We start from the raw sequence: 115343 nt of genomic DNA, 5'->3' as shown, positions 1-115343 counted from the left end.
AACCTCTGTTCCGCAGGGCATGACAGTGTTTTGGCGGACTGCGGTAACACGTATGTGTACAGCCCTAACATCCTCGGCGGTCTGCTGAACCTCCTTTCCGTGCCGCCGGCCGATGGTGGCGGCGGCAACAACGGCGGCGGCAACAACTAGCGTCACCTGGTCCGCGCGCTCTTCCGGCTTATCGAACCCGGTCGACCTGAAGAGCGCGCAGACCGTCCTGCGGAAAGTCGCCCAAGGGTTGAAGGAAAAGGACCGAAGGCGCGCCGCAGGTCCGGGCGAGGTGTCGGGGACCTTTGGCTGACCAGTGGACCTCGCGGACGGGGGGCCGACGGGGAGGAATGGTGCGACATTTCTTCAATGATTGCCTTCGGCTAGCGATCGGATCCCGTTCGCTGAAGACCCGATGTCTGAAGCCTCGACGATGCATTCATCCAGCGGTCGACCAAGATGAGTTTCTGCATGGCATGGGGGGGCAGCTGATCCCGGACTCGCGCGAGAGTGTCATAGCGGTAAAAGGCTATTTTTGCCCCGAGGCTTCGATGGATCAATGGCCTTCAAGGATCCCGGCAGAGCGGAGACGGGCGGTATGCGGCTCGTGGAGGGCCGGTGAAACGCCCCCGGTCGGGCTAATACTAGGATCGTCGGTCCGTGGGATGTTGGCATTGAAGGGCAACTGGCTCCACCTTCCATCGGAGGCTCACCTTGATGCCGTCTCGTACTCCTGGCCGAGTGTCACGGCGAAAGAAAATCCTGGCAGTGGCTGTCATGGTCTCATCGGCTGTGACCGTGCTCGCTGCCGCACCTGCGGACTCCCGCGGGGTCGATTCCGCTCCGCACCGGCGCGACGGTGCCACGACGCTCGCGGAGAACCGACTTCCGTTCACCACCCGCTTCCAGGGGGAGTTCCAGGGGTCGGTCACCCACATCGGCAACGCCCTGATGACCTGTGACGAAACCAAGCCCCCCGTCGATCCGACCCAGCCGCCGTGCGAGCAGGCCCGCACCGGGGCCGGCAGCAGGCCGATCAACAACAACTACCAGATGCGGTACGTCAACATCGATCCCGGCAGCATCGGCCCGCTCGGTGACGCGATCTACTCCGCCAGCTCCGCGGACCTCGCCCTGCCGCCCGGCGCCACCCTGAAGTTCGCGCGTCTGTACTGGGGCGGTACCCGCGGCATCGACGACGTCATCCTTCCCGAGAGTCAGATCGACGAGATCTACCTGAAGTTCCCCGGCGACGGCCAGTACACCAACATCGCCAACCAGCAGCCCTCGATCGGCTACATCACCACCGACCAGGAGAGCAGCTACCAGGCCTCCGCCGACATCACCGACATGGTCAGGCAGCACGGCACCGTCGGCACCTACACCGCCGCCAACATGGACTCCGTCGTCAAGCCCCACAGTTGGGGCGGCTGGACCATCGTCGTCGCCTACGAGGACCCCTGCGCCCCGTTGCGCCACGTTCACGTGTGGGACGGCTTCCAGCCTGAACTCCCCAACAGCCCGGCCCTGTCGGGCACCCTCTCCGGTATCCAAACGCCGGCGACCGGACCGGTCACCGGGCACCTCGGCTGGGTCGTCTACGACGGCGACCACAAGTGGACCGGCGACACCATGGACATCAAGTCCACCAACGGGCCCCTCATCCGGTTCACCGATGCCAACCACCCGGCCGACGACGCCTTCAACTCCACCGTCGGCGCGCCCGGTTCGCTGGGGACCTTTCCCCGGAACCCGGCTCCGCGCAACAACTTCGGCCACGACACCAACCGTTGGAACATCTCCCAGTACCTGCGCAACGGCGACACCGATGTGACCGTCACGGTCAACACCATCGGTGACGGCTACAACCTCGGCGTGTTCTATGCCGATGTCGACCTCGACGCGGGCCAGAAGGACATGCACCCGTCCAGCCGCTGGTCGGCTGGATGACAGTCCGGCGGGCCCACGTTTCCCCCTGAGGGAGCCCGCCGATGCGGGATGGCACGACCAGGCCCTGGTCCGCGGCAGTTCTCGCGGACCAGGGCCGCTACGTTCGTCCGTCGGTGTCAGGACGGCTGTACGGCGGTCTGGACCCGGTTGCTCGGCGGCTCGGGGTGGTCCGGCTCAGGTGTGGACGAAGGCAGGCCGCCCCAGAGGCCGGTGGGGGAGCGCTTGCCGCGGAGCGGGACATCCCCGATGAAGATCAGGCTCGTGTAGTCCGTGGTCAGCATGGCGTAGGTCTCGTTCGACAGCAGGAGGGAGTACGGGACCTCCTTCGTCAGCTGTTCGAGTCGGGCGGCCGTGTTGGTGGTGTCGCCGACCGCTGCGTACTCGAGGCGGCGTTCCGAGCCCACGGTGCCGGACATGACCTGGCCGCTGTTGATGCCGATTCCGACTCTGAACCCGGGTCCGAGGTCCTCGGCGAGCATCCAGGCGTTGAAGTCGGAGAGCACCTCGGTGGCCATCATCCGGGCGGCGGCCAGGGCGAGGTCGGCGTGGTACTCCTGTTCGATCGGGGCCCCGAAGGCGGCCATGATGCCGTCGCCGAGGTAGGAGACCAACGTGCCGCCGTGGTCGAGTATGACGTCGCTCATGGAGCCGAGGTACCTGTTCAGCGTCCTGATCACGACGTCAGGGGGGTTCTCCTCGGCCCACGAGGTGAACCCGCGCAGATCGGCGAAGAGGATGGTGGCTATGCGCCGTTCGCCGCTGAGGTTGAGGTTCTCGTCGGCCTGCAGGAGCAGCTCGTCGACGATGGAAGCGGGGACGAACCTGGCAAAGGTGTCGCGCATTCGGCCCTGTTCAAGGTCGTGAATTCTCTTCCAGTTGAGGCAGGCATCCAGTCGGGCGCGCAGGAGAACTTTGTTGGCGGGTTTCGGGATGTAGTCGGTCGCGCCCAGATCGATGGCCTTGACGACACTTTCTATGTCATCGTTCGCCGAGATCATGATGACCGGGATATGGCGCGTCCGGGCGTTGCTCTGGACATGTTTCAGCACCCCGAATCCATCCATCTCCGGCATTTCGATGTCGAGCAGTATGACGTCCACATCCTGCTCTTCGAGAACGTCGCAGGCGATGCGGCCGTTGGCCGCCGTGCTGGGGATGTACCCCTCTTTCTCGACCAGCTTGGTGAGAAACATCCTGTTGACCGGGTCGTCGTCTACGACGAGGATTCGTGGCCGGTCCATCTTCATTTCACATGCTCCCTTATGGCTGGCCGTCCGCCCCCTTGTCATGGAGCTCCGTGCGACCCTCGAGGGTCAGGCGTTCAACTCGGTTCGGCTCACTCTCCGTCACGAACTCGGGTCCGTTCTCACACTTCCCATTATTTGCCCTGATTCCTGGCGGCGCCACACCTGAATACTCTTTTTCTCGTCATCGGTGCGGTGAAAGTCCCCTCCTCTGTGTACGGAGCGCGCAGGGGGAGACAGCCGGGGGAGGTGGAGCGGTCGGCCCGGGGTCGTCCGCGGCGCGCGGAAAATCCTTCCGCCACTTTCGGTGATCGAAGGGCCGGCCGAAACCGTCCGCGGCAGCCCCTGTGTCGTGCCCACGGCTGGCAGTCGGGTGTCGGGGGGAGCACAATCAAGATACGTGAAGGCTCTCGGGGCGAAGGACTCGGCATGGGCCACAATCCAATCGAAAACTACGGGGTCATCGGGGACATGCACACCGCGGCCCTGGTCGGCATGGACGGGTCCATTGACTGGTGCTGCCTTCCGAGGTTCGATTCTCCCAGCGTGTTCGCCCGCCTCCTCGACGACGAACAGGGCGGATATTTCAGAATCGCCCCCTTGGAATCGGCCCGGCGCCAGCAGATGTACATGCCCGACACCGCCGTCCTCATCACCAGGTTCATGAGCCCGGGCAGCGTGGCGGAACTCGTGGACTTCATGCCCATCAGGCAGGCGGCGGCCGGTCCGGGATCGCACCAGATCGTCAGGGTGGCGAAGGCGGTGCGCGGGACCGTCACATTCCGGCTTGAGTGCTTCCCCGCCCTCGACTACGCGCGGGAGAAGCACGAGATCATTCATGAGGGGCGCGGCGTGGTTTTCCGGGGGAACGAAATCTCCGTCGCGCTCACGAGTCGCTTCCCGCTGGCGACGGTGGACACCGGGGTCTGCGTGGAATTCACCCTGCGCGAGGGCGAGGAGATCACGTTCCTCCTCTGCCAGGTTGAGAGCCTGACGGATGTGGCCTACGTCGCCGAGGCCAGGCTTACCGGCCAGGAGCTCCTGCAGAAGACCATCGAGTACTGGAAGACCTGGCTCGGCCAGTGCACCTACACGGGCCGCTGGCGGGAGATGGTCCACCGCTCCGCGCTCACCCTGAAGCTGCTGACTCACGATCCCACCGGAGCTATCGTGGCCGCTCCGACGACCAGCATTCCCGAGGAGGTGGGCGGGGAACGGAACTGGGACTACAGGTTCACCTGGATCAGGGACGCCGCGCTCACCCTCACCGCGTTCATGCAACTGGGGTTCACCGAGGAGACCGTCCGCTTCATGGGGTGGTTGGAGGACCGCGCGAGAGAGGTCGAGGAAGGCTGCCCGCTGAGGCTCATGTACCGGATCGACGGCGGTACCGAACTCGACGAGACGGTACTGGAGCATCTCCGGGGCTACCAGGGATCGAGGCCGGTCCGGATAGGCAACGGCGCGGCGGGCCAGCTTCAACTGGACATCTACGGCGAGCTCCTGACGGCGATCGAGATCTTCGATGCGCGGGTCGGCCGCATCTCCTACGACCTGTGGAGCCATCTGCGGAGGATGGCCTACTGGGTGGCGGACAACTGGCGTTCGCCGGACGAAGGCATCTGGGAGATCAGGGGTGCGCGGCGGCACTTCGTCTATTCGAAGCTCCAGTGCTGGGCGGCGCTGGACAGGGCATTACGCATCGCGCACCGCCACGGTCTTCCGTTCGACGGTGAGCATGTGACCCGGGAGCGCGACGCGATCTTCCACGCGATCATGGACGAGGGCTACGATCCCGAGCGCCGGACGTTCGTGCAGTACTTCGGGTCCGGCGCCGTGGACGCGAGTGTGCTGGCCATCCCCATGATCGGATTCCTGTCACCGACGGATCCGCGGATGCTTGGCACCCTGGAATGCATCGCCGAGGACCTCTCGTCCGACAGCCTGGTCTACCGGTACGAGACGGGCAGCGCCGCGCAGGACGGGCTGAGGGGCAGTGAGGGAACCTTCAACATCTGTACGTTCTGGCTCGTCGAGGCCATGGCCTTGGCGGGTCTGGTCGAGCCGGCGAGGCTTCTCTTCGAGAAGATGCTGACGCACGCCAACCATCTCGGACTCTTCGCCGAGGAGACCTCCGCTTCAGGGGAGAGCATCGGCAACTACCCCCAGGCGCTCACTCATCTGAGCCTCATCAGCGCCGCGTGCGCCCTCGACAAGGCCCTGGGTGGAGGTGTCGTATGACGGGCGAGTACTCGTCGGAGGCCGGTGGTTTCCGCTATCTCGGAGAGCGCGCCGACCATTGGATGTCGTTCGCGCGCAGTAGTGACCCGCAGGAACGCCGATTGGGGGTTTATGCGCTGGGGGAGGTCGGTTCGCCCGACGTGGTGCCGCCGTTGGAGGCGGCGCTGCGCGACCCGTTGAGCTTCGTGCGGGTGTGGGCGGCGGCGGCCCTGGGCAGGGCGTGTCCCGATCGGGAACCGGACGTGGTCGCCGCGCTCTCGGCCGAGCGCGGGGACCCCGCGGCCTTCGTGCGCAGTCTCGTGGCCTGGTCCCTCGGCCGGCTGACCTACCAGCACGGAGGTCAGGAGGAGTCCCTGGGGACGCTCCGGGTGATGTCGGGCGACCCGGACCAGAGCGTGCGGGCGGAGGCGGACCGGGCGCTGCACCAGATCCTGCGTAGAACCCGCCGCATGGAGTTCCGCGGTTGACCGGCGGCGCCAACCGGTAGGCGGCCGCCCGGAAGGTCTCGCGACCTTCCGGGCGGCCGTCGGTCGGCATCACCTCAGGCGGGACGCTGTTCGAGCTGGGTGAGCACGGTCAGCAGGTCCCAGTAGTAGACGGCCTCCGACATGAGGCCGTCCGGCGCCAGCCGGGCGACCACCGCCACCGGTACGGAGAACGTCCGGCCGACGCTGTCGGCGTTCCACATGCCCGGAAACTCCTTCACCACGGTGCCGGTCATGGTGAAGACGAAGGCGCCCCGGTCACCGGCGCCGAACGCGTCATCGAGCTCGGCCGTGAGGTTCGCGTGCGTCATCCAGGTCGTGTACAGCTGGCGCATGGCGTCCCGGCCGCGCAGCTCGCAGTCGATTCCGGGTTCCGCGTACCGGACGTCCTCGGTGTAGCACTCGACCGCGGCGTCGACGTCCTTGTTGTTGACGGCCTCCATCAGCTGGTCGAAGACCTTGATCGTGGACATGGGAGCTCCTCGATGAAACGGGTGCGGGTTCAGATCCATTGAGCGGCGACGTCGGCTGCCTCGGACGCGTGCGCGACCATGATCGAGTAGTGGTCGGCCGCGACGTCCGCGCTCTTGGCGCTGTTCGGCCACCGGTTGTCGAGCTGGACGCCCTCGGTGTACGGGAGGGGCTCGGTGGCCCGGATGGCGTAGACGGGGGCGGCGACGGCGGGCAGCGCCCGGCCCCGGAGCATGGCGTAGTGCCAGCCGAACGCGGTGAGTGCCGGGCTCTCCAGTGAGACGATGTCCGGCCACGAGCCCAGCAGGGACTTCGTCCCGCCGTTGAAGACCTCGTCGGACAGGGTCTCAGGAACCGGCGTGTCGATCAGGACGACCGCCTTCGGTCGGACACCGCGTGCCTCGAGCTCCGCGGTGACCAGAAGTGAGGCCCAGCCGCCCGAGCAGTACCCGACCATGGTGAACGGGGCGCCGTCGGCGCAGCGCTCCACGGCGGGGGCCATCGCCCTGGCGAGGGCGGCGGGCGATTCGGGCACGGCGTCGGCCCGGGCGTAGCCCGGGTACCGCAGGGCGTAGAGGTCATGGCTGCCGAGGAAGCGCTTGGCGAAGCGGGCGTAGGTGAAGTTGCCGAGGAAGGGGCCCAGGGAGTCCAGACAGACGATCCTCGTCTCCTCCGTGCCGCGGGAGAGCCGGGCCGGGGGTGGCGGCGGGCCGGCGTCGTCCGCGCCGGTGTAGCGGGGCCGCAACCGGGCGGCGGCGGCGAGGAAGTCGAGTGCCTCCACGGCCCTGCCGGCGTCGACCGTCTGCCGGAAGAGGTCGCCGATGCCGTCGGCCGTCGGCGGCTCGTCGGCGGGGGCGGATGGCTTTCTCTCGGTGAGGGCGGCGCACAGGAAGGCGGCCAGCTCGGCAGCGGTCGGGTTCTCACTGACCACCGCGAGTTCGAGGGAGAGCCCGGTGGTCTGTTCGAGGCTGTTGACCAGCCGCACCGTCATCAGGGAGTCGAATCCCAGCTCCTGGAAGAGCTGGTCGTCGTCGATCTCCTCGATCGGAAGGTCCGTGATGGCGGCGACGTGCGTCTTGACCAGGGGGATCATCAGGTCGAGTCGGGCGGGGGCGGAGGTCGTGGCGGATTCCTGGTTCATGATGTGCCTTCTGCGGGGTCGGGGGCCGGCGGTGTATCTCCGTCCGCTCCACGCGGGGACGGACCGGGCGTCAGCCAGTAGGAGCGACGCTGGAACGGATAGGTCGGCAGGTCGTCCGGCAGGACGGAGCCGGGAGGGAGCGCGGGGGACCAGTCGACGGGAGCGCCGGCCGCCCAGACGGCGGCCAGGGCGAGGAGGAACTCGGTGGGTTCGTCGCCGTCGGGCCGCAGCATGCCGGTGACGGTCACGGAGTCCGCCGCCGACGGTGCGGCGGCGCGCCGCTCCCCGTAGGTCTCGGTGATGGCCGGGACCAGGACCGGTCGGGGACCGATGTCGACGAACCGGCGGTACCCGTCGGCGAGCAGCGAACGGATGCCGTCGCCGAACAGGACCGGTTCGCGCAGGTTCCGGTACCAGTAGGCGCCGTCCATGAGCTGGTGGTCGATCAGGTCCCCGGTGACCGTCGAGTGCAGCGGGACGGTCCCCTTGCCCGGACGCAGCTTCTCGGCGGCGGCGAGGAGCTCGGGTCGGACCTCCTCCATGGCGCGGGTGTGGGCCGCGACGGTGATCGGCAGCCGCTGGGCCGTGATGTGCTCGGCCGCGCAGTGGTCGAGGAGCCGGGCGAGGGCGTCGTCCGGACCGGCGACGACCACCGAGCCGGGGCTGTTGACCGCGGCGACGGACAGCGGGGACCGCCACGCCTCCAGCAGTTGCTCCGTCCGCTCGCGCGGCAGGGCCACCGTCACCATGCCGCCGGATCCGGCCAGCCGCTGGAGAGCCCGGTCGCGCAGGCCGATCAGGGCGGCTGCGTCGTCGAGCGCGAGGGCGCCCGCGACGTGTGCGGCGGAGATCTCCCCTTGGGAGTGCCCGATCACGAGGTCGGGCTCGACGCCGTGGCTGCGCCACAGTGCGGTGAGTGCGACCTGGAACGCGAACAGCAGGGGCTGGGAGACCGTCCGGTCGTCGGGCTCCGGCGGCGCGTCGGCGGCGAACAGCTCGGCCAGGTTCCGGCCGGAGTACGGTCGCAGAGCCTGGTCGCAGGCGTCGAAGGTCTCCCGGAAGACGGCCGAACCGGTGTGGAGCTGCCGGCCGGCGGTCGGTGACTGGGCGCCCTGGCCGGGGAAGACGAAGACCGTTCCGCCGGGCTTGCGGCCGACCGTGCCGGAGACCAGGCGACGGTGCGGGTGGCCGTCCGAGAGGGCGCGCAGGGCGTCGAGGAGGTCCGCGCGGCCGGTGGCGACGACGGCCGCGCGGTGGCGGAACACCGCGCGGGTGGTGGCCAGTTCGGCCGCGGCGTCGGCGGGCCCCAGCTCGGGGTGGTCCTCCAGGTAGGCCGCCAGCCGGGCACCCGCGGCGTTCAGGGCCGGGGCGCTCTTGGCCGAGAGCAGCCAGGGGACGGCGGTCTCGGGGCCGTGCGCAGGGGGCGGCGGGGGCTCCGGTCGAGGAGCCGCCTCGATGACCACATGGGCGTTGGTGCCGCTGATGCCGAAGGAGGAGACGGCGGCCCGTGCGGCCCGTCCGCCGGTGTCGGGCCACGGCCGGGAGCGGGTGACGAGCTCCACGGCCCCGGAGGACCAGTCGACGTAGGAGCTCGGCCGTTCGGCGTGCAGGGTCCTGGGAACGGTGGAGCGCCGCATCGCCAGAACCAGCTTGATGATGGACGCGACTCCGGCGGCGGCCTGGGTGTGGCCGATGTTGGACTTGAGCGAGCCCAGCAGCAAGGGGCGCTGCGGCGGCCGGTCCTGCCCGTAGGTGGCGAGGACGGCCTGGGCCTCGATGGGATCGCCCAGCCTGGTTCCCGTCCCGTGCGCCTCCAGTACGTCCACGTCCGCCGGCGCGAGCGCGGCGTCGGCGAGCGCCCGTCGGATCACCCGCTGCTGGGCCGGGCCGTTGGGTGCGGTGAGGCCGTTGCTCGCACCGTCCTGGTTGACGGCCGAGCCCCGGATCACGGCGAGCACGCGGTGGCCTAGGCGCTCGGCGTCGCCGAGCCGCTCCAGCACCAGCAGACCGGCGCCCTCGGCCATGCCCATTCCGTCGGCGCGGTCGGAGAACGCCTTGCAGCGGCCGTCGGCGGCGAGGCCGCGCTGGCGGGAGAAGCCGATGAAGGGACGCGGCGTCGCCATGACGGTGACGCCGCCGGCGAGGGCCAGCGAGCACTCGCCGGCCCGCAGCGCCTGACGGGCGAGGTGAACGGCGACCAGGGAGGACGAACAGGCGGTGTCGACGGAGAGCGTGGGGCCCTCCAGCCCGAGCAGGTAGGCGATCCGGCCGGAGACGACGCTGACGGCGCTTCCGGTGACGAGGTGGCCCTCCACCCGGCTGTCGTCCCACGAGCCCTCCCCGTAGTCCTGCCAGGACACCCCGGCGAACACGCCGGTGTCGCTGCCGCGCAGCGTCGTGGGGTCGATCCGGGCGTGTTCGAGTGCCTCCCAGGCGATCTCCAGCAGAATCCGCTGTTGCGGGTCCATGGCCAGGGCCTCGCGCGGGGTGATGCCGAAGAACGCGGCGTCGAAGTCCTGCGGGCGGGAGAGGAAGCCGCCGTGAGCGGTGGAGGACGTTCCGGAGTGGTCCGGGTCGGCCGAGTAGAGGCCGTCGAGCGGCCAGCCCCGGTCGTCCGGGAACGGGCCGACGGCGTCGCGGCCCTCGTCGACCAGTCGCCACAGGTCGGCCGGCGAGGCGACTCCACCGGGCAGCCTGCAGCCGAGACCGATGACGGCCGTCGGTTCGTCACGGTGTGCCTCGACGGCGCTCAGTCGGCTGCGGAGCCGTTCGATCTCGGAGACGGCGCGCTTCAAGTAGTTTCGGATCTCCTCGTGCTCCGCCATGGTGCGGTCCTCGTCTGTTCATGAGGGGTGGCTCCAGAGGCCCGGCGAGCGGGCCGGTGGACTTGTGCGTCCGGAACCGGCCGGACCTGCGTCACAGCGGACGGTGTCCGTTCGTCTGGTCGGCCGTTGTTGCCGCCACGGCATCGGCGGCCGCCCCGTCCGGCCGCGCTACGGGGGCGGAGGCCAGGACGGGCGTGTCCGTGTGACGGGCGGTGTCGAAGAGCTGGGCGAGGGCGGCGGGCCGGGCCGGTCCGAGGTCCGGCGGCAGCATGATCAGCGTGGCGGCCAGCCCCAGCGCGTAGCGGTGCCGGACCAGTGCCGCCAGCACGGCTTGGCCCTGGTCGGGATCCTCTACGGCCTCCGGCCGGGCGGTGGCGGCCAGCAGGAAGACCTCCAGCGGAAGGTCCCGGGTGAGCTGGTGCAGCAGCGCGGCGGCCGCGCCCGGCCCGGCGGTGCTGCCGGCCGGCCGCGCGTCGGCAAGGGTGTGGACCACGGCCGTCAGCGGCGCCGACGCCGCGATCGTCTCGACGGTCTGCCGCAGCACCGCGGGGTCGCAGGGGTCGGCGTCCACCAGGTGCACCTCGATCGACCGGGCGGCCAGCTGGGACTGGAGGCGCCCGGCTCCGTGGTCGTCGCTGTTGCGGTGCGCCACGAGCCAGACGTGCCGGGCACCATGGGCGGCTGCGGCGTGCCGGGCCAGCGGCACCGTGTCGCCCAACGGGCCGGCCAGCAGGATGCCTCCCCGGGCGTCGTCGGCCGGGGGGACCCGCAGGACCAGCTTGCCGACGTGCCGGGCGCGGCTCATGTGGTGAAAGGCCGCCGAGGCGTCCTGGACGTCGAAGACGTGGACGGACGGCGGGTGGATCTGCCGCGCCACGAACAGCGTGTGGAGGTCGTGCAGGATCGCCGACAGCCGCTGCGGCTCCGCCGCCTGCCTGAGGTCGAAGGGGAGATAGGCGACACCGGGGTGGTCGCGGGCGATGTCGGCCGGGTCGCGCGGATCGGTCTTCCCCATTTCCACGAACCGTCCGCCCGGGCGCAGCAGGCGCAGGGAGGCGTCGGTGGCCTCGTGGGCCAGGGCGTTGAGGACCACGTCGACGCCGCGGCCCGAGGTCGCGTCCAGGAACTGCTGCTCGAAGTCGGTGGACCGGGAGTCCGCGATGTGGTGGTCGTCCAGGCCGAGGCGCCGCAGTGCCGGGTGCTTGGCTCTGCCGGCCGTGCCGAACACCTCGGCCCCCGTGTGCAGGGCGAGTTGGACGGCGGCGCTGCCGACGCCGCCGGTCGCGCAGTGGATGAGGATGCGGTCCCGTGCGGTCAGCCGGCCGAGGTCGAACAGCCCGTAGGAGGCGGTGGAGAACGCCACCGGGACCGCCGCGGCGTGCGCCGGCGGCCACCCGTCGGGCACCGGGACCAGAAGGTGTTCGTCGGTGACGGCGATCGGGCCGAACGCACCGGTCAGCAGCCCCATCACCCGGTCGCCGGGCCTGACGGTGGCGACGTCCGGACCGGTGTCCAGCACGATGCCGCTGCCCTCGGCGCCCAACGGGCCCGGGTCGCCCGGGTAGAGGCCGAGGGTGTCCAGGACATCGCGGAAGTTGACTCCCGCCGCCTGGACGGCGATCCGGACCTGTCGGCCCGTCAGCGGCTCGTCGACCTCGTCGCAGAGGTCCAGGGCCAGGCATTCCAGGGTGCCCTTGCCGATCAGGCTCAGGCGCCACGGAGGCGGTCCGGGCAGGGCGAGCCGGACGTGTTCGTGGGGCAGCGGAAGCAGCGGGGCCGGGGCGCTGCGCGGCGCCAGGAGCACACCGGCCCGGACGGCCAGCTGGGAGAAGGCCGAGCCGAGCGCGGCGGGAAGGGCGGCCAGTGAGGCGGGGGCGGCGTCGAGGTCGACCAGGGCGAACCGCCCGGGCCGGGCGCCGGCTGCGGCGGCCACGTCCTGTAGCAGCCTGCCGTGCTCGGCCCCTGCCGCGAGGTCCGTGGTGCGGGCCTGGATCGCGCCGCGGGTCACCAGGACCAGACGGGGCCCGGGAGGGTCGGACGGCGAGGCGAGGACCTCCCGGACCAGCTCCAGCGCCTGGTGGGGCGCCCCGTCGGCCGGGACGACCAGGACTCCCGGCGGCGGCCCGGCGGGCGACTGCGCGGGCAGCTGCCGGGCGGCCGGATGAGCGGCGTGCAACTCTTCGGCCAGGGCGGACGGCGCCGACGACGGGGTGAGCACGGCCCAGGTGACCGGGACCCCGGGATCCGGGACGGCCTCCCACCGGGTCTGGTGGAGCGGGACGTCGGCCCGTGCGCGTCCCGTACCGGGGAAGTCCGAGGCACCGGTGCCTGCGAGGAAGTGGGCGCGGGGTGTGGCGGTGTCGGTCATTCCTGGATCCCGTCTATCGCGGCGAACAGGGCGGTGTCCTCGGCGGTGTCGACCCAGTCGGACTCCGGCTCCGGTCGGGGGCCCGCCTCCACCGGCTCGGCGCCGGAGTCGGGCAGGAGGTCCGCCAGGACGCGGACGGCGAGCGAGGCGGGGCTCGGATGGTCGAACACCGCGGTGACCGGCAGCGACGCACCCGTGGCCCGGTTGATCCGGTTACGGAGCTCCACCGCCGTGAGGGAGTCGAAGCCGAGGTCGGCGAACGCCGCGTCGGCATCGATCTCCTCCACCGAGGAGTGGCCGAGGACCTGGACCACCTCGCTCCTGACCAGCGTGGTCAGGACGCTCTCCGCCTCCTCCGGACCCGCCTCGGCGAGCCGGCCGGCCAGTGTGTGCTCGACGGCCTCGGTGGTCTCCTCGGCCTGTGCGGCCTGCTGCCGGGGGCGGACCAGCTCGCGCAGCAGCGGCGGAACGCCGCCGGCCGTGTGCAGGGCCGCGCCGCTCAGCCGCAGCGGCAGCACGACCGCCTCCTCCAGGCGCTGCGCCTCGTCGAGCAGCGCGAGGTTGTGGGCGGCCGGCAGTTCGGCGATCCCCAGGTGTTCGAGCCGGCGTACCGCTGTGGCGTTCAGGTGGCCGGTCATGGCGCTGCGTTCGGCCCACAGTCCCCAGGGCAGTGAGAGCGCGGGGAGGTCCAGGCTGCGGCGGTACTCGGCGAACGCGTCGAGGAAGGAGTTGGCCGCAGCGTAGTGGGCCTGCCCGAGGGTGCCGAAGATCCCGGCGGCCCCGGAGAACAGCACGAAGGCCGCAGGCTCGCGTGCGAGGGTGGCCTGGTGGAGGTTGAGGGTGCCGTCGACCTTGGACCGGAGCACGGTGGTGACCTGGTCCGGGGTCAGGGTGGTGACGGTGCTGTCGGCCAGGACGCCGGCGGCGTGGAAGACGGCGCTCAGCGGGCGATCGCCGAGTTCGGTGGCGAGTGTCTCGTCCAGGGCCGCGCGGTCGGCGGTGTCGCAGGCCGCGATCGTGCACTGCGCGCCGAGCGCCGCGAGTTCGGACCGCAGCTCCTCGGCGCCGGAGGCGGCCGGGCCGCCCCGGCTGAGCAGGAGCAGGCTCCGTACCCCGTGCACGGTGACGAGGTGGCGGGCCAGGAGGCGGCCGATGGTGCCGGTGCCGCCGGAGACGAGGACCGTTCCCTCCGGGTCGTAGGGCAGCGGCGCGGGCGGTGGCACGGCGGCGCGGGTGAGTCTGGGTGCGTACAGCAGGCCCTCGCGCAGGGCGAGTTGGGGTTCGGTCCGGAGGGGGAGGGCGGCCAGGGCCCGCGGGTTCGGCTCCCCCGTGCCGGGGTTCACGATCTCGGCGAGGTCGTCGATGTCGAGCAGGGTGAACTGGTCGGGGTTCTCGTGCTGAGCGGACCGCAGCAGGCCCCAGAGGGCGGCGCCGACCGGGTCGGGAACCTCGCCGGGCAGTGCGGCGACGGCTCGGTGGGTGAGCAGGAGCAGGCGGCCGGCGGCCGGCCGCTCCTCGGCCAGCCAGCTCTGCAGCAGTGTCAGCGTCCGCTGGACGGCGCCGTGCACCGCCGGGGCGAGGTCGTGCGGCGCCGGGTCGCCGGCGGCGGTCAGGTGGTGGAGCACCAGGTCGGTGTCCGGTCCCTCGGTGAGAGCGGCCAAGGCGTGCCGCAGTGACTGTGCGCCGGAGTCGCCCGCGAACGCCCGGGGGCCGGCGGCCAGCCAGGCGCAGCGCGGCGCGGCGGCGGTGTCGGGAGCCACCGGCTTCCACGACAGTCGGTACAGGCCCTCGCCGCCGAGGTGGTGGCGCGGTGTCTGCCCGCCGGCGGAGCGCATCGTGAGCGTGTCGATCGTGGCGACCGGGAGCCCGGCCTGGTCGGTGATGTCGACGGTGACGCTCTGCTCGTCCAGGGGCCGGATCCGGGTACGCAGGGCGGTCGCCCCACCGGCGTGTACGCGGATGCCGCTCCAGTGGAAGGGGAGCTCGACGTTGGCCCTGCGGCGTACCAGCAGGCCCTGGAGCGCCGCGTCGAGGAGTGCGGGGTGCAGGTCGAAGGCGGTGTCCCCGTCGAGCAGGCCCTGGTCGAGGCGGGCGTCGGTGAAGATGTCCTGGCCGCGCCGCCACAGGCCGGTCAGCCCCTGGAACGCCGGACCGTAGCCGTAGCCGCGCAGTCCGACAGCGGAGTGGAACGCGTCGACGTCGAGCTCGACGGCGTGGTCGGGGGGCCAGGCGCCGGGCGCCGCAGCAGTGGGCGGCGGTGCCGCGGGGGCGAGGACACCGCGGGCGTGCAGGGTCCAGGGCTCACCGGTGAGGGCCGTGTGCGGACGCGAGCGGATGGTGACGTTGCGTCGGCCGGAGGGGTCGGCGCCGCTGACGGTGAGGTGCAGCTGGGCGCCGTCCTCCTTGCCGAGCTGCAGCGGTGCGAGCAGGGTCAGTTCGGCCAGCTCCGGGCAGCCGGACTCACGGCCGGCGCACAGCGCGAGGTCGACGAAGGAGGTTCCGGGTAGCAGGGGGACGTCGTCGAGGGCGTGGTCGCGCAGCCACGGGTGGCTCTGCAGGCTCACCTGGCCGGTCAGGACGAAGCCGTCGGTCTCGGGTTCGGGCAGGACGATGTCCAGGACGGGGTGGTCGACGGAGGCGGCGCTCAACGTGGCGGCCAGCTCCTGCCGGGTGCCGCCGTGGAAGGTGTCGACCCAGAAGCGCCGGCGCTGGAAGGCGTAGGTGGGCAGCTCCAGGGGCTCGTCGTGCCCGTCCGGGTTGAGCGCGGCGGTGTCGATGTCCAGGCCCTCCACGAGGGCCTTGGCGACGGCGGCCGTGAAGTGCCGCAGCCCGCCCTGCTCGCGGTGGAGGGTGGGCAGGGCGACGACCGTCCGGTCCTCCGCGTCGGCGCTCTCCAGGACGGCGCCGGACAGCAGGGGGTGGACGCTCGGTTCGACGAAGAAGCGGTAGCCGTCCCGGACCAGGGCCCGGGTGGCCAGGTCGAACCGCACGGGCTCGCGCAGGTTCCGGAACCAGTAGGAGGCGTCCAGGGTGGCCGGGTCGAGGGCCGCGCCCGTCACGGAGGAGTAGAAGTCCAGCTCGCCGGAGGCGGGAGCGACCTGCGCGAGAGCCTCGGTCAGGGCCGTCCGCAACTCGTCGACCTGCGGGGAGTGCGCGGCGTAGCCGACCTGGATTCGCCGGGCTCTGACCTGGTCGACCCCGCACTCCGCCTGGAGGACGTCCAGGTCCTCGGCCGGGCCGGCCACCACCGAGGCCCGGGGGCCGTTCACGGTGGCGACGCAGAGCGCCGGGTAGCGCTCCAGCCTCCGAAGCACCTCGTCGTGCGGGAGCTGGAGGGCCAGCAGGCCGTGTCCGCCCGCCAGTCGCGTCAGCATCCGGCTGCGCAGGGCGACGACGAGGGCGGCGTCCTCCAGGGACAGGGCCCCGGCGAAGCAGGCGGCGGCGATCTCGCCCTGGGAGTGGCCCACCACGGCGCTCGGCCTCGCACCCGCCGCGGACCAGAGTCGGGCGAGGGAGAGCTGGACCGCGAAGAGCGCGGGTTGGACCACGTCGACGCGCTCCAGGGCCTCGGCGGCCCCGGGGAGCAGGACGTCGTCCAGCGACCAGTCGGTGTGCGGGGCCAGCGCCCGGCCGCAGGCGGCGATGCTTTCCGCGAAGACGGGGCTCTCCTCGATCAGCCGGGCCGCCATGCCGGGCCACTGGGAGCCCTGCCCGGCGAAGACGAACACCGCCCTGCCGTCGGCGGCCCTGCCGGTGACCAGGTCCGGGTCGGCACCACCGTCGGCCAGGGCGTCCAGTGCCCGCAGGCAGCCGTCGAGGTCGGGGGCGGTGATGGCCGCCCGGTGCGCGAGCCGCGCCCGGGTGGTGGCCAGGGCGTGGCCGACCGCCGTGGCGGAGGCCGGGGGGGAGGTCCGCAGCCGGGTGTGCAGCTGCCGGGCCTGGGCCTGCAGCGCGGCCTCGGTGTGGGCGCTGAGGAGCCATACGGGCGGTGCCACGACGGGCGGCGTGGGGGGTTCCGGCGGTGCGGCGGGTTCCGGCGCCGGCGGGGCCTGCTCGACGATCACGTGGGCGTTGGTGCCGCTCACTCCGAAGGCGGAGACGGCGGCGCGCCGCGGGCGGCCGTTCGGGGGCCAGGGGACGGCGTCCGTCAGGAGCCGGACGTCCCCGGTGGCCCAGTCGACGTGGGGGGTGGGGGTGGCCGCGTGCAGGGTCCTCGGCATGGTGTCGTGCCGCAGGGCGAGGACGGTCTTGATGAGTCCGGAGACCCCCGCCGCGGCCTGGGTGTGGCCGACGTTGGACTTCAGCGAGCCGAGCCGGACGGGTTGTCCGGCGGGGCGGCCGCGGCCGTAGGTGGCGAGCAGGGCCTCCGCCTCGATCGGGTCGCCGAGGGTGGTGCCGGTGCCGTGGGCTTCGATCAGGTCGATGTCGCCGCCGTCCAGTTCGGCCCGGGCGAGGGCCTGGCGGATCACCTGCTGCTGCGACTCGCCGTTGGGAGCGGTGAGGCCGTTGCTGGCGCCGTCCTGGTTGATGGCGCTGGCCCGGATCACCGCGAGCACGGGATGGCCCTGGCGCCGGGCGTCGGACAGCCGCTCCAGTACGACCATGCCCGCGCCCTCGGCGAACCCGGTGCCGTCCGCCTCGGCCGCGAAGGACCGGCAGCGTCCGTCGGGGGACAGCGCCCGCTGTCGGGAGAACTCGATGAACAGGCCGGGTGATGCGATCACCGTGACGCCGCCGGCCAGCGCGAGGGTGCTGTCGCCCTGGAGCAGCGACTGGCAGGCCAGGTGGACGGCCACGAGTGAGGAGGAGCAGGCGGTGTCCACCGAGACGGCGGGCCCCTGGAGCCCGAGGACGTAGGCGACGCGCCCGGAGATGACGCTGAGCGGCTTGCCCGTGGTGAGGTAGCCCTGCATCTCCTGGGGCGCTTCGTGGGCGCGTGCGCCGTAGTCCTGGTAGACGGCTCCGGCGAAGACACCGGTGCTGCTGCCGCGCAGGGAGCCGGGGTCGATCCCGGCGCGCTCCAGCGCCTCCCAGGACGTTTCGAGCAGCATGCGCTGCTGCGGGTCCATGGACAGCGCCTCGCGGGGGGAGATGCCGAAGAACTCGGCGTCGAAGTCCGCTGCGGCGTCCAGGAAGCCGCCGGCGGTCACGTAGCTCTTGCCGGGTGCCGCCGGATCGGGGTCGTACAGGTCGGTGAGGTCCCAGCCGCGGTCCTCCGGGAAGGACGAGATGGCGTCGGTGCCCGACTCCAGGAGCGTCCAGAGGTCCTGGGGGCTGTCGATGCCGCCCGGCAGACGGCAGGCCATGCCGACGACCGCGATCGGTTCGGCCGCCGGGGCGGCGCCGGGGCGTGTCGGCCGGCCGGCTTGTTCGGCGGCCCGCTCCTCGTCGTCGGCCGGCTGACCTGCGGCGTCGGCGAGGAGGGTGTGGAGGTGGGCGGCCAGGTCGGCCGGGGTCGGATGGCTGAACGCCAGGCCGGTCGGCAGCCGCAGGCCGCTCGCGTGGGCCAGCCGGTTGCGCAGCTGGACCGCGGCCAGGGAGTCCAGGCCGAGCTCCTTGAACGGCCGGTTGGGGGCGACGGCGTCGGGGGCGCGGTGGCCGAGGACGGCGGCGGTCGTGGAACGCACCAGCTCGGCCAGGACCTGGCGTTGCCGTGCGGCGGGCAGCTTCGGGTAGTCGGCGGGCAGGCCGGCGGCGGCGCGCTCGCCGCCCACGGCTTGTTCCTGCCGGGCCCGCTGGACGGCGGGCAGGTCGTCGAGGAACGGGTTGGGCCGGTAGGCGGCGCGGCTGGAGAGGAAGACCGGCCAGTCGAAGCGGGACAGCACGATCCCCGCCTTGGGCCCGGCTGCCAGCGACGGCAGCACGGTGCGGGCCGTGCCCACATCGATCGGGGGCAGCCCGCGCTCTCCCATCCAGTCGCCGGCGTCCGCGCCCAGGCCGCCGCGGAAGTACCCCCAGGCGACCGAGGTCGCCGAAAGGCCCTGGGCGCGGCGCTGTTCGGCGAGCGCGTCGAGGTAGGCGTTGGCCGCACCGTAGGCGCCGTGCCCACCCATGCCGACGGTGCCGAGCACCGAGGAGCAGAGGATGAAGGCGTCGAGGCCGTCATCCGCGGTCAGGTCGTGCAGGTGCCGGGCGCCGAGGGTCTTGGCGGCCAGCACCCGGTCCAGGTGCTCCGGCGTCAGGTTGTCGACCATGGCGGTTTCGAGGGCGCCGGCGGTGTGGACCACAGCCGTCAGCGGCAGCTCCGGCGGAATCGCGGCGAGCACGGAGGCGAGCGCGGCGCGGTCACCGACGTCGCAGGACGTGACGGTGACCCGGGTTCCCGCCGCTTCGAGTTCCGCGACCAGCCGGGTCGCGGCCTCGGTGCCGCCGCCGTGTCGGCTGAGCAGCAGGAGGTGCGGTGCCCCGGCGTCGGCCAGGGCCCGGGCGGCGTGCGCCCCCAGGAAGCCCGTGCCACCGGTGATCAGGACCGTTCCGCGCGGCTTCCAGTCCCGGCCCGCCGGGACGGCGGACTCCCGTAGACGGTGGGCGTAGGTGCCCCGCGCCCGCACCGCGACCTGGTCCTCGACCGCCGGCGGGGCCATCGCGGCACAGGCCCGCTGCAGGCTCTCGGCATCCGGGTCCGCCGGCAGGTCGAGCAGGCCGCCCCAGCGGTCCGGGTACTCCTGGGCGGCGGCCCGGCCGAAGCCCCACAGCGCCGCCTGGCCCGTGTCGACCACCACGTCGTGCTCGTCGACGCGGACGGCGCAGCGGGTGGCACACCAGACGGAAGCGGTCGCGTCCAGGTCGTCCAGCGCCTGCAGCAGCGTCGCCGTGTCGGCGAGCAGGGCGTTCGGCCGCGGTGTACCGTCCGGCGCACCGTCGGGCCGGAGCGCGAGGAAGGACAGGACGCCGTCCGGGCGCCACTCCTCCACCGCGGCGCGCATCAGCTCGGCCACCGCGGTGCGCTCCGCCCCGGTCGGCAGGGCAACCGTGCGGACCTCGGTGCCGGGCGCGCCGAGCGCGCTCGCGAGCGCACTCGGCCAAGGCCCCGCGTCCGTGTCGGGTGTGACCAGCAGCCACCTGCCGCGGGCCGCGGCGGCCGGGGCGGCCAGCGGCGTCCACTCGGCGGCGAAGCACAGGTCACCCAGCCGCGCGCGCTCGCGCCGCGCGCCGCGCCAGGCGGCCAGGGCCGGCACGATCTCGCGGATCGGCTCCTCGTCGGCCAGCCCCAGGACGGCGGCCACGGCGGCGGCGTCCCGGCGTTCGACGGCGTCCCACAGCGGCTGGTCGACCTCGCCCCGGCGGTCGGCCCCCGGGCCGGTGCCCTCGGCGGGGGAGAGCCAGTAGCGGCTGCGCTGGAAGGCGTACGTCGGCAGGGCCACCCGGCGGCCCTCGCCGAAGACCGTCGCCCAGTCCACGGCCAGGCCGTGGCACCAGGCCCGGGCGAGGGCCAGCAGCAGGTCGCCCGGCTCCCCGGCGTCCCGGTGCAGCGAGGGGAGCACGGCGATGTCGGCGGGCGGCTCCGCGCTGTCGGCGGTCTCCTGGATTCCGAGTGCCAGCAGCGGGTGCGGGCTCATCTCGACGAAGGTGTCGTACCCGGCTGCGAGCAGCTCCCTGAGGGTCGGTTCGAAGCGCACGGGACGGCGGAGGTTGGCGTACCAGTAGGCGCCGTCCAGGAGCCGCTGCGGATCGGTGTCGGCGGTGACGGTCGAGTAGAACGGGATGCCGGTCGGCTGCGGTGCGAGGCCAGCCAGGGCGTGGGCCATCGGTTCGCGCAGGGTGTCGATGCCGGCGCAGTGCGAGGCGTAGTTGACGGCGATCCTGGCGGTGCGCACGCCCTCGTCCTCGCAGCGGGCGACCAGGCGCTCCACCTCCTCGCGCGGGCCGGAGACCACGGTGGACGAGGGCCCGTTGAACACCGCCACGCCGAGGCCGGGGAAGCCGTCGTGGAGCAGCGCCTCGACGTCCGGCGCGGGCATCCGCAGCGAGAGCATGGCGCCGTCGGCGGCCAGCGTGCCGACCAGTCGGCTGCGGGTCACGGTGGCCAGCAGCGCGTCCTCCAGGGTGAGGGCGCCGGCCACCCAGGCGGCGGCCAGCTCGCCCTGCGAGTGCCCGACCACGGCGTCGGGTGCGATGCCGTGCGCGCGCCACACCTCGGCGAGTCCGGTCATCACGGCGAACAGCGCGGGCTGCACCACGTCGTCCCGCTCCAGCGAGGGGGCCTGGGCGTCCTGGGACAGGAGCGATCGGAGCGACCAGTCGCAGTGTGCGGACAGGGCGCGGTCGCAGGCCTCGACATGGGCCCGGAAGACCGGGGACGCGGCCAGCAGCCCGCGGGCCATCCCGGGCCACTGGGAGCCCTGGCCGGGGAAGACGAACACCGTCCGGTGGGCGGGGCGGGCCTGCGCCGTCACCGTCGTCCCGGTGCCGTCGTCGTCGGGGGTCGAACGGGCCAGCGTGTCCAGGCCCGCAAGCAGCGCCTCCCGGGAGTCGCCGACCACGGCGGCGCGGTGGTCCAGGGCGCTCCGGGTGGTCGTCAGGGACCGTCCGACGTCCCGGGGATCGTCGGCCGACCCGTTCCGCAGGGCTGTGGCCAGCCGTCCGGCCTGGGCCTTCAGCGCCTCCGGGCTGCCGGCACTCAGCGTCCACGGCACCGTCGGGGCGTCCCACACCGCCGCCGGGCCGTCGTCGGCGCCGTGCTGCTCCCGTGCGCCGGCACCGTCGGGTGCCTCCTCCAGGACGAGGTGGACGTTGGTTCCGCTGATGCCGAAGGACGAGACGCCGGCCCGGCGGGCGGCCGCACCGCGCGGCCAGCCGACGCTTTCGGTGAGCAGGCGCAGGCGGGCGTCCTGCCAGTCGATCCGCGGCGACGGCGCGTCCACGTTCAGGCTGGCGGGCAGTTCCTCGTGCTGGAGCGCGAGCACCATCTTCACCAGGCCCGCGGCTCCGGCGGCCGCCTGGGAGTGCCCGATGTTCGACTTGAGCGAGCCGAGCAGCAGGGGGCGCTGCGGGTCCCGGTCCGTCCCGTAGACCCGTCCCAGGGCCTGGGCCTCGATCGGGTCGCCGAGCGTCGTGCCGGTGCCGTGCGCCTCGACCACGTCGACGGAGGCGGCGCTCACACCCGCGTCCGCGAGGGCGCGCCGGACGACGCGCTCCTGCGCCGGACCGTTCGGGGCGCTGAGGCCGCTGCTCGCGCCGTCCTGGTTGACGGCGCTTCCCCGGATCAGGGCCAGCACCGGGTGGCCGTGGCGCCGTGCGGCCGACAGGCGTTCCAGCAGGACCAGGGCGGCGCCCTCGCTCCATGCCGTCCCGTCGGCGGCCGCGGCGAACGGCTTGCAGCGTCCGTCGGGTGCCAGGCCGCGCTGACGGGAGAACTCCACCCACATGCCGGGGGAGGACAGCACGGCGACGCCGCCCGCCAGGGCCAGTTCGCACTCGCCCGCGTGCAGGGACCGGCAGGCGAGGTGCACGGCCGCGAGCGACGAGGAGCAGGCGGTGTCGACGGTCAGTGCGGGGCCGGTCAGGCCGAAGGTGTAGGCCAGCCGGCCCGACGCCACGCTCGTGGTGGTGCCGGTCAGCGCGTAGCCCGCCGCCTCGCCGGCGGCGTCGTGCATCCGGGGGCCGTACTCCTGGGCCGTCGCGCCGACGAACACGCCCGTGGGGCTGCCCCGCAGGGTCTCGACGGGGATGCCGGCGCGCTCCCAGGTCTCCCACGCGGTCTCCAGCAGCAGTCGTTGCTGAGGGTCCATCGCACTCGCCTCGCGCGGGGAGATGCCGAACAGTCCGGCGTCGAACTGGGCGGCGTCGTGGAGGAAGCAGCCCCGGCGCACGTAGGTCGTGCCGGCGGCGTCCGGATCCGCGGCGAACAGCGTGTCGATGTCCCAGCCGCGGTCGCGGGGGAAGTCGGAGACGGCGTCCCGGCCGGCTCGCAGCAGGGACCAGAGCTCGTCCGGTGAGGTGATTGCGCCGGGCAGCCGGCAGCCCAGGGCGATGATCGCCACCGGATCGTCGAGCCGGTCGGGGGGTGCGGACGGTTCGGACTGCCCGGTGTCGTGGAGAGCGGCCGGGTGGGTGCCGCGGGGTGCGGACGGGCGGGAGAGCAGCCTGGTCACCTCTTCCGCCGCCGCCAGCGGAGTGGGGTGGTCGTACGTCAGGGTGTCCGGCAGGGAAAGCCCCAGGGCCGCGCCGACCGCCGCGGAGAGCTGGACGGCGGTGAGCGAGTTCACGCCGAGGTCCTCGAAGGACCGGCGCGGGTCGATCCGGTCGCCCGATCGGTGGCCGAGCAGCGTCGCGGCGTGGCTGAGCAGCAGTGCCAGGACGTCCCGCTCGGTGACGGGGGCCGCGGATCGCGGAGCGGACTCGGCGGCAGCCTCCGTCCTGCCGGGACCGCCCTGCGCGGCGGTCGGCGGATGCGCGGCGACCGACGGATGCGCGGCGGTCGGCGGACGGTCGGCGGAAGCGGCCGGTGGCTCGGCGGAGCCCGCCGCGTCGGGCGGCGTCAGCCAGTGGGTCTGGCGTTGGAAGGCGTAGGTGGGCAGCGCTGTGCGCCGCGCGGGCAGGTGGCCGAAGACCTTCTGCCAGTCCACGGCGAGTCCGTGCAGGTACAGCTCGGCCAGTGCGCCCGATATCGCGGCCGGCTCGGTGACCGTGTCACTGAGCAGGGCGACGGTGTCCTGGTGGGGCTCGTCCTGCGCGGGCAGGCAGCGGTTCGTCATCGAGGCCAGCGTCGCGTCCGGCCCGAGTTCCACGAAGTGACCGGTCCCGCCCGCCGCGAGGGTGCGTACCGCGTCGAGGAAGCGTACGGTGCCGCGTAGTTGGTCGACCCAGTAGCGGGCCGTGCGCAGCTCCTCCGGGCGGGCCCACGTCCCGCGCAGCGTGGAGGCGATGGGCACCTCGGCGGGCCGGTACGCGACGGCGTTCGCGACCTCGGCGAAGTCCGCGAGCACGGCGTCCACCTGAGGGGAGTGGAATCCCCTGGCCACCCGGAGGATCCGGGTGCGGGCTCCGCGGTGTTTGAACTCCGCGGCCACGGCCTGGACGGCGTCCGGTTCGCCGGACACCACCACGGCCCGCGGGCCGTTCACCGCGGCGAGTGAGACCCGGGTGCCGTGCTCCGCCAGTAGCGCGGCGACCTCTTCCTCGGTTCCCTCGACGGCGGCCATCGCCCCGGCGGGAAGGCTGCTCATCAGCTGCCCGCGCCGCGCCACGAGTAACGCGGCGTCCGGCAGCGAGAACACGCCTGCCACCTGAGCGGCGGCGAGTTCGCCCACGGAGTGGCCCGCCAGGGCGTCGGGGCGGACGCCCCAGGCCGTCAGCAGCCGGTAGAGCGCGATCTCCAGGGCGAACAGCGCGGGCTGGGTGTAGGCCGTGTCGTCCAACAGCGCGGCGCTTTCGGTACCTGCGTCGGCGAACACCACGGATGCCAGCGGACGAGGGAGGTGGGGGCGCAGTGCCTCGGCCACCTCGTCGAAAGCCTCGGCGAACGCGGGTTGGCACCGGTAGAGCTCCCGGCCCATCCCGGGCCGCTGGGTGCCCTGACCGGCGAAGAGGAAGGCGGTGCCCGAGCGGCCGCACAGCCGCCCCTGGTGGACACCGGGAGCGGGGGCTCCCGCTGCGAGCCGCGCGAGCCCCTCGCACAGTTCGGCCCGGTCCCGAGCGACGACGCCCGCCCGCCATTCGAAGGCCGTTCGCGTGGTTGCGAGGGAGTACGCGAGATCGAGAACCTCCGGCAGCTCACCGGACGCTCTCCCGGAGCGGACGGTGGTGTCCTCCGACCGGGCCGTGGTGTCGTCCGACCGGACGGTGGCGTCCTCCGACCGGGCCGTGGTGTCGTCCGCCGCCGCGGACGAGGGCTCCTCCGCCATCCGCGCCGCAGGGGTGACCAGGCCGAGCAGCGTGCGGGCCTGTGCCTGCAGTGCCTCGCGGCTGCGTCCCGAGATCACATGGACGTGCTCGTCGTGGATCCAGTCCGCGCGGGGTTTCGCATCGGCGGAGGGGGGAGCCTCAGCGAGCACGACGTGGCAGTTGGTGCCGCCGAGGCCGAAGGAGTCGACCGCCGCGACCATCGGTGCGTCGTGCCGCGACCAGTCCTCGAACTCCCTCGGTATCCGCAGGTTCAGGTCGTCCAACCGGATGCCTTGCGCGGGCGCCCGGTAGTTCGGCTGGGGGACCACGGCGTGGTGCCACACGGAGAGTGCCGCCTTGATGAACCCCGCGATCCCGGCGGCGGCCTCCAGGTGTCCGATGGCCGCCTTGACCGAGCCGACCACCACGGCGTCGCCGTTGTCGTGGGCCGCGCCCAGCGTGCCGCCGACGGCTGCGGCCTCCACCGAGTCGCCGGCCGGTGTGCCGGTGGCGTGGAGCTCCACGTACCGCACCGCTCCCAGGGTGCCCGCGCGGTCGTTGACCCTGAGGAGCAGCTCCTTCTGCGCGACGACGCTGGGGTGCGTCAGACCCGGACCGCCGCCGTCGTTGTTCACCCCGGTGCCCTGGACGACGCAGTAGATCCGGTCTCCGTCGGCGAGTGCGGACGACAGCGGTTTGAGCAGGACGACTCCGACGCCCTCGCCGGGGACGAAGCCGTTGGCGGCCTCGTCCAAGGGTCGGCAGCGGCCGTCGGGGGAGAGGGCGCCGAACAGTCCGGCTCCCGCGGCCCCGTCCTGGTCCAGCAGCAGATTGACACCACCGGCCAGCGCCGCGTCCGTCTCCCCGCGCAGGATGGATTCGCAGGCGAGGTGGAGCGCGACCAGGGAGGAGGACTGACCCGTGTCGACGGTCATGCTGGGACCACCGAACCGCAGGGTGTACGACACCCGGTTGGCGATCATGCTGCGTTGCAGTCCGGTGAAGGTGTGGAGGTCGAAGCCGGCCGGCCCCTGGCGTCGCGTCACCACCGCGTAGTCGTCCCGCATTGCACCGAGAAAGACACCGGTGCCGTGACCGGCCAGGTCGGCCGGCCGGACACCGGCGTCCTCGATGCTCTCCCAGGCCGCCTCCAGGGCGAGTCGCTGCTGAGGGTCGAGTGCGGCCGCCTCCTTCGGGGAGATTCCGAAGAAGTCGGCATCGAACTTCTCCGGGTCCGCGATGAACCCGCCGGCGGCCGGGCGGGAACGGATACCGGGCAAGGGGTCGGCGGGCGGCGGGGAGATCACACTGGCGCCGCTCGTCAGAAGTGACCAGTAGGAGCGGAGATCGGGCGCAGAAGGGAATCGGCATCCCATTCCGACGACTGCAATGCTCTCGTCCACGGACTCTTCATCCTCTCAGTTCCGTCCCGGTGGAACGGCCGGATGATTCGATGCGGAAAACGGCCGGGATGGTGCGCTGTGGAAACGGCCGGATGGTTTGCCGGGGAATCGGCCGCTGTGCGCTACTCGGCGATTGCCGTGCTGTAGCTCCAGCGGAAGACGGGCAGCAGCTGGCCGTCGACGTACTCGGTCCCGCCGCTGCGCTCGAAGTGCTGGTACTGGCCACGGCGGGTCACCACGACCTGGGAACCGGTGAGAACCGGTTCGGCGTCGGCGTGATCCGCTGGAAGGCTGTCGTCCGCGCCTTCCAGGACGACCGCCCGTTCGGAACCCGTGGGATCCACGACGAAAATCCTTGCAGACATGCCTGCTCATCTCCAGCCGGAGAGTTGAGAAAAGATTGATCGTTAGCGTAGGGGGTCGGTCCGAAGACCGGCCTTGCCGTGATTTATTTATTGATTTCAGTAGATCACGGCAGAATCGAGTCTGCAACAAATCACAAACCGTGACGAAAAGTGGAAATGTATACGAACTAGAGAGTTCTGATAATGCTGCCGCTGCCGCTGCCGCTGCCGCCGCCGGTCACCGGGCGCGGGGGCGAGGGATCGGGAGAGCCGTCACCCGGCGGTCAGCCGCACGACGGCTTCACGGATCTCCTGCTCGACCCGGACGAATTCCTCGACGGCTTCGCCGGGGTCGACATCGCTCAACGACCCCGTGCGGGCCTTTCCCTCGATGCCGGCCGCGATGGTGGAGAGGGGTCCGGCTCCCAATGCCTTCGCGCTGGATTTGAGCGTGTGAGCGGCCCGTCGCACGGTGCTCACATCCGGGTCCGACAGGGCGGAGATGAGGCCCGGCGCGTCCTCGACGAACAGATTTGCCAGCTCCGCGACCGAGTCGGCGTCGCCCAGGTCGTCGCACAGCCTGTCCAGAACGGCCGGGTCGACGGCCGCGCCGGCCTTGGGCTGCGCACCCGCGGCGGTTGCCGCGGACCGCCGCTCGGCGGCCGCCGGAGCCTTCTCCAGTGCCTCGGCCAACTGCCGCATCTTGATGGGCTTCGCGATGTAGTCGTCCATCCCCGCGGCGAGGCACACTTCCCGGTCGCCCTGCATCGCGTTCGCGGTCATCGCGATGATGTAGGGCCGAAGATCCGCGGCGACCAGCCGCTTGATCGTGCGAGAGGCTTCGAGGCCGTCCATGACCGGCATCTGCACATCCATCAGGACCACGTCGTAGCTGCCGCTCCTGACCGCGTCGACGGCCTGACTGCCGTCCTCGACGATCTCGGCCCCGTAGCCGAGTTTCTTCAGGAGGAGCACGGCGAGCTGCTGGTTCACCGGATTGTCCTCGGCGAGCAGGATCCGCAGAGCCGAGGGCGTTGCGGCGGGCTGCGCCGGCTGGGCCGCCGCGGCGACTCCCCGCCCGGCCACCACGGTCAGCAGGGCGTCATGCAGTTGCGATGATCTGATGGGTTTGGTCAACGAGGCGGAGAATTCGCCCTGGCCCGCGGGATCGCGGGGAGCCGCCAGCGAGGTGGCCAGGATCAGTGGCAGGCCCTCACGTCCCGGAATCCGGTGGATCCTCGTCGCAAGCTCCGCCCCGTCCATGTGCGGCATCATCATGTCCAGGACGGCAACGTCGAACGGACTCGACGAGGACAGCAGTTCGAGCGCCTTCACGGGCGAATCGGCCTCGGTGGCCAGCATGCCCCAGGCAGTGGCATGGCGCCTGATCACCTCACGGTTCACCGCGTTGTCGTCGACGACGAGAAGGCGCTTGAGTCGCAGCGGCTGCTCGACGACAGCCTGCCGAGCGGCCCTGACGACGCCCAGCTCGACCGTGAAACTGAACGTGGAGCCCTCACCGGCTTGGCTCTCCACACTCATGGTCCCGCCCATCAACTCGACCAGGCGCTTGCTGATCGCGAGCCCGAGGCCGGTCCCCCCGTAGCGGCGGGTCGTCGAGGAGTCGACCTGGCTGAAGTCCCGGAAGAGTCGGTCCATGCGCTCGCTGGGGATGCCGATACCCGTGTCGGACACCGCGAACGTGATGCGTGCGCAATCGGCGGTCGGCCCGGACGCCGGGTCGGCCTTCACCGAGATGACGATGTCACCGGAGTCGGTGAACTTGACCGCGTTGGACAACAGGTTCGTCAGCACCTGCCGGATGCGCATTCCGTCGCCGAGCAGGGTGTCGGGAACGTCATGGTCGACCAGACAGGCGAGTTCGAGGGCCTTCTCCGCCGCGCGGGCGGCCACCACGTTGAGCCCCGAATCAACGGTGTCGCGCAGCGAGAACTCGACGCGTTCCAGCTCCAGGCCGCCGGCCTCGATCTTGGAGAAGTCCAGGATGTCGTTGATGATTCCGAGGAGCGCCTCCCCGCTGGAGTTGATGATCTCGGAGAAGTTCCGCTGCTCGGGCGTCAGTTCGGTGGAGAGCAGCAGTTCCGTCATGCCGATCACCGCGTTCATCGGCGTCCTGATCTCATGACTCATCGTGGCCAGAAAGGCGCTCTTGCTGCGTACGGCGCTCTCGGCGGCAAGTCGGGCGTTCTGCAGCTCCTGCTCCGCGCGCTCCCTCGCGGCCACCCGCGACAGCTGCGCACCGACCTGGAGCAGTAGCTTCTCCAGGATCTCGTCCCGTTTGATCGATCCCGGCGGGGCGAAGAACTCGAGAACGAGGATGGGCCTCCCGTCGAGGAGGACGGGGACGGCGAGGCACTCGGTGATCCCGAACTCCTGGCACCGTGCGATGTACTCGACCCGGCTGTTCTCCATCTGATCGGAACCGCCCCCGACGTCGACCGTCACCATGACGCCGCCGGACAGCAGCGCGCGCTGCACCGGTCCGTAGCCGGTCGGGAGGACGGTTGCGCCGGTTCCCCGGAGCGCCGAAAGCCGCTCCGGGTCATCCGCCCACCAGAAGCGGGAATCGGAGGTCGGCGCGCCGCTGTCCGGAGGGATCAGCAGGGCATGGCCGACGGGGCATCGCACGAAGGCGCAGATCCCTTCGACCGCGGCCAGGAGTGGATCGGTGGCGTGGGTCGCGTTGTTGCACGCCGCGGCCACCGACTCCAGTAACTCCAGGCCCCGCTGCTTCTCGAGCTCCTGGTCCTTCGCGTCGTGCAGTTTCCGGATCATGTCCTCCGAAATCAGCTCGGCTTGTCGTCGTGCCTTTCGCTCCTTCTCCAGCAGGGTTTCAAGAATGGTGTCATGACTGTCCTTATCGCGCTCCACCGCGTCCTCCTGGTCAGGTGATCGACACCTCGTACACGCATTCCTCATCTCCCCGCCTGGTGCATTTGGTCTGCTTGATGTCGACGGATTCGCGGAAGTTCTCGGCAGCCCCTTCAATGAGGCCCTCCCCGAACCAGCACAACTGCCGTTCCGACCTGTAGCGCATCACCAGGACGTCTTCGGACGAGGTGTCGAAGGTGAAGCTCGGGACCTGGGCGCCCGGGTAGAGCCGCCGCACCTCCGGATGAATGATGTCCTCCAGCGTGAGCAGGAACGTCCGAGTCGAACTGTGCCCGTCGAAGAAGGTCGGATAGCGCTCCGCGAAAATGGGAATGGACTTGCGCCCCAGCCACCGGACGACCTCGTCCTCCTTCATGTCCAGCCCCGAAGCGGCTGCGGTCACGATCCTGAAGAATTCCTCGTCGGGGTAGTTTCCGAGCGATGTGTACGCCCCCTCGACGCCGGCGGCGTCGATGATCTCCCCCCATTTTCGCGGTCCATAATTCTGCGAGACGATTTCGTCGAGAAGATCGAAAACGACGCCTTTCATGGCATCTCGTCCTTCGTTGGGGAATGTGGTTCGCTCGCCCTTGGCGCGCGACGGCGAAAGGGGGGCCGCGCTGTGGTGGCGTCGCCCTGGGCGGCGAATCCAGGATACGCTCGCGACAGTGCGGGTGCGAATCAATTGGATACGGTGAGTGACCCGGATCGCCTGCCTTTTGTGCGGGGAGTGTGCGGCTCGGTCGCCGGGTTCCGGGGCCGCCGATGTCGCCGGGGCGGCCGGTGTCGTCGGGCCCGCCGGGGTCGTCGCGCGGCGCTGCACCAGGTGCTCGCCGCTCCAACAGGGCCCTCAGGGCGCTCAGGGCGCGGGCCGGGGCGTTCAGGCCGGCCGGAGAATAATCGGGTGACTGCGTCTCGAGGGCGGTCTACGTTGTGCATCAACGCCTCCCGATGCGCTGGGTCTTCCGGTTACTTCTCTGACTACTCATACCGGCACCTGCTTTCGATCACGGGGGGCGTTTCTCGACGCGCCGTCATCCGGCCTCTTCCACGCGCCCGCCAGGGGGACTTCCTGCATGACCCGGTTCAATCGCCAGCGCGTCAAAGCCGCCACCAGGGTCGAGATCCGCACCGAGACACCGGAAGTCTTCGCTGCCGGCGCGAGTGGGCAGTTGGCGCTCCACGGCAGGTGGCCGGTCGTCCCGTGGTTGACGTACGCGCCTTCGACCGCCCCCGGGCCCTCGGCCCTGACCGAGGCATGGCTCACCAACCACCAGGGCGGAGCCGGTTGGCAGCGCGACCCGCGCACCGACCTGTTCGTGCTCGCCGTGACGCACTTCTCCGGCCAGCACAGCTTCTACGAGCGCGCCACCGATCGTGAGGAGCGCTTCACCTCGCTGGTCCGCCGCTTCGCCCTGGAGGACCCGTGCTGGACGCTCGGCCTGCTGCGCTGGCTGCGCGGCCAGGCGCAGATCCGCTCCGCCGCCGTGGCGGGCGCCGTCGAGTTCGCCCAGGCCCGGGCCGAGGCGAAGGCCGGTAGCCGGCCGGTCCAGGCAGCGCCGGACGATCCGCTGCTCGCCGTCGTGGAGCGCTTCCACGACCTTGGTGGCACGGACACCGCCGGTGCCGTCGCCCGGCACTTCGACGACCACCACCGCGTCGTGGTGATCACCGACGAACAGCCCGGCCTCTTCGGGCGGCTCGACCCGTTCGCGTCCGTCCCGCCCGGTGTCCCGGTCTACACGTGGAACCTGTGCGGCTACCGCACCGGCCACGCCCCGCCCGCTCCGAACCGGCATGTCTTCGGCGGCCTGTCCGACGCCGCGTTCCGACTGGTACCGCTACTGGAGGCCGGCGGAACCGAGCAGTGGCCTTGGGAGCTGCCGACCGTCGGCTGAGGCCCCCGGCCCGGCCGCACAACGGGTTTCGACCAGGGCGGCGCCGTCGACGAGGTGGTGGGGAGGAGCCCGATCGCCGTCCTCTCAGCGTCGATCCGTTGTCCGGTCACCACGAGAACATCGAGACGGTCCAAACCGTCGCGGCACGGTCGCGGAAGCCCGCCTGTGTCGAAGAACGGGCGGCGGGTGTGAGAGGGGCGGAGCCGGGACAGCAGCCGGCAGACGGGGAATTCGGGGTCACGCCGTCCGGCAGCCTATTATCGCTTCTTGGGCCTGTGGACCTGATCCCCGGCTCACCAGGTACGGAGAGGCGTCACCCGGCCTGCTGCCGATGCGTACCCGAGGAAACACGTGAGCACCGAACAGTCCGTCCCCGTCCCGCAGGTCCTTCATGAGGCCGGCCGCCGGCGGACCTTCGCCGTGATCAGCCACCCGGACGCGGGCAAGTCCACGCTGACCGAGGCGCTGGCGCTGCACGCACGGGCGATCACTTCTGCCGGTGCGGTGCATGCCAAGGGTGACCGGCGCGGTGTGACCAGCGACTGGATGGAGCTGGAACGCGAGCGCGGTATCTCGGTGACCTCGGCCGCATTGCAGTTCGGCTATCGCGGCAACGTGATGAACCTGGTCGACACCCCCGGCCACGCCGACTTCTCCGAGGACACCTACCGGGTGCTGGCCGCCGTCGACTGCGCGATCATGCTGGTCGACGCGGCCAAGGGCCTGGAGGAGCAGACCCGCAAGCTTTTCGCGGTCTGCCGCCACCGCGGCGTCCCCGTGATCACCTTCATCAACAAGTGGGACCGGCGCGGCCAGGACGCACTCACCCTGCTCGAGGACATCGAGACGCACCTCGGGATCACCCCCGTCCCGGTCGTCTGGCCGGTCGGCGACGCCGGTAACCTGCGCGGCCTGGTCGAAGCGGGGAACACCGAGCAGATGCTGCGCTACACCAAGGTGCCGGCCGGCACGCACGCCGCCCTCGAGGAGCGGCTCACCTCCGAGGAGGCCGCCGAGCAGGAGGGCGAGGACTGGACGACCGCGCTGGAGGAACTGGAGCTGATGCTCTCCTCCGGCCCCGGCTACGACCAGCAGGCCTTCGAGGACGGCAAGATCAGCCCGGTCTTCTTCGGCGCCGCGCTGACCAACATCGGTGTGAAGCTCCTGCTGGACGCCGTGGTCGACCTCGCTCCGGCTCCCGGGCCCCGCCCGCTGGCCAAGGGCGGCAGCCGCGAGGTCGGCGAGGAGTTCTCCGGCCTGGTGTTCAAGATCCAGGCGAACATGGACCCCGCCCATCGCGACCGGATCGCCTTCGTCCGGGTCTGCTCCGGTGTCTTCGAGCGCGGCATGCACGTCACCCGCGCGGCCAGCGGCCGCTCCTTCGCCACCAAGTACGCGTCCACCGTCTTCGGAGCCGAGCGCACCGTGGTCGACACCGCGTACCCCGGCGACGTGGTCGGCCTGATCAACGCGAGCGCGCTGCGGGTCGGCGACACCCTCTACACCGGCAGGCAGGCCGAATTCCCCCCGCTGCCCGCCTTCGCCCCCGAGTACTTCGCGGTGGCACGGCCCAAGGACATCAGCCGTTCCAAGCAGTTCCGCAAGGGCATCGCCCAACTCGATGAGGAAGGCGTGATCCAGGTACTGGTCTCCGACCGGCGCGGCGACCAGTCGCCGGTCATGGCTGCGGTCGGCCCGATGCAGTTCGACGTGATCCTGCACCGGATGGAGCACGAGTTCTCCTCCGCAATCCACCTCGACCAGCTCTCCTACCGCTTGGCCCGGATCACCGACGCCGACGGCGCCGCAGCCCTGGCCAAGGCCCGCCTGACCAATGGCGAGGTGCTCACCCGCCGCTCGGACGGCGCGCTGCTGGCCCTGTTCGCCGACAAGTGGCACCTGAACGCCTTCCAGCGGGCTCAGCCCGACATCCTGCTCCAGCCGCTGATCGCCACGGCGGACTGATCACCGACCTCTCGGTACGGTGGCGCGGCTCCCCGAGGGCGTGCCGGCCGGGACCGCCTGCTAACGCTCGCCGCTCAGCGGTCAGACCTCCACCCTGCGCGTACCGCACACCACCGGGCATACCGCAGGTATCACTACCTGTAACCGCCGCCAGCACTGCGAAGCTTCAGTGCGAGCAGTGGGTCTCGCCCCGCCGGCGACGAGGTGATGGCACAGCACCTGCGCTGGGCTGACATCGGGGTGTCGCTTCCACAGCTGCACCGATCGGCCCTTGGCGAACTCCTGGAGAGCGCGTCCATGGGGGAACTGCAGCGGCTGTCCGAGCTGGTGGCCGAGGCGCGCTCACCCGGGGGCGACTTCGACCTCTGGGCGGTGAACGCCGTCGCCGCCCTTTCAGGAGCGCGGCCCCGAGGTGGCCGGGCACATCGCCGCTCTGACCGACGGACGCCAGCGGGCACTGCTGTTCACGGCGGCGATGCTGGACGAGGCGCCGGCGGATACGGTGTTCCGGCTCTCCACCGCGCTGCTGACGAAGCTCGGCCACCCTGAGGACGAACGGCCCCGACTCGATCGAACCGATCTGACCCAACGCCTACGCGAGTTGCAGGTGGAGGTGCGCCAAGGGCGGATCCGCTTCGACGCCCTGGCGTACGGACCGGCTGTTCGATCCCATTTCTGGCTCTACTACCCGGACCTCCGGGCAACATTCGGAGCCTGGGTCGCGGACACGGTCAGGGAGGTGTCGTGGCTGGACCAGGCCGACCGTCGGAAGCTGGTCAGCCGGTTCACCGAACAGGCGCTGAGGGTCGGCGACGCCCGCGTGTTGACCGATCTGGTCGAGTCGTGGGCGAGGGAGACCAGGCTGCTTCCCGAGGCGATGGCGGTACTGGACCAGGGGCTCAGGGACGAGCAGTCGGGCGCGGCGTTCCGGGTGAAGATCTACGACTGGTCGCGGGATTCGCTGCTGCATCCGAATCTGGTGCGAGGCCTGGCCCGGATCTGTGTCGATGTGATGGCTCCGAACCACCCCGACCAGGCACTCGTTCGCCTGCACCAGCTTGCGCGGAGGGAGTCCGGGACCGTCCCGCGGTATGCCCGGGAGTCCCTGCTCGAACTCGCCCGAAGGGACGCGCGGTTGTGGGAGAAGTTGCTCGGCCGGGTGTGTGAGGGAATGAGGCGCCCGGAGCCGCGGCACCCGGATGCCGTGATCTTCCTGGAGCTGGTGGACCCACCCCCGTCCAAGGCTCGACGCGAGGACGTGATCGAAGGCTGGCGCGGCGTGTTGACGGTGGCACCGCCCGAGGTGTGGGCGCCCGGGGTCGCGGCATGGCTCTCGGCCGCCCGGGGGGAGCGGGACGGGGGCGAGCGGCTGATGGGGATCCTCATCGAGGCTGCCGACGGCGGGCTCGACGTGCTCAGCCGCTACTACCTGTTGGCGTACGACTGGGCGGCCGAGCCGGATGACGCACCATCGCCGGTGAGCCGGGCAGATGTCGCTGCGCGCTTCCGCCGGGAGATCGACCGCGCGCAGGGCATCGAGCCGCTGGAGCCGGCCTCGGCCAGGGCGACCGAGTGGAGCGGGATATGAATGGTACGGGAAAGACGCCGCTGGTCAGCCTGGCCCTCGCAGCGGGCCTGATGACCGTGGGTCTCGGCCTGTCGGCCAGGTGGCCGGTTTGGTTGTGGGCGGTGCCGGTAGCGGTCGCCGTGGTGCTGGCGATTCTGCTTGCGTCGGCGCGGTCTCCGGAGCCGGAGCCGGAGCCGACGTACTCGGACGAGCCGTCGTGGGAGGAGACCCGCGTCGTCGACGTGGCGCTGCCGAGCCGGGTACCGGACTACGACTTCCGCTTCTCGGCGACTGTGTGGTGGCGTCCGATCCCGAATGCGACCGGTCTGGTGCATGCGGACCCGGCCGGGCTGGCGGTCGAGACGGTGCTGAACCGCGCCCGCGAGGTGACTGAGCATGAGGCTCCGGAACGGCTGGATCTCCTTCTGCACCGGTTGAACGGCTTGCTCGGCACGCAGTCCCGGGATGCGTCGAGGCTGGTGGAGGCCATGGGAGGTCGGGTCGAGATCAGGCTGTCGGAGGACGACCGGAACCGGCTGGGGAAGCTGTCCGAGGTGCGCAAGACCGAGGAGGTCTGGGAGCACGAACGGCGGTACGAGCAGAGCAAGCGGGCGTACCTCGGTGACGACGTCCTGAAGTCGACCGGCAGTGCGTTGGTGTGGTGGCTGTCCCGTCACGACGACATGGTCACGGAGGCGGTCGACCTGATCGGTCCACTCGCGCGGCTCTCGGCAGCGGCCAACGACGAGGCCGTGGCCGACTTGTACCAGCATTTGGTCCCGCAACCGGTGCCGCAGGCGGTCCCGGACCCGGACGGGGTGGCACCTTCCGACCGCCCGGGCGACGGCGGGGAAGGCGGCGCCGAAGCGGGGCCGTCGGGTCACCCCTGGCCCGCAGGGCCGACCGGGCCGACCAGGGGCCCGTTGGTGATCGGTCCGCTGAACCAGTTCCTGGACGATGTCGAGGTGGCCAGAGAGTCCCCTGAACGGAAGGTCTGTGCGCACCGGATGGCGGAATTCACCGATGCGGTGGGGCGGCCGGAGCACGCCAGGCTGATCCGGGAGAGCCTCCGGGGCGACGAAGGAGGCGGCCCCAGGGCCGCTGGGTAGCCGGATGGCGGGCCCGGCATGCGATGGACGGAGGGCCGTTCCACAGATTCTCCGGCCAGGTGGGCTGGATGAACTCGTAGGCGAAGATGATGTCGGTCGACTCGGTGTTGGTCAGCCACAGGTTGACGGTCAGCAGCGTGCCCGGCGTAGCGGTGTGCTGATCCACCGACAAGGTGGCCCCGGCGAGGTGGCTGTTGTCGCGGACAGGGATGAGGCGGGGGAGGCCGGGCGCCGCCACCGCACCGTCTGGCGGGCCTTGGTGAAGGTTGCGAGGCCGCACCGGCGGGAATACCCCAGCCAGCTTCTCGGCCTTGACCACACGGCTTCGGGGCAGGGTCGGCAACCGGCGCATACAGCGCCGCGAGGGCGGCGGAGAACTCTCATGACAGCTGACAGCGGGCAGATCCCCTATGAGGTCATCAACGGTCCCGTGGCGGACCCGTATCAGGTGCGGGTCGCAGAGACCTACAGCGACGCCCCACACCTGTGGCAGGACGTGATCGGCCCGGGCCTGTGGTTCCAGTTCGGTGTCTACGGCCAGGCCGACAGGTCGGCCCCCGAGGACGAGTACCCCGAGTCGCTGGACGCATCCGGGCGCCGCCACCTCGAACGACAACTGGACATCGCCGGGCTGACCGACCACGGCAGAGTGCCTGGGCGGATCCTGGACGTCGGGTTCGGCTGGGGCGCGACGCTGGAGCACCTCGCCCGCCGCTTCCCCCAGTGCCCCCGACTGGACGGCGTCAACATCAGCCCCACCCAGACCGAGTACGCCGCCCGCCGGATGGTCGCGCTGTCCCTCGCCGACCGCGTGAGGCTGTACCTGTGCAACGCTCAGGACCTGTGGCTCCTGCCCGATTCGGAGCAGCCCTACGACCTGGTCCTCATGCGCGGGAGCATCACCCACTTCTCCGCCGGACTGCTGGATGCGACCCTTCGCGCGCTGGCGTCCAGGATGAGCAGGGGAGGAAGGCTCGTCATATCCGAGAGCCTGTACAACATTCCTCTTCAGGACTACACCTCTGCTCTGCCCGACGGTGAGGACCGCCTCGCCTGCGGCCACCGCAAGACTTTGAACCTTCTGGCCGATGCGCTGTCGAGGAATTCCTTCATGCTCCAAGACGCCCGCAGACTGCCCGCCGACGAGGACGTCATCCACTGGCTGCAGGACGTGCGGGCCAACATCGAGCGGGTCTTCCCGCAAGAGATCCCCAAGGCGTTCAGAGAACTACGCGACGCGGCCGTCAACCTGACAGCAGCTCTGCACGAGGAGACCTATTCCGTCTACAGCATCATCGCGTCCCGCTGACCGGTTCTCCCCCCGCGTGCGAAAGGGGGCTCTCATGCCCGCTGCCCCGTCCGGCGATCCGTCCACGCAGCCGCCCGCCGCCCTCCGGCTTCCCGCGTTCTACTGCCCCATTCCCCGCGCGGTCCATCCCGGCGCTGACGAGGCCGACGCCCACACCATCACCTGGCTGGACCATTTCGGGCTCTTCTCCAGCCAGTACCAACGCGACCGGATGGCCACCACGCACTGCGGCCGGCTCGCCGCCTTCATGGCCCCCTTCTGCCCGTCATTGGCCCTGCTCAAGGTCTACGCGGACTTCTGCACCTGGGCCTTCGCCTTCGACGACGACTTCTGCGACGAAGGCCCTCTGCGCTTCCACCCCGCCGAGCAGGCCGACGCCTTCGGACGTATGCACCGCGCCATCGAGATCCCCGAATACCCCCTGGACGAGGCCGACAACTACGCGATGGCCCTGCGCGACATCCGCGTCCGGATCGACGCCCACGCATCCCCCGTCCAGGGCGACCGCTTCGCCGAGTGGATGCGCAACTACTTCATGATCGAACTGCGCAAGTCGGGCAATTCTGCACGCGGTATCCGCCCGAACCTCCCCGACTACGCCGTCCACCGGCTCTACGGCGGGGGCGGAATGGTATTCCCCCACATGCCTGCCGCCTTCGAGAACATCGACCTGCCCGCCGCCACCCGTGCCCGGCGAGACATCCACGCCCTCACCGAGATGGCCGCAACCGTCGTCACCTGGGACACCGACTTCTTCGCCTTCGTCAAGGAGCGAGAACGCACCAACGACGGCAACAACCTCATTGAGGTCGTCGCCGCCGAATACGACCTCCCCGTCGACGACGCCCTCAGCTCAGCCATGGCCATGCGCGACCGCGTCATGTGCCTGTATCTCAGACTGGGAGAAGCGGTCCGCGCCGAGGCAGACCCCTCACTCCACCGCTACAGCACCCTGCTGGATCACTATGTACGCGGATCCCTCGAATGGGACCACGAAGCCGCTCGATACCCCAGATACCTCCGCTCCGACGGCACCCTCCCCGTCACTCTCGCAGGCTGGACCGACCACCCCAGCAGCGACGACGCCACACCCCTGCCCATCCGCTCCATCTCCTGGTGGTGGCACCACGACCCCCTCGGATGACGACAGGAAGGGTCCGTTGGCGCAGGGAAGGGGACACGCCTGGGACACCCTCTGCCCCTGCCAGGCGAGCAGCCGCAGGCCCGGTCGGTCCTCGTCTTCGAGCTGGACGCACCGGGATACCCCGCGGCGGCCAGAGGCTCACCTGGCTCTGCCGAGACCTCTGCCTGCCACTGCCAATCCGCCGTCGGCACCGACCGGCCGTGGTGATCCCGGCTGACCGCAGGCGTGACAACGGGCCGATGGCCAGCAGTCAGCTCACCCGCGGCCCTACCGCCCTGATTCCGACTGCCCGCTCCGCGGCCACGTCCGGCGAGTGGGCCGCCGCACAGATGCTCCACCTTTGCGAGGACAGCGTCCCCATGTCCGTGCTCGCCGCGCCAGCCACCTGGACGACCAGACTCCGGTCACGGGAAGCCGCCAAAGCTGGCCGCAGCCGGCTTCTCACTTCTGGATGCTGTTGGTGATCTTCACCGGTGAGGGTGAGATTGCGAAGATCAGAGGCCGCTGAGTATGTCTGCCTGTTGTCCTGGCCCGGTGGTTCGGGCTGTTTGGAAGGGGTGGGCTGCGGTGGCGATGGGGTGTTGGTCCGGGCGGGAGATCCCGCCGTCGACCGCGCGGATAGCTCGGGCGAGCAATCCGCGCGGCACTGCGGCGATGCGGGTTCGGGACCATCTGGACGGTCTGTTCACGGACAGCGGTTTCGGGGAGTGGCATACCGCCGACAAACGTCGTGGCCTGTCGCCGACCCGTCTGGCGAAGGCTTCGGTGTTGCACAGTACGCGGAGACCCTCACCGACCGGCAGGCCGCTGAGGCCGCCCGGTGCCGTCTGGACTGGAAATTACTGCCTGGGGCTGGAGTTGGACGATCCGGGTTTCGACGGCCCGAGCTTCTCTCCTCACGACCCGGAGGGGTCGTTCCCGGAAGTCGCTGATGGCCGCGAGCAGATCGGGCCAAAGGCAGCGGTGCGAGCCCACCAGGGCTGATCCCGACGTCGCTGCCCGCCCAGCAGGCGCTGCTGCGTGCCTTAGACCGTCATGGCGCCGCCGCTGGGCAGGTGCGGCTCGGCGATCGCGTCCACGACCTCCGCGAAGTGCCGCGGATCCGTCGGGCTGGAGCGGCATTTGGTCCGTGCAGTCTGCTTCGGCGGTGAGGCGGCCATCGAGGAACGGGTCGGCTGATCCGTCGCGCTGTGGATTCGGCCGTCTGCGTCCCGCTCCGGCGTCAGGGTGATGTCAGCAGCCGCACGGGCGGAGTCAAGGAAGTGTCAGGGGCGGTCGGTAGCTGCCCGCATCGGACTAGCGTCGGATGTCCGAGTCGTGCAGCCCCGTAGGGATCGGGGCAGCACGACGAGACGCGCAGGCGTCGACCCGGACCGGCTTTCCTGCCGTATCCGAGGACGCCCTACCGGAGGTGAGGTCCAGGTGACCGTTCTCAGTGGCTTCCAGCGTCGGCCGTTCCATGTCGGCACCCGTGCCCGGGAGTCGGCGGGGGCGGCCCTGGCAGCGGTCCTGCGCAGGCTCGCGGACAGCCCGCTGGACAGTAGTGTGCTCCAGGCCGTGGGCGGGGCGTCGGGCTCCGGCGCGGCCGGCGGCGCCCGTCGGAGCAGCGGGATGAGTGCCACCTGGCGATCCGTCACCGGCCCGGACGGTGTCGGGCGGCTCGAGACCCACTGGGAAGCCGACCGCTGAGCAGGCCTGCGGCGTCCTCGGCGGTCGCCGCCCCGCGCGTGGCTGCTGCGACGTCGGTGCGGGGCCGGGCCGCCTGCGGTGCGCGCGATCGACCCGCCGTGCACCCGGAGCAGCCGTGTGGCCAATGGGGGGGTGTTCCGCCGTTGCGGTGACATCCGTCCGGCGTTCCGCGGTCTGATCATCTGAGTCGCATACCCTGTCGCCTTGCCGTCGGCCCGACGGTGAGGCGGTTCGAGTCTGTGACAGGGGTGCGGCGTGGCTTCGTCGGGTTCAGCCGGTCCGGGGGCAGTCCTGTCGGGACGGCAGCGCTTCCGTGCGTGGTTGCTGGAGGGCTTGGCCGACATGGCCAAGCAGCATCCGGGGCCGCACGCGCAGGCGCCCGTCGAGCACAAGGGTGCCCGCTGGTGGCGGGTGATGTGCCTGACCGGTCTGGACTACTTCTCGACGCTCGGTTACCAGCCGGGTATCGCCGCGCTGGCGGCCGGCCTGCTGTCCCCGGTGGCGACCGTCGTGCTGGTGCTGGTCACGCTGTTCGGCGCGCTGCCGGTGTACCGGAGGGTGGCGAAGGAGTCGCCGCACGGCGAGGGCTCGATCGCGATGCTGGAGCGGCTGCTGTCGTTCTGGCAGGGCAAGCTGTTCGTCCTCGCGCTGCTCGGCTTCGCCGCCACCGACTTCATGATCACCATCACCCTGTCCGCCGCCGACGCCACCGCGCACCTGGTGGAGAACCCGCACCTGCAGAGCGCACTGAGCGGCAAGCAGGTGCTGATCACGCTCGTCCTGGTCGCGCTGCTGGGCGGCGTCTTCCTCAAGGGGTTCAGCGAGGCGATCGGCCTGGCCGTGGTACTGGTCGCGATCTACCTCACGCTGAACGTGGTCGTCGTCATCACCGGACTCTGGGAGGTCCTGCAGTCCCCGCACCTGGTCAGCGACTGGTCGGACGCGCTGACCGCCGAGCACGGCAACGCGATCGCGATGATCGGCGTCGCTCTGATCACCTTCCCCAAGCTGGCGCTCGGCCTGTCCGGCTTCGAGACCGGCGTCGCGGTGATGCCGCACATCGAGGGCGACCCGGAGGACACCGAGGAGCGGCCGACCGGCCGGATCCGGGGCGCGCGGAAGCTGTTGACCACGGCAGCGCTGATCATGAGCGTCTTCCTGATCACCACCAGCTTCATCACCACCCTCCTGATCCCGAAGGCGGCGTTCGAACCCGGCGGAGAGGCCAACGGCCGCGCCCTCGCCTACCTCGCGCACGAGTACCTCGGCAACACCTTCGGCAGCATCTACGACCTCTCCACCATCCTCATCCTCTGGTTCGCCGGCGCCTCGGCGATGGCGGGCATGCTCAACCTGATGCCCCGCTACCTGCCGCGTTACGGCATGGCGCCGCACTGGGCGCGGGCGGTGCGGCCGATGGTCATCGTGCTGACCCTGATCGCCTTCCTGGTGACGTGGATCTTCGACGCGAGCGTCGACGCCCAGGGCGGCGCGTACGCCACCGGCGTGCTGGTGCTGATCTCCTCGGCCGCGATCGCCGTCACCATCGCCGCCCGCAGGGCCCGACAGCGCAACTGGACCGTCGGCTTCGCGGTGATCGCAGCGGTCTTCCTCTACACCACGGCGGTCAACATCGCCGAGCGGCCGGACGGCGTGAAGATCGGCGCCTGCTTCATCGCCGCCATCGTCCTGGTGTCGCTGCTCTCCCGGCTCAAGCGGGCCTTCGAACTCCGCGTGACGGACGTCGTGTTCGACGAGGCCGCCGAGCGGTTCGTCCGCGACTACACCCACCGCCCGCTGCGGCTGATCGCCAACGAGCCGGACAACCGCGACCTCGCGGAGTACCAGGAGAAGAAGCGGCAGATCCGGGTGGACAACGACATCCCGGCCGAGGACGACCTGGTCTTCGTCGAGGTCACCGTGCTCGACCCCTCGGAGTTCGAGGCGGTGCTGACCGTCCGCGGCGAGGTGATGCACGACCGCTACCGGGTGCTCTCGCTGGAGAGCTCCAGCGTGCCGAACGCGCTGGCGGCGCTGCTGATCCAGGTCCGGGACCGGACGGGGCAGCAGCCGCACATCTACTTCGAGTGGACCGAGGGCAACCCGTTCGCGCAGTTCCTGCGGTTCTTCCTGTTCGGACAGGGCGAGGTCGCGCCGGTCACCCGCGAGGTGCTGCGCGAGGCCGAGCCGGACCGCAACCGCCGCCCCCGCGTCCACGTCGGCTGAGCGCGCGGGAGCCGGAGACCACCACGGCCTCCCGGGCCACCCCCTGGTCCGGGCGGCCGGGTGACGGCGGGCGGTGCAGTGGCGGGGCGGCCACTCCGGCGGAACCCGATCGGCCACCCGTGACGGATGGCGCTACGACAGCCCCGACCGGTCGGCCTGCCGTGCCTCCGTCACCGCTCTGCTCACCCCGTTCCTGGTCGCCAGGCCCTGCGGCCGTGCCAGCCGTTCCACCACACCGGCCAGCCAGTCGTCGTCGGCGAGCCGGTGTGCCTCGCCCGCGTCGACCGTCTGCGTCAGCAACTCCTCCAGGACCGCGAGCTCCATCAGCGGGTACCGGCGCGGGTGGCGGTCGAAGAAGACCGCGTGGTCGTCGTAGGGGGTGCGCACCGTCATGCGCAGGTAGCCGCCGCCGCGTCCGTGGAAGGGGCCGGGCAGGCCGCCGAGCAGGCCTATCAGGGTGACGTTCCCGCCCCTGCCCGGGTACCTGCCGCCCAGGACCAGCGTCATCCCCGACATGATCCGGTGCCAGGGGATCACCTCCTCCCCGGAGTCACGCGCATGCGCGTGCAGGCCGTCCGCGCCGAACTCCACCCAGGCGCCACCGCCCGGCCGGCCGACGTCCCCCAAGATCCAACGGCCGTCGACGAGTTCCAGCGGGCCCAGGGAAGTACTTGTCTCGTTCACGCGCCTATTCTCGATCATGGATTCCTCAAATTGCACCGCATTTGTCGTCGGCGCCGGCTCCCCGAAGTGGCGGGGGCCGCCGGCGCGCGGTCGGCGGGGCTCGATGAGCTCCCGTCGATCGTCCTTCAAGCGGGTCTCCCCGATCCCCCGCATCGGATGGGCGTCCTGATGGCCACTCACCGAGAGGCGTTCCGGCCCTCTGGAAAGGACCTGGGGGCGCCAGCCGAGCGGCTGGCGCCCTTTGGCTTGGCTCTGGCCGGCATGAGGGGCGGGCGTCCTCGGCCTCATGCGCGGACAGGGCTTATGGGTTGGCGATTCAGTGGAGCTGGAAGGACCACTCCTGCTTCCAGCCGCCCTCGCAGGTCCACACCCCGAGCTGCTTGTGGTCGGAGTCGTGGGTGAGGCAGTTGTCGTCGTCGATCTGGATCCGGTACTTGCCGTTGCCGAGGCTGACGAACTGCCACTTCTGGTTGGAGGTGTTGCCCCACGCCTGCTGTTCGGCGACGTAGGTGTCGGGGTTCTCGGTGAGGTTGTACCCGAGGTCGTTGACGATCCGGTAGCGGTCCCCGCCCAGCGGCTTGATCGTCCAGGTGGACCCCTTGTACCCCAGGAGCCCGCCCAGGATCGGCGCTCCCCAGCTCGCGGTCTCGTTGGGTGCCGTCGCGCCCAGCCCGTTGGAGAGCTTCAGGAACAGCGGCCGCTCGGTCGGGATGCTCGAACCGCCGCCGCCCGTCGGGGGCTTCGGGTTTTTGGGGTCCGTGGGAGTGCCCGGTTCGGCGGGCGTGATCACGCCGCCGGAGGTGGATTCGAGTACCCATTCCTGCTGCCAGCCCCGCTTGCAGGTCCACACGCCGAGCTGCTTGAAGTCGGCGTCGTGGGCGAGGCAGTCGTCGTCGGAGATCCGGATCTGGTACCTGCCGTTGCCGACTCCGGAGAGTTCCCACTTCTGCTGGGAGGAGTTGCTCCACGGCTGGAGTTCGGCCATGTAGTTGCCGCTCTCGGTGAGTTCCAGTCCGTAGGAGCTGGTGATCCGGTAGCGACCGCCGCCCACCGAGGCGACCTTCCACTTGGACTCGTTGCCGCCCCGGATCCCGGGGACGACGGAGGCGCCGGCGGAACCGCTGAGCGGGACGGCGCCGAGCCCGTTGTCGAGCTTCAGGTACACCTCGGCGCCGTTGTTGCCGGGCGTGGTCGGGTTGGTGGTCGGCGGGGTGCCGCCCCAGGCCCAGTTCTGGTTGGGCGCGTCCCGGTTGGTCTCGGAGCCGCAGGCCCAGGCCGCCACGGTGCTGCCGTTGGCGGTCCGGCCGCTGAAGTCGTCGATGCAGACGTCCTTGGACCGGTCGTCCTGGTCCGTCATGTGCCGAAAACCGCCGCTGGCCGACATGTTCCAGCGCTGACCGGGGATCTCCAGGCAGTCCCAGACCTGGAGCTTGGTCCCGTTCCCGGTCTTGTTGGCCTCCAGGTCGAGGCACTTGCCGTTGGCCGCCCGGAGTTTGTACCCGTTGTAGGTCCACTTCTGCGCGTCGCCGCCGTTGCACTCCCACATCTGCACGGGGGTGCCGTTCGCGGTGCCGTTGCCGCTGACGTCCAGGCAGGCGTGGTTGCCGGCGCTGGAGTCCGGGGTGAGGCTGCCGGTCCTGGTGCCGTAGCCGGACCGCGCGGGGAAGTGGATGGTGCGCACGTCGCCGTCGCACTTGTAGGGCCGCGCGGTGCCCGACCGGCAGGTCCACGGCTCCTTCTTGACGCTGTCGCCGTCGTTGCCGACGAACGCCCAGTTCATGTACCCGCCGTCGCCCCGGTTGCGGAAGGTCGAGTCCCCCTGGAAGACCCAGATCCGGAACTTGTCGTATCCGGAGGGCTCCTTCTTGTCCTTGTCCATGAAATGGTTGAGCTTGTAGGTGGTGTCGAGCAGCACCCCCTTCATATCGGCCTTGTGCTCGTTCGTGAACCATTCGGTGTCGTAGAGGTCGGTGCCCACCGTCTTGAACACCATGACGTTGAACCCGGGGAACTTCTGGCTCAGCTTCGTCGCGGTGCTCTGGGTGAACTCCGCGTTGTCCAGCTTGTTGGCGTTGGCGGCGCTGTGCATGAGCTTGATCATGTCGAACGTGGAGCTGATCAGCGAGCTCATGCAGTTGCCGCCGCCCGGTACGGCAGGGGTTCCGCAGGTCTTGTCCACGGGGGCGGCCGCCATCGGCGCAGCTTGGGCCTGCACGGTCAGGCCGGAGACCACCGCGACGGCGGCGACCCCGCAGGCGGCGGCGCGTTTCAGGCGGGACAGGATTTCCACGTCAGGATCGTCTTTCTGTTCGGCTCGGAAGAGTATTTCTTCTCGACAAAGACGGATCGTAGACCCCGGAAATCGACGTCCCGTGATTCCTTGCGGCATCCATACGGCAGGGTCGGGAGGTCTGCCCTTTCGTGCACCGTCCCGGGCTCTCGCGAATTGCGGAGCCATTCGCAATGCCGGCGGCTCGGAGATTGTCGCCGGTCGGCCGTCTACCCGGGAGGTGCCTGGCTGTCACGCCTTTGGCGGATCAAGCCGGCAAGGGCGAACGAATCGAACAAGCCCCCACAGTGCAGAGATCCCGCCCGATCACCTGGATCGGACGGGATCTCGTGACCATTCACGGTCCCCACTCGTGAGCGGCCGTTCAAGCCCGGGAGGAATCCCCTATGGTGTCCAGACGCCTGCGGGCGGCGTGTTCGAGCTCGGAGAGAGGTCGCAGTCCGTCGCGCTCGGACGGTTCCCAGGCGGTCAGCGGGACGAGCGCCGCCGAGCGCCGGGCGGCCTCGTCGACGGCGCGGTACAGGGCCGCGAGGCTGCTCAACGACCCGTTGAGCCCGACGATCACCCGTGTGGTGCCGGCCATGGCCGCTCAACTCCCTCTCGTCCTTCTCGGCGTTCCGTTGCCTCCAGTGAAGCCCGCCGCGGCGGCGGGGGAGCGGTTGCTGACGGTGCCCTGACGACCGGCGCGCACTTCTTGACGTGGCCTTGATGGCAGACGGATCCCGGATGCCCGGTCCCGTCGTCAGTCGAGGCCGGGCACGAACTGGATGAGCAGGTCGATCGCCTTGATGCCGAGGAACGGGAGGACCAGGCCGCCGAGTCCGTAGACGCGCAGGTTGCGGCGGAGCAGGTCGGTGGCGTTCGCGGGCTGGTAGCGGACGCCGCGCAGGGCGAGCGGGATCAGGGCGACGATGATCAGGGCGTTGAAGATGATCGCGGAGGCGATGGCCGAGGTGGGGCTGTGCAGGCCCATGATGTTGAGGTGGGCGAGGCCGGGGTGGGAGGCGGAGAACATCGCGGGGATGATCGCGAAGAACTTGGCCACGTCGTTGGTGATCGAGAAGGTGGTCAACGCCCCTCGGGTGATGAGGAGTTGCTTGCCGACCCGGATGATCTCGATCAGCTTGGTGGGGTTGGAGTCGAGGTCGACCATGTTGCCGGCCTCCTTGGCGGCCGGGGTGCCGGTGTTCATCGCGACGCCGACGTCGGCCTGGGCGAGCGCGGGGGCGTCGTTGGTGCCGTCGCCCGTCATCGCGACCATGTTCCCGGCGGCCTGTTCCCGTTTGAGGTAGACGAGTTTGTCCTCGGGGGTGGCCTCGGCGAGGAAGTCGTCCACCCCGGCCTCGGCGGCGATCGCGCGGGCGGTGAGCGGGTTGTCGCCCGTGACCATCACCGTGCGGATGCCCATCCTGCGCAGTTCGGCGAAACGGTCGGCGATGCCGTCCTTGACGACGTCCTTGAGCTCGATGACGCCCAGCGCCCGGGCGCCGTGCCGGTCGTGGACGGCGACCAGCAGCGGGGTGCCGCCGTCGGCCGAGATCCGGTCGACGACGCCCCTGGCCTCCATCGGCAACCGCCCGCCGCTGCGCACCACCCAGTGGGCGACGGCGCTTGCGGCGCCCTTGCGGATCAGGCAGGTGGCGCCGTCGGGCCAGGCGAGGTCGACGCCGCTCATGCGGCTCTGGGCGGTGAACGGGACGGTGGTCTGTTCGCCGAGTTCACCGTTGGCGCGCGGCGGTGTCCAGTACTGGCGGTTGGTCAGCTCGATGACGGAGCGGCCTTCGGGGGTCTCGTCGGCGAGGGAGGCGAGTTGGGCGGCCTCGGCGAGCTGCTCGACGGTGGCGCCGGGGAGCGGGTGGAGGGCGGTGGCGCGCCGGTTGCCGTGGGTGATGGTGCCGGTCTTGTCGAGCAGCAGGACGTCGACGTCGCCGGCCGCCTCGACGGCGCGGCCGGAGAGGGCGACGACGTTGCGCTGGACGAGGCGGTCCATGCCGGCGATGCCGATCGCGGAGAGCAGGGCGCCGATGGTGGTCGGGATGAGTGCGACCAGCAGGGCGACCAGGACGACGCTGGTCTGCGGGGCGCCGGCGTAGATGGCCATGGGCTGGAGCGAGACCACGGAGAGCACGAAGACGATGGTCAGCGAGGCGAGGAGGATGTTGAGGGCGACCTCGTTCGGGGTCTTCTGCCGGTTCGCGCCCTCGACCAGGGCGATCATGCGGTCGATGAAGCTCTGACCCGGCCGGGAGGTGATCCGGACGACCAGGTGGTCGGAGAGGACGCGGGTGCCGCCGGTGACGCTGGTGCGGTCGCCGCCGGACTCGCGGATCACCGGCGCGGACTCGCCGGTGATCGCGGACTCGTCCACGGCCGCGACGCCCTCGATCACCTCGCCGTCGCGGGGGATCACCTCGCCGGACCGCACGAGGACGATGTCGTGCAGCAGCAGGTGTTCGGCGGGGAGCGTCTCGTGCCGGTGGTCGGGGATGCCGGCCCGCCAGTGCAGCAGGCGGCGGGCGGTCGTGCCGGTCTGCGCCTGGCGGAGGGAGTCGGCCTGGGCCTTGCCGCGGCTTTCGGCGACGGCCTCGGCGAGGTTGGCGAAGAGCACGGTGAGCCAGAGCCAGAAGCTGATCAGCCAGGCGAACACGCTCGGGTGGACGACGGCGGTGAGCGTGGTGAGGGCGGAGCCGGTTTCCACCACCAGCATCACCGGGTTCTTTGCCATGGTGCGCGGGTGGAGCTTGCGTACGGCGGCGGGCAGGGCCTCGCGGAGCTGGCGTGCGGTGATCAGCCGGCGGCGCCCGGGTCGGGGTGCGGAGGGGCGGTGGCCCGGGTGAGGCGGCGCCGGCTCGGCGCCGGCGGCCTTCGGGCGGCGGAACCAGTCCGGGACGGGCCCGGCCGGGTCGGTGGTGGTGTCCGGTGGGGTGAGAGCCGAGCGGCGCATCAGTTCTGGGGCCTTCCGGGGCCGCTCCCAAGAGACGGGGCGGCGGTTCAGCGGCGACGGGGGAATGGAGACGCCGCACAGCGAAGCACCGGATCTCCACACGCCGTACGAGTCTTGACGCCCGCTTGGCGTGACACGGGAGGTCCTTGACACGACCCTGACGCGGGCACCTGACGGCCTGTCGGACGCAGGGTCACCGGGGCGCGGCCGGGCCCACTCGGTGACGTGACTGCCGGACACCACCCGCCGCGCTCATCGGCTTCGGCCTGGACTCGATCATCGAGGTGTCCTCCGCCGCCCCGTCGCCTGGCAGTTCTCGGCCCGCGACCACGCCGTGCGCGAGGCCAGGGAGAAGACCGCCCTGCGGATCATCGCCGTCTCCTTCTTCGCCCTCGCCGCCTACGTCGCCGTCGACTCGATCCGGGCGCTGGCCGGCACCGGCGAGGCCGGCCGCGGCACGCGTCAAGACCGCGTTCGGATAATGGTCGGCCGCGTCAGAATCCCGTCAAGGCCACGCTGATCGGCCGTCCCCTGCGGCTTGGCTGGAAGCGGCTGAAGAACAGCCGAGGACAGGGCGCGTGAAGAAGACGCGTGAGCCGCAGCGGCGTGAGGACAGGACATGAACGGCAGCCACCGGAACGACGAGCGGCCACAGGGCCGTGTGGTGGTCGGAGTCAGCGGCTCCCTGGGCAGCCTGGCCGCCCTGCATCGTGCGGTCGCCGAGGCCCGCCGCACGGGGGCCGAGGTCGTTCCCGTACTGGCCTGGGAGCCGCCGGGCGGCGAGCTCGGCTACCGCCGCTCCCCGTGCCCGCCCCTGCTCGCGGCCGTGCGGGACGCCGCCGAGCAGCGCCTGCGCGACGCCCTGGACACGGCCTTCCCCGGCAGCGGACCGGGCGTGCCGATGCACCCGCTGGTGGTCCGCGGTGAGACCGGACCCGCGCTGGTGCAGACCGCCGACCGCCCCGAAGACCTCCTCGTGGTGGGCCGGAGCGGCGGCCTGCTGCGCCGCCGACTGCGGCACTCCGTGAGCGCCTACTGCACGCGGAAGGCCGGCTGCCCGGTCCTCGCCGTCCCACGGCCGGGGTTGCAGCAGGAGCTGGAGTCGCTGCACCGGCGCAACCAGTGGCACCTTCCGGTCGGGCCCGCGCCCGAGCTGGTCCGCGCGAAGGGATAGGCCCGCCGTGCGGATGTACTCGGCCCGCCCCGGCGGCCACCGCTACCACCCCGTGCTGGACCGGCTGCCCGTCGCGGCGTCGGGCACGGTGACGCTGGTTGCCGGCGGTGCCCTGGCGCTCGGCCTGGGCAGGCTCGGTGAGCTGCACTCCGGCTGGTTCGCTTATGCCGCCTACGTTGGGCTGAGCGCGTTGGTCGGGGCCTTGTCCCGGCCCTCGGCGGCACCGGTGATCGGCATGGCCGCCTGGTTGTGCTGCAACGCCTTCGCCGAGCACAGCCACGCCGAACTCGGCTGGTCCGGAGCCGGCGCGGAGAGCGGCCACTACGCGCTGTTCACCGCGGCCGCCCTGCTGCCTGCTCTGCCCGCGGTTCTGCCGCGCCGGGCAGTCAGGGTCGACCGGTTGCCGATCGCCTGATCGTCGTACGTGTCCCGGTGCAGCCTTCGCCCGAGGGGATCTCACCCTCGGGCGATCCGGCCCTGGTGCCCGGATGGCCTGCGCTGTCGCGCCGGCGAACGACGCCGTGTCGGAGTGCGCCGCCCTGGAGAGAGACGGGCTGCAGGGGGGCAGCCCGCGCACTCACTTCGGGTCGCGGTTGAACTGTGCCGTCGACCAGCGGTAGCCCAGCGCGGTCAGGCCGACGCACCAGGCGATCGCGATCCAGCCGTTGTTGCCGATGTGGGTGCCGAGCAGCAGGCCGCGCAGGGTCTCGATGGCGGGCGTGAACGGCTGGTACTCGGCGATCGGCTGGAACCAGCCCGGCATCGTGTCGGCCGGGATGAAGGCGCTGGAGATGAGCGGGAGGAGGATCAGCGGTTGTGCGCTGTTGGCGGCCGCCTCGGCGTTCGGGCTGGCCATGCCGATGCCGACCGCGATCCAGGTGAACGCCAGGGCGAACAGCGTGAGCAGTCCGAACGCCGCGAGCCAGTCCAGAACGGTGGCATCGTGGGGGCGAAAGCCGACGGCCACGGCGACGGCACCGACGAGGACCACGCTGGCGATGCACTGCAGCACGCTGCCGATGACGTGCCCGATGATCACAGAGCCGCGGTGGATCGCCAGCGTGCGGAAGCGGGCGATGAGGCCCTCGCTCATGTCCATGGAGATGTGCACCGCGGCTCCGATCACGGTGCTGCCGATGGTCATCATCAGGATGCCCGGGACGATGTAGGCGATGTACTCGGAGCGGTCGGCGCCGTGGCCGCCGATACCCCCGCTCATCACGTCTCCGAAGATGTAGACGAAGAGCAGCAGCAGCATGATCGGCGCGAGTAGCAGGTTCAGGGTTCCGGACGGGTAGCGCCGCGCGTGCAGGAGGTTGCGGCGCAGCATCGTGGACGAGTCGCGGACGGCGAGGGAGAGGGAGCTCATCGGACGGTCTCCTTGGGCTGGTTGGGGATGTCGGCGGGGCCGGTGAGGGCGAAGAACACGTCGTCGAGGTCGGGGGTGTGGACGGTCAGTTCGTCGGCCTCGATGCCGGCGGTGTTCAGCCGGTCGAGGACGGCGCGCAGTTCGCGCTGGCTGCCGTCGCTGGGGATCTGCAGGGACAGGGCCTCGTCGTCGCGGGCGGCGTCGGGCAGGGCGGTGGCGGCGCCCTGGTAGGCGGCCGGGTCGGTGAAGCGCAGGCGGACGTGTCCGCCGGGGACGAGCCGCTTGAGCTCCTCGGCGGTGCCCTCGGCGGCGATCCGGCCGTCGTTGAGGACGGCGATGCGGTCGGCGAGCTCGTCGGCCTCGTCCAGGTACTGGGTGGTGAGGAAGACGGTGGTGCCGCCGGAGACCAGCTCGCGGATGATCCCCCACATGGTGTGGCGTGAGCGCGGGTCGAGGCCGGTGGTCGGCTCGTCGAGGAAGATGATCCGCGGGTCGCCGACCAGGGTCATGGCGATGTCCAGGCGGCGCTTCATGCCGCCGGAGTAGGTGGAGGCGGGCTTCTTCGCGGCCTCGGTAAGGTCGAAGCGCTCCAGCAGCTCGGCAGCGATGCGGCGGCCCTTCTGCTTGGGCAGGTGGTGCAGGTCCGCCATGAGGAGCATGTTCTCCTCGCCGGTGATCAGGCCGTCGACGGCCGAGAACTGGCCGGTGACGCCGATCGCGGCCCGCACGGCCTGCGGGTCGGCGGCGATGTTGTGGCCCGCGACCTGGGCCTGTCCGCCGTCGGCGGTGATGAGGGTGGAGAGGATCTTCACGGCGGTGGTCTTGCCGGCGCCGTTCGGCCCGAGCAGTGCGAACACGGATCCGGCCGGGATGTGCAGATCGATGCCGTCGAGGACGGTCTTGTCGCCGTACGACTTGCGCAGACCGACGGCGGAGACGGCGGCCGGCGACGGGTAGCCGCCGCTCCTGCTGGATGTGGGCATGACAAATGAAGGCATGGAGCCCTCCCGTTCAAAGGCTGAAGTGACTGGGGGTGGCCGAGCTGGGGATGGTTCTTCGGGGTCAGGAGCGGGCGCGGCGGATCGGTGTTGACGTGCGGGTGCGGGTAGGGGTGTGGATCTGTGCGGTGCCCTCGGTCTCCTCCGGGCCCTGGGCGCGGGGAGCGTGTTGCGCACCTGCCAGGGGCCCGAGTTGACGTCGACTCAGGCAGGGGTGTCTGCGGCGATGCCGACCATCACGTCACTGCGCGCGGTCCCGAGCACGACCGAATACCCCGTCGAGTCGGTGGGCCGGGAGGACTCACGCGCCTGCGCATCCGGCGTGGCGACGTCGAAGCCGTTGACGGTAGCCGTCTTCGCACCGGCCTTGAGCAGCGGGGGCGGGTGTGTTCACGACCGTGGACCTGCCCGCCCTGTTCGAACCGGGCAGGGCAAGGATGCTGCCCGGCGGTGCGGCGAAGGGCACGCCGCGCAGCTCCTTGCTCGTCTGTTTGCAGGACTCCTCAGGGCCGTGCGCGCGGATTGACGGTTCGGAGTTCGTGCGTGCAGTCTTCAGGACGCCTGGTCCTCGGCGCGCGCGAGGTCGTCGGCCAGCCGCTTCCGCGCGCGAGTGGGGACATAGCCCCCCTCCGAGTAGTTCCGGGCGAACGCCTCGACGAACTCCGCGGGGTCCTCCCCGACGATCTCGTGGATCGGCATTCCGTCCGCCGCGGCCTGTTCGAACAGGTCGGCGAGGTCTTCGAACATCGACGCATTGCTGTCGCCGTCGGTCGGCACGAAGTGCATCAGGTACCGCTCGATCGCTTCGACCGCCGTGCGGTAGTTCTCGGGAAGCCCCTTGACGCGGGCCTTGTACGCCCTCCAGCGCTTCTTGGGCCCGATCACCTTCGAGATGAAGCCGCCCTTTTCGACATCGGACATGGTCACCTTCCTCCTTCGCGGAGCTGTTCCAGTCGTTCCGTGAGGAAGCTCCACGTCCTCCAGAACTCTTCGAGGTACTCCCGCCCCTGGGCGTTGAGGGAGTACACCTTGCGTGGCGGCCCCTTCTCGGAGGGGACCTTCGCCACGTCGACGAGGCCGCGCTTCTCGATCCTGACGAGCAGTGCGTAGACGGTCCCCTCGGCGATGTCGGAGAAACCCTGCTCCCGCAGCCCTGCGGTGATCTCGTAGCCGTGCGCGGGCCGGCTGGAGAGGGACGCGATGATGATGCCCTCCAGCGTGCCCTTGAGCATCTCCGTCTCCAGCTTGGACATGGGAAACCTCCTTTCCGAGGTATTCAGTGTTACTGACTACTGCTACACAGTAACGCTGACTACCGGTACTTAGCAAGAGCGAGTAGTGGAGGTGTGGGCCGGCACCGCGGGCACTCGGTTCAGCAGCGGTGCCGACGGGGAGCCGAGTGGGCCGCACTACTCTCGAACGCCATGTCTGAGCAGGAGGCGTGGGCGCTGTACCGCTGCTACTCGGTCCCGATTCCCACGGCTCGCGTCGATCGGGAGTCAAGGGCCTGTCAGGGAGTCGTCAGGGGCTCGTCATGGATGGCGAGCAGGCTTGCCCGGGCTCCGCAGGGTGGCGTTGGATGGGGGGCATGAACCGCTCGACACGCCACCACGACCGTCCGCCGCATACGCGGCCGCGGGTCGTCGCTGTCGCGGTCACCGCCGCCGTCCGGTAGGTCCGAGCCTCCCCGCTCCGTCGCCGGCCCGCGTGCCGCGTAGTGCCGTCCGCCTCCCTCGCCACTTTGCGCGGGGGAGGCGGACGCGTCCTTCACCGTTCCACCCTTCTCCGCACCACCGGCCCCCGGGGGCGTGCACTGTCACGTCCTCCGGCACCCCGGCGGTGCCCGCCACCCTTGGATGGGTCATGTCCGACGCTGTTCTGTCCACGCTGTCGTCCCGCACCGCCCTGGTCACCGGGGCCTCCTCCGGCATCGGCTGGGAGAGCGCCCGTCTGCTGGCCGGGCTCGGCGCCACCGTCCTGGTGCACGCCCGAACCGCCGCCGAGGCCGAGGACGCCGTCGACCGGCTGGTCGCCGCCGGCGCCCGGCGCGACCGACTCGTCGAACTGGCAGCCGACTTCACCCACCTCTCGGAGGTCGCGGTGCTGGCCGGCAAGGTCGTGAAGCACTATCCGGCGCTGGACCTGCTGGTCAACAACGCCGCCGTGATGGCCCCCGAGCGCTGCACCCTCACCGACGACGGCAACGAGGTCTCGCTCCAGGTCAACTTCCTCGCCGCGCACCTGCTCGCCAGGCTGCTGCGCGCCCCGCTCTCTGCCGCCGGCGACGCGCGGATCGTCAACGTCTCCTCCTCGCTGCACCGCACCGCCTCGATGAACTGGACCGACCCGCACCGCACCAAGAAGTACTCCCGGGTCGCGGCCTACGCGCAGTCCCAGCTCGCCCTGACCATGGCCACCGCCGACATGGCCCCGGCCGGCTCCGGCATCACCGCCGTCAGCCTCAACCCGGGCCTGTGCGACACCGCGCTGCTGCCGCTGTACGGCCGGGTCGGCGGGCCGCCGGCCGAGGGCGCGGCCGCCGTGGTACGGCTCTGCCTGCCGGACGTGCCGCTGCTCAACGGCGAGTACTACGACGGCGGCGAGCTCGCCCCGACGGCCGCGGCCGCCCAGGAGGAACGCTCGCAGAAGCGCCTCGGCAAGCTCGCCGACCGGCTCGTCGGCCAGGCCTGACCCGTCCCCCTTACCGCTTCCGGAGAGAACGACATGTCCAAGCGTGCCCGTAAGAAGAAGGCCCGTCGGAAGAAGAAGGCCAACCACGGCCGCAAACCGGGCCGGTAACCCCATGACCCACCCGGTGCCGCGTGCCACCGGCACCGGGTGAACCCCAGCGGCCCCCGGGGCCTGTCCGCCTGTGGGGACGGGCGGCCCCGGGGGCCGTTGCATGCCCACGGCCGTCAAGATGCCGTCAAGGCTGCTGGTGTCCGCGTCAAGGGAGCGCAATAAGCGGCGGCAGGGCTTCCGGACGGCCGCACGATCGTGGAACGCACGATCGATGGAGAAGCGGATGTCGGACATCACCACCCCGGTTGTCACCGCCGGGACCGAGTCGCCGGATACCGGCGCGGTCCCGGAGGACCGTCACCGGTTGACGGCGCTGGGCGGGCTGGCGGCGCTGTCGCTGGATGCGATGGCCTCGGTCGCGTACGGGCCGGAGTCGATCGTGCTGGTACTGGCGGCGGCCGGGGCGTACGGGTTGGGGTTCACGCTGCCGGTGACGGTGGCGATCGCCGTGCTGCTGGCGGTGCTGGTGGCCTCGTACCGGCAGGTGATCGCGGCGTTCCCGGACGGCGGTGGCGCGTACGCGGTGGCGAAGGCGCACCTGGGGCGGCGGACGGCGCTGACGGCGGCGGCCTCCCTCGTCATCGACTACATCCTGAACGTGGCGGTCTCGGTGACGGCCGGCGTGGCGGCGCTGACCTCGGCGGTGCCGGGCCTGTACGGGGACCGCATCTGGCTCTGCCTGGGCGTGCTCGCCCTGGTGACGGCGGTGAACCTGCGCGGCATCGCGGAGTCGGCGCGCTGGTTCCTGGCGCCGACCGCGGTGTTCGTGCTGTCGGTCCTGGCGATCATCGTGGTCGGCCTGTTCCGGGACGCGCCGGCGAGCACCGAGGCCGCCGCCGGACACGCGTCCGCACTGGCCGGCAACGCCACCGCGGTGGGCGCACTGCTGCTGCTCAAGGCCTTCGCGGCCGGCTGCTCGGCGCTGACCGGCGTGGAGGCGGTGGCGAACGCCGTCCCGTCCTTCCGTGCGCCGGGCGTGAAGCGCGCGCAGCACACCGAGGTCGCGCTCGGCGCGCTGCTGGGCGTGATGCTGATCGGCCTGGCCGTCCTGATCGGCCGCTTCCACCTCCAGCCGGTCGAAGGCGTCACCGTCCTCGCCCAGCTCGCCGACGCCTCGCTCGGCCACGGCGCCGGCTTCTACCTCGTCCAGTTCGCCACTGTCGTCCTGCTCGGCCTGGCCGCGAACACCTCCTTCGGCGGCCTGCCCGTCCTGCTCCACCTGCTCGCCCGCGACAACCACCTCCCGCACGTCTTCGCGCTGCGCGCCGACCGCCAGGTCCACCGCCACGGCGTCCTCTTCCTCGCGGTGGTCTCCGCCGTGCTGCTGGTCGGATCGGGCGGGGACGTCAACCGCCTCGTCCCGCTGTTCGCGATCGGGGTGTTCGTCGGCTTCACCGTCTGCCAGGTCGGCATGGTCCGCCACTGGTTCCTGGAGAGGCCGGCACGCTGGCGCGCCAGGGCCGCCCTGAACGGCTTCGGTGCGCTGCTCACCGGCGTCGCCGCCCTCGTCGTCACCGGCACCAAGTTCACCGAGGGCGCCTGGGGCATCTGCCTGGCCCTGCCGCTGCTGGTCCTGCTCTTCGAGGCGGTCCACCGCGGCTACACCCGGATCGGCGAACGCCTGGAACTCGGCCGCGTCCCCGGCCCGCTCACCCCGCAGCGCAGCCTGGTCGTCGTCCCGGTCACCGCGATCACCCGCCTCACCCGCGACGCCCTCTGCGCCGCCCTCTCGCTCGGCGACGAGGTCCTGGCCGTCACCGTCGTCCACGACGGCGCCGAGGCCGAGGCGCTGCGCCGGGACTGGGAGCTCTGGCAGCCGGGGGTGCCGCTGGTGGAGCTCCCGGACGACCACCGCCGGCTCGGCCCGCCGATCGCCGCCTTCGTCAACCGGCTCGCCGCCGAGCACGCCTACGACCGCCTCACCGTGCTGATCCCCGAGGTCGAGCCGGCCCGCTTCTGGCAGCGCCCGCTGCAGAACCGGCGCGGCGCCGTCATCGACCGGGCGTTGCGCCGCCACACCGACGCCGTGGTCTGCCGGCTGCGGATGCGGATGTAGCAGGACGAGGAAGGGCCTGAACGTCGGGCCCCGGACAGCGCCGCTGCCCGGGGCCCGAAGCGCGTTTAGGACAACCCGCGGTCTCGGGTGAATGACGCAGACATCAAGGCCGCGTCAATGTTTCCGGACCCCCCGTATGGAGGGCATCAGGGAACCGCTGCGCGCCCCCACCGGCTGGTTTGCTGCTCCAGCCGGTCTTCCCCCGGTGCCGCGCCGAGCCCTCCGGGGCCGGCCGCGGCATCCTCGTAGTCGCTCTGGTGGAGCCCATGTCCGATCTCATCTACGTCGGTGTCACGGTCGTCGTGTTCGCCGTCATCGCCCTGATCGCGCGGGGGGTGGAGAAGCTGTGAGCGCGGAGAACATCGCAGGTCTCATCGTCGCCGTCGCCCTCGTCGGCTACCTCATCCTCGCGCTGATCTACCCGGAGAAGTTCTGACATGAGCTCCACTGTTGCGGGCTGGTTGCAGTTCCTGGCCCTGGTGGCCGCGTTGGTGCTGTGCTACCGGCCGCTGGGCGACTACATCGCCCACCTCCTGACCTCCAAGAAGCACCTCAGAGCCGAGCGTGGCCTGTACAAGGTGATCGGCGTGGACGGCGACGCCGATCAGCGCTGGCCGGTGTACCTGCGCTCGGTGCTGGCGTTCTCGGCCGTCTCCGTGCTCTTCCTCTACGGCCTGATCCGGGTGCAGCAGTGGCTGCCGCTGGGCCTCGGCGTCGAGCAGATGCCGGGCCACCAGGCGTGGAACACCGCGATCTCGTTCGTGGCGAACACCAACTGGCAGTCCTACAGCGGCGAGTCCGCGATGGGCCACCTGGTGCAGATGGCGGGCCTGGCGGTGCAGAACTTCGTCTCGGCGGCGGTGGGCATCGCGATCGTGGCGGCGCTGATCCGCGGGTTCACCCGCAACCGCACGGACCGGGTGGGCAACTTCTGGGTGGACCTGACCCGGATCTCGCTGCGGCTGCTGCTGCCGGTCTCGGTCGTCTTCGCCCTGGTGCTGCTGGCCAACGGCGTCGTGCAGAACCTTCACGGCTTCCACGAGGTGGCCACGCTGGGCGGCGGTACGCAGTCGGTCCCGGGCGGGCCGGTGGCCTCGCAGGAGGTCATCAAGGAGCTGGGTACCAACGGCGGCGGTTTCTACAACGCCAACTCGGCGCACCCGTTCGAGAACCCGACCGGGTTCACGAACCTCCTGGAGATCTTCCTCATCCTGCTGATCCCGTTCGCGCTGCCGCGCGCCTTCGGGAGGATGGTGGGTGACAACCGGCAGGGCTACGCGATCGTCGCGGTGATGGGCCTGTTCTGGGTGGCCTCGGTCGCGCTGATCACGTTCTTCGAGGCGCAGCACGACGGTTCGGCGATGCAGGCGGCCGGCGGGGCGATGGAGGGCAAGGAGCAGCGGTTCGGCATCGCGGCCTCGGGTCTGTTCGCGGCGTCGACGACGCTGACGTCGACGGGTGCGGTGAACTCCTTCCACGACTCGTACTCGCCGTTCGGCGGCGGGCTGACGATGTTCAACATGATGCTGGGCGAGATCGCGCCCGGCGGTACCGGTTCGGGCCTGTACGGGATGCTGGTGCTGGCGATCGTCGCGGTGTTCGTGGCCGGGCTGATGGTCGGGCGCACCCCGGAGTACCTGGGCAAGAAGCTGGGCGGGCGGGAGATGAAGTTCGCCTCCCTGTACATCCTGACCACGCCGACGATCGTGCTGATCGGCACGGGTGTGGCGATGGCGCTGCCCGGCGAGCGGGCCGGGATGCTCAACTCCGGTGCGCACGGCTTCTCCGAGGTGCTGTACGCGTTCACCTCCGCCTCGAACAACAACGGTTCGGCGTTCGCCGGTATCACGGTGAACACGGACTGGTACGACACGGCGCTGGGTCTGGCGATGGTGTTCGGCCGGTTCCTGCCGATGGTGTTCGTCCTGGCGCTGGCCGGCGCGCTCGCGCAGCAGCAGCCCGTCCCCGCCACCCCGGGCACCCTGCCCACCCACAAGCCGCTGTTCGTGGGCCTGCTGTCGGGCGTCGTCCTGATCGTCGTCGGCCTCACCTACTTCCCGGCCCTGGCCCTCGGGCCGATCGCGGAAGGTCTCTCCTGATGTCGTCCCCCACTCTTACTCCCACTCCGGCTGACAAGGCCGAGAGCACGGTGCCCCACAGAGTCTCCGGCGGGCTCCTCGATCCCAAACTGATCGTGACCTCCCTGCCGGACGCGGTGAAGAAGCTCGATCCCCGGGTGATGGTGAAGAACCCGGTGATGTTCGTGGTCGAGGTCGGCTCGGTGGTCACCACCGTCGCCGCGATCGCGGACCCGTCGGTGTTCGCCTGGTCGATCACCGTCTGGCTCTGGCTGACCACGATCTTCGCCAACCTCGCCGAGGCCGTCGCCGAGGGCCGCGGCAAGGCGCAGGCGGACACCCTGCGCAAGACCAAGACCGACACCATGGCGCGCCGCCTCACCGACTGGCCGAAGAGCCGGGCCGAGGAGGAGGTCCCCGGCACCGCCCTGCGCCTGGGCGACCACGTCGTGGTCGAGGCCGGCCAGATCATCCCCGGCGACGGCGACGTCGTCGAGGGCGTCGCCTCGGTGGACGAGTCGGCGATCACGGGTGAGTCCGCGCCGGTGATCCGCGAGTCGGGCGGTGACCGCAGTGCGGTGACCGGCGGCACCAAGGTGCTGTCCGACCGGATCGTGGTGAAGATCGCCTCGGAGCCGGGCAAGTCGTTCATCGACCGGATGATCGCCCTGGTCGAGGGCGCCGCCCGGCAGAAGACGCCGAACGAGATCGCGCTCAACATCCTGCTGGCCTCGCTGACCATCGTCTTCCTGATCGCCGTCGTCACGCTCCAGCCGATGGCGACCTTCGCGGGCGCGCCGCAGTCGATGATCGTGCTGGTCGCCCTGATCGTGGCGCTCATCCCGACCACCATCGGCGCGCTGCTCTCCGCGATCGGCATCGCCGGCATGGACCGCCTCGTCCAGCGCAACGTGCTGGCGATGTCCGGCCGCGCCGTCGAGGCCGCCGGGGACGTCAACACCCTGCTGCTTGACAAGACCGGCACCATCACCCTCGGCAACCGCCAGGCCGCAGAGTTCCTACCCGCTCCGGGTGTGGAGCAGGACGACCTGGCCAGCGCCGCTCAGCTGTCCTCCCTCGCGGACGAGACCCCCGAGGGCCGCTCGATCGTCGTCCTCGCCAAGACGGAGTACGGCCTGCGGGCCCGCGCCCAGGGCGAGCTGACGCACGCCACCTGGGTGCCGTTCACCGCGCAGACCCGGATGTCGGGTGTCGACCTGGACGAGGCCGACGGGGTACACCAGGTCCGCAAGGGCGCGGCCAACGCGGTCACCAACTGGGTGAACGAGCAGGGCGGTTCGGTCGGCCCAGAGGTGTCGGCGCTCGTCGACGGCATCTCCGGCGCGGGCGGCACGCCACTGGTCGTCGCCACCAGGATCGGCTCCAAGCCCGCCCGGGTCCTGGGTGTCATCCACCTCAAGGACGTGGTGAAGGAGGGTATGCGGGAGCGGTTCGACGAGCTGCGCCGGATGGGCATCAAGACCATCATGATCACGGGTGACAACCCGCTGACCGCCCGGGCGATCGCGCAGGAGGCCGGCGTGGACGACTTCCTCGCCGAGGCCACCCCCGAGGACAAGATGGCCCTGATCAAGAAGGAGCAGGAGGGCGGCAAGCTGGTCGCGATGACCGGCGACGGCACCAACGACGCCCCCGCCCTCGCCCAGGCCGACGTCGGCGTCGCCATGAACACCGGGACCATGGCGGCCAAGGAGGCCGGCAACATGGTCGACCTCGACTCCAACCCCACCAAGCTGATCGAGATCGTCGAGATCGGCAAGCAGCTCCTGATCACCCGCGGCGCCCTCACCACCTTCTCCATCGCCAACGACGTCGCGAAGTACTTCGCGATCATCCCGGCGATGTTCGCCGCGGTCTACCCGGGCCTGGACAGGCTCAACATCATGGGCCTGCACAGCCCCCAGTCCGCCATCACCTCGGCGATCGTCTTCAACGCCCTGGTCATCATCGGCCTCATCCCGCTCGCCCTGCGCGGCGTCAAGTACCGGCCGTCCGACGCCAGTTCGCTGCTGCGAAGGAACATCGGGGTCTACGGCTTCGGCGGGCTGGTGGTCCCCTTCGTCGGGATCAAGCTGATCGACCTGGTCGTCCAGTTCATCCCCGGCCTGAGCTGAGAGAGGAGAAACGCATCATGTCCAAGCCCCTGCCCACCACCGTGCGCACGCACTTCACCGCGCTGCGGATGCTGCTGGTGATGACGGTGGTCCTCGGCCTCGCCTACCCGCTGCTGGTCACCGGCATCGGCCAGGCCGTCTTCAGCGACAAGGCCAACGGCTCGATCGTGAAGGCCGCCGACGGCAAGGAGATCGGCTCCAGCCTGCTGGGCCAGAGCTACGACCTGCCGAAGAAGAACCCCGACGACGCCGACGAGGCGGCCAGGCCGGACCCGCAGTGGTTCCAGCCCCGGCCCTCGGCCAACGGCTACGGCGGAAAGGTCTCCGGCGCCTCCAACCTGGGCCCCAACAGCGAGGACCTCACCACAACGGTCGAGGACCGCCGCAAGGCCGTCGCCGAGTTCGACGGGGTCGACCCGGCGAGCGTGCCGGTGGACGCGGTCACCGCCTCCGGCTCCGGCCTCGACCCGCACATCTCCGTCGCCTACGCCAAGGAGCAGGTCGCCCGGGTCGCCAAGGCCCGCGGCAACGTCTCGTCCGAGCAGCTGAACAAGCTCGTCGAGAAGTACACCGAGAGCCGCTCGCTCGGCTTCCTCGGCGACGAGGGCGTCAACGTCGTCCTGCTCAACAAGGCGCTGAGCGAGCAGAAGTGACCTTGCGTCGGATAGCCGAGTAACCGGACCGGCCCGGGCGCGGGAGAACCTCTCCTGTGCCCGGGTCGGTCGCCCATATCCGCTGTACCTCCGATCGGCCCCCTCAGACGAAAGAGCAGCGCCCATGGCTCGCGACCTCACCCTCGGCACCACGCACCGCCGTGGCCGGCTGAGGGTGTACCTCGGTTCCGCCCCCGGTGTCGGCAAGACCTACCGGATGCTGGACGAGGCCCACCGCAGACAGGAGCGCGGTGCGGACGTGGTGGTCGGTTACATCGAGTGCCACGGGCGGAGGTTCACCGAAGGGCTGGTGGACGGGCTCGAAATGCTGCCAAGAATCAGGCGGACCTATCGGGACGCCGAGTTCGAGGAGATGGACCTGGACGCCCTGATCGCCCGGCGTCCCTCGGTGGCGCTGGTCGACGAGCTGGCGCACACCAACATCCCGGGTGGCCGCAACGCCAAGCGCTGGCAGGACATCGACGAGCTGCTCGACGCCGGGATCGACGTCATCACCACCGTCAACGTCCAGCACCTGGAATCGCTGAACGACGTCGTCCAGAAGATCACCGGCATTCCCCAGCGCGAGACGGTCCCGGACGAGGTGGTCCGCCGGGCCGACCAGATCGAGCTGGTCGACATGGCCCCCCAGGCGCTGCGGCGTCGGATGGCCCACGGCAACGTCTACAAGGCGGAGAAGGTGGACGCGGCGCTCTCCAACTACTTCCGGGTCGGCAACCTGACCGCCCTGCGCGAGCTCGCCCTGCTCTGGGTGGCCGGCCGGGTCGACGAGGGCCTGCGCGACTACCGGGCCAGCCACGACATCGACCGCGTCTGGGAGACCCGCGAACGCGTCGTGGTCGCCCTCACCGGCGGCCCCGAGGGCGAGACCCTCATCCGCCGCGCCGCCCGGATCGCCGACCGGACGGCGGGCGGTGATCTGCTCGCGGTGCATGTGAGCCGCAGTGACGGGCTGGCAGGGGCGTCGTCGGGGGCCCTTGCCCAGCAGCGGCAGCTGGTCGAGGCGTTGGGCGGCAGCTACCACGTGGTGGTCGGGGACGACATCCCGACCGCGTTGCTGGCGTTCGCCCGGGCGCATGACGCCACGCAGCTGGTGCTGGGCACCAGTCGCCGGGGTCGCCTCACCCGCTTCCTCACCGGGCCCGGCAACGGGCAGACCACCGTGGACGCCTCCGAGGACATCGACGTCCACATGGTCACCCACGAGTTCACCGGCCGCGGCCGGCTGCCCTCGCTCGGCCGCCGCCACTCCAAGCGCCGCACCATCGCCGGGTTCGCGTCGGGGCTGGTGGTTCCCGCGCTGCTGACCGCGCTGCTGTCTCCGTTCCACACCCAGCTGAACCTGACGACGGACGCGCTGATCTTCCAGCTCGGCGTGGTGGCCGTGGCGTTGCTCGGCGGAGCGACCTCGGCCCTGCTGGCCTCCGTCATCGCCTCGCTGCTGCTGAACTACTTCTTCATCCCGCCCGTCCACAACCTCACCATCGGCGAGACCAACAACCTCGTCGCCCTGATCGTCTTCGCCGCCGTGGCCCTGACCGTATCCACCGTGGTCGACCACGCGAGCCGGCTCACCACCCGGGCCGCCCGGGCCACCGCCGAGGCCGAAACCCTCTCCACCCTGGCCGGCAGCGTGCTGCGCGGCGCCGACGCCCTGCCCGCCCTGCTGGAGAAGTCCAGGACGGCCTTCGGCATGCACTCCGTCGTCCTCCTCGACCGGGCGACCGGCCGGACGATCGCGTGCAGCGAGGCGGCGGCCGACGCCGGCGCCGAGCACGGAAGCGGGGACGGCGGTGTCGCGGACCACGAGGTGACCGAGATGCCCGTCGGGGAGAGCGCTCTCCTCGTGCTCACCGGCCGTCGCCTGCCCGCCGCCGACCAGCGCGTCCTCACCGCCTTCGCCGCGCACGTCGCCGCCGCCCTGGAACGCGACCGGCTCGCCACCGTCGCCGCCGAGGTCGAGCCGATCAAGGCCGCCGACCGGATGCGCACCGCCCTGCTCGCCGCCGTCAGCCACGACCTGCGCACCCCGCTCGCCGCCGCCCTCGCCTCGATCGGCTCGCTGCGCAGTCCGGATGTGGAGTTCTCGGATCAGGACCAGGCCGAGCTGCTCGCCATGGCGGACGAGTCCCTGGTCAAGCTCACCCGGCTGGTGGACAACCTGCTCGACATGAGCCGCCTCCAGGCCGGCGCCCTCACCCTCCACCTGGCGCCCACACATCTGGAGGAGATCCTGCCGCGCGCGGTGGACTCGCTCCCGGACCCGTACGCGCCGGTTCAGCCGCTCGACCTGGACACGGTGCCGGCGGTGCTGGTCGACCCGCCGCTGCTGGAGCGCGTGCTGGCCAACGTCATCACCAACGCGCTGCGGCACAACGCCCCCGGCGCCCCCGTCCTGGTCGCCGCCAGCCACCACCAGGACCGGGTCGAGATCCGCGTCATCGACCGCGGCCCCGGCATCGCCCCCGAGGACCGCGACCGCGTCTTCCTCCCCTTCCAGCGCCTCGGCGACACCGACAACACCACCGGCGTCGGCCTCGGCCTCGCCCTCTCCCGCGGCCTCGCCGAGGCCATGGGCGGCAGCCTGGAGGTGGAGGACACCCCCGGCGGCGGCACCACCATGCTCCTCACCCTGCCCGCCGCACCGGACGAGGCGGCCATCGACGAGGACACCCTGACGGTTCCGGCGCCCGAGGCCGGTGCGGACCACCTGGAGAGGAATACGGACCGATGAGTCACATCCTGGTCGTCGACGACGAGCCGGCGCTGCTTCGCGCACTGCGGATCAACCTCCAGGCGCGCCACTACTCGGTCCTGACGGCGGGTACCGGACAGGAGGCGCTCGACTCGGTCGGCCAGACGCCACCGGAGGCCGTGGTGCTGGATCTCGGGCTGCCCGACTTCGACGGCATGGACGTCATCCGGGGCGTCCGCTCCACGCTGGACGTGCCGATCATCGTGCTGTCGGGGCGGGCCGACACCGGGGAGAAGATCCGGGCGCTCGACGCGGGGGCGGACGACTACGTCACGAAGCCGTTCGTCATGGACGAGCTCTTCGCCCGGCTGAGGGCCATCCTGCGCCGACCGGTGACGACGGAACCCGCACCGCCGCCGCGGATCGGCCCGCACGTGATCGATCTCGCCGCCGCCACGGTCACCGGGCCTGACGGAACGGTGCGGCTCACGCCCACCGAATGGAAGATCCTTGCCCTGTTGATGGCCAATCCGGGCCGGCTGGTGCCCGGGCGGCAGATCCTGGCCGAGGTGTGGGGCCCGCAGGCGGAGGGCAACGGCAACTATCTGCGGGTCTACCTGGCCGCCATGCGCCGCAAGCTCGAAGCCGATCCGGCGCGCCCGCGCCACCTGATCACCGAGCCCGGCATCGGCTACCGCTACCAGCCCTGATCCGTGGGCGCCAATGGTTCGTCAAGATCGCCGGGTGGGGCGTCAAGGAGGCATCAGGAGAGGCCGGATGTCGCTGCGGCGGGCGTAGCGTCAGTGGTGAGGAAACGGTTCGCCAGCAGGGTCAACGACTGAAGGCGCACCGTGCCGAAATCCCAGCCCGGACGGTTCAGTCAGGGCCGTTTTCGGCGGCCAGTGAAAACAGGGTAGGGGGGCGCGCGGCGATGCCAACGGGTACGTCGGGCAGATCGGTTGTCGTGGGGGCAACGGGTTCGCCGGGGGAGGCGGGCTTTGATCCGCTCGAATCAACACCCGTGCCGCGCGCCTCCCGTCACTGGAATCCTCGTCCGAAGGTCTCCCGTGGCTGGTTCCACCGCTCGTGGTGGAACACCCCGCGCCTGGTACGCGGCCTCACCGGGCTCTGCCTGGCGGCGCTGCTGACCACGGCAGCTGCCACCGCCACCGTCCTGACCGGCGCTCGCGACGGCTCTGACACCATCGGCCACCACGCCGCACCCCAGGTGGTGCGCTCCGCGGACCTGTACTTCGCGCTCAACGACATGGACGCCCAAGCCGCCAACCTGCTGCTGTTCGGAGCCGATCCGGACTTCGCGGTCCTGCGCAAGCAGACCCTGGAGACGTACGAACAGCGCCGTGCCCAGGCCGACACCGACCTTCAGCGCGTCACCGAGGCGGTGGCCGGCGATCCGGCCGGACAGCGGGCGGTGCAGACCGTCATCGGCGAACTCGGCCGCTACGAGAGCCGGGTGGCCCGGGCCCAGCTGCTGGAGGAGCAGGCCCACGCCCCCGCCGGCAAGCCGTCGGCCGAGGCACTCGCGGCCTACCGGGAGGCGACCGACCTGCTGCGGCAGCGCCTGCTGCCCGCCGTGGACGAGGTCACGGCGGCCAACTCGGCCACTGTCGACCGGATCTACACGGCGCAGCGAGGCGATCTCGGCGCCGGCTGGTGGTGGATCCTGGTCACCGGCCTGCTCGCGCTCGCCTCGCTGGGGGGCCTTCAGCGGGTCCTGGCGGTGCGCTTCCACCGGCTGATGAACGTGCCACTCGCCGTCACCACCCTGCTGGCCCTGGTCGGGCTGATCACCGGACTGGCCCTCGTCTCCCGGGCGGACCACCAGCTGGTCGTAGCGAAGAGCAACTCCTATGACTCGGTGATCGCCCTCGGCCGGGCCCGTGCGGTGTCGTACGACCTGAACGCGGACGAGAGCCGCTACCTGACCGACCCCGCCCGGGCGGCCGCCTACGAGCAGAGCTTCTTCGACAAGACCCAGGCCTTCGCCCGGGTCGACGGTGCCGGCCTCGCCACCTACAACGCGAAGCTCGCCGCCCTGGCGGACACCCACCGCGCCGACCACGGGACCGTCGGATTCGGCGGGTTCCTGGGCGACGAGCTGCGGAACGTCACCTTCGCCGGCGAGCAGGACGCGGCCGAGCGCGTGCTCGCGGCGTTCCAGGCCTACCAGCGGGACGACCGCAGGATCCGCGAACTCAACGCGCAGGGGCGCCTCAAGGAGGCCGTCGCCTTCAACACCGGCCTCGCCGCCGGCCAGTCCAACGCCGACTTCGGTCTCCTCGGCGCCGCGCTCGACGACGTCCAGGCCATCAACCAACGCGCCCTCGACCACGCGGTCGCGGTCACCGACGACGACCTCGACGCGGTCTCCGCGGCCGCGGGCGGGACGGTGCTCGCGGCGGTGTTGGCGCTCACCCTGCTGGGGGTCCGACCCAGGCTGCGGGAGTACGCCTGACGCGGTTCGCGGCGTTGGGAGCGCGTTCGGACCTCGTCAGGGAATCGTCAACGAAGCGTTCTTGATGATGAGTTGGCCGCTGGCGTGCCGATGATCATTCGTACGGGGCAACACGGGGGAGCAGTGGCGAACAGCTTTCGGGTCGATGCGAGTGGGCTCGGCCAGGTGTCGAAGGAGCTGCGGGAGGCGACCGGCATCGTGGTCGGCGCGATGCACGCGCTCGAAAAGGCCTCGCCGCAGGTGGCCGGCCACCTCGCGCTGGACGGGGCCTGCGGGCACGTCGGCGGTGAGTGGAAGTACGGGGCTGAAGCAGCTGAACGAGACGCTGCACGCCATCGGTGAGGGTCTGGATGCCACGGCGAAGGCCTATCGGGAGACCGACGAGGCGATCAAGGGCGTGCTGAGCCCGAAAGCGGCCGTCTGATGGCGGGCCCGGGACAGGCTCAGGGCCTCGGCTGGCCGGGATGGGGGCCGAAGGTCGAGCGGGACGGCTTCGAAGCGCTGGGGTTCGACCCCGCGCCGGGCAGCCTCAGTGGTGTCGACACCCTGGTGAAGGACCTCCGGCTGGCTGCCAAGGAGCTGACCGAGGCCCTTGGCAGCGTCCAGCGGGCGTCGCGGAACGGCCAGGCGTGGCAGAGGGCGGCGGCTCCTGCCGCGCGGCGGCCGGCAGTGGGGAGAGCTGCTGGTGCCCGGAGGTCCCCTGATCATCGGCCTGGAGAACGCCTGGAACGACGGCTCGCAGAAGGACAAGGCGGCTGCAGGTAAGGGGAGTTGAAACGGTGGACATGAGCCGGACGGCTCTGCTGCTCGACGGCCCGCCAAGCGTCGATCAGCCCGTCAACCTCTTCTCCTTCGGCGAGGCGGAGATGCGCTGGCTGTGCTGGCTCTACGGCTACCGCCTGGAGTACTTCAAGCAGTTCTCCGACCGCTTCGGGAGCGCCCGGGTGCGGGCGGCACTCGACCCGGACCCGAGAGCGGCCGTCCGGGCGGACTGGATGCGCCGCCCGGACCTGCGTCCGGGCATGCCCTCGCCGGTGCCGTGGGGCCCGCCACGGCCCGGAGGCCCGGTGGTGTGGACGCCGCCGGGCTGGCCGCCGGGCCTGCCACCCTCCGGTTGGGGTGGTTGACGGCATGCAGAACCGCGCCGAAGCCCGGTCGGTCCGGCTCACCCGTGGAGCGGCTCCTGACCGGCGGCGATGGCAGGGACGACCGTCCAGGAGGGGTGGGTGTTGACCTGGGTCACGGTGGCCCCGCCCAGCTGCTTGTAGCGGGCCGCGATCTCCTCGGCCTCCCCGACGGGCAGCGCCCCGCCGCCTTCCTCGGCTCGGGCGATGGTCTCCTCCGGTCCCAAATCCCGGTTGGCCAGCACGATCGCGTTGACGGTCGGCCGGCGCATCCGGTCGTAGCGGCGCAGGGCGGCCACGGCGTCGTCGTCCCGGGCCAGGCACCAGGCCAGCACCCGGCTGTCGACGACGGACTGCGATCCTCCGTTCATGCCCATGGGGAACATCGGGTGCGCGGCGTCGCCGAGGAGGGTGACCCGTCCGAAGCTCCAGCGGGGCAGCGGATCGCGGTCGATCATCGGGTACTCGACGATCGCCGAGGAGCGTTCGGCGAGCGCCGTGAGGTCGATCCAGGGCAGGTTCCACGACGACAGCCCGGCGCGGGCCTCCGCCGCGGTGACGCGACGGCCGGGGCCGCCCGCGGGTGGGGCGGACGGGCCGTGCCGCACCTCCAGCACCCAGTTCACCAGGGCGTCGGTGGACGCGGTCGCGGGGTCCTCGATCGGGTAGGCGACGAACTTCGCACCGGGGGTGCCGCCGGCCACCACGATCGAACGGCCGTCTAGGACGTGCGGGAGCTGTGCGACCCCGCGCCACATGTGGACGCCGTTCCCGTTCGGGAGGCCCTCGTCCGGGTACAGCCGGCTGCGGACCACGGAGTCGATGCCGTCGGCGCCGACCAGCACGTCGGCGTCATCGACCACGGGCCGACCGCTCGACCGGTCCAGGAACCGGGCACGGACGCCGCCGGCGCTCTGCTCGAAGCTCCGGAACAGCAGGCCGGTGCGGACCGAGTCGGGCCCCAGCCGCTCGCGTACCGCCGCGAGCAGCAGCATCTGCAGACGGCCGCGGTGCACGGAGTACTGCGGCCAGTGGTATCCGGCGGCGCGTCCCAGCGGCTCCTCCCAGACCGCCCGGCCCGCCCGGTCGCGATAGCTCAGCAGGTGCGGGGCCAGCGCGACGGAGGCCAGCTCGCCGTCCAGGCCGAGTTCGGAGAGTTCCCGGACGGCGTGCGGCAACAGGTTGATCCCGACGCCGACCGCCTCGACCGTGCGCGCCGCCTCGTACACCCGTGGTGCGAAGCCGGCGGCGTGCAGGCTCAGGGCGCAGGTCAGTCCGGCGATGCCGCCGCCGACGACGGTCACTCTCATCTGCCTGTCCTCGCCCTTCGCCGGAGTCACGGGTCTGGCCGACACCCTGCCACCAGCCTCGGGCAGCCGGCCGCGCGCGTCCAATACGCAGCAGTGATGGCGGCCGTCACGATCGCTGATCGCACCCGGGAATCGTCGTACCGTCATACCGGTGCGGCCGCAGCCCGCGGCAGGACACCGCAACCCGGCTTTCCAGCTGCGGAGTTGATAGTTTGTCCGTCATGGAGCTCCGCACACTCGAGTATTTCGTCGCGGTGGCGGAGGAGCGGTCGTTCACGAAGGCGGCGGCCCGCTGTCATGTCGTGCAGCCCGCGATCAGCCAGCAGATCCAGGCCCTGGAGAAGGAGCTGGGGGAGCCGCTGTTCGAACGGCTGCCCCGGCAGGTGGTCCTCACCTCCGGCGGCGCCGCGCTGCTGCCGCACGCCCGCGCCTGTCTGGCGTCGGCCGCGTCGGCCGTCCTGGAGTTCGCCGACCGCTCGGGCCTGCTCAGCGGCTCGTTCGCGCTGGGGACAGTCGGCGGTCTGGAGGGCACCGGCATCCCCCGGCTGCTGGGGGAGTACCACCGCCGGTACCCCCGGGTCGCGGTGAGTCTCGCCGGGGCGTCGAGTCCTTCGCTGCTGGCGAAGGTCCGTGACGGGGAGATCGACGCGGCCGTGGTCGCGGGACCGCCGGACGGCGAACCCGCCGGGGTGGCCTCGCGGGTGCTCCTGGAGGACCGGATCGTCGCGGTCCTCCCCGCCGGAAGCCGGCCCGCGAACCGTCCGATGACCCTCGACGAGGCGGTCCGCGGCCCGGTCATCAGCTACGGCCCCGACAGCGGAGTGCACGCGTTCGTCCGCGCGGCCTTCGCCGCGGAGGGGCTGCGGCTGGACATCGCCTATGCGACGAACGACGTCGCCCTCCAGCTCGCGCTGGTCGCCGAGCGGATCGGTATCGCCCTGACCTCCCGTGCGAGTCCGGTCCTCGCCGCCGACCGGCGCTTCGTCGTCGTTCCGCTGGAGCCCGCCGTCCGGTTGCGGAAGGTGTTCGTGTGGCGGGCGGGTACCCGGCCGTGTGCGCCGTTGCGGGCTTTTCTCGACCTGTGGACGGAGCTGTCCGACCGGCCGGCGCGGGCCGGGGCCGCCACCGGTGGATGACGTCCGCAGGCGCGGGCGGTCGCAGGCCGGCGCGGGCCGACGCGGCGCCGGTGCACCGCCGGACCGGGGCGCGAAGGGGCTACGGTCCGAGGGGTGATGACGGTTCGGCGCCACCCTCCCGTATCGTGCGGCGGTAGTGGAGCGGGGCTGTGCCGGTGACGCGTTTGAAGGCGTTGCTGAAGGCGCTCTCCGAGGAGTACCCGAGGGCGGCGGCCAGGGCGGCGACCGGCCTGTCGTCGTACCGCAGGCCGTGTCGGGCCAGCCGTATGCGCCAGTTGCAGAGGTAGGTCAGGGGCGGAGCGCCGGCGACCGTCCTGAACCGAGTCGCGAAGCTGGTGCGCGACATGGCCGCCGCCGCGGCCAGTTCGGCCAGGGTCCACGGGTGGGCGGGGTCTCCGTGCATGAGCCGCAGCGCCGGGCCGATGCGCGCGTCACTCAGCGCCCGCAGCCAGCCGGTGGGGAAGGTGTGGGCCTCGCGCAGGAAGGCGCGCAGGACTTGGACGAAGAGCAGCCGGGCCAGATGGTTCGCCGCGAACGTGGCGCCGGGCCGGTCCGCATGCATCTCCTGGAACGCCTGGGTGAGGAGCCAGCAGGCCGCCGGAGCCTCAAGAGTCGTGGCCCGCATGTGTATCAGGGGCGGCAGAGCGTCGAGGAAGAGGTCCCTTCCGGCGGCTTCGAGCTCGAGGTGGCCCCCGATCGCGACGGTCTCCGGGGCGCCCGGAGGCCCTGTGTGGTGGAAGGGCTCCACGGTCGCCTTCAGCACCGGCAGGGCTTCGGTCGGAGGCAGGCCCGGTGCGCTCGCCAGCACGTACCGCCGGTCGCCGGTGAGGACCACGACATCGCCCGCCTCCAGCAGGACCGGCGCGGCGATCCCGTCCATCAGCAGCCAGGTGGTGCCTTCGAGGACCGCGTGGAGCTTCAGCCTGCCGGGCGCGGGAAACGCCAGCGACCAGGGGCCGGTGAAGGTGAGGCCACGCGTCAGCGCCCAGCGGGCGCCGACCAGTTCGAGTGCCTCGGCGATCGGGTCGCCCCCCATCGGGTGCGGGGACGGCGCGGGCAGGAGGTCCATGGCGGGACTGTCGCGCAAACCGCAAGGGCGGGCAACTGTCCGCCGGCAACCGGAAACCCGGCGCCGACCAGGGCCGGAACGCGGGCCCGTCGCCCGGGGCCGCGCCTGAGGGCCCCCGGGGATGCCGCTCCGGTCGGCGTCCGAAGGACGGCGGGGGCCTCCGGCGGTCGGACGCTGGGAGAGCGACTCCTTTCACCCGAACGCGGTATCCCGCACCGGCGGTCCTGGACAGGGATGCCCGGCTCCCGGGGAAATGGCGTGGACGGCGGCGCGCCCGAGTGCGGACTCTCGCGCAAGTTACCCGTACGGGCAAGCATTCACATGCCGCGACCAGTCGGTCACGATCGGTTGCGGCGCATACGCACGCTGTGCCGTGCGACCGGAGTCGGGCCGCCGACCGGTGGCCGGCTCCCCAGTTTCAGGAGGTAGTTCCCATGGGCGGATTCCAGGACCGCGACAAGTTCCACCCGGACGAGGTCGTGCTGTCGGTCGCCGAGCAGCGCATCATCGCCGAGTTCGCGACGGACGGCCAGGCCGACTCGGGCGAGTCCACCGACGAGGGCTGACACCAACCCGCGGGCATGAGCAGCCAGGGGCGCCGGGCCGCGGCGGTCGCACACCGTCCACCGCGGGCCGACGCCCCACCAAGCAGACGGGACGGCCGTGACCACCACCCCCACGCACACCGCACCTCCCCAGTCCGGGGAACGCAGCCTCCTCCCTGACGCGGCGTCCGGAAGGGCTGCGGCCGCGATCGCGGCCCTGGGACTGGAGGCCGATCTCGCCCCGATCCTCGACGGCAGCCCCGGGACCTGGCGGTGCGTCCTGCGCCGAGCCGGAGTACCGCTGCGCACCGGGCTCGGGCTGGGCAAGGGCGGCCGGGCGGAGGCCCGGGCGGGTGCGCTGTTCGAGGCCCTGGAACACTTCCTCAGCGGGGTCGACGGACTGGTCGGCGCACGGATCCGGTTGGCCGCCGCCCACGGCGTCGCCCGTGGTCCGCTCCGCCGCGACGTCGCCGCCGCGCTGCTGGCCCAGGCGCCCGACCGCCCGCTGGGGTGTCTGCCGTACCGGTCACTGGACGGCGGCCCGGACACCGACGTCCCGCTCTTCCTGTCCATGCCCGAATACCTGCGCCCGGCCGGCGAGGGCCTGCGCCGGGAGGTCGGCGACTCCTACGAATACCGGTCGGTGGGCCGCTACTCGGTCAACAACGGCTGGGCCGCCGGGGCCGATCCGGTCGAAGCCGCCGTGCACGCGATCAACGAGCTGATCGAGCGCGACGCACTGTCCCTGCTGCTGGTCGGCCAGTTCCTACGGGAGCGGCCGCGGCCGCTGGTCGTGGTCGACCCGGCGACGCTGCCCGCCGACCTCACCGCCCTCCTCGGCTTCACCACCGCCCGCACCGGCCGGCCGGTGCACCTGATCGACATGACCACCGACCTGGGCGTGCCGGCGTACACGGCCTACCAGGCACCGCCCCCGGGGCGGCCCGCACGGATCTGCGGGTGGGGTGCATCGCTCTCCCGCCGGTACGCGATCTCCCGGGCACTGAGCGAACTCGTCCAGCTGCACAGCACCATCGGCCTGCGCGAGCAGTACGCGGACCTGTTGCCCGCGCAGCGCGACGACACCGGCCCCTACCCCGGGCTGCACGCCTGCTACCTGTCCGACTTCGGCACCGCGCTGAAGGCCGCCGAGGCGCGCCCGTTCGAGCCGACCGCGGTGCCGGACACCCCGCACGGCCACCTCGACCGACTCCTGGGGCTGCTGCGGGAGCACGGCTTCGCGGCGTACCAGCGCGACCACCACGTCACGCCGGACATCGCCGTGGTCAATGTGCTGGTGCCCGGGCTGGAGCGGTTCATGCTGGTCACCGACGGCCAGGTCGTGGTGCCCGGTGGGCGCGGACTCGCCGTGGCGCGCGGTGAATGAGCCGGTGTGGCGCCCGCTCGCCGGCTCCGACGCGCGCCGCACCGCGGAGCTGCTGGCCGCCTGCGAGCGCGCCGACGGGACGGGTGACCGGCGGGGCGAGCAGGACGTCCTCGACGGCTGGGCCGCTTCGGGCATCGACCTGGCCGCCGGTACGATCTCCGCCTGGGCCGGACCGGAGCAGGTGGCACACGCGGTCACGCGGACGCGTGAACAGGCGGACCCCGTCCACGAGATGACCGTGGAGATGGCGGTGCACCCGGCCCACCGGACCTCGGAGACGGCCGAGTACCTCCTCGCCTGGTGCCGTCGCGCGGCCACCCGAAGGCACCGGGAGCGGTTCACCGGCACCCCGCTGGAGCTCCACGCCCGGACGCACGGCCGTCAGCGGTGGCTCGCGGGGGAGTTGGACGCCGCAGGGTACCGAAGGGCACGCAGCTACCAGGGCATGCGGATCGACCTGGCGCGGCACGCGTCGGCCGCCGCACCGCCGCCACTGCGCGGCACCGCGATCGTGCCGTTCGAGGACCGGTACGACGCGCAGCTGTTGGCGGCCCGGAACGAGATCTTCGCCGGCACCTGGGGCAGCGTGCGGATGACGGCGGCGACCTGGCGTCATTCCGTGACCGGCAGCCCGTACTTCCGCCCCGCGTCGTCCTTCCTGCTGCTGTCCGCCGAGCGCCGGGAGATCCTCTGCTACCTGCTCTGCACCGAACTCGCCGACGCGGGAGCCGAACGCGAGCTCTACCTCGCCAACGCGGGCACCCGCCCCGACCTGCACGGCCGAGGCCTGTACCGCACCGTGTTCACCCACACGCTCGCCCAGGCGAAGGCCCAGGGCTACCGGTGGGCCGTCGCGGATGTCGACTCCACCAACGCCATGGCGGCCGGAGGCTTCTACGACCGCGTGGGCCTGCGCACCTTCCGTACCTGGACCGGGCACGTGCTGGACCTCGCGGGTACGGCGGAGGGCAGCCCCGCCCGCGCCTCGCCGCCGAGGGTGCCGGTGTGCTGGCCGCCTCGCGAACCGTGACCGAGGAACTCGCCCGCCTCACCCGCGGTGCCGACGTCGTCCCGCTGCAAGTGGACCTCACCGCCCCGGACGCCCCCGCTCGCGCTGTCGGCCAGGCTGTTTCGCTCTTCGGCGGGCTCGACGTCCTGGTCAACAACGTCGGCGCCGTCCTGCCGCCTCGACGGCTTCCTCTCCGTGACCGACGACGACTGGACGCGGACGCTGACGGTCGACTTCCTGGCCGCCGTCCGGACCACCCGAGCGGCACTGCCCCACCTCCTGGAGCGCGGCAGCGCCTCGATCGTGACCGTCAGCCCGGTCAACGCCCACCTTCCGGATCCGCTGGTCATCGACTACAGCGCGGCGAAGGTGGCGCTGGCGAACTTCTGCAAGTCCCTCTCCAAGGAGGCCGGCCCCCGAGGCGTGCGGGTCACACGATCAGCCCGGGGCCGGTCTCGACGGCACTGTGGCTCGGCGAGGACGGCGTCCGCTCCCACAGGCCGTGGGGGCGTCCGCTCGCCTCGGCTCGGCCCGCCGACCGTGAAGCCCACCTTCAGGGCGGACCGCCGAACGGTCCGGAATCGGGGGCGGTCGCGGCCCGTAGCCAGGAGTAATAGCGTGGATACCCGCGGTGGTTTTTCTGTCATGGCTTGATGTCTGCGAATGAGGAAATCATGACCAACAAGGCCAGCATCGTCTTCGCCCACGGACTCTGGGCCGACGGCTCGTGCTTCAACAAGCTCATCCCCGCCCTCCAGGCCGAAGGGCACGAGGTGTCCGCCTCGCAGCACGGCCTCGACTCGCTCGCGGGCGACGTCGCCTGCGTCACCCGCTCCATCGACCACGTGCCGGGGCCGGTCGTGCTCGTCGGTCATTCCTACGGCGGCACGCTGATCACCAAGGCCGGTACCCACGACCGCGTGGGCGCCCTGGTCTACATCGCCGCCCTCGCACCTGACGATGACGAGACCTCGCAGGACCAGCAGGACAAGTTCCCGCGCACGCCCGTCTTCGACCACATCGACATCGCCGACGGCCGGATCTGGCTCCTCGAGTCCGGCGTCGGCGACTTCTGCGGCGACCTTCCGGCAGCCGAGCAGAAGCTCGTCCTCGCGACGGGCGCCGTGCCGGTCCCCGACCTGTTCACCCAGCAGGTTCCCGGCACCGCCTGGCGCACGAAGCCGAGTTGGTACATCGTCGCGAACAACGACCGCACCGTGCACCCGGACCTGGAGCGGGCGGCCGCCGAACGCATCGGCGCCAGGACCTACGCCGTCGACAGCAGCCACGTGCCCATGCTCTCGCACCCCGACCTCGTCCTCGACGTCATCCGCGACGCCGCGAAGACCCTCGAGGCGTAGAACCGGCACCGAGGAAGCGTGACGTTCCTCATGCGGTCTGCCGCCCTTCGGCGTGGTCCCGTGCGCTGGGCTGCCCTGCCGTCACGCTGTGCGCATCGACCATGCCGGGTCTGGCTGCGCCTGCTTCACGGGTCGCGTGAAGCAGGCGGCCTGGGCCGCAACTCCCCCTGTGAGTCCAGTTTTCCGTTGCTCAGCTGTCGGTGTGGGCGTTGACCTGGGTGAATGCGTCGGGTGGGTGTCCGGGGCGGGGTGAGACCAGCCGGAAATGACGACGGCCGCCCGTCAAGCGCATCGCCTCCCGTGGCACGGACCGGCTCTGTACGGCTGGACCGCCCGCTGCTGCTCGTCACGGAATCTTCGTGCGAGCCGGTTGGTTGGGATTCGGATAGACGGTCCGATGGCTTGGGCGTCGATGTGCCGAACCGGCGCCGGGCCGAGCCTTCATCGGGAGGTGTGTCCCATGGCTGACAGCCCGATCCGGGGGATAGATCCATCCGCGCAGCCGAGTGGAGACGGGTGTGTGGAGTGTCTGGCAGGGGACGGGCCGGGGTGGTGGTTCCACCTACGGCGCTGCGCGGAGTGCGGGCACGTCGGATGCTGCGACTCATCACCCTCGCAACACGGCACGAGGCATGCCCGAGAGGCGGGGCACCCGTTTCTGGCCAGCTTCGAGCCCGGTGAGGCGTGGTTGTGGAACATCGAGACCGAGCAGTACTACGAGGGGCCGGAACTGGCACCGCCCGCCGCCCACCCCACCGCGCAGCCGACTCCCGGCCCGCGCGGCAAGGTCCCGGCTGACTGGCAGCTGCACCTGCACTGACGTGCTCAGAACGGCAGGGTCGGCAGTCGGGGGTCCGTGATTCCACCCGGGCAGGCGAGGCGGCCGACGTCCCAGCCGGCACGGGCGGCTCCGGCCTGGTAGGCGCTCTCGTAGAAGGCGAGTACGGTCGCTCTCGGATCGGCCTCGGTCCGGGCCGCGTCGTAGCGCAGTACCGCCAGGTGGCTGTCGGCGAGCGCGATCCACTGAGCAGATGCGGGTGTGAGTGGGTCCTCGGCCAGGTGTGCGGGCTCGGGGGCCGTGTAGGAGTAGAAGGCCGGTTCGCCCAGGTCGGCATCGCCGAACCAGAACCCGAAGCTGATCAGCTCCCGGGAGTACGCCTCACGGGTCACCGGGTCCACCCGCGGTGGAGGGTCGACGACGCGTCCGGAGAATCGGGTGTGGGCGATGTCCAGCGAGTGCCAGAAGAGGTGGACGGGGCTGACCTTGCCCGAGAAGCGCGCCGCGAACTCCTCCAGCACCAGGCCGACCTGGCCGAGTACCTGCCAGTAGCGATTCACCCAGGCGGGATCGTAGGTCGTGTGCTCGAAGTCCTCGGCGAACGGCCGGGCGGAGTCGGCGAGCCGGTAGGGCCGGGGGACCTGGATCTCCATCTGGACACCCAACGCTGACAGGGCCGCCAGGGTCTGCCGGTAGAACGAGGCCACGGACTGGCCGGGGAGCGGGAAGGACTCCGTCCTGCCGTCCGCCGTCGCGACGACCAGCCGGTGGTCGACGAGGTCGAAGTCGATGGTGAAGATCGGGTTGCCGTCGACCTGTCCCATGGGCCGTGTGGTGATCCCGCGCCCGGTGAGGTGGAACGGGACGTTCCACCAGTGGTTGCGCCGTACGCTCGCCGCCAGCCGGATCTTGCCGACCACCTGTGTGAAGCGGTGCAGCGTCTCCTTTGTGTCCCGCCACTCGGCGAGCGGCATCGGTGGGAACAGCTCCATCGAGTCCCTCCTGACCGTCGGCCCCGGTTCCATGATGACCACGGTGGTCCGGACGCGCAGCGGTGGGCGGAGCCGGCGACCGTCCGGGTGAGCTGGTCGGGGCGGGGCCGCGTGGAGGCCGGTGGACAGTGCGAAGTGCCCGAGGTGGTTGGTGGCGAACTGGAGCTCCCAGCCTTCCGGCGTACGGAGCTCGGGCGAGGCCGTCACGCCGGCGTTGTTGACCAGGATGTGCAGCGGCCCGTCCCAGGCGGCGGTGAACGCGGCGACGGACGCCTGGTCGGCCAGGTCCAGTGGCCGGACAGGGCCTAGGACGCCGGGCGACCGGGCTCCGCGCCGTCGGCCGTGGCGGCGGAATCGCAGATGTCGGCGTCGGCGCCGGCGTCGCAGGACTGGGCCCCCGGTCCGATGTCCAGCGCACTGCGCGCGACCCGCCCGAGCAGGGCCCGGAACGCCTCGCGCTCGGTCTCGTCGACGGCGGAGAGAAGGGCGTCCTCAGCCTCGTGGACCTGGCGCCGGAGGTGTCGCAATGTGTCGATACCGTGGCCGGTTGCGACGATCCTGCGCCGTCGCCGGTCGGAGGGATCGAGTCTGCGCTCGACCAGGCCGACTGCGACCAGATCGTCGAGCAGGTAGGTCATCACCGTGCGGTCGATCCGCAGATAGCCGGCCAGGGCGAGCTGGTTCGGCCCGTCGCCGTCCACCACGGCGGCAAGCGTCTGGAAGCCGCGCGCACCTTGCGGCACGGCCTCCAGGACCGAGGAGACGGCGGTCCGGTAGGCATGCGCCACCACCATCAGCGAGAACCCGAAGTCCTCGGTGAGATCGGCGCACCCGGCCGCCGGCGCGGTGGACGTCTCGCTGCCCATGACAGGAATGATACCCAGCGACTCTTTGTTGACCAGATCGTCTGCTCGGCAGACGATCTGCCGGGCCGCGTACTGTGCAGGCGCCGTGCGCCCGCGCACGAGGAAAGGCAGGGCCCGTCATGCCCAAGATCGGCATCATCCTCGGCAGTACCCGCCCCAACCGCAACGGCGAACAGGTCGCCCGCTGGGTGCTGGACATCGCCGCACGCCGCACAGACGCCCGGTTCGAGCTCCTGGACCTGCGCGACCACCCGCTGCCGCACCTCGACGAGCCCATGCCGCCCTCGCTCGGCCGGTACCAGAACGAGCACACCCGGCAGTGGGCCGAGACGATCGCGTCGTTCGACGGGTTCGTCATCGTGACGCCGGAGTACAACCACGGCATCCCCGGCGTGCTGAAGAACGCCCTGGACTTCCTCTACGCCGAGTGGAACAACAAGGCGGTCGGCTTCGTGTCCTACGGCGGAGTCGGCGGCGTCCGGGCCGTGGAGCAGTTGCGCCTGGTGGCCGGCGAGCTCCAGCTGGCCGACGTGCGCCAGCAGGTCGCGCTCTCGCTGATCACCGAGTTCGAGAACTACCAGGTCTTCAAGCCCGGCGACTACAACGTGCCTGCCCTGAACACGATGATCGACCAGGTCATCGCCTGGAGCGCCGCGCTCGCCCCGCTTCGGGAGACCCGGGCCCTCGTTGCCTGAGCCGGGTTCGCGACCTGCGGTGGCCTGCCAGGATCAAGGAGTCAACGGCTGTTCACTGGTACGGAGTTGAATGTCTCGCGGTAGGTGCTCGGCGGCACCCCGACGTGTGCTTTGAAGAGGGTCCGGAAGTTGGCCGGCGTACCGAGGCCGCAGCGCCGTGCGACGGCCTCGACCGTCAGGCCGCTGGACTCCAGTCGCCACCCTGACGGGTGTCGGCCCCGAACCGGTGGTCTCCACGACCACGGAGATCCTCCGACGCCGGCCGGACGGCGGCTGGGCCCGCGTCGTGGACGACCCGTTTTTCGGCTGACCGCCTCGGGCGCCTCGACGGCCGCCAGCGTCCCGTCCCGGCCGAGCAGCCCTGCCCGATTCGCTGACAACGCGCCCCCTGTTCCTTTCCTGCCTACGACAACGCGCTCGCTCGTTGCAGCCCGGGCCGGATCGGGCACGGACCCGCACGACGGCGACTCGGTGACCAGTGTCGCCCGGCGCCCGGTCGCGGGAGCGGTGGTTGACGGAACCGCCGCGCCCGACACCCGGCGGACGAATCGCCGGGGAGCCTGGCCGCCGGCGCCCTGTCCGCGGTCTTCGGACTGTGGTCAGACCGTGCGCGCGGGGGGTTCGGGGCCGTCGCCGAGTACGGCGCCGACGTGGGCCGCGAGCGAGGACCGAAGGCCTTCGGCTGTCATCCTCCCCTCCTCCATCAGGTGGGCGACGAGGTCGGCGCGGATGGCGGCCAGCAGGGCGTGGGCGGTGAAGTCGGGGTCGTGGACGCCGGGCACCTGAACCAGCTCGGCGCGCAGGATGTCGTGCCACCACCCGTAGTGCTGGGCCTGGTAGGGACTGTTGAGGCCGGCGTCCTCCGCGGCCGACATCAGGTTCCAGTTGTCGATCTTGAAGCGGAGCGAGGCGTCGAGGAGGTCCAGCACCCGCTGCCGCGGTGAGGTCCCGGCGGTGTCCCGCGCTTCTCGCACCGCCTGCTGGAGGGGGGCCATCCGGGAGGCGATCACGGCGCCGATCAACCCGGCGCGGTCGCCGAAGCGGCGAAAGAGCGTGCCCTTGCCCACGCCGGCGGCCGCGGCGATGTCGTCCATCGACACGCTCCGGGGGCTGCCGCTGGCGGCGAACAGGGCGTCGGCGGCAGCCAGGACGGCCTCCCGGTTGCGCAGGGCGTCGGCGCGTTCCGGGCGCTGGGTCACTGGTCCTCCTCCTGGTCGTCGGCAGGCATGCACCATGACCGTTTCATGATGTCCGGCGGTGTGCGTGGCGTGCCGCGCGAACCCGAGCGCACCGTCGCCTTCGCCGCTCCCGGCCGGATCGTGTCGTCAGGCCAGTGGTCGCCAGGCCCAGTAGTCGTCAGGCCCAGTAGAAGATATACGCGCTGCCGCCGGGTGGATGGCGCCGGGGCCCGGGCGAGGCGGTCGGGGACGGGGCCGATCGCCTTCGCCCGGATCCCGAACCAGAACGACGGATCAGCGCGGAACAGCGGGCCGCATCATCGGATCTCCCGTTCGACGAAGGAGCGCAGCGTGCCCGGGGGGCGGCCGGTGAGCCGCTCGACCGTGTCCGTGGTGCGGTCCTCGGTGCCGTCGGCGATGGCACGGTCCAGGTCCGCCAGCATGGTGGCGAACTCCACCGGGATCTCGGCCGCCCAGCGGTCGCGCAGTTGATCGAAGGTCAGTTGCCGGTGCACCACTGTCCGGCCGGTGACCTCGGTGATGATCGTGGCGACGTCGTCGTAGCTGAGCGCCTGCGGCCCGGTCAGGATCAGGTCGGTGTTGAGGGCCTGTTCGTCGCCCAGGGCGCGGACGGCGACGGCGGCGATGTCCTGCGCGTCGATGAACCCGACCCGGCCCTCCCCGGTGGCCGTCCGGATGGTGCCGTCCGCACGGATGCTGCGCGCGTGGGGGGTCGAGCCGGTGAAGTTCTGCATGAACCAGGAGGGCCGAAGGACGGCCCACTGATCGAACAGGTCGGGCAGGGCCTCGTGGACCCGCCCCACCGCGGGGCCGCCCGCGGGGATCGCGGAGGAGCTGAGCAGCACCGCGCGGCGCGTGCCCGCCGCGCGGGCCCTGTGCAGGAAGGGCAGCATGACCGCGGCCGGGTCGGAGGAGCCGATGGGCGGGACGAGGTAGGCGCGGTCGACGCCGGCCAGGGCGCCGTCCCAGGTCGAAGGGTCGTTCCAGTCGAACCGGACGGCCTGCGCACCCTCCACCGGGGTGGCGCTGCGGCCGGCGGCCTTCACGCGGTGGCCTTCGGCGACGAGCCCCGCGCTGACGCGGCGGCCGGTGGTCCCGGTGGCCCCGATGACCAGGGTGGCGTCGAGGTCGTTCATCGGTTGGTTCCCGCGAAGTCGGCGCCGGGCTGCGACACGGCGAGGGGGTTCCAGTAGTCGCGGTAGGAGGTGAAGCGCCCGTCCCTGGCCGTGACCACGGCGATGTAGGTCATGTCGAAGGGCGTGTCGGTCTTCACCAGGCGGCCGACGCCGCGCATCTCCACCACGACCGTCTCCGGGTCGGTCGTCCGGTGGATCTTCACGTCGGGGAAGTCGTGGATGTCGACGTGGTCGGGGTAGTGACGCATGTAGTCCGCGATGGCCGACCGGCCCTCCAGGCGCGCGGGCCAGCCTGACGGTGCGAACGGGAACTCCAGGAGCCCGCCCTCGTCCCACAGCTCCACCCAGCCGGGGATGTCCTTCTGCAGCAGCAGGTCCAGACCGTGGCGGTACAGCTCCGCGGGTTCCATGGGATTGGTCATGGTCAGGGCTTCCGTTCTGCGGGCCCTCGTGACGGGGGCGCTCGAGGTTAAACGGACTAGCGGTCCGTATGGAGGAGAATACGGACCGCTAGTCCGTTTAACAAGCCTGATCCGCCGACAGCCCGGCGCGGCTGTGAGGTCGCCGAGTCCGGCGTCCTCGGCGGCGGCCGGTTCGGTGGCGGCCGGTTCGGTGGCGGCCGTGGCGAGGACGGCCCGGGTTGGTTCCGGATCGTCGAGGTCGGATGAGCGCGGCATCGACGACCACGCGTGCCCGGGGTGCCGACCACCACCATTGGTCGGCACCCCGGGCGTCGTTGCGTCAGGTCGGGATCAGGGCAGGCGCCAGATCTGGTTGGCGGCCGCGGAGCAGTCCCACAGGACCAGCCCGGTGCCGGCGGGCCCGGCGCCCGAGTCGTCCAGGCACTTGTTGCTCTGCGGGTTCTTGAGGGTGCCGTCGGCCTGAGGCTGCCAGACCTGGCTTCCGGCGCCGCTCACGCAGCCGTACAGCTGGATGGGGGTGTCGTTGCCGGGGTCGGTGCCGGGGGCGGTCATGCATTTGCCGAGGGTGCGCAGGGTGCCGTCGGTGCCGACGGTCCACTGCTGGTTGGCGGCGGTGCCGCTGCAGGTCCAGACGACGATCGGGTTGCCGTCGGCGGTGCCGGCTCCGGAGTCGTCGACGCACAGGCCGTTGATGCCGGTGATGTGGCCGGTGCCGGTGGTCTTGTCCAGGCCGATCCGGACGGTGCCGAGGTGGCTGGCCGCTGTCGCCGGTGTGCCGGAGAGCCGGCTGAACGTCATGCCGGAGACCGGGGCCGACACCTGCTGGACCAGGTAGGACTTGCCGGCCGTGGTCGGGATGGTGAACTGCCCGGCCCTGGTGGGGCGGACGACGACGGTCGACTGGTCGGTGCCGTCGACGACCGACACGCTCCGGCCGGGCCAGGGGTTGCGGATCTTGATGGTGCCGGTGGAGCCGGCGTGGATGCCGACGGTGCCGATGACGCCGCCGTGGACCTGGACGGAGACGGTGCTGCCGCCGTGGATGTACTGGGTGCCGTCGGCGTCCCAGCCCTGTGGCAGAGCCGGGGCGATCCGCAGCAGGCCGTCGTAGTCCTGGACCAGCGTCTCGTTGATCGCGAGTGCGACGTTGGCGGCCTGCTCGATGTAGGGCTCGGTGCCGCCGGATCGGCCCCACAGGTCGGCCAGGCCGGTGGGATAGGTCTGGTACTTCTGGGTGAGCGCGGTCAGGTCGGCGGCGACCCGGGCGGGAAGGCCGAGGCGGGCGGCGTGGACGGCGTCGAAGCTCCAGTCGTTCTGCTGGACGTTGACCCGGCTGTTGTAGGTGCGCTGGGCCACGGGCAGCAGCGGTGAGTTGTCGCCGACCAGGCCGTAGGGCCAGACGGCTTCGAGGTCGTCGTTCTCGGTGTTGTAGACCGTCGCGGTGGGCTGCGAGGACTGACCGAGGACGTCAGTGCCGGAGGCGTCGGCGGAGGCGGAGAGGTTCTGCCGGTGGGTCGCGGCGTCGGTGCGCGGGAAGTCGGGGATCTGCGGGATCGCGGCGTGCAGTTGGGAGACCAGTGAGGCGTCGGTGTCCAGGGCTTGGGCGGCGGAGATCGTGGCGGGGAAGAGGGCCTTCATCGCGTCGATCATGTTGACCGGGTCCTGCACGTTCCACTGGTTCTCGTGGACGTTGGCCACCGCGTGCCGCCTGCCGTCGGCGCCGACCGTGGTGAAGGCGAGCAGGAACTGGGCGGACTGCTGCATGAGCGGGTAGTTCGCCGCCAGGAAGGCCTTGTCACCGGTGGTCAGGTACTGCTGCCAGACCCAGAGTCCGATTTCGGCGCCGGTGGAGACCGTGGCACCGTTCCAGGTGGTCAGCGCCTGGTTGCAGGAGGCGTCGCCGAACGGGTCGCCGTCGTTCTGGAAGCCGTTGCCGTTGAAGCGCATGGTCTCCGGCACGCAGATCCCGGGCCGGTTGCCCATGTAGGCCCTGGTCCAGGCCTGGATGTTGGCCAGGTTGGAGGTGTAGAGGTTGTAGAGGCCGGTGTTGAGCTCGAAGGCGCCGGCGCCGATGTTGGCGGCCACCTGTCCGCGGATGTTCCAGAACCAGTAGCCGGCCGGGTACCAGTTCTGGGTGTCCTGGGAGAAGTTGAAGAGGTCGGCGACTCCGGCCTGGGAGCCGGGCAGCGGCCCGCGGGACTCCTCGGCAGCGTAGAAGTAGTACAGGGTGCGCAGCTTCTCCAGGTAGTCGGCGGTGCCGTCCGCCGAGGAGAGCTTCACCAAGCCGAGCTTGCCCCAGTAGTCGTGCCACCAGCTGAGGTGCGGGGCCTGCAGGGTGCCGGTGCTCGCGGTGGCATCCGAACCCAGCAGTGACGCGGCGGTGGTGGCGGCGTCGCCGCCGGTCCAGCTCGGGCTGCCGACCAGGATGCGGAAGCTTCCGTCGGCGTTGGGGGTGAGGTTCACCTTCACGGTCTGTGCGTCGGCGACCGTGGCGGTGACGTTGCGCCCATCGGCGGTGAGTGCGGCCAGCGAGCCGAAGGTCCGGCCGGATCCGGTGGTGGCGTTGTTGTCGACCCAGGTCTCGGTGAGTGTCGCGATGCTGCCGGAGGCCGCTGCGGCCGGGGTGCGCCCCGCCCACAGGTTGACCGTGGCGGACTGGGCGGTGTTCGGGTCGGCGCCGGTCACGTCGACGACCAGCTCGTCCTTGTCGGCGCGGACGTAGATCGCCGCGCTCATCCCGCCGCCGGACTCGCGCAGCACGCCGTCGTACGGGTCGACGGTGGCGGTGAAGTCGGCGGCGTTCGTGATCCGCGACAGGCCGGGGATCCGCAGCCAGCCGGGGGACTTGCGGCCGGGCAGGGTGTCGGCGCGGTTGAGCTGGGCGGTGAAGCCGTTGGCGGCCCAGACCGCGGCGCCGAGGGTGCCGTTGCCCAGCGGCATCGACTGGGTCGCCGCGGTGTTCGGGCTGCCCAGGACGATGTTCGCCTCGCGGACGAGGCCCGCGGTGTCGACGGAGAACGCGCCGTTGGACCAGGCGGTGGTCGTGGTGGCGGCGGTCGCCGCGGCGGGGGACCAGACGGCGACGGCGGTACCAAGGGCCAGGGCGACTATCGCTCTGGCCGCCGGTGCACTTCGCATGGTTCGGCCTTTCGGTGGGGTGGGGGAGTAGTCCAGTGGAGGTGCACAGGCCGGAGCCCCGTCGTCGCGTTGTCGCGGTGGCTGCCGGTCTGGTTCCGGGGCCCATCTCGGTCAGCCCGTGGTGTGGTCGGCCCAGAGCGGCGGGTCGTCGACGTTCTCCTTGGTGACCAGCGGAGCGGGCAGCTGGTCCTCCAGACCGTTGGGCAGCTGGATGACGGTGGACTGGTGGTCGGTGGGGCCGGACTGGAAGGTCCTCCCCTCGGCGCCGGCCTGCGCGTAGAACAGGGCGTACTCGGCGTAGAGGTCGGCGGGCTGGGAGACGGTCGCGTCGATGTCGTCCGTGGCAGACAGCGCCGGACCACGCTTCCCACAGTCATCGGATGGCTTGTAGGTCACGAGGACCATACGAGCATGACATCCGACTGACAAGAGGGAGCCTCGGATGATGCCCAACCGTGACGTCCAGGTTTTCGTTCCGCATCACGAGTGGCGATTGATGCCTTTCCTGAGCTGCACATTTGAAGACTCGTCAGAGGGTGCGCGATCCGATGTGGCCGACAGGGGTCGGAGGACTTCTTCCGGCGGTGCGACTGACGCTCGTATGGTCAGGGCTTCACAAATTCATCCGATGTATTGGCCCGATGAAGAGCCCCGGCCGCAGACCTCTGACGGGAGTCAAGCCATGAAGCCACTGTGGATCGGACCGGCGGGTGGACGGGGCCCGACGCCATGAACCCCGACCCGGACTACTCCGCCGCCTACGTCGTCCTGCGCACCTCCGACGGCGAGCCCGAGGGCCACGGCTTCGCCTTCACCATCGGCCGCGGTAACGACGTCCAGGTCGCCGCCATCGCCTACCTCGCCCCCGCCGCCGGCGTCACCGGCACCGGGACCGTCGTCCTCGACACCGGCCCGGGCCAGGGCCGACGCGCCCTCACTCCCGTCCCCGACTACCATCTGTGCATCGTCCGCGCCGGGCGCGACCTCTGCTTGGGCGGGGGCCGTGGACGAAGCCGCGCGGCAGGACCAGCCGGGCGCAGGCCGGATGCCGACGGGCCGGGTGGCCCGTGGAGCGTTCCACGGGCCACCCGGCGCATCATCGACGTTCCGGCTACTCCTCGGTCGGGCCGAGGTCCGGCTGCTCGCGGAGCTCCACCGTGCGGGCGAAGTGGCCGGCGTGCAGTTCCAGCACGACGATCTCGTTCGGCCCGGGGCGCAGGACCGGGCCGGGAACGTACAGCGACCGCTGGGGCCCGCGGGACCAGTGGCGGCCGAGGTGGAAGCCGTTGATCCAGACGTTGCCCTTGGTCCAGCCGGGCAGGTGGACGAAGGTGTCGGCCGGCTCCTCGACCTCGAAGGCGCCCCGGTGGAAGACCGGCCCGGTGGCGGAGCCCGCGGTCGGGGCGAAGGCGAGCCCGCCGAGGTCGTCCAGGGGCAGTGACAGGCTGCTCCACCCGGTCAGCTCGACGCCGTCGAGCAGGACACGGCCGGGCAGGCCCTTGTGGTCGTACATCCCAGGCCCGTAGTTGACCCGGCCCTGGTTCTCCACCAGCAGCCGCAGCATGCTGCCGTCGCGGGGCACCGTGAAGGCGATCGCCCGCTCGTGGTTCTCGCGCTCCAGCACGCCCACCGGCTGCCCGTCGACGAACACCTGGGCGCGGTCGCGGACGCCGTCCAGCTCCAGCAGGACGGGGCCGGCGGCCGGCAGCGCCGCCTCGTACTGGATGTAGCCGAAGTCCTGACCCAACTGCTCCATGGTGAGCGGACGCTCGTAGGTCACCGGGGAGCCCAGCGCCGCCAGGTTCGCGAACAGAGGGGCGCTCCCGGTGAGTGCCACCGTGGTCGCGGGGAGCTTCGGGGCGGGGCCCGGCACCGGCTCGGTCGGCACTGGGGCGTACTTGGCGATGACCTCGCGGAAGGCGTGGTACTTCGCGGTGGGCTCGCCGGCCTCGTCGAGCGGGGCGTCGTAGTCGTACGAGCCGACGGTGGGGCGGTAGGTGTGCTTGTCGTTGGCGCCGTTGGTGAAGCCGAAGCTGGTGCCGCCGTGGAACATGTAGAGGTTGACCGAGGCGCCGGTGGACAGCAGGTCGTCCAGCTCCCGTGCGGCCTGGGCCGGGTCGCGCACGACGTGGTGGCCGCCCCAGCGGTCGAACCAGCCGATCCAGAACTCGGTGCACATCAGCGGCCCGGTCGGCTGGTGCGCGCGCAGGGCGGTGAGCCCCTCCCGGGAGCGGCTGCCGAAGTTGGCGGTGGCGAGCACGCCGGGCAGCGAGCCGCGGGCCAGGTCGGCGGGCTGGTCGCAGGTGAACAGCGGGACGTCCACGCCCAGGCGGCGCAGCAGGTCGGCGAGGTGGACGAGGTGGGCGGTCTCGTCGCTGTAGGCGCCGAACTCGTTCTCCACCTGCACGGCCAGGACCGGGCCGCCCCGGGTGGCCAGCCGGTCGAGCAGTGGCGGGAGGAGCTGCTCGAAGTACGCCTCGACGGCGCGCAGGTACGCCGGGTCCTGGCTGCGCAGCCGGATGCCGGGTTCGGCGAGGAGCCAGGACGGCAGGCCGCCGCCCTCCCACTCGGCGCAGATGTACGGGCCGGGCCGCAGCAGGACGTGGAGCCCCTCGGCGGCCGCCAGGTCGATGAAGGCCGGGAGGTCCAGCTCCGCGTCCATCCGGAAGACGTCCGGCCGGGGCTGGTGGAGGTTCCAGGGGACGTACGTCTCGACGGTGTTCAGGCCCATCAGCCTGGCCTTGCGCAGGCGGTCGGCCCACTGGTCCGGGTGGACGCGGAAGTAGTGCAGACCGCCGGAGATGATGCGGAACGGCTTGCCGTCGAGGGTGAAGTCGTCGCCGTCGATGCGGAGGACGGACATGGTGGTGCTCCTGGGGGGATGGTGGCTGCGGTGCGATGCGGGCCGGTGCCCGTCCGGAGGAGTCCGGACGGGCACCGGCCGGCGCTCACGGTGCGGTGACCTTGAAGCCCTGCTGGTTGCCGTAGTCGGTGATGCGCTTCTGCCAGGCGGTCAGACCGGCTCCGAGGTCGCCGGTCAGGCCCTGGCCGACGGTGTCCTTGAAGACCGAGTTGGCGTAGACCTGGTAGGGCAGGTACTGCCAGCCCTGGCCAACGGCGGTGGAGGAGGCGGCGAAGACCTGGTTGGCCTGCTGGCCGCCGAGGGAGGCGAGCGGCTTGTCGAGGAAGGCCTGGTCCTTGAGCAGCTCGCTGCTCGCGGGGAAGAGGCCGTTCTCGGCGAGCGACCGGACCGCCTGCGGGTCGGAGTCGAGCCAGATCGCGAAGGCGGCCGCGGCGGCCTTGTTCTTGCTGGTGGACGGCACGGCGACGGCGGAACCGCCCTGTTCGGCCGAGACGTTCTCGCCGGCGCTCCACTGCGGCATCGGGGCGGCCCGCCAGTCCTTGGCGCTGTCGGGGAGGGTGGAGGCGATGTTGCCCGGGGCCCAGGCGCCGGTCAGCCACATCGCGTACTGCCCGCTGCCCATGGCCTGCCACCACTCGTTGGTCCAGCCGGGGGCGGGGTCGACGAGCTTGCGGGAGAGCAGCGAGGACCAGAGGTCGGAGACCTTCCTGGCGCCCGGGTCCTGGAGGTTGACCGCGACCGCGGAGGCGTCCTTCTGCTGGAAGGGGCGGCTGCCGGCCTGCCACATCAGGCTGTCCATGCCGCCGGCGTCGCCCGGGTCGATCGAGGTGATGAACCGCTTCGGGTCCGACGCCTTGATCTTGACAGCGGCCGCCTCGAACTCGGCCCAGGTCTTCGGCGGTTCGAGGCTGAGCTCGTCGAAGATCTTCCTGTTGTAGAACATCGCCATCGGGCCGGTGTCCTGGGGGATGGCGTAGACGCCGCCGCCGACGTTCACCTGCGACCAGGCGGACGGCGTGAACTTGGAATCCAGGCCCGCCGCGCCGAAGTCCTTGAGGTTCACCAGCCGCTTGGAGAGGGCGAGTTCGGGCAGCGCGAAGTACTCGACCTGGACCACGTCCGGGCCGCCGCTGCCGGCCTTGATCGCGGTCTGCAGCTTGGTGTACTCGGTGGCCGACTGGCCGGCGTTGACGATGTTGACCTTGATCTTGGGGTACTTCTGCTCGAACAGCGCGACGGTCCTGTCGAGGTTCGGCGCCCAGGTCCAGAAGGTCAGCGTGGCCGGGGTGTCCAGGGCGGCGGCCGCGTCGGCGGAGCCGGAGCCGGAACCGGATCCACCGCCGGAGCCGCAGGCGGTGAGGCCGAGGGCGAGGGCTGCGGCCGGGACGAGGGCGAGCAGTCTGCGGCGCGAACGGGTGCGCACGGGGGGCATGGATGGCTCCTTGCTGTGAGGGTGGGTTGAGCCGGGGTGGGGAACGGTCAGGGGGCGGTCATTCCTTGACGCTGCCCGCGGCCAGGCCGGACTGCCAGAACCTCTGGAGGAAGAGGAAGGCGACGACGAGCGGGACGATCGCGAGCAGGCTCCCGGTGATGACCAGCGGGTAGAAGTTGGTGGTGGTGGCGCCGCTGCCCGCGGCGCCGGTGGCCAGGGAGTTCCACTGGTTGAGGCCGACGGTGAGCGGGAACCACTTCGGGTTGCTGAGCACGATCAGCGGCAGGAAGTAGTTGTTCCAGGTCGCGACCAGCGCGAACAGCAGCACGGTGACGAAGCCGGGTGCGAGCATTCGCAGCGAGATCGTGAAGAAGGTGCGCACCTCGCCCGAGCCGTCGATTCGGGCGGCCTCCAGCATCGAGTCCGGCACGGCCTCGGCGGCGTAGACCCGCATCAGGTAGACGCCGAACGGGCTGACCAGCGAGGGCAGCAGGACGGCCCACGGGGTGTCCACGATGCCGACCCTGCTGAACAGCAGGTACGTCGGGACGGCCAGTGCGGTGCCGGGGATGGCGATGGCGCCGAGCACCACCGCGGAGAGCGCGGTGCGGCCGCGGAAGCGGTACTTGGCGAGCCCGTAGCCGGCGGCGGTGGAGAGGAACGCGGCTCCACCGGCACCCACGACCGCGTAGAGCAGGGTGTTGCCGAACCAGCGCAGGTAGATCCCGCCGTCGTAGGACAGGACGTCCCCGATGTTGTCGAAGAGGTGGAAGCCGTGGCCGAACCAGAGGCCGAAACCACTGGTCAGCGAGGCGCTGTCCTTGGTGCTGGACATGAACAGCCAGGCCAGCGGGAGCAGCGCGTACAGGAGCATCAGCCCCATGGCGATGGTGAGCGCGTTGCTGGCGCGCCGCGGGCGTCGGCGGGCGGGGGTGTTGGCGCTCACTTGCCGTGCTCCTTCCGCGTCGACCGGATCTGGACGGCGTACGCGACGATGGCGGTCACGCCCCCGAGGACCACGGCGACGGCTGCCGAGTAGTTGAACTGCTGGCCGTTGAAGGCCAGGTTGTAGGCGTACATGTTGGGGGTGTAACTGGTGGAGATCACGCCCGGTGCGAGCGACTGCATCACGTTGGGCTCGTTGAAGAGCTGGAACGTGCCGATGATCGAGAACACCGTCGCCAGCACCAGCGCGGAGCGCACCGCCGGGAGCTTGATGCTCCAGGCCTTGCGGAACTCGCCGGCACCGTCCATCTCGGCCGCCTCGTAGAGCTCGTGCGGCACGGTTCGCAGGGCGGCGTAGAGGATCAGCATGTTGTAGCCGACGTACTCCCAGGTCACCACGTTGCCGATGGAGGCGAGCATCCAGGAGGAGCCGAGGAAGTCGGGCATGTCGACGTGCAGCAGGTCGCCGATCTGTCCGGCCAGCCCGAAGCGGTCGCCGTACAGGTAGCCCCACATCAGTGAGGCCACCACGGCGGGGACGGCGTACGGGACGAAGATGCCGATCCGGAACAGGCCGGGCGTGCGCAGGCGTCCGCTGTCGATGGCCAGGGCGGCGACGAGGGCGAGGCCGAGCATCACCGGCACCTGGACCAGCAGGAAGAGCAGCACCCGCCACAGGCCGGCGCGGAAGAGTTCGTCACCCAGCGCACGCCGGTAGTTGTCGAACCCCACGAAGACGTTTCCGCCGATCATCCGGTCCTGGAAGAAGCTCAGGTACACGGCGTAGCCGAGCGGTGCGGCGATGCCGATCACGAACACCACCAGGAACGGTGCGAAGAAGGCGAAGCCGACTGCCCCGTGGCGGGACCGGTTGGCCCGTGCTGCCGGACGTGGCCGGGGTCGTGACCGGCTCTGACTGGGTGGGGTGGAGGTGTGCGACGTGCTCACGCGTTCGTGCCCTTCGGCGGATGTTTACGCCAACATGGCGTCGGCGTTGAGTGTTGCCGCGCGCACTGAACGCGTCAAGCCGTTGTGCTGTTGTGATGCGCCTTCGTAACCGGACATCCGGGTGCAACGGCGCGTTGTCCGGGTTCGGTCCGGAGGGAAAATGCCTGGCCAGATGGGGTGGGGCAGGGGGTGTCGACTGAAGGTGCCCGGGGTTGCGCCGGCTCGGCGGGGGAGGTTGCTTTCCGGTATCGGTCCGCTGGCAGGGCGGTTCGGGGGTGCGTCCGGAGCATCTTCTTGTTGCATTGCGTTCAAATATGTTTATTCTTGTGTCATCCGGAGGTTGTCGGGGTCGGTTCCCGGCCCGGCCGCCTCTCGGCCCACCGGTCCCGAATCCCTGTGCCGGAACCGGATTTCGGCCGCCCGCACCGGACGCCCCCTGCGCGTCCGGTGCGGGCGCCACCCTGTCCCAGCTCGCCGCCGGCTCGTCCGGCCGGTGATCAGCACGTCCGATCACCCGATCGATCCGCTCAACGGGCCACTCCGCAGGAGTGGTGGCCCGGGATCGACCGGGGGACGGGCGGGCGCCGGACTGTCGAGGGTCGGTCCGCTCGCCCAGCCGCCGCCCCCCTGCTCGCACGCAGGCGGGGCGGCGGCCCTTTCGCATGTCCGAAGCTGCGGACTCCCGCCGATCATGGTCCGGCGCTACGATGTTCACGCTGACATTGCGAAAGGACCGGTATGGACCAGAGTGAGACGCCGGGCGCCGCCCGGGGCAGGTCGCGGCCGCCCTCGCAGGCGGACGTCGCGGCCCTCGCCGGGGTGTCCTCGCAGACCGTGTCCCGGGTCGCCAACAACCGCAGCAACGTGGAGCCGGAAACCCGGGAGCGGGTGCTGTCGGCGATGCGGGTCCTCGGCTACCAGCGCAACAGCGCGGCCCGCGCGCTCACCCTCGGGCGGTTCCACGTCCTGGGGGTGATCACCTTCGATGTGGCCGCGCACGGCAACGCCCGTACCCTCGCCGCGATCTCCCGCGCCGCCCAGCGCGCCGGCTACTCGCTGAACGTGGTCTGCGTCGAGGACCGGACCGAGGAAGCCGTGCAGCAGGCCGTCCGTCAGCTCACCGAGCAGGCCGTGGACGGTCTGATCGTGATCGAGGCCCAGATCCTCGACCGCCCGGGCCTCGACCTCCACTCCGGCGTACCGGTCGTCGTCGCCGACGGCGACCCCGAACGCCGGTTCCCGTCGGTGGACACCGACCAGGCGGCCGGGGCGACCGCGGCAACCCGCCACCTGCTCGACCTCGGCCACCGCACCGTCTGGCACGTCGGCGGACCGCAGGACTCCTACGCCGCACGCCGCCGTGCCGCCGCCTGGCACGCCACGCTGAAGGCGGCCGGAGCGCCCGTCCCGCCGCTGCGCTACGGCGACTGGACAGCCGCCTCCGGGTACGGGATCGGCCGGGAGCTGGCCGTCCGCCCGGACGTCACGGCCGTCTTCGCCGCCAACGACCAGCTGGCCCTGGGGCTCGTCCGGGCCCTCCACGAGGCGGGCCGCCGGGTGCCGCAGGACGTCAGCGTCGTCGGCTTCGACGACCTGCCCGAAGCGGCCTACTACCTCCCGCCGCTCACCACGATCCGCCAGGACTTCGAGGAGGTCGGACGGCAGTGCGTCGCCCAGCTCCTCGCCCAGATCGATCGGACGTCCGACGCGCCGACCGTCGAACGGACCGTCACGGTCACCCCGGACCTGGTCGTCCGCGCCAGCACGGCACGGGCAACCGAAGGATCCACCGGACGATGAAGCGGGTGCCGCCCGAACCGGACGGCACCCGCTCTCCCCTGGGTCAGGGGCCCTCTAGCCCACCAGGAACTGCTGGCCGGTGCTCGCGTCGCACGGGGACTGCACCAAGCGCGCCTGCGCCGTCGTCGACCCGCCCATCACGGCCAGGCACTCGCCGCTGTGCCGGGCCACCAGGGTCACGTACCCGGAGCCCGTGCCGCGCACCGACCACTCCTGGTTGGTACCGCCGCCGCACGGGTACTGCACGATCGGCGCGTCGTCGGCGGTCGAGGCGCCCGCCACGTCCAGGCACTGGCCGCTGTGTCGTACCACCACGGTGACGTGGCCGGGGCTGCTCGGCCGCAGAGACCACTGCTGGTTGGCACCGCCGCCGCACGGGTACTGCCCCACCGGCGCGGCGGGGGCCCATGAGCCGCTCAGGACGTCCGCGCACATGCCGCTCCGGCGCACCCTCAACGAGGCCCAGGTGTCCGGGGCCGCGCCGCGCACGGCCCAGGACTGGTTGGTTCCGTTCGTCGGGGTCCACACGCCCACCGGAGCCCCGTCGTTCGTCGCCGCGCCCGACACGTCCAGCAGCAGTCCGGCGGCCTTGTTGACCAGCGTGGCGTGACCGTCACCGGCGGTGGACACCGCCCACTGCTGCTCGGTGGAGCCGTCCGGCGGGGCGAGGCCGAGGGCGCCGGAGGCGGTGGTGAGCGCCTTGCCGTTCCCGGCGTTGGTGACGCGGTAGACGGCAGTGCTGTCCCAGCCGCCGTCGACCGCGGTGAAGCTCCACTGCTGGGCGGCGTCGGCCGGGTTCGGGGTGCGCTGGACCGGCTTGGTCATCGTCGCGGCGTCGGCCGCCAGGGCCAGCCCGCTGTTGTCGTTGACCAGCTGCCGCACCGCACCGGCCGGGGTGGTGGCAGCCGCGGGGTCGACACCGGTCACCCCGGGGAGGACGAACGTGGTCACCGAACCGGGGCCGACGGTCGCGGTGAGGGTCTTGGCGGCCGTCGCGGTGAGGTCCGCCCCGCGCTCGACGTTCCTGGTCGCGTCGGTGGTGTACTGCTGCGCCGGGACTGACGGGTCGACGTTCCGGAATCCGGCGAGGTCGAGGGTGACGGTCCGGGCCGCGCCGGTGGAGTTGGTGTACACCGCCACCGCCCCGGCGCCGCCTGGCCGCAGCGCGGCGAGCGTGTCGGTGGAGTCGGTGCCGATGGCCCGGGCGCCGGGCTGGATGAACCGGCTGTAGTTGGCCATCGCCCAGTACTTCTTGTTCCTGCGGATCGGCTCGTTCGCAGGATCGGTGGAGTCCATGGCGACCTGGATCAGACCCCAGTTGGAGTTCTCGTGAGCCGGTGTCATGTTGGTGTAGTCCTCGATGGCCTGCCACATCACCCAGGCCCGCGGCTCCAGCTCCCGGACGTCATCGGTGATCCGGTGCGCGAACGCCAGGGCCGGCGTCATGTCGGTGAAACTCTGCGGCACGTAGCCGCCGGTGTCGACCTCCGACATCCACAGCGGCTTGTCGGAGCCCTTCGCGGCGTCCCGGGCGGCACCCCGGCCGGAGTCGTTGTAGGTGTGGGTGTTCAGCCGGGCCACGGCCGCCCGCGTGGTCGCCGGGTAGGCGGCCCAGTCCTGGCTCATCCCGCCCGGAGTGCCCTCGTCCATCGCGGCGATCGGCGTGCCCAGGCCCGCCTTCGCGAGCGCGGTGTGCAGGCTGTCCACGATGTGCGCCTGGGAGGCGGGCGACCAGCTTGAACCCTCCTGGCCGTTGCCGGCGCTCCAGCCCGTGGAGGTGGGCTCGTTCACCGGCTCGACGGACCCGAAGGTCACTCCGGTTCCGGCCTGCGCCAGCTTCAGTGAGCCCGCCAGGTAGGTGGCGAAGCGGTCGTACTGGTCGGAGCGGAGGTTGTCCTGCCAGGGGCTGGTCGCCGATCCGGAGACCAGCCCGCTGTCGGTCATGAAGTAGGGCGCGGAGTTGGAGAAGGCCTCGAAGGTGTCGGCGCCGCGCGCCTTCGCCGCCGTCAGCCACCAGCGCTGGTTGGCGTCGGCCTGCGGGTTCCAGTGGTCCGGGTCGTCCGGGTTCCACCAGTTCGCGGGCTCGGTCCAGCCGGCCGTGCCGCTCGCCGGCGGCCCGAACCGGGCCGGCCGGTTCCAGTAGCCCGGCACGGCGGCGCCGGGCCGCATGTACGGCTTCGTCTCGGGGCTGTCCCCGCCGCCGATGTTGTATCGGGCGACGGTGAAGCCTAGGCCGTCGGCGCCGTACAGGGCGTCGGCGAGCTGGTTGCGCTTGCTGTCGGGCCAGCCGCCGGTGACGTTGGCGAACCAGGCGAGCGAGGTCCCCCAGCCCTGGAACGGCTGCTGCTGGTAGCTGGGGTCCAGCCGGACGGTGACGTGCGCGGCCGCCTCGGCCGTGGTGGCTCCGGCCGGCGGGGCGGCCAGGCCGCCCAGGGTGAGGGTCGCCGCGGCGACGAGGGCCGCGCCGAGCCTGTGGCGGGAGCGCCGTCTGGCGGCCGGTCGGTGGTGCGGGGGCATCGGTCCTCCGTGAGGGGCGGGGGAAGGGGGCGGACAGCGGCACGGCACGCCCCCGTAGGCCGGAGGACGTGCCGTGTGCGTGGGGTGTCCGACGACGGGGCGCAGGCTGGCCGCCTGCCGTCTCCCGTCTGGGATGTTGACGCAAACAACTTGTGTGGGAGAGTGTCGGAGTCCTGTTCGATTGTGTCAAGGGCGCACCGCGGCGCGTGGCCTGGCGGCGGGTCATTCGGCGCCCGCCCGTGCGGGGTGGCAGTGGCGGGACGTCAATATCCAGGCACTCACGGCTGCCGTTTCAGCAGTTCATGGTGGGTGGACCCGCTACGTCGGCGGGGCGCGCGACCGATGGGCGAACGGCAATCCGCCCGGATTCGACGGCACGGGAAGCATCATGACAGGACGCAAGCAAACAGATTCGCACAACGCGAGTAAGGCTGGTGCCGGTCGAGTTGTTCTCGTAGGACTGCGGGGTCGGGGAGGAGGCCGTCGGCGGCGGCGACCTGGACGGGGGAGGCGCCTTCGCGGCTGAGGCGGACGGTCCCGATGCCGGGGTATGCGGAGCAACGAGCCGAGGGTGCCATCGTCCCGCACCGCAGTGGGGAACTGGGGCGAGCAGACCTGCCCCACGTCCGCCCGGGTGCGGCAGGCTTCCTGCCGGTGGTCGCTGCTTGCGCTGTTGCCGCCGCCGGACCGCACCGGTTGGGGATGAGCAGCAGGCTGAGCGGGGAGTGCGGCGTCGAGTTCCCCGGGACGAGCCCTGGCGAGGTCGAGGGGGGCGCTGCTGTAGGTCACCACCCTGTTCAACGTCACCATCCCCTCGATCCGGGGGACGCTCAGTCTCACCGTGCTGCTCCGCGTCATCTGGATCTTCAACTTCCCGGACCTGATCTTCGGCATGACCGGCGGCGGGCCTGCGGACCAGACCCACATCGTGACCACGTGGATGATCTCCATCGCCCAGCAGGGCAACTACGGCAAGGCCTCCGCGCTCGGCCTCATCGTGATGGCGACGCTCTTCGTCTTCTCGCTCTTCTACCTCGCGGCCACGCGCGGGCGAAAGGGATCCACCTCATGATCAACAAGCCCTCCGCCGCCGGTCGCGTCGCCCGCTTCGCCTTCCTGGGGACGTGGCTGGTGATCACGCTGTTCCCGCTCTACTGGATCGTCGTGACCTCTCTGAAGAGCCCCGGGGTGATCTTCAGCTTCCCGATCTCCTACTGGCCGGACCACATCTCCGTCGAGAACTACACCGGCCTGTTCGCCCACGCCCAGTTCGGCACGTACCTGATCAACAGCCTGATCTGCGCCGCCGCCGCCGGCGCGACGGCCACCGGTATCGCGATGCTCTCGGCCTACGTGCTGGCCCGCTTCGAGTTCCGCGGCAAGGGCGCGGTGATGATGGCAGCCCTGGTCACGCAGATGATCCCGTCCTTCATCGCCCTCGGCCCGCTCTACCTGCTGATGACCCGCCTCGGCCTGGTCGACAACCGCCTCGGGCTCACCCTGATCTACACGGCGATCTGCATCCCCTTCTGCACCGTGATGCTCCGCGGCTTCTTCGAGGCCGTCCCGGACTCCCTGGAGGAGGCGGCCATGATCGACGGCTGCTCGCGGTTCGGGGCGCTGTTCCGGGTCCTGCTCCCGGTGATGCGGCCGGGGATCGTCGCCGCGTTCATCTTCAACTTCGTGAACTGCTGGAACGAGCTGTTCCTGTCCGTCACCCTGATGAACAGCGATGCCGGGAAGACCGTCCCCACCGCGCTGAACGACTTCATCTCCAGCTTCAACATCGACTGGGGTTCGATGTCCGCCGCCGCCGTGCTGACGATCGCGCCGACCATGGTGCTGTTCGCGTTCGCGAGCCGGTACATCGTGCAGGGGCTCACCTCAGGAGCGGTCAAGGGTTGACGGGCCCCGGGGCGGCCCCGCTACGGCGGGGCCGCCCCCACGCTGCGGGTCCGTACTTCCGGGCGGTGGCGATCCGACCAGCCGCTCATAACCACTGTGCGCGCGCTCCGACCACGCTCCACAACCTGCGCACGTCGCCCCTGACGCCCGGCCCAGGGCATGAACACGGACCGACCGGCCAACCGGCCTGACCAACTCCACGTGCAGCAGCGCGAACTGAGGGAACAGTACGGCCAGAAGATCAGTGACAGACACCCGCCATGATCGCCAACCGCCGCCGCCCACGTGCGGGTTTCACGGAACTCGCGCCGGAACAGTCGGTGCTTGTTGGCACCGCGGCCGTTGACACTCAGCCTAGAAAGGAGGCTGCCAGTCGCCCCAAGCCGGTGCGTGGCCAGGCGGAGGCCAGTACTCCGCGTGACCCGGGTAAAACCACTGCCGGCCGATCCACTCGCACTCCGGTATCGGTCCTTCCCAGTCGTCGGGACACCGGTCCTCCCAGCCCCGGCCCACCATCACCGGCCGGGTCACCGCGTTACCCGCAACCTGCTGCACCCGCAGGACCAAGCCGATGCCGGCGGCCCCGGGGTTGCCCCGCGGACCATAGGACACACCGAGCACCTCACACTCGGAAGCGCGCAGAAGGAACCGCTCCAAATCTGCCGGCACGCAGGCCGTCAACTCCCTTCCTCAGAGCGTGACCTGGGGTCCGTAGGCCGCGTCGACCGCGACGCAGAACAACCGCCCGCTGATGAAGTAGCCGTACACGGCAGGCTTCGCGGACTCCGTGCCGAACGCAACGCCCAGGGTGTTCGGCCCCGACGGGCCAGCCTGGAACCGGCGCAGCTCACTCATGCCCGACAGCGCGGCGGTGACCTCGGTGACCGGCATGCCGAACCGCAACGGCCCGACGCCATCCAGGGGCATCAGCTCCCAGTCCGCCCGCATCCGCCTCATCACAGCATCCCGGTGCTCTGCCGCCGCCATCAGTCCGCCCATCTCCGCCCCACGCCGAGCCACCCCCGGTTCCGGCGCCGCTCACCCTGGGATTACACCAGGTTCAAGATCGTTCACGGAACTCGCGCCAGAGCCAACTCCTACCGTCCCTTGACAACCCATCCAGCGCCAGCTGACGGGGCCATTGATGAGGCTGGGGCTGGGCCTGGCTGTGCAAGACCGACGCGCCGTCCGGATCTTCAGCCGGACGGCGCGTCGCTACAGGACGAAAGGAGATTGTTGGAACATCAGGCCGTGTAGTAGCCGGTGATGTCGGCGATGAGGTCGACGGTGCCGGAGTTGTTGTAGAAGTCGATCTTGCCGTTGGTGACGGGGACGACGACGAGGTTGGGGATGGTCTGGCCCGGGGTGAAGTTGAGGTTGGAGGCGCTGGTGCGGGTTTGGCCGTTGGGGTAGACGGAGACGTAGCTGTCCGAGGTGGGGTTGGTGGCGGTGACGTTGAGGACGACGGCGGTGACGCCTGTGGCGGGGATGCCGGCGGTGCCTGCGATCTGGAGGGTGATGCTGCTGGCTTGTCCGACGGGTTTGGTGGTGCCGCCGGTGCCGTCACGGGTGTCGAGTAGACGCGTCGGTGTGGTGGGGCTGTAGGAGGCGCCGTTGCCGGTGGTGTAGTAGCCGGTGATGTCGGCGATGAGGTCGACGGTGCCGGAGTTGTTGTAGAAGTCGATCTTGCCGTTGGTGACGGGGACGACGACGAGGTTGGGGATGGTCTGGCCCGGGGTGAAGTTGAGGTTGGAGGCGCTGGTGCGGGTTTGGCCGTTGGGGTAGACGGAGACGTAGCTGTCCGAGGTGGGGTTGGTGGCGGTGACGTTGAGGACGACGGCGGTGACGCCTGTGGCGGGGATGCCGGCGGTGCCTGCGATCTGGAGGGTAATGCTGCTGGCTTGTCCGACGGGTTTGGTGGTGCCGCCGGTGCCGTCACGGGTGTCGAGTAGACGCGTCGGTGTGGTGGGGCTGTAGGAGGCGCCGTTGCCGGTGGTGTAGTAGCCGGTGATGTCGGCGATGAGGTCGACGGTGCCGGAGTTGTTGTAGAAGTCGATCTTGCCGTTGGTGACGGGGACGACGACGAGGTTGGGGATGGTCTGGCCCGGGGTGAAGTTGAGGTTGGAGGCGCTGGTGCGGGCTTGGCCGTTGGGGTAGACGGAGACGTAGCTGTCCGAGGTGGGGTTGGTGGCGGTGACGTTGAGGACGACGGCGGTGACGCCTGTGGCGGGGACGCCGGCGGTGCCTGCGATCTGGAGGGTGATGCTGCTGGCTTGTCCGACGGGTTTGGTGGTGCCGCCGGTGCCGTCACGGGTGTCGAGTAGACGCGTCGGTGTGACAGCTGCGAACTTGCCCAGCGGTGCGAGGGTCGGGGTCCCCGGCAGTGGTCCGGAGCGGCCGTTCCCCAGAGGCGGCCCCGTGTAGCTTCGCTGGTTCCCGACACGGTCCACGATCGTCACGCCTGCCATGTACCAGGCGTCCGACCGCGCCGCCGACGGGAAGGTGACGGTGGCCGAACCGTTGGCAATGGCCCCCGTGGCCTGCTGGCCCCCGCTGCTCTGGAACAAGGCCTGCCCGCCGGACACCCCCGACTGGGTGTCGACCGCACCGACACGGAAAGCAGCGGAGTCGACACCACGAGAGGAGAGTGAGACGGCCCCAAGGGTCGGCGGCGTCTTGTCGACCTCCGTGCCGAGCGTGAACGTGGCCGGAACCTTCGTCCCGTCAGGCGCAGTCGCCGTGAGGGACTGCAGCGCCGTGGTGGTGAGGTTCAGCGAGCCACCGTGGCCATCCGACGCGTTGAGGGCAACCGGTGTCCAAACGGCAGAGAGCGGCCCCGCGAACCGGGGAAGTGTTGCCGTGGTGGCGCAGACGCCGTAACGGCCATTGCTGCCTGCGATGTAGCTGTCAGTGGCATCAAAGGTGAAGAACCAACCGCTGGAAGAAATCGTTTCCGTTGGAGAGGAACCTTCGAGTTGAAAGTCAAAACGCCCGGAAGTAAAATTGGCATTCGTCCCGAACATGGCCCATAGAAAGCACGTTAGCGGCTCTGACGTCGATGGGTCGATAGTTTTCAGAACGCCAAATTCGGAAATCCCCAAGGATTCACCGAGCGGTACTGTGGTGTCGTATCCTTCAGTGCTCTGCGCAAAATTGAATCCATCGAACTTTCGGACCGGTGCCCGCGCCGGGGTTTTCAGCTCATCGGTCCTCGCCGCTGCCGCATTTGTCGCGTGCGTGGCGGAGCTGGCGTTGGCGGGCATGCCGGCCAGCTGGCCAGCAATGATGACTAACATGAAAGCTGCCAGGCGTGATCCGAGGCGGATTTCTAGCGGCATGCTACGCGTTTCCTTTCGGGGTGCCCGGGCGAGCCGGGGGTCTGATTCTGTGAAATCTGTCAACCGGTTGGAATCGGCGAGCTGGGTAATTCCTCCAAGTGTATTAGTGTCAAATTTTCGGACCTTTAATTCTGCGAATCGGAAGTGGCGGGCAAGGGTCAGCCGTGCGGGTTCGGTCCACCAGGTCCTCCGGCGGACCTCCCATATCTTGAGCGGCGGCAACATACGATTTCGCCTCGGTGATACTGAAAGAGGGTGAAATTTTTCGTATCAGACGAATTGCTGCGAGTTGGCCGTCCGATTGAAGGCTGGCTCGAATGGCGTCCAGCACAGGGTCTGGGGGCTGCTCCCCTTTGAATTGCTGACGATACATCGTCTGCCAGTCTGCAGTCCGGAAGGTTTCCCCTGGGATCTCGTAGATGCTTCCATCTTCGCCGTCCACGAGATATGGTCCGCCGCCGATGAGCATGCCACCAGGGGATGGGTTGCTTTTATATTCCGCGGACTGCCAGGCCACCACCCATCCGACGGGAGTCTCGTTAACGCCAATGATAACGAGTTTTGGCGAAAATCCTTTCCCCTGCCGCTCGGCCAGCAGATCTTCAATAAACTTGACGGCTCGCTCCTCGCCTACATTCACTGCCGGCTCCGATTTTTCGCAACGGATGATGAGTGCGCCAGGTGTCCTCTTTGGGCAGTGCCGATTCTACTATGCAAGGCAACAGTGAGGCTAGATTGTGTGCGCGCGAAGCCCCTGTTGAAGTTCCAGGGCAAAGCTTCCGGCCTGCCGCCCAGATGGAAATATCGGCAACAGGCCAGAAGCTGTCGGAACTAGTTGGTCCTCATGATGTAGTAGTAGCGCCAACCCTCAGGGACTGCCCGGCCCGTCTGTGCATCAAGAAACACGACTGCGCCGTTATCGTTGATCACGTTGAAGAAATGGCCCATAGCACCCCTTGCTTGTTCCGCTGCCGAGGGCTGGCCCATGACAATCGCACGAGAGCCGTTTCCCCAACTTTGCATGTCGCTCACGATTCCGGACAGACCACCCTTCTGGACGAATGGTTGACTGGAGTCGGCGAGGGCCTGAAGCTGGCCAGGAAGAAGTGGATCGTCTGCAGCGGGTGCCGGGGACGGGTTCTTCCCTGCCAGTAGCCGGTCAGTGGCCAAAGAAACAGGTCCGCAGTTGTAGATTCCGCAGCCCGGGTTAATTCGTTCCTTGAGGCCCGGCGTTGAGGGAACCAGGTACGTATCTTTATTTAATGTAGTTCGTATGTCGGCGGCCCACCAGCGGCGAAGGGCTGCCCCACCGCCGGCAACGTCGGCCTTCTCTCCGAATGTCTTTGTGCCCCAGCTGTGCAGTCCGCCTAGACCGGCTATAGCGACCTGCTGAGCCAGTTCGTCTGCATGTTTCTCGACTTTGTCGGCGACGTTGGTGCAGCCGAACTCGCGGAGTTTGGCTGCGGCGACGTACATGGCGTAGGCGGGGCGTATGGGGACGTACTTATCGGCGAAAGCGCCGACGCCGCCGTTGCGGCCTGTGACGGCGTTGAAGGCGTCGCCGATGAATTCGAAGGGGGCCTTGAATCCCTTGACGAGGCCGCTGCGGATGGCCTCGAGGTTGCCCATCTTCTCGGGGTCCTCGTCCTCGGGGGACAGGCCGGTCGGGTCGGTGTAGACGGTGGGTGCGCCGGCCGCGTAGGTGTAGGCGGACGTGTACGGGGACGATGCGGGTGTGGCCAGTGGGTCGCGGCCGAGGAAGCGGCCGGCCGCCGGGTCGTAGTTGCGGGCTCGCAGGTACTGCTTGCCGGTGAGGGTGGGGTCGTTGTACTGGCCGGTGAAGCCGAACGGGCTTGTCGGGGCGTTGGCCACCACGGTCGTGGTGGTCTGCTTGCCGTAGGCGTCGTAGGAGGTGCGGTTCTGCTGGGTGCCGGTGGCGTCGGTCAGGTCGGTGACGGACCCGAGCCAGTCGTGGTGGATGTAGTAGGTGGCGCCGGCGGTGTGCTGGGACTGCGGCAGTCCGAGCGGGTTGTAGGCGTAGTCGCCGAGTACTGCGCCGGTGCCGTCGGTCTCGGAGGCCAGTTGGGGGAGGCGGTTGTTGATGTCCCAGAGCGCCGTGCGTACCGGGGCTCCGGCCGAGCTGGTGGTGACGCGGTTGCCCTGGGCGTCGTTGGTGAAGCCGTAGGTGATGCTGCCCTGGGTGGCGCTGATCGGGTGGTTGGTGAAGTCGTAGGTGATGGAGTTGGTGCTGAAGCCGTTGCCGGTGTAGTTGCCGTCCGCGTCGTAGGAGGACCTCTGGCGGGCCAGGCCGGCGGTGGTCAGCGTGAGCTGGTCGGCAGGGTCGTAGGCGTAGGAGGTGGTCTGGCCGTTCTGGGTCGAGCTCTTGCGGTTTCCTACCGGGTCGTAGGCGTAGGAGGTGGTTGAGCTGTCTGCGGTCGCCGAGAGGAGACGGCCGCTCTGGTCGTAGGTGAAGGTCTGCCGGGTGGGCTGTGTGCCGAGCCGGTTCACGTCGACGCTGGTCGGCTGGCCGGCTGCGTCTCGGGTGAGTGCCCAGGAGGCGAGTGTGGTGGCCCCCTTGGTGCTTGCGATGCTGCTGAGCCGTCCGGCAGGGTCGTAGGCGCGGGCCTCGGTGTAGCCGTTGCCGCCGGGAAGGACTGTGCGGGACAGCCGTCCGGCAGGGTCGTAGGAGTAGGTCGTGTCGGCGCCGTCGACGCTCTGCCGGCTCTGGCGGCCGTCGCCGTCGAAGGCGTAGGTGAAGGAACGCCCGTCCGGGTAGCGGCGGTTGGTCAGGTGTCCGGCGGGGTCGTAGGCATAGGCGAATCCGGGGGTGCCGTCCGGGTTGGACACCGCGGTGAGCCGGCCGGCCTGGTCGTACCCGAAGGTGCGGGTTCCGGTGGCATCGGCGACGGCGGTCGGGCGGCCGGCCTTGTCGTAGGTCCGGGAGATCGCGGGGGTGCCGTCGGAGTAGGCGGTGGCGGTGGAGAGCCCTCGCGGGTCGTAGGTCGTGGTGGCGGTGGCGCCGCGGCCGTTGGTGACTTTCACCGGGTGGCCGTCGGGGTCGTAGCTGTAGCCGACCCGGCGGTTGAGGGGGTCGGTGGACCCGGTGATCCGGTGGAGTGCGTCGTAGGTGTAGGTGGTGATGTGGCCGTTGGCGTCGGTGCGGCTGGTGCGGTCGCCGACCGCGTTCCAGACGTTCGTGGTGTCGGCACCCGAGGGGTCGGTGACCTTGGTGGGGCGGCCGATGGCGTCGTAGGAGACGGTGGTGGTTCGGCCGAGCGGGTCGGTCACCTGGGTGGGCCGGTCGAGGGTGTCGTAGGCGGTGCTGGTCGTGTTGCCGAGCGGGTCCTTGACCGTGGTCGGGTTCCCGGCGGCGTCGTAGCCATAGGTGGTGGTGTATGTGGCGTGGTTGGTTCCGGCGACGTTGCCGCGCGGCTCCGTGACGCTGGTGGCCCGTTGGTCCTTGTCGTAGGTCCACGTGGTCTTGTTGCCCTCGGGGCTGGTGCGGGTGACCGCGTTCCCGTCGGCGTCGTAGCTGGTGGTGGAGGTCTTGCCGAGGGGGTCCGTCACGCTCGTCGGCCGACCGGCCGCGTCGTAGCCCGCGGTGGTCTTCGCGCCGGTCGGGTCCGTGACGGTCGTGGCCTGGCTGGCGCCGTCGTAGGCGGTCGAGGTGCTGTTGCCGAGCGGGTCCGTGGCGGTGACCGGCCGGTTGATCACGTCGTAGGCGGTTGCGGTGGTGGCCCCGGTCGGGTCGGTTGCGCTGATCCGGTTTCCGTTGGCGTCGTAGCCGTAGGTCCACGTGTAGGTGGAGGCCTTGGCGCCGGGGGCGTTGCCGCGCGGGCTCACCGTGCTGGCGAGCCGGTTGTTCTTGTCGTAGGTGTAGGTGGTCTTGTTGCCGGCGGCGTCCGTGGTGGCGGTCAGGTTCCCGGCAGGGTCGTAGGCGCTGGTCGTGGTGTTGCCCGCGGGGTTCTTGACCGTGGTGCGGTGGCCTGCGTTGTCGTACCCGTAGGTGATGGTGTCGCCCAGCGGGTTCTTGACGCTGGCCAGGTTGCCCGCGTTGTCGTACCCATAGGTGGTGGTGGTGTTGAGCGGTTCCGTGGCGGAGGTCAGCAGGCCGCCGCTGTCGTAGGTGTAGGTCGTTGTGTAGGAGGCGGCGTTGGCCCCCGGTATGTTCCCGCGGGGATCGGTCTTGCCGGTGAGCCGGGCGGCCGCGTCGTAGGTGAACGTGGTCTTCTCGCCCAGCGGGGTGGTGACCGAGGTGCGGTTGCCCGCGTTGTCGTACCCGTAGGCGGTGGTGGCCCCGCGCGGGGTGGTCAGGGTGGCCAGGGCGCCGTCAGGGGTGTAGGTGTAGCTGGTCTTCCCTCCGGCCGGGTCGGTGCTGTCGGTCAGCTGGTTCAGCGGGTTGTAGGTGTAGGTGGTGGTGCGGCCGAGGGCGTCCTTCTGCGAAGTGACGTTGTTGTTGCCGTCGTAGGTCCACACCTGGGCGGCGGACACCGGTGCCGGGGCAGTGCTGGTGAGCATGTTGCCGTTGGTGTCGAATGTGAACGTGGAGGTGTTGCCGTTCGGATCGGTGAACGCCGTGCGGTTGAACGCGCTGTCGTAGGTGTAGCGGGTGGTCTTTCCGTACGGGTCCGACTGCCAGCTGATGACGCCGCCGGAGTAGGCGTGCGTCCAGATGCCGCCGTCCGGGTGGGTCACATAGGTCGTGGAGCTGGCGCTGTCGTAGCTGAAGGTGGTCTTCCCGCCCAGCGCGTCGACCTGGCTTGCCGTCCGGCCTGAGGCGTCGTAGGTGTTGGCGGTCACGACGTGGCCGAGCGGGTCGGTGACGCTACTGAGCCGACCGCCGGCGTCGTAGCCGTACGCGGTGCTCTGGCCGCGCAGGTCGCGGACAGAGGTCAGAAGGTCGCCCGTGTACTGGTAGGTGACCGTGCGCTGGCCGGGCAGCGTCACGCTGGTCAGCCGTCCGCCGGTGTAGCCGAAGGTGACGGCCCGTCCGGCGCGGTCGGTGATGCCGGTGAGCTGGCTGCCCGTGTAGGACATCGAGAGGCCGACACCGGAGGCGTCGACCGTCGCGGTCAGCTTGCCGGCCGCGTCGAACATCAGCTGGTGCTGGTCCGGCGTGGTCAGGATGTACCCGAAGGGGAGCTTCTGCAGTCTGGAGTGCGCGTAGGGCCGGGTGGTCTTGAACGAGCCGTCGTTTTGGACCGCGTAGTCGATCTGTGAGCCGTCCTCGGCCCGGAACGTGGCCACCAGCTGGCCCACGTCCAGAGAGGCCGAGTACGGGAACGCCCAGCCCTTGCCGAGCACACCTGAGGACCTGGACGAGGAGGAGTAGCTGCGTGTCAGCCGGAAAGGAACCCCGGGGCCCGGGAGTTCGGCATCGGTGACTGCCTCGCCGAAGGCCCCCGTCGATGTGTTGACCGGGTCACCGCAGTACTTCACCAGGCTCAGCACGATCCCGGTGCTGGACGGCGAACCGGGGCAGGCCAGCGACACGTTGTCCGGCACGCCGACGACCGGCACGGGCGCTGCCGGAACCGACGTCAGCACATCCGAGCTTCCGTCCGCGTAACCGTACCTGACGGTAACGTAGTAGTTCACACCCCGCTCGATCGGGGAACTGAAAGAGCACCAGCCGGTGGACTCGTAGACCAGCCATTGATTGGCCCACAACTGCGCGTTGTCGGACGCCCGGTGAAACGTGACCACGACGTTCCCACGGCTGTTCGCCCTCAGAGCGGCCGGTGTATCCGGGTTGAATTCCCAGGTCGCACACCAGGAGAGGCCGGTGTTGCCGCTCTGGATGGTATCGACGAAATTCCGGACGTTGGCAATGTACGGGTGGCCGTCAGGCCAGTCCGCCGCCGTAACCTCCGCGGCGCGGTCGCCGGTCGCGGTCGCGGGCCGGGTCTTGGCCGGCGGCAGGGACTGCACCTCGGCTTCGGTGAGAGTGCTGAAGCCCTCGGTGTCCGGGCCTGCGATCCGCTGTACTGCGGGCGCAGTCGGTGGGCCGGTCGGCCCCTCTGTCCCGAAGTCCTGGACTTGGCGTTTCTTCTGGTCCATTGACCAGGGAGCCGGCTGGGCGGCCGCCTTGGGCGCCGCACCACCGCTCGGGTCATTCCCCGGCGCAGCCCATGCAGGCGGCGCCAAAGCAAGCGAAATCAAGGCCAATAAAAGGAATCCAAGTATGGACCTGCGAAGGCTTTGTTTCATCCTGGAGGAAGTCCTTCCGCATGCGGAATGTGGTGCCACGAACAATTTCCAGAAGGATCATCCTGGATGCGGGCCGCAGTGTGGTGCGGGAGACGGTGTTTGGCTGAATTTGATAGATGTATGACTTGCCGTGGGCCCGGAGAAGGCATGGTCCAGCTGATGCGGAATGGCGGGCGCCGTTTGGACATCCAAGCCCGAGGCGAGCCGTGAAGAGCGGACACGAAACTCGACAGGCGTCGCGCCGAGGTGGTACGCCGGCACGGCTGCAGACCAGGGTGCTAGGAGTTGTTCGGGGTTCGGATCATGTGGTTGCGGTCAGGGACTTCAGCCACGTGATCGATCCGCGAAGGTGCAGGTCGGCCTCGTAGCTTTCCAGGCTCTTGTCGTATCTGGTGGCCAGGCCGCGCCATGTCTTGATCTTCTGGAGGCACCGTTCGACGTGGTTGCGCTGTTTGTAGTGGTCGGGGTCGAAGGTGACTGGTCGGCCGTCGGTGGAGCCCTTTCGTTTTCGGTTGGCCGCCTGGTCCGCCTTCTCCGGGATCACTGCGGTGATCCCGCGTCTGCGCAGGTTGGCCCGCGTGCGTCGATTGCTGTAGGCCTAATAGGCATTGAGGGCTGGGAGTTGGATCAGCCCTGCAGGGGCCGAGCGAGATGTCTGGCTGTATGCCGCGCTTCGAGCGCTTCGACAAGAGCGACGCGTGCGCGGCCCCTGCCGCTTGGGAGTGAGCCGCCGTAGTGTGCCGTGGTTCGAGCCGTTTTCAGGGCCGCCTCCTGATCAGCCGGAGCTGTGGAGCTCTTCACGAGACCGAGGACCCTGAGAACAGCTGGGGCCACGGACGGCTGATGGGGTGGTGCGCCGGTGAGCGCTTCTATTAGGTCGCCGAGTGGTCCTGCCGCGGCTCGACGCCAGCGGACAGCGAAGCATCGAAAAGAGGCGCGCATGCACGTGACCTGCGGAATCGACTGGGCCGAAGACCATCACGACGTGGCAGTGGTCGACTCCGACGCCCGCCTTGTCGGCAAGCTCAGGATCAGTGACGACGTGGTGGGCTTCCAGGAGTTGCTTCGACTGCTCGCCGAGCACGGCGACAGCCCGGAGACTCCGGTCCCGATCGCGATCGAGACGTCCCGCGGGCTTCTGGTGGCCTGCCTGCGGGCCTGCGGCCGCCGAGTCTTCGCGATCAACCCGATGGCCGTCGCGCGCTACCGGGACAGGCATACCGTCTCCCGCAAGAAGTCCGACCACCAGGACGCCGTCGTCCTGGCGAACATCCTGCGGACCGACGCGGAGCTCCACCGACCCCTGCCGTGCGACTCCGACCTCGTCAAGGCGATCGCCGTCCTCGCCAGGGCCCGGCAGGACGCGGTCTGGGACCGCACCCGAGCTCATAACCGCCTGCGCTCGCACCTGCGCGAGTACTACCCGGCGATCCTCGAGGCGTTCGCCGACAAGCGCGAGCGGCTGCTGGCGCGTGAAGCCCGCGCGATACTGGCGGTCGCGCCCACGCAGGCCGAGGCCTCCAAACTGATCCGCAGCAAGCTCAAGGCCGCCATCGTGCGGGCCGGCCGCCAACGCCGGATCGACACCGATACCCGACCGTCTGCTCGAGGTGTTCCGCCGGACCCGGCTTCGTCAGCCGGCGCTGGTGGAAACGGCAATGGGACGCCAGACCCTTGCACTTCTCGCCCAACTCGAAGCGGCCTGCCAGTCCTGCGACGACCTGGCTGTCGCCACGGAGGAGCTCTTCCGACAGCATCCCGACGCGGAGATCATCACGAGCTTCCCGGACCTGGCCGTGCTCACCGGCGCCCGGATTCTCGCCGAGATCGGTGATGACCGCACCCGGTTCGCCACGGCCCGGGATCTGAAGGCCTATGCCGGAAGCGCCCCGGTGACGCGGGAGTCCGGCAAGAGCCGTCGCGTCAGCCACCGCCGGATCAAGAACAGCCGCCTGGCCGCGACCGGCCGGCACTGGGCATTCGCCGCGCTCACCGCCTCGCCCGGCGCTCACGACCACTACAACCGCCGCTGGCGGGCGCGCGGCAGCGAACAGAGGACTGGCCGTACAGCTCCCAAGGCCAAACCCGAGGGGCCGGGTCGTTTGGTCCCAAAGAACGCCGCATGTCCCTGCGGCTCCGGCCGGAAGGCCGGCCGTTGCCATCCAGCGGGGCTGTGAGGCGCCGAAAACGCCGGGAGCGACAGCCGCATCGTCTGCGGCACGTACGCACGCAGGCCACGCTCGAGACAGCCAACCATCCTGACCGGCGTACTCCGACCGGCTCGGTGCCGTCGTACGGTCAGCTAGCTTCGGGGCCGGGAGCTGTCACCGGGTGGCGGGTGGAACTCGTGCCTCGGACCCACCGCCGCGACCTACGTCGATGCTGCCAGGTGCACGGTGGTGGGCCCCGGCTGGCTCACGCCGCCTGGTCGAAGTCGTGACCGACGGCGGGGCTGGTCTCGCGGGCCGCTTTGGTGTCCGCGTGGTCGAGGGCGGTGGAGAGGGCGTTGACGGCTTGGTCGGCGGAGTCTTTGAGGAGGTGGCCGTAGAGGTTGATGGTGATGGCGAGGGTGGAGTGGCGCATCGTCTTGGAGACGACAGCGACGGGGATGTCGGCGGCGATCATGATGCTGGCCGGGGTGTGGCGCAGGTCGTGCAGGCCGACCCTGGGCAGGTCGAGTTCGGCGGTGCGTTTGCGGAGCTGGTCGAGGACCCACTGGGGGCGCAGGGGCGATCCGCCCCCGTGGGCGAAGACGAGGCCTTCCAGGCGTCCTTCGGGGTGGGTGGCCATCTGGAGTGCGGCCTGGCGGTGGAGGGCGGTCATGGCTCTGGGGGAGAGGCTGATCCAGGCGCGGCCGGCCTCGGTCTTGGGCTCGCGGAAGAGGATCCCGTTGTTGTTGACGGCGGCAAGGGCCCAGCGGACGTAGAGCTTGCGGTCCATGAGGTGGACGTCGTCCCAGTGCAGGGCGAGGATCTCGCCGCGGCGCATGCCGGTGCCGAGCATGACCTCGAACAGGTCGGACAGCCGGTCGGCGTAGTGCTCGGCGTTGTGGCGCAGGAACGCGGCCGCCTCGTCAGGCGTCCAGCAGGTGCGCTCCGCGGCGCGGGGCTTGGGCGGAACACTGTGCTTGGCCGGGTTTTAGCGCAGCCGCCACGTGCGCACGGCGTGGTTGAGCGCGTTGCGCAGCGTCGAGAGGACCCGGTAGACCGTGACCCGCCCACGACCGGCCTTCTGCTGCGCGGCTACCCAGGCGTCGATCTGCTTCGGCCGCAGATCCGGCAGACGGCACTGGCCGAAGGCGGGGATGAGGTCGCGCTCGACGCAGTCCTCGTAGCCGGCGTAGGTGTTCGGCGCGAGGACCTCCTTTCTCGCAGCCAGCCACTCCCGCAGGAAACTCGCCACGGTCGTGCGGCGGTCCTCGTAGACACCGCGCAGCTCACCGTCCAACACGGCAGCCATCTCCCGGGCTGCCTCCGCACGACTGCTGAAGCCACCACGACGGCGGGTACGGCGCCGCCCCTCCTCCTTCACCAGATCGACCGCGTACGTCCACGTCCCGTGCTTCAAGTCCCCCGCCAGCCGCGGACACCACGGACCCAACGGCTTCCCCGACCCATCCGAACAACCACACCGCCGATAGACCCGACCACGCTGCGCACGCTGACCCATGAGCTGCTCCTCCGCGATCTCGGGTGATCCCGGGTTCAAGGCTGTGCCGGGTGTTCGGCAGAGCGTGAGGGGCGGTGCGCGAGGCATGTCAGAACCAACTGGCGAGGACACGCTCAAGACGACACACCGTCCGGAAGATCACTATCCGTGTCCGGTGGGTAGTCGACCCTGATCCGTCCGGACCACCTCGTCTGGCCAGGGGCAATGCGCGACGGGCTGCGGCAGTCGGCAGGAGGGTTCTGCTGAAGGGTCGACAGATGCTGTTACTCGCGGTGACGAAGGTGGCTCCGGGGGCCTGGGGACCATTTGGGGACCAGTTTGGGGACCAGTTTGGGACCGCACCTGGTGAGCGCCCATGGGCGCTCACGGACATCTATGTACGAACTTGAACCCCTCTGAGGATCGAACGGGTTCGGAATCTGCCGACTCTTGCTGCTCGCGGTGAGCCCCAACTCTCCCTAGGTTCAGTGAAGTTGGGAAGCAAAAAAGCCGAGGCATCAAGACCTCGGCTGTCGACACTAGTTGAACCCCTTGACTGGGGGTCAAGGGGTTCTCGATGGTGGGTGGCGGGAGGGCGTCCGAAATATCTGGAGCCTTTTATCTCCGCTGCGATGACGGGGTGGGCGGCATTCAGGGGTGAGTGAGCAGGGTCGGCAGCCTGTGAAGTCCTGAGCGATGAGTTTGTCTCAGGGGGAAATCGTCGGCCGTCGTCTCCCCGAGGACGGGGATGCGGTCGTGCTGGTGGATCGCAGGGCCGGTGAGTGCCGGAAGCGTTCCGGGCGGTCGGGTCACCCCTTCGGGATGAGGGTGTTCTCGTTGCGGCGGCCGTTGGCGTAGTCGTCGATGTTGCGGGCGGTGGTGTTGATGATCTGGCTGACGGCGGTGTGGGTGAAGTAGGCCTGGTGGCTGGTGACGAGGACTTGGGGGAAGGTGACGAGGCGGGCGAGGGTGTCGTCGGTGATGCCCTGGATGGACTGGTCGGTGAAGAAGACGCCGGTCTCCTCCTCGTAGACGTCGAGGCCGACGCCGGAGAGGCGGCCGGCGCGCAGGGTTTCGACGAGGGCGGCGCTGTCGACGAGGCCGCCGCGGCTGGAGTTGATGAGGATGGCGTCGTCCTTCATCCGGGCGAGGGCGGCGGCGTCGATGAGGTGGTGGGTGGTGGGGAGCAGGGGGACGTGGAGGCTCACCAGGTCGGCGCGGGTGAGGAGTTCGGGGAGTTCGGTGTAGGTCATGCCGAGGTCGAGGCAGGCGGGGTTGGGGGCGATGTCCCAGCCGAGGAGTTCGGTGCCGAAGCCGGCGGCGATCCGGGTGAAGCACTCGCCGATCTTGCCGGTGCCGATCACGCCGATCGTCATGCCGTGGATGTCCCGGCCGAGTAGGCCGTCGAGGCGGAAGTCGAACTCGCGGGAGCGGTTGGCGGCGCGGGTGAGGCGGCGGTTGACGGCCAGCGCGAGGGCCCAGGCGTGTTCGGCGACCGCGTACGGGCTGTAGTGGGAGACCCGGGCGATGGTGAGGCCGAGGTCGGCGGCGGCGTCGAGGTCGATGTTGTTGAAGCCGGTGGAGCGCTGGGCGATCAGCTTGGTGCCGCCGGCGGCGAGTACCGCGAGGGTCTCGGCGTCGAGGACGGCGTTGACGCTGCTGCTGACGGCCGGGTATCCGGCCGCCAGGGGAGCGGTGTCGCGGTTGAGGAAGACGGCCAGGGTGCGCAGGGCGTGTCGGCCCGCGAAGGCCTGCTCCAGAAGCGGCCGTTCATCTGCCTGGACGCCGTAGGCGAGGATCTCCATCCCCGCACGCTACCGAGGCCTCCCCGGTGGTCGGTGTACGGCATGCCGGTGGCGGCCGGAGTTATCCGACGGACCGACAGTTTCCGCGCGCCACGCCCGACTTCGGCCACCTGCGGCCGGAGGGAGGCCGTCGCATCGCGCCATCCTGCCCGGGTGAGGCCGGTCACCGGGGATGGGTCGGGGGCGGAGGATCTTCGGTGCGGGATCTGCACAGTGTGAAGATCCATCCCGTTCTGACGATCTTTCAGTGGAGAAACGGGAGATCTTCCTGGGGCGTCCGAGGCGTGGTCCATCGATGGGTGGCTGGATCCACGTCAACCGTACGTACCCCCGCCGATTGGCTGTTCTCTAGGTCGATCCGCCCTGGAAGCATCGAAATAGCGGGCGCGATCATGAAATCGCCTCGCATTAACATTTCTGCAAGCCTTTCTGAACAGCACCCCAACACCACGTGGGGTGCTCGAGGGGGTACCACCATGTCCGAAGTCACCCATTCCTCGGAGTTGACCCGGCGCCGGATGCTGCAGGGGGCCGCCGTGGCCCTGACCGCCGCAGCGGGCACCGTCGTGCTCGGCGTCGCCGGGCCGACCAGCAAGCCGGCGACGGCCGCCGACCCGGGCGCGTCCGACACCTTCGACGAGGTCTTCCAGGGGCGCCGCATCCAGGGCCGACCGGTCACCGACGGCAGCAGCCACCACCACGGCGGCGCCGGCTACTCGGTGCGGATCGACGGCGACGAGCTGCACATGATGCGCAACGCGGACGGCACCTGGATCAGTGTCGTCAACCACTACCAGACCTTCGCCACCCCGCGGTCGCTCGCCCGTGCGGCCGTCGGCGAGCTGCAGGGTGCCACCCTCGTGCCGATCACCACCGCCTGAGCCACGAGTCCGAACACCCTGACCCGGTACACCACTTCACACCCAAGGGGGGACTCATGGCAGTCCGCAGGAACCAGGCGACCCTGACGGCCCAGGAGAAGCGCGCCTTCGTGAACGCCGTGCTCGCGCTCAAGAGCAACGGCGGGTACGACTCCTTCGTCTCGACCCACAACGACTTCATCATCAGCGACACCGACAACGGCGAGCGGGTCGGCCACCGTTCGCCGTCCTTCCTGCCCTGGCACCGCCGCTTCCTGCTGCAGTTCGAGGAGGCGCTGCAGGCGATCGACCCGACCGTCACCCTCCCGTACTGGGACTGGACGGCGGACCGCACCACCAGTGCCTCGATCTGGGGCGCGGACTTCATGGGCGGCAACGGCCGCAGCAGCGACAGCCAGGTGACCACCGGGCCGTTCGCCTTCTCGACCGGGAACTGGACGCTGAACGTGCGTGCCGACAGCCGGAGTTACCTGCGGCGCCAGCTCGGCAGCGGGGTCGCCCAGCTGCCGACCCGCGCCGAGACCTCCGGCGTGCTCGCCATCTCCACCTACGACGCCGCGCCGTGGAACAGCGCCTCGGACGGCTTCCGCAACAACCTGGAGGGCTGGCGCGGGGTCAACCTGCACAACCGGGTTCACGTCTGGGTCGGCGGTCTGATGACCACCGGCATGTCGCCCAACGACCCGGTGTTCTGGCTGCACCACTGCTTCATCGACAAGCTCTGGTCGGAGTGGCAGCGGCTCCACCCGTCGGCCGGCTACCTGCCGACCGGCGGCACCGCCAACGTGGTCGACCTCAACGAGGTCATGAAGCCGTGGAACAACGTCACCCCGGCGGACATGCTCGACCACAGCGCCCGGTACACCTACGACACCGGGTTCTGAGCCGCGGCGGCAGCCTGATTCGGAGCAGGCCCCAAAACCGCCGCCGGCCCCCCGAGCAGGAGTGCTCGGGGGGCCGGCGGTCGGTGACCGGTGACGCGGGGAGGGTCAGAGGACCGTCTCCGCCTCCAGGTAGCGCTCCTGCGGGACGGTCTTCAGCTCGGCGACGGCCTCCGCCAGCGGGACCAGGTTGATGCTGGTCCCCTGGAGGGCGGTGATGTGCCCGAAGGCGCCCTTGTGGACGGCCTCCACGGCGTGCCAGCCGAAGCGGGTGGCCAGCACCCGGTCGTACGCGGTCGGGGTGCCGCCGCGCTGGGTGTGGCCGAGGATCACCGGACGGGCCTCCTTGCCGAGCCGGTGCTCCAGCTCGCGGGAGAGCTGGGTGGCGATGCCGGTGAAGCGCTCGTGCCCGTAGATGTCCTTGGTGCCCTCCTCCCAGTGCATGGTGCCGGGCTCGGGCTTGGCGCCCTCGGCGCAGACCACGATCGCGAACTTCTTCTGCCGGTCGAAGCGCTCGCGGACGACGGCGGTGAGCTTGTCGATGTGGAACGGGCGCTCCGGGACGACGATCGCGTGGGCGCCCGCGGCCATGCCGGCGTTGAGCGCGATCCAGCCGGTGTGTCGGCCCATGACCTCGACGACCATGACGCGCTGGTGCGACTCGGCGGTGGTCTTCAGCCGGTCCAGCGCCTCCGTGGCGACCGAGACGGCCGTGTCGAAGCCGAAGGTGACATCGGTCGCGGCGATGTCGTTGTCGATGGTCTTCGGCACGCCGACGATCGGCAGGCCCGCGTCACTCATCAGCTTGGCGGCCTTGAGGGTGCCCTCGCCGCCGATCGGGATCACCGCGTCGAGGCCGAGGTCCGCGCAGTACTGCTTGGCGCGCTCGACGCCGTCGCGCAGGTGGCTGGGCTGGACCCGCGAGGAGCCGAGGATCGTGCCGCCCTGGGCCAGGATGCCGCTCACCGAGTCCAGCGTCAGGGGGCGGTGCACGCCCTCCAGAAAACCGCGCCAGCCGTCCTCGAACCCGATGATCTCGTCGCCGTGGTCGACCACCCCCCGGTGGACCACGGAACGGATCACCGCGTTCAGTCCGGGGCAGTCACCGCCGCTGGTCAGCACTCCAATACGCATTGCTTTGCAACTCCCGAGCAGAACCGAGGAACGGCCGGACTACAGGCTGGGACGACGAACCGACACCGTAACGGCCCCGTCCCTCGCCGTGATGGCGGGGAGATGACCGTGGGGTGAAGGACCGGCCGATTCGGACAGAGCATCCGAAACCGGCCGTGCTGTCGAGCATACGGCTCCTGCGTCCGGCCGGGCAGGAGCCGACGCGGGAGCGGCGCCGTCGGCGCCCCCGCGCGGAAGTGCAGCCTGCTGCCGAGGAGGGTGTGCAGCCGGCAGCCCCATTGTCGTATGCCGGGGCCCGCCCGCGAACCGGGTGACCGCATCGCGGGCACCCGGTCGGGGCGGGGGGCGTACTACGCGGGGCGCGTCGTGGCCGCGATGCGCTCGGCGCGCAACGCGTCGTACCAGGTGG

At 70.5% G+C, this 115343-nt stretch carries 80 protein-coding genes and 7 pseudogenes (2 of these 87 only partly in view); 44 read left to right on the top strand and 43 right to left on the bottom strand.

Features of this window, described 5'->3' with window-relative positions:
* Together ACIGZJ_RS22275 and ACIGZJ_RS22270 are read left to right on the top strand one after the other, a co-directional pair.
* Positions 1-150: the 3' portion of a chaplin gene (locus tag ACIGZJ_RS22275; RefSeq protein WP_396458840.1), read on the top strand. 126 nt of this gene lie to the left of the window's left edge; only the last 150 of its 276 coding nucleotides appear in the window; the start codon falls outside the window, past its left edge; its stop codon occupies positions 148-150.
* A 630-nt stretch (positions 151-780) separates the two neighbouring features.
* Complete coding sequence (locus tag ACIGZJ_RS22270) at positions 781-1938, top strand: hypothetical protein (RefSeq protein WP_396458839.1); 1158 nt, start codon at positions 781-783, stop codon at positions 1936-1938.
* A 116-nt stretch (positions 1939-2054) separates the two neighbouring features.
* Here ACIGZJ_RS22270 and ACIGZJ_RS22265 read toward each other — a convergent pair whose 3' ends face one another.
* Entirely contained in the window at positions 2055-3185 is a 1131-nt protein-coding gene (locus ACIGZJ_RS22265; protein ID WP_396458838.1) for a response regulator, read from the bottom strand.
* 426 nt (positions 3186-3611) lie between these two features.
* On the opposite strand from ACIGZJ_RS22265, the gene ACIGZJ_RS22260 reads away from it, so the two are divergent.
* Together ACIGZJ_RS22260 and ACIGZJ_RS22255 are read left to right on the top strand one after the other, a co-directional pair.
* Positions 3612-5423, top strand: a complete 1812-nt coding sequence (locus ACIGZJ_RS22260) for a glycoside hydrolase family 15 protein (RefSeq protein WP_396458837.1) — start codon at positions 3612-3614, stop codon at positions 5421-5423.
* On the top strand, positions 5420-5890 hold the full coding sequence (locus ACIGZJ_RS22255) for a HEAT repeat domain-containing protein (protein WP_396458836.1): 471 nt from the start codon (positions 5420-5422) through the stop codon (positions 5888-5890). Before ACIGZJ_RS22260 ends, ACIGZJ_RS22255 begins: the two co-directional genes overlap by 4 nt.
* Before the next feature lie 74 nt (positions 5891-5964).
* Here the strand turns inward: ACIGZJ_RS22255 and ACIGZJ_RS22250 are convergent, their stop codons facing one another.
* From ACIGZJ_RS22250 to ACIGZJ_RS22215, 8 genes are all read right to left on the bottom strand, one after another.
* Positions 5965-6381 (bottom strand): ester cyclase, encoded by a 417-nt coding sequence (locus ACIGZJ_RS22250; RefSeq protein ID WP_396458835.1) that lies wholly within the window; start codon positions 6379-6381, stop codon positions 5965-5967.
* A gap of 29 nt (positions 6382-6410) precedes the next feature.
* On the bottom strand, positions 6411-7520 hold the full coding sequence (locus tag ACIGZJ_RS22245; RefSeq protein WP_396458834.1) for a phosphopantetheine-binding protein: 1110 nt from the start codon (positions 7518-7520) through the stop codon (positions 6411-6413).
* Positions 7517-10345 (bottom strand): type I polyketide synthase, encoded by a 2829-nt coding sequence (locus ACIGZJ_RS22240; RefSeq protein WP_396458833.1) that lies wholly within the window; start codon positions 10343-10345, stop codon positions 7517-7519. The genes ACIGZJ_RS22245 and ACIGZJ_RS22240 overlap by 4 nt, the downstream gene beginning before the upstream one ends.
* A gap of 91 nt (positions 10346-10436) precedes the next feature.
* The gene (locus ACIGZJ_RS22235; RefSeq protein ID WP_396458832.1) at positions 10437-12713 is read right to left on the bottom strand and encodes a zinc-binding dehydrogenase; all 2277 of its coding nucleotides are present in this window, start codon (positions 12711-12713) and stop codon (positions 10437-10439) included.
* Complete coding sequence (locus ACIGZJ_RS22230) at positions 12710-25942, bottom strand: type I polyketide synthase (RefSeq protein WP_396458831.1); 13233 nt, start codon at positions 25940-25942, stop codon at positions 12710-12712. Before ACIGZJ_RS22230 ends, ACIGZJ_RS22235 begins: the two co-directional genes overlap by 4 nt.
* 122 nt (positions 25943-26064) lie before the next feature.
* Entirely contained in the window at positions 26065-26286 is a 222-nt protein-coding gene (locus tag ACIGZJ_RS22225; RefSeq protein ID WP_396458830.1) for a DUF5988 family protein, read from the bottom strand.
* Between the two features lie 273 nt (positions 26287-26559).
* The gene (locus ACIGZJ_RS22220) at positions 26560-29178 is read right to left on the bottom strand and encodes a response regulator (RefSeq protein WP_396458829.1); all 2619 of its coding nucleotides are present in this window, start codon (positions 29176-29178) and stop codon (positions 26560-26562) included.
* Positions 29179-29191: 13 nt separating this feature from the next.
* Positions 29192-29728 carry a heme NO-binding domain-containing protein gene (locus tag ACIGZJ_RS22215; RefSeq protein WP_396458828.1) on the bottom strand — a complete coding sequence of 179 codons (537 nt, stop codon included), beginning with the start codon at positions 29726-29728 and terminating at the stop codon, positions 29192-29194.
* Positions 29729-30254: 526 nt separating this feature from the next.
* Here ACIGZJ_RS22215 and ACIGZJ_RS22210 point away from each other — a divergent pair.
* From ACIGZJ_RS22210 to ACIGZJ_RS22185, 6 genes are all read left to right on the top strand, one after another.
* On the top strand, positions 30255-31076 hold the full coding sequence (locus ACIGZJ_RS22210; RefSeq protein ID WP_396458827.1) for a hypothetical protein: 822 nt from the start codon (positions 30255-30257) through the stop codon (positions 31074-31076).
* Positions 31077-31427: 351 nt separating this feature from the next.
* Entirely contained in the window at positions 31428-33041 is a 1614-nt protein-coding gene (locus tag ACIGZJ_RS22205; RefSeq protein WP_396458826.1) for a peptide chain release factor 3, read from the top strand.
* Positions 33042-33453: 412 nt separating this feature from the next.
* Positions 33454-34629 carry a hypothetical protein gene (locus tag ACIGZJ_RS22200; RefSeq protein ID WP_396458825.1) on the top strand — a complete coding sequence of 392 codons (1176 nt, stop codon included), beginning with the start codon at positions 33454-33456 and terminating at the stop codon, positions 34627-34629.
* Entirely contained in the window at positions 34626-35717 is a 1092-nt protein-coding gene (locus ACIGZJ_RS22195; protein WP_396458824.1) for a hypothetical protein, read from the top strand. Before ACIGZJ_RS22200 ends, ACIGZJ_RS22195 begins: the two co-directional genes overlap by 4 nt.
* 382 nt (positions 35718-36099) lie before the next feature.
* Positions 36100-37026, top strand: a complete 927-nt coding sequence (locus ACIGZJ_RS22190; protein WP_396458823.1) for an SAM-dependent methyltransferase — start codon at positions 36100-36102, stop codon at positions 37024-37026.
* 34 nt (positions 37027-37060) lie between these two features.
* A complete protein-coding gene (locus ACIGZJ_RS22185) occupies positions 37061-38170 on the top strand; it encodes a hypothetical protein (RefSeq protein WP_396458822.1) in 1110 nt (369 codons plus the stop codon).
* Positions 38171-39195: 1025 nt separating this feature from the next.
* On the opposite strand, the gene ACIGZJ_RS22180 is transcribed toward ACIGZJ_RS22185, so the two are convergent.
* Positions 39196-39330 (bottom strand): hypothetical protein, encoded by a 135-nt coding sequence (locus ACIGZJ_RS22180; RefSeq protein ID WP_396458821.1) that lies wholly within the window; start codon positions 39328-39330, stop codon positions 39196-39198.
* A 262-nt stretch (positions 39331-39592) separates the two neighbouring features.
* Here ACIGZJ_RS22180 and ACIGZJ_RS22175 point away from each other — a divergent pair, with 262 nt between their 5' ends.
* Together ACIGZJ_RS22175 and ACIGZJ_RS22170 are read left to right on the top strand one after the other, a co-directional pair.
* A complete protein-coding gene (locus ACIGZJ_RS22175; RefSeq protein WP_396458820.1) occupies positions 39593-39859 on the top strand; it encodes a hypothetical protein in 267 nt (88 codons plus the stop codon).
* Positions 39860-40201: 342 nt separating this feature from the next.
* Complete coding sequence (locus tag ACIGZJ_RS22170; protein WP_396458819.1) at positions 40202-42085, top strand: amino acid transporter; 1884 nt, start codon at positions 40202-40204, stop codon at positions 42083-42085.
* Positions 42086-42217: 132 nt separating this feature from the next.
* On the opposite strand, the gene ACIGZJ_RS22165 is transcribed toward ACIGZJ_RS22170, so the two are convergent.
* The 4 genes from ACIGZJ_RS22165 to kdpB (ACIGZJ_RS22150) all read right to left on the bottom strand — a co-directional run bounded on the left by ACIGZJ_RS22165 (position 42218) and on the right by kdpB (ACIGZJ_RS22150) (position 48003).
* The gene (locus ACIGZJ_RS22165) at positions 42218-42769 is read right to left on the bottom strand and encodes a hypothetical protein (protein ID WP_396458818.1); all 552 of its coding nucleotides are present in this window, start codon (positions 42767-42769) and stop codon (positions 42218-42220) included.
* Between the two features lie 316 nt (positions 42770-43085).
* Positions 43086-45059: a ricin-type beta-trefoil lectin domain protein gene (locus tag ACIGZJ_RS22160; protein ID WP_396458817.1), complete on the bottom strand. Its 1974-nt coding sequence runs from the start codon at positions 45057-45059 to the stop codon at positions 43086-43088.
* 364 nt (positions 45060-45423) lie between these two features.
* Positions 45424-45642, bottom strand: coding sequence for a universal stress protein (locus ACIGZJ_RS22155; RefSeq protein ID WP_396458816.1), 219 nt, complete (start codon positions 45640-45642; stop codon positions 45424-45426).
* A 159-nt stretch (positions 45643-45801) separates the two neighbouring features.
* Positions 45802-48003, bottom strand: coding sequence for a potassium-transporting ATPase subunit KdpB (kdpB, locus tag ACIGZJ_RS22150; RefSeq protein ID WP_396458815.1), 2202 nt, complete (start codon positions 48001-48003; stop codon positions 45802-45804).
* A 248-nt stretch (positions 48004-48251) separates the two neighbouring features.
* Between kdpB (ACIGZJ_RS22150) and ACIGZJ_RS22145 the strand changes: the two are divergent.
* From ACIGZJ_RS22145 to ACIGZJ_RS22135, 3 genes and pseudogenes are all read left to right on the top strand, one after another.
* Positions 48252-48457, top strand: a pseudogene (locus ACIGZJ_RS22145) (cation transporter); the annotation flags it as partial.
* A 165-nt stretch (positions 48458-48622) separates the two neighbouring features.
* On the top strand, positions 48623-49177 hold the full coding sequence (locus ACIGZJ_RS22140; RefSeq protein ID WP_396458814.1) for a universal stress protein: 555 nt from the start codon (positions 48623-48625) through the stop codon (positions 49175-49177).
* A 7-nt stretch (positions 49178-49184) separates the two neighbouring features.
* A complete protein-coding gene (locus tag ACIGZJ_RS22135) occupies positions 49185-49592 on the top strand; it encodes a hypothetical protein (RefSeq protein WP_396458813.1) in 408 nt (135 codons plus the stop codon).
* Positions 49593-49754: 162 nt separating this feature from the next.
* On the opposite strand, the gene ACIGZJ_RS22130 is transcribed toward ACIGZJ_RS22135, so the two are convergent.
* From ACIGZJ_RS22130 to ACIGZJ_RS22115, 4 genes are all read right to left on the bottom strand, one after another.
* Positions 49755-50546 (bottom strand): ABC transporter permease, encoded by a 792-nt coding sequence (locus ACIGZJ_RS22130; protein WP_396458812.1) that lies wholly within the window; start codon positions 50544-50546, stop codon positions 49755-49757.
* On the bottom strand, positions 50543-51529 hold the full coding sequence (locus ACIGZJ_RS22125) for an ATP-binding cassette domain-containing protein (protein WP_396458811.1): 987 nt from the start codon (positions 51527-51529) through the stop codon (positions 50543-50545). The genes ACIGZJ_RS22130 and ACIGZJ_RS22125 overlap by 4 nt, the downstream gene beginning before the upstream one ends.
* Before the next feature lie 567 nt (positions 51530-52096).
* Positions 52097-52465 carry a DUF1048 domain-containing protein gene (locus ACIGZJ_RS22120; RefSeq protein WP_396458810.1) on the bottom strand — a complete coding sequence of 123 codons (369 nt, stop codon included), beginning with the start codon at positions 52463-52465 and terminating at the stop codon, positions 52097-52099.
* A 2-nt stretch (positions 52466-52467) separates the two neighbouring features.
* The gene (locus tag ACIGZJ_RS22115) at positions 52468-52797 is read right to left on the bottom strand and encodes a PadR family transcriptional regulator (protein WP_396458809.1); all 330 of its coding nucleotides are present in this window, start codon (positions 52795-52797) and stop codon (positions 52468-52470) included.
* Positions 52798-53407: 610 nt separating this feature from the next.
* Here ACIGZJ_RS22115 and ACIGZJ_RS22110 point away from each other — a divergent pair.
* The 12 genes from ACIGZJ_RS22110 to ACIGZJ_RS22055 all read left to right on the top strand — a co-directional run bounded on the left by ACIGZJ_RS22110 (position 53408) and on the right by ACIGZJ_RS22055 (position 67587).
* Positions 53408-54235, top strand: a complete 828-nt coding sequence (locus tag ACIGZJ_RS22110) for an SDR family NAD(P)-dependent oxidoreductase (protein ID WP_396458808.1) — start codon at positions 53408-53410, stop codon at positions 54233-54235.
* A gap of 33 nt (positions 54236-54268) precedes the next feature.
* Positions 54269-54343 carry a 50S ribosomal protein bL37 gene (locus ACIGZJ_RS22105; RefSeq protein ID WP_396321813.1) on the top strand — a complete coding sequence of 25 codons (75 nt, stop codon included), beginning with the start codon at positions 54269-54271 and terminating at the stop codon, positions 54341-54343.
* Positions 54344-54569: 226 nt separating this feature from the next.
* A complete protein-coding gene (locus tag ACIGZJ_RS22100; protein ID WP_396458807.1) occupies positions 54570-56402 on the top strand; it encodes an APC family permease in 1833 nt (610 codons plus the stop codon).
* A gap of 346 nt (positions 56403-56748) precedes the next feature.
* Positions 56749-56838: a K(+)-transporting ATPase subunit F gene (kdpF, locus tag ACIGZJ_RS22095; RefSeq protein WP_037831562.1), complete on the top strand. Its 90-nt coding sequence runs from the start codon at positions 56749-56751 to the stop codon at positions 56836-56838.
* A gap of 1 nt (position 56839) precedes the next feature.
* Complete coding sequence (kdpA, locus tag ACIGZJ_RS22090; RefSeq protein ID WP_396458806.1) at positions 56840-58501, top strand: potassium-transporting ATPase subunit KdpA; 1662 nt, start codon at positions 56840-56842, stop codon at positions 58499-58501.
* The gene (gene kdpB / locus ACIGZJ_RS22085; protein WP_396458805.1) at positions 58501-60615 is read left to right on the top strand and encodes a potassium-transporting ATPase subunit KdpB; all 2115 of its coding nucleotides are present in this window, start codon (positions 58501-58503) and stop codon (positions 60613-60615) included. The genes kdpA and kdpB (ACIGZJ_RS22085) overlap by 1 nt, the downstream gene beginning before the upstream one ends.
* Before the next feature lie 17 nt (positions 60616-60632).
* Positions 60633-61268, top strand: coding sequence for a K(+)-transporting ATPase subunit C (kdpC, locus tag ACIGZJ_RS22080; protein WP_396458804.1), 636 nt, complete (start codon positions 60633-60635; stop codon positions 61266-61268).
* Between the two features lie 124 nt (positions 61269-61392).
* On the top strand, positions 61393-64023 hold the full coding sequence (locus ACIGZJ_RS22075) for an ATP-binding protein (protein WP_396458803.1): 2631 nt from the start codon (positions 61393-61395) through the stop codon (positions 64021-64023).
* Positions 64020-64694: a response regulator gene (locus tag ACIGZJ_RS22070; protein ID WP_396458802.1), complete on the top strand. Its 675-nt coding sequence runs from the start codon at positions 64020-64022 to the stop codon at positions 64692-64694. The genes ACIGZJ_RS22075 and ACIGZJ_RS22070 overlap by 4 nt, the downstream gene beginning before the upstream one ends.
* A gap of 311 nt (positions 64695-65005) precedes the next feature.
* A complete protein-coding gene (locus ACIGZJ_RS22065; RefSeq protein WP_396458801.1) occupies positions 65006-66460 on the top strand; it encodes a hypothetical protein in 1455 nt (484 codons plus the stop codon).
* A gap of 123 nt (positions 66461-66583) precedes the next feature.
* Positions 66584-66802 carry a hypothetical protein gene (locus ACIGZJ_RS22060; protein ID WP_396458800.1) on the top strand — a complete coding sequence of 73 codons (219 nt, stop codon included), beginning with the start codon at positions 66584-66586 and terminating at the stop codon, positions 66800-66802.
* A gap of 443 nt (positions 66803-67245) precedes the next feature.
* The gene (locus ACIGZJ_RS22055; protein ID WP_396458799.1) at positions 67246-67587 is read left to right on the top strand and encodes a hypothetical protein; all 342 of its coding nucleotides are present in this window, start codon (positions 67246-67248) and stop codon (positions 67585-67587) included.
* 38 nt (positions 67588-67625) lie between these two features.
* On the opposite strand, the gene ACIGZJ_RS22050 is transcribed toward ACIGZJ_RS22055, so the two are convergent.
* On the bottom strand, positions 67626-68894 hold the full coding sequence (locus ACIGZJ_RS22050) for an FAD-dependent monooxygenase (protein WP_396458798.1): 1269 nt from the start codon (positions 68892-68894) through the stop codon (positions 67626-67628).
* A 221-nt stretch (positions 68895-69115) separates the two neighbouring features.
* On the opposite strand from ACIGZJ_RS22050, the gene ACIGZJ_RS22045 reads away from it, so the two are divergent.
* Positions 69116-70030: a LysR family transcriptional regulator gene (locus ACIGZJ_RS22045; RefSeq protein ID WP_396458797.1), complete on the top strand. Its 915-nt coding sequence runs from the start codon at positions 69116-69118 to the stop codon at positions 70028-70030.
* A gap of 79 nt (positions 70031-70109) precedes the next feature.
* Here the strand turns inward: ACIGZJ_RS22045 and ACIGZJ_RS22040 are convergent, their stop codons facing one another.
* A complete protein-coding gene (locus tag ACIGZJ_RS22040) occupies positions 70110-71099 on the bottom strand; it encodes an AraC family transcriptional regulator (protein WP_396458796.1) in 990 nt (329 codons plus the stop codon).
* Positions 71100-71533: 434 nt separating this feature from the next.
* Between ACIGZJ_RS22040 and ACIGZJ_RS22035 the strand changes: the two genes are divergently transcribed.
* The 7 genes and pseudogenes from ACIGZJ_RS22035 (at position 71534) to ACIGZJ_RS22005 (ending at position 76221) form a co-directional block, all read left to right on the top strand.
* On the top strand, positions 71534-71665 hold the full coding sequence (locus ACIGZJ_RS22035) for a hypothetical protein (RefSeq protein WP_396458795.1): 132 nt from the start codon (positions 71534-71536) through the stop codon (positions 71663-71665).
* A gap of 97 nt (positions 71666-71762) precedes the next feature.
* Positions 71763-73031: a YcaO-like family protein gene (locus ACIGZJ_RS22030; RefSeq protein ID WP_396458794.1), complete on the top strand. Its 1269-nt coding sequence runs from the start codon at positions 71763-71765 to the stop codon at positions 73029-73031.
* Positions 73024-74061: a GNAT family N-acetyltransferase gene (locus ACIGZJ_RS22025; RefSeq protein ID WP_396458793.1), complete on the top strand. Its 1038-nt coding sequence runs from the start codon at positions 73024-73026 to the stop codon at positions 74059-74061. Before ACIGZJ_RS22030 ends, ACIGZJ_RS22025 begins: the two co-directional genes overlap by 8 nt.
* Positions 74037-74147 (top strand): annotated as a pseudogene (locus tag ACIGZJ_RS22020) (3-oxoacyl-ACP reductase); the annotation flags it as partial. The gene ACIGZJ_RS22025 and the pseudogene ACIGZJ_RS22020, both read left to right, overlap by 25 nt.
* An 88-nt stretch (positions 74148-74235) precedes the next feature.
* Positions 74236-74694: an SDR family NAD(P)-dependent oxidoreductase gene (locus ACIGZJ_RS22015; protein WP_396458792.1), complete on the top strand. Its 459-nt coding sequence runs from the start codon at positions 74236-74238 to the stop codon at positions 74692-74694.
* 20 nt (positions 74695-74714) lie between these two features.
* Positions 74715-75401 carry an alpha/beta fold hydrolase gene (locus ACIGZJ_RS22010; RefSeq protein WP_396458791.1) on the top strand — a complete coding sequence of 229 codons (687 nt, stop codon included), beginning with the start codon at positions 74715-74717 and terminating at the stop codon, positions 75399-75401.
* A 460-nt stretch (positions 75402-75861) separates the two neighbouring features.
* Complete coding sequence (locus ACIGZJ_RS22005) at positions 75862-76221, top strand: UBP-type zinc finger domain-containing protein (protein ID WP_396458790.1); 360 nt, start codon at positions 75862-75864, stop codon at positions 76219-76221.
* A 5-nt stretch (positions 76222-76226) separates the two neighbouring features.
* Here the strand turns inward: ACIGZJ_RS22005 and ACIGZJ_RS22000 are convergent, their stop codons facing one another.
* From ACIGZJ_RS22000 to ACIGZJ_RS21990, 3 genes and pseudogenes are all read right to left on the bottom strand, one after another.
* A complete protein-coding gene (locus tag ACIGZJ_RS22000) occupies positions 76227-77171 on the bottom strand; it encodes a DUF5996 family protein (RefSeq protein ID WP_396458789.1) in 945 nt (314 codons plus the stop codon).
* 105 nt (positions 77172-77276) lie between these two features.
* A pseudogene (locus ACIGZJ_RS21995) lies at positions 77277-77471 on the bottom strand (oxidoreductase); the annotation flags it as partial.
* Between the two features lie 5 nt (positions 77472-77476).
* Positions 77477-78037: a MarR family winged helix-turn-helix transcriptional regulator gene (locus ACIGZJ_RS21990; protein WP_396458788.1), complete on the bottom strand. Its 561-nt coding sequence runs from the start codon at positions 78035-78037 to the stop codon at positions 77477-77479.
* A gap of 119 nt (positions 78038-78156) precedes the next feature.
* On the opposite strand from ACIGZJ_RS21990, the gene ACIGZJ_RS21985 reads away from it, so the two are divergent.
* The gene (locus ACIGZJ_RS21985) at positions 78157-78732 is read left to right on the top strand and encodes an NADPH-dependent FMN reductase (RefSeq protein ID WP_396458787.1); all 576 of its coding nucleotides are present in this window, start codon (positions 78157-78159) and stop codon (positions 78730-78732) included.
* 599 nt (positions 78733-79331) lie between these two features.
* Here the strand turns inward: ACIGZJ_RS21985 and ACIGZJ_RS21980 are convergent.
* The 5 genes and pseudogenes from ACIGZJ_RS21980 to ACIGZJ_RS21960 all read right to left on the bottom strand — a co-directional run.
* Positions 79332-79931, bottom strand: coding sequence for a TetR/AcrR family transcriptional regulator (locus ACIGZJ_RS21980; protein WP_396458786.1), 600 nt, complete (start codon positions 79929-79931; stop codon positions 79332-79334).
* A gap of 296 nt (positions 79932-80227) precedes the next feature.
* Complete coding sequence (locus ACIGZJ_RS21975; RefSeq protein WP_396458785.1) at positions 80228-81067, bottom strand: NmrA family NAD(P)-binding protein; 840 nt, start codon at positions 81065-81067, stop codon at positions 80228-80230.
* The gene (locus tag ACIGZJ_RS21970; RefSeq protein ID WP_396458784.1) at positions 81064-81489 is read right to left on the bottom strand and encodes a nuclear transport factor 2 family protein; all 426 of its coding nucleotides are present in this window, start codon (positions 81487-81489) and stop codon (positions 81064-81066) included. Before ACIGZJ_RS21970 ends, ACIGZJ_RS21975 begins: the two co-directional genes overlap by 4 nt.
* Positions 81490-81819: 330 nt before the next feature.
* Entirely contained in the window at positions 81820-84627 is a 2808-nt protein-coding gene (locus ACIGZJ_RS21965) for a ricin-type beta-trefoil lectin domain protein (RefSeq protein WP_396458783.1), read from the bottom strand.
* A gap of 111 nt (positions 84628-84738) precedes the next feature.
* Positions 84739-84960 (bottom strand): annotated as a pseudogene (locus ACIGZJ_RS21960) (sugar ABC transporter substrate-binding protein); the annotation flags it as partial.
* A 384-nt stretch (positions 84961-85344) separates the two neighbouring features.
* Here ACIGZJ_RS21960 and ACIGZJ_RS21955 point away from each other — a divergent pair.
* Positions 85345-85587, top strand: a pseudogene (locus ACIGZJ_RS21955) (hypothetical protein); the annotation flags it as partial.
* 151 nt (positions 85588-85738) lie between these two features.
* Here the strand turns inward: ACIGZJ_RS21955 and ACIGZJ_RS21950 are convergent.
* The 4 genes from ACIGZJ_RS21950 to ACIGZJ_RS21935 form a co-directional block, all read right to left on the bottom strand.
* Positions 85739-87490 carry a beta-galactosidase gene (locus ACIGZJ_RS21950; protein WP_396458782.1) on the bottom strand — a complete coding sequence of 584 codons (1752 nt, stop codon included), beginning with the start codon at positions 87488-87490 and terminating at the stop codon, positions 85739-85741.
* A gap of 85 nt (positions 87491-87575) precedes the next feature.
* Positions 87576-88922 carry an ABC transporter substrate-binding protein gene (locus ACIGZJ_RS21945; RefSeq protein WP_396458781.1) on the bottom strand — a complete coding sequence of 449 codons (1347 nt, stop codon included), beginning with the start codon at positions 88920-88922 and terminating at the stop codon, positions 87576-87578.
* Between the two features lie 58 nt (positions 88923-88980).
* The gene (locus ACIGZJ_RS21940) at positions 88981-89868 is read right to left on the bottom strand and encodes a carbohydrate ABC transporter permease (RefSeq protein WP_396458780.1); all 888 of its coding nucleotides are present in this window, start codon (positions 89866-89868) and stop codon (positions 88981-88983) included.
* A complete protein-coding gene (locus ACIGZJ_RS21935) occupies positions 89865-90686 on the bottom strand; it encodes a carbohydrate ABC transporter permease (protein WP_396458779.1) in 822 nt (273 codons plus the stop codon). The genes ACIGZJ_RS21940 and ACIGZJ_RS21935 overlap by 4 nt, the downstream gene beginning before the upstream one ends.
* Positions 90687-91553: 867 nt before the next feature.
* Between ACIGZJ_RS21935 and ACIGZJ_RS21930 the strand changes: the two genes are divergently transcribed.
* Positions 91554-92615: a LacI family DNA-binding transcriptional regulator gene (locus ACIGZJ_RS21930; RefSeq protein WP_396458778.1), complete on the top strand. Its 1062-nt coding sequence runs from the start codon at positions 91554-91556 to the stop codon at positions 92613-92615.
* A gap of 54 nt (positions 92616-92669) precedes the next feature.
* Here the strand turns inward: ACIGZJ_RS21930 and ACIGZJ_RS21925 are convergent, their stop codons facing one another.
* Complete coding sequence (locus tag ACIGZJ_RS21925) at positions 92670-95132, bottom strand: RICIN domain-containing protein (RefSeq protein WP_396458777.1); 2463 nt, start codon at positions 95130-95132, stop codon at positions 92670-92672.
* Between the two features lie 841 nt (positions 95133-95973).
* On the opposite strand from ACIGZJ_RS21925, the gene ACIGZJ_RS21920 reads away from it, so the two are divergent.
* A complete protein-coding gene (locus tag ACIGZJ_RS21920; protein ID WP_396458776.1) occupies positions 95974-96204 on the top strand; it encodes a hypothetical protein in 231 nt (76 codons plus the stop codon).
* Positions 96201-97037, top strand: coding sequence for a carbohydrate ABC transporter permease (locus ACIGZJ_RS21915; protein WP_396458775.1), 837 nt, complete (start codon positions 96201-96203; stop codon positions 97035-97037). Before ACIGZJ_RS21920 ends, ACIGZJ_RS21915 begins: the two co-directional genes overlap by 4 nt.
* A 690-nt stretch (positions 97038-97727) precedes the next feature.
* Here the strand turns inward: ACIGZJ_RS21915 and ACIGZJ_RS21910 are convergent.
* From ACIGZJ_RS21910 to ACIGZJ_RS21890, 5 genes and pseudogenes are all read right to left on the bottom strand, one after another.
* Positions 97728-98036, bottom strand: coding sequence for a hypothetical protein (locus tag ACIGZJ_RS21910; protein ID WP_396458774.1), 309 nt, complete (start codon positions 98034-98036; stop codon positions 97728-97730).
* Positions 98037-98281: 245 nt separating this feature from the next.
* Positions 98282-99496 carry a hypothetical protein gene (locus ACIGZJ_RS21905; RefSeq protein WP_396458773.1) on the bottom strand — a complete coding sequence of 405 codons (1215 nt, stop codon included), beginning with the start codon at positions 99494-99496 and terminating at the stop codon, positions 98282-98284.
* A 988-nt stretch (positions 99497-100484) separates the two neighbouring features.
* A complete protein-coding gene (locus tag ACIGZJ_RS21900; RefSeq protein ID WP_396458772.1) occupies positions 100485-101015 on the bottom strand; it encodes a hypothetical protein in 531 nt (176 codons plus the stop codon).
* A 191-nt stretch (positions 101016-101206) separates the two neighbouring features.
* Positions 101207-105922, bottom strand: coding sequence for a DUF6531 domain-containing protein (locus ACIGZJ_RS21895; protein ID WP_396458771.1), 4716 nt, complete (start codon positions 105920-105922; stop codon positions 101207-101209).
* A 964-nt stretch (positions 105923-106886) separates the two neighbouring features.
* Positions 106887-107183, bottom strand: a pseudogene (locus ACIGZJ_RS21890) (transposase); the annotation flags it as partial.
* A gap of 342 nt (positions 107184-107525) precedes the next feature.
* Here ACIGZJ_RS21890 and ACIGZJ_RS21885 point away from each other — a divergent pair.
* Positions 107526-108615, top strand: a pseudogene (locus ACIGZJ_RS21885) (IS110 family transposase); the annotation flags it as partial.
* A gap of 72 nt (positions 108616-108687) precedes the next feature.
* Positions 108688-108762, top strand: a complete 75-nt coding sequence (locus tag ACIGZJ_RS21880; RefSeq protein ID WP_396458847.1) for an SEC-C metal-binding domain-containing protein — start codon at positions 108688-108690, stop codon at positions 108760-108762.
* A gap of 238 nt (positions 108763-109000) precedes the next feature.
* Here ACIGZJ_RS21880 and ACIGZJ_RS21875 read toward each other — a convergent pair whose 3' ends face one another.
* The 3 genes from ACIGZJ_RS21875 to ACIGZJ_RS21865 all read right to left on the bottom strand — a co-directional run bounded on the left by ACIGZJ_RS21875 (position 109001) and on the right by ACIGZJ_RS21865 (position 112038).
* Positions 109001-109642 (bottom strand): site-specific integrase, encoded by a 642-nt coding sequence (locus tag ACIGZJ_RS21875; RefSeq protein ID WP_396458846.1) that lies wholly within the window; start codon positions 109640-109642, stop codon positions 109001-109003.
* Between the two features lie 81 nt (positions 109643-109723).
* Positions 109724-110044: a hypothetical protein gene (locus ACIGZJ_RS21870; protein WP_396458770.1), complete on the bottom strand. Its 321-nt coding sequence runs from the start codon at positions 110042-110044 to the stop codon at positions 109724-109726.
* Positions 110045-111042: 998 nt separating this feature from the next.
* Positions 111043-112038 carry a 2-hydroxyacid dehydrogenase gene (locus ACIGZJ_RS21865; protein ID WP_396458769.1) on the bottom strand — a complete coding sequence of 332 codons (996 nt, stop codon included), beginning with the start codon at positions 112036-112038 and terminating at the stop codon, positions 111043-111045.
* Between the two features lie 476 nt (positions 112039-112514).
* On the opposite strand from ACIGZJ_RS21865, the gene ACIGZJ_RS21860 reads away from it, so the two are divergent.
* Together ACIGZJ_RS21860 and ACIGZJ_RS21855 are read left to right on the top strand one after the other, a co-directional pair.
* Positions 112515-112919 carry a tyrosinase cofactor gene (locus ACIGZJ_RS21860; protein ID WP_396458768.1) on the top strand — a complete coding sequence of 135 codons (405 nt, stop codon included), beginning with the start codon at positions 112515-112517 and terminating at the stop codon, positions 112917-112919.
* A 56-nt stretch (positions 112920-112975) separates the two neighbouring features.
* Positions 112976-113803 (top strand): tyrosinase family protein, encoded by an 828-nt coding sequence (locus ACIGZJ_RS21855; protein WP_396458767.1) that lies wholly within the window; start codon positions 112976-112978, stop codon positions 113801-113803.
* Between the two features lie 105 nt (positions 113804-113908).
* On the opposite strand, the gene ACIGZJ_RS21850 is transcribed toward ACIGZJ_RS21855, so the two are convergent.
* Both ACIGZJ_RS21850 and ACIGZJ_RS21845 read right to left on the bottom strand, forming a co-directional pair.
* Positions 113909-114934 carry a 6-phosphofructokinase gene (locus ACIGZJ_RS21850; RefSeq protein ID WP_392938070.1) on the bottom strand — a complete coding sequence of 342 codons (1026 nt, stop codon included), beginning with the start codon at positions 114932-114934 and terminating at the stop codon, positions 113909-113911.
* A gap of 350 nt (positions 114935-115284) precedes the next feature.
* On the bottom strand, positions 115285-115343 hold the final stretch of the coding sequence (locus tag ACIGZJ_RS21845) for a type 1 glutamine amidotransferase (protein ID WP_392938068.1). Its footprint extends 670 nt past the window's final position; the window shows 59 of its 729 coding nt (coding positions 671-729); its start codon lies off the right edge, out of view; it ends in the stop codon at positions 115285-115287.

Origin of the sequence: Kitasatospora sp. NPDC052868 (genome assembly GCF_044547105.1) — a bacterium.
Classification (GTDB): domain Bacteria; phylum Actinomycetota; class Actinomycetes; order Streptomycetales; family Streptomycetaceae; genus Kitasatospora.
This window is presented reverse-complemented; position numbering and strand designations above follow the sequence as displayed.

Coding starts and splice junctions, on each gene's coding strand:
- ACIGZJ_RS21950 (WP_396458782.1), bottom strand. CDS start 87,490: ATGTCCGTCCTCCGCATCGACGGCGACGACTTCACCCTCGACGGCAAG.
- ACIGZJ_RS21860 (WP_396458768.1), top strand. CDS start 112,515: ATGTCCGAAGTCACCCATTCCTCGGAGTTGACCCGGCGCCGGATGCTG.
- kdpC (WP_396458804.1), top strand. CDS start 60,633: ATGTCCAAGCCCCTGCCCACCACCGTGCGCACGCACTTCACCGCGCTG.
- ACIGZJ_RS22170 (WP_396458819.1), top strand. CDS start 40,202: ATGGCCAAGCAGCATCCGGGGCCGCACGCGCAGGCGCCCGTCGAGCAC.
- ACIGZJ_RS21965 (WP_396458783.1), bottom strand. CDS start 84,627: ATGCGAAGTGCACCGGCGGCCAGAGCGATAGTCGCCCTGGCCCTTGGT.
- ACIGZJ_RS22255 (WP_396458836.1), top strand. CDS start 5,420: ATGACGGGCGAGTACTCGTCGGAGGCCGGTGGTTTCCGCTATCTCGGA.
- ACIGZJ_RS22195 (WP_396458824.1), top strand. CDS start 34,626: ATGAATGGTACGGGAAAGACGCCGCTGGTCAGCCTGGCCCTCGCAGCG.
- ACIGZJ_RS21930 (WP_396458778.1), top strand. CDS start 91,554: ATGGACCAGAGTGAGACGCCGGGCGCCGCCCGGGGCAGGTCGCGGCCG.
- ACIGZJ_RS22100 (WP_396458807.1), top strand. CDS start 54,570: ATGTCGGACATCACCACCCCGGTTGTCACCGCCGGGACCGAGTCGCCG.
- ACIGZJ_RS21985 (WP_396458787.1), top strand. CDS start 78,157: ATGCCCAAGATCGGCATCATCCTCGGCAGTACCCGCCCCAACCGCAAC.
- ACIGZJ_RS22185 (WP_396458822.1), top strand. CDS start 37,061: ATGCCCGCTGCCCCGTCCGGCGATCCGTCCACGCAGCCGCCCGCCGCC.
- kdpB (WP_396458805.1), top strand. CDS start 58,501: ATGTCGTCCCCCACTCTTACTCCCACTCCGGCTGACAAGGCCGAGAGC.
- ACIGZJ_RS22125 (WP_396458811.1), bottom strand. CDS start 51,529: ATGCCCACATCCAGCAGGAGCGGCGGCTACCCGTCGCCGGCCGCCGTC.
- ACIGZJ_RS22075 (WP_396458803.1), top strand. CDS start 61,393: ATGGCTCGCGACCTCACCCTCGGCACCACGCACCGCCGTGGCCGGCTG.
- ACIGZJ_RS22140 (WP_396458814.1), top strand. CDS start 48,623: ATGAACGGCAGCCACCGGAACGACGAGCGGCCACAGGGCCGTGTGGTG.
- ACIGZJ_RS22005 (WP_396458790.1), top strand. CDS start 75,862: ATGGCTGACAGCCCGATCCGGGGGATAGATCCATCCGCGCAGCCGAGT.
- ACIGZJ_RS22265 (WP_396458838.1), bottom strand. CDS start 3,185: ATGAAGATGGACCGGCCACGAATCCTCGTCGTAGACGACGACCCGGTC.
- ACIGZJ_RS22040 (WP_396458796.1), bottom strand. CDS start 71,099: ATGGACCTCCTGCCCGCGCCGTCCCCGCACCCGATGGGGGGCGACCCG.
- ACIGZJ_RS22235 (WP_396458832.1), bottom strand. CDS start 12,713: ATGACCGACACCGCCACACCCCGCGCCCACTTCCTCGCAGGCACCGGT.
- ACIGZJ_RS22070 (WP_396458802.1), top strand. CDS start 64,020: ATGAGTCACATCCTGGTCGTCGACGACGAGCCGGCGCTGCTTCGCGCA.
- ACIGZJ_RS21910 (WP_396458774.1), bottom strand. CDS start 98,036: ATGGGCGGACTGATGGCGGCGGCAGAGCACCGGGATGCTGTGATGAGG.
- ACIGZJ_RS22245 (WP_396458834.1), bottom strand. CDS start 7,520: ATGAACCAGGAATCCGCCACGACCTCCGCCCCCGCCCGACTCGACCTG.
- ACIGZJ_RS22215 (WP_396458828.1), bottom strand. CDS start 29,728: ATGAAAGGCGTCGTTTTCGATCTTCTCGACGAAATCGTCTCGCAGAAT.
- ACIGZJ_RS21855 (WP_396458767.1), top strand. CDS start 112,976: ATGGCAGTCCGCAGGAACCAGGCGACCCTGACGGCCCAGGAGAAGCGC.
- kdpA (WP_396458806.1), top strand. CDS start 56,840: ATGAGCTCCACTGTTGCGGGCTGGTTGCAGTTCCTGGCCCTGGTGGCC.
- ACIGZJ_RS21925 (WP_396458777.1), bottom strand. CDS start 95,132: ATGCCCCCGCACCACCGACCGGCCGCCAGACGGCGCTCCCGCCACAGG.
- ACIGZJ_RS22260 (WP_396458837.1), top strand. CDS start 3,612: ATGGGCCACAATCCAATCGAAAACTACGGGGTCATCGGGGACATGCAC.
- kdpB (WP_396458815.1), bottom strand. CDS start 48,003: ATGCGCCGCTCGGCTCTCACCCCACCGGACACCACCACCGACCCGGCC.
- ACIGZJ_RS22250 (WP_396458835.1), bottom strand. CDS start 6,381: ATGTCCACGATCAAGGTCTTCGACCAGCTGATGGAGGCCGTCAACAAC.
- ACIGZJ_RS22000 (WP_396458789.1), bottom strand. CDS start 77,171: ATGGAGCTGTTCCCACCGATGCCGCTCGCCGAGTGGCGGGACACAAAG.
- ACIGZJ_RS21990 (WP_396458788.1), bottom strand. CDS start 78,037: ATGGGCAGCGAGACGTCCACCGCGCCGGCGGCCGGGTGCGCCGATCTC.
- ACIGZJ_RS21975 (WP_396458785.1), bottom strand. CDS start 81,067: ATGAACGACCTCGACGCCACCCTGGTCATCGGGGCCACCGGGACCACC.
- ACIGZJ_RS21850 (WP_392938070.1), bottom strand. CDS start 114,934: ATGCGTATTGGAGTGCTGACCAGCGGCGGTGACTGCCCCGGACTGAAC.
- ACIGZJ_RS22035 (WP_396458795.1), top strand. CDS start 71,534: ATGGGCGGATTCCAGGACCGCGACAAGTTCCACCCGGACGAGGTCGTG.
- ACIGZJ_RS21865 (WP_396458769.1), bottom strand. CDS start 112,038: ATGGAGATCCTCGCCTACGGCGTCCAGGCAGATGAACGGCCGCTTCTG.
- ACIGZJ_RS21945 (WP_396458781.1), bottom strand. CDS start 88,922: ATGCCCCCCGTGCGCACCCGTTCGCGCCGCAGACTGCTCGCCCTCGTC.
- ACIGZJ_RS22130 (WP_396458812.1), bottom strand. CDS start 50,546: ATGAGCTCCCTCTCCCTCGCCGTCCGCGACTCGTCCACGATGCTGCGC.
- ACIGZJ_RS22055 (WP_396458799.1), top strand. CDS start 67,246: ATGAGCCGGACGGCTCTGCTGCTCGACGGCCCGCCAAGCGTCGATCAG.
- ACIGZJ_RS22045 (WP_396458797.1), top strand. CDS start 69,116: ATGGAGCTCCGCACACTCGAGTATTTCGTCGCGGTGGCGGAGGAGCGG.
- ACIGZJ_RS22050 (WP_396458798.1), bottom strand. CDS start 68,894: ATGAGAGTGACCGTCGTCGGCGGCGGCATCGCCGGACTGACCTGCGCC.
- ACIGZJ_RS22155 (WP_396458816.1), bottom strand. CDS start 45,642: ATGGCCGGCACCACACGGGTGATCGTCGGGCTCAACGGGTCGTTGAGC.
- ACIGZJ_RS22115 (WP_396458809.1), bottom strand. CDS start 52,797: ATGTCCAAGCTGGAGACGGAGATGCTCAAGGGCACGCTGGAGGGCATC.
- ACIGZJ_RS22210 (WP_396458827.1), top strand. CDS start 30,255: ATGACCCGGTTCAATCGCCAGCGCGTCAAAGCCGCCACCAGGGTCGAG.
- ACIGZJ_RS22110 (WP_396458808.1), top strand. CDS start 53,408: ATGTCCGACGCTGTTCTGTCCACGCTGTCGTCCCGCACCGCCCTGGTC.
- ACIGZJ_RS22190 (WP_396458823.1), top strand. CDS start 36,100: ATGACAGCTGACAGCGGGCAGATCCCCTATGAGGTCATCAACGGTCCC.
- ACIGZJ_RS22180 (WP_396458821.1), bottom strand. CDS start 39,330: ATGGCCGCCTCACCGCCGAAGCAGACTGCACGGACCAAATGCCGCTCC.
- ACIGZJ_RS22240 (WP_396458833.1), bottom strand. CDS start 10,345: ATGGCGGAGCACGAGGAGATCCGAAACTACTTGAAGCGCGCCGTCTCC.
- ACIGZJ_RS21915 (WP_396458775.1), top strand. CDS start 96,201: ATGATCAACAAGCCCTCCGCCGCCGGTCGCGTCGCCCGCTTCGCCTTC.
- ACIGZJ_RS21870 (WP_396458770.1), bottom strand. CDS start 110,044: ATGGCTGCCGTGTTGGACGGTGAGCTGCGCGGTGTCTACGAGGACCGC.
- ACIGZJ_RS22010 (WP_396458791.1), top strand. CDS start 74,715: ATGACCAACAAGGCCAGCATCGTCTTCGCCCACGGACTCTGGGCCGAC.
- ACIGZJ_RS21970 (WP_396458784.1), bottom strand. CDS start 81,489: ATGACCAATCCCATGGAACCCGCGGAGCTGTACCGCCACGGTCTGGAC.
- ACIGZJ_RS22120 (WP_396458810.1), bottom strand. CDS start 52,465: ATGTCCGATGTCGAAAAGGGCGGCTTCATCTCGAAGGTGATCGGGCCC.